Raw genomic sequence first — 110,358 nt, forward strand, 5'->3', positions numbered from 1 at the left:
GCGGTCGGCCGGATCGTGGATGTCGAAGGCACCTGGGACGGCAGCGTGCTGACGGCCGATGAAGTCGAGTTCGAGGTGGAGGACTGATGCGATGACGACGAAAAGAACTGCGGATCTCCGGGTCGGCCCGGCTCCCTCGGCTCTGCCCGCCGGCTCGGTGCGTCCGCTGGAAGCCGGCCGCCTGCGGGCGGCACGCTCGGCGTTCGTGACCCGGCGGGTGCCGCTGGAAGACGCGAAGACGCTGGTCACGGACGCCTGCCCCACTGCCGGCGACCTGGTGCTGGCCCGGGTCAAGCGCATCCGCCACCACGGCAAGCTGCAGTGCGCGCGCGGGCGGCGCGTGCAGCTGTTCCACGGCGACGAGATCGTGGTCTGCTACGGCGATCGCTATGCGCCCCAGCAGTTCGAGGCCTACGTGCCGCGAACCATCGGCCATTGCCACCTGGTGGCCTCCGGCGGCGTCGCTGCCCAGGCCGTCAACTGGCATCAGCGCATCCACCGCGGACCCACCGAGATCGAGGCACTGGGCATCCTGGCCGACGAGCACGGTAATACGCTCAACCTGCGCCGCTACACGCTGCCGGCGGGCTCCGGCGGCGAGGCGCCGCCGCGCGTGATCGTCGTGGCCGGTACCTCCATGGATTCCGGCAAGACCACGGCCGGCGCCCACCTGGTGCGCGGGCTGACCCGGGCAGGCCTGCGCGTGGGTGCCGCGAAGATCACCGGTACCGGCGCCTGCAACGACTACTTCCTGATGAAGGATGCCGGTGCGGAGCCGGTGCTCGATTTCACCGACGCCGGCTACGTCTCCACCTACCGCGTTGGCGAGGCCGCAATCCGGCGCATCTCGGAGACCCTGATCGCCGAACTCGGCCGCAGCGGTGTCGACGTAGCGGTGGTCGAGGTGGCCGACGGCCTGGTCCAGTCCGAGACCGCGGCGCTGCTCGGCGCTGACTGGCTGCGACGGGCGATCGACGGCGTCGTCTTCTGTGCGCAGGACGCGATGGGCGCGAGGGCGGGTGTGGACTGGTTGCGTGAGCGCGGCCACGGCGTTATTGCCGTCTCCGGTCTGCTGACGGCCGCACCGCTGGCCATGCGCGAGACCGCCGACCTGGTGGAACCGCCGGTGGTTGGCCTGGACGGCCTGTCCGACCGCTATGTCTCCCGCTCGCTGCTCGCCTGTGAGCACGGCGGCACGGAACTGCGCGATGCCGTCGCAGGCTGAAAGCCTCGCCCTGGACGTCCGCGCCGCGGCCCGGGCGGCGCCTGCCCGCTTCGCCGCGCTGCTGGCGAATGCGCTGGGGCAGGCGGCCTGCACGGTCGCCCTGGCACTGGGCGCGAAGGCGGTCGTTGGCGGTGGCGCCGGTGGCGTCATGCTGGCGGTGCTGGTGGCGGCCGCGCTGGCCGGCGCGTGGCTGCGCGGACGAGAGCGTGTGGACGCGGAGGAGCTGGGTCAGGTCTTCGTGCACGGGCTGCGCCTGCGGCTGTTCGAGCATCTCCTCGGCGTGCCGTCGCGCACGCTGGCGGGCAAGCCGAAAGGTGGTGCCCTGGTGCGCTTCGTCGGTGACCTGCAGGCGATCAAGACCTGGGTGAGCCGGGGGCTCGCCCAGTTACTGGTGGCGCTGCCGCTGCTCGTAGCGGCGGTCGCCGTCCTCGCATGGATGGACGCGTTGCTCGGCGCGATGGCCGCGGGCCTCGTCGTCGTCGGAGGCTTCGGCGCCGCACTTCTCGCCGGTCCGCTCGCGGATGCCAATCGGCGTCTGCGTAACCGCCGTGGTCAGCTGGCCCGCTTCGTCACCGAGATGATGCAGGCGGTGCCCTCGGTCCAGGCCCACGGCAAGGAGTCCCGGGAGCGGCGCAGGCTCGACAGCCGCGGTGAAAAGCTGATCCACGCCGCCGGCGATCGCGCGCGCCTGGTGGGCCGGGTCCGCAGCCTGGTGCAGCTGCTGGGCTCGGGTGCCCTGCTCGCCGTACTGGTCGGCGGAGCCGGCCGGCTCGACGCCGCGGAAATGGTGGCTGCCCTGACCGTGGTCGCCTGGCTCACCACGCCGATCCGTGATCTCGGCCGGGTGTTCGAGTACTGGCAGGCAGCCGACGTGGCGCGCGAGCGCATTCGCGCCTTCCTGCGCTGGCCGCGGCTGCCCCGCAACCGCAGCGGCCGCCGTCTGCGCCGGGCCGCCGGCGAGCTGCGCTACGAGGCGGTGGTTGCCTGCCCGGGTGCCGCTCCGCTGGATCTCGCGATCGAGGCCGGCAGCGTCATCGCGATCACCGGTCCGAACGGCTGTGGCAAGAGTTCGGTGCTCGCCGCCACCGCCCGGCTGCAGGCTCCGGTCGCCGGCAGAGTGTTCCTCGACGGTCAGGATCTGGCCCGGGTACGCAACCGGGACATACGCCGCCACGTCGCCATCGTCGGGCCGGATCTGCCGCTCATCCGCGGGTCCGTGCGCCGCAACGCCAGCTACCGCAGCCGCGGCATGACGCCACAGGCGTTCCGCAGCCTGATGCGCCGCTGCCGCCTGGAACACCTCCTGGAGGAGGGCGGCGACTCCCCGGACCGCATCGCCGAGGCCGGACTGAATCTCTCCAGCGGCGAGCGCCAGCGACTCGCTCTGGCGCGCGCGCTGTGGCCCGAGCCCAGCGTCCTGCTGCTGGACGAGATCGATGCCCACCTGGATGCCGAGACGCTCCGGGTGGTGAAGAACATCATCGCGGGTTTCCCCGGCACCGTCGTCGTCGTCACGCACGATCCGCGGCTGCTGGAGGCGGCGGGCCGGGTCATCGAACTGGCCGCAGACGGCTCGGTGGGTTCCGACCGGGCGCACGCCGCCGCAGACGTCGCCTGAGCGCCGGCCATGACGCGTCATACCGCCGGCGGCGGCCTCATCGTGAAACGGAAGCTGGTGTGCGAGCCCCGCACCCGCTATCTGCGCTTCCTGCCGCGTGATCCGGATCCGGCGCGGCTGCCCATGATCTGCGTCCATGGCATCAGCCGTCATGCGCGGGGTCATCTGGAGGCCTTCGTGCCCTGGGCCGAGAGCACCGGCACGGAGCTGATCGCGCCGCTGTACGACCGCCGGCGCTATCGCGGCTACCAGCGCCTGCGGTCGTCCAACCGGCGCCTGCATGCCGCCGCGGCGCTGGACGCGATCCTCAACGAAACCGTCATGGACCGTCCGTGCCTGCTGTTCGGCTTCTCCGGCGGGGCGCAATTCGCGCACCGTTACGCGCTGGTGCGGCCCGGCAGGGTGGCCGCCCTGGCGATGGCCGCTGCCGGTTGGTATACCTTCCCGAGCCGCGCCGCGAGCTTCCCTTACGGTCTCGCGTCCGGCCGCCTGCCGGGATCGCTCGCCATCGACTACCCGGGCTTCCTCGGCCTGCCGAAATGCGTGCTGGTGGGCGACCGCGACGTGGAGCGGGACGACTCCCTGCGCTCGAACCGCCGCCTGGACAGCGAGCAGGGCGACAACCGGCTCACGCGCGCCACGGCCTGGGTGGAGGCCGTGAACCGGCAGGCTCGCAGGACGCCGGGAGCCCCCGCCTGCGAACTCGTGATCATGCCCGACGCGGGCCACGACTGGAACGAGTGCTATGCCAGCGGCGGACTCGCCCGCCGCGTCACCGACTTCTTCGACGGGCTGCAGCCGCAGGCCTCGGCAACCCCCGACTCGCCTTGCCCCCGCGTTGCTGCGGCGGGCGCTTATACGCCTTTCGATTGACCATGGAGAGAATCATGCACACGTTACCGTGCCGCTTGCTGTTGTTCGGAATCCTGGCCGGGGCGGCGCCGATATTTACCGCCGCGGCCGCGGAGACGTCGTTCAGCCTGGACGACGGCGCCGAGATCGAGTGGGACGACGACCGTTATCTCCGCGTGGGCGGGCGCATACACTACGATGTCGCCCGCTACGACGACGACGTGACGGTGCTCGAGGACGAGCAGGACTTCCGCCGCGCCCGCGCCATCCTGCGGGCCCGCTATGACGACTGGCAGTTCCGGGCGGATTACGACGTCGGCATCGTCGAGGGCTGGCGCAATCTGTATGTGCGCTACCGGGGCTGGAGCCGCAAGCGGCTCACCATCGGCAATCAGGTGGCGCCGTTCTCCCTGGACGATCTGGCCAGCAGCAACGATCTCACTTTCATGGAGCGCTCGCTGGCCTCGGCTCTCAGCCCCGGCATGCTCACCGGTGTCTCGCTGCGGGCCTGGGGCGACGACTGGAGCGCCACTGCCGGCGTGTTCGGCGACGAGCTCAGCGATCTCGACCGGCGCACCGTCGACGGCACCTCGGTGATCGGGCGAGTGACCTGGGCGCCCATCCGCAAGAAGCGCCGGGTGCTGCACCTCGGACTGGCCCAGGAGTACCGCTCCGTGGATTCCAACGAGGACGTGCGCATCCGCGCGCGCCCCGAGTCCCGCCTGACTGACGAGCGCCTGGTCAACACCGACCGTCTCGCGGGCGTGGATACCCTCTGGACGACGGGGCTCGAGTTCATGGGCATCCTCGACAACGTCCGCCTGCAGTCGGAGTTCATGCGCATGGGGCTCAGCGGCGGCCCCAGCGAGGCCGACTTCACCGGCGGCTACGTGCAGGCCGGCTGGATCGTCACCGGCGAGCGTTACCGCTACAGTCGTTCCCGGGGTGTGCCCACGTCCGTGCGGCCGAGAGGGGACTGGGGTGCGCTGGAACTCTCGGCCCGCTACAGCACGCTGAATCTCGAGGATGGCCCGGTGACCGGCGGCGAGCAGTCCCAGATCACCGCGGCTGTCTCGCTCTATCTCAACGAGCAGCTGCGGGTCTCCGTCAACTACAGCCGCTACGATGCCGCGCCGAACACCGACGGCATCGACGAGGACGGCTCCATTCTGATGTTCCGCTTCCAGGCGGCGTTGTAGGAGTCGCGCCATGCAGCACTTTCGCCGCGTCAGGGATCACGTCGACCTCGCGCCACTGCTGGCGGAGCTGGCGGAGCACGATGCGCTCTGGGCCGCGCAGCCTGGCCGCCAGCTCACCGCGCCCGCGCAGCGCCATACCAACGCCATCCCGATCCGCGGCCTGCGCCGCTCGCGTATCCGCGGCCGCCGGCGCCGGGACGTGCACGAGAGCCGCTACACGTCGCTGTCCGCCAGCTTCCCCGCCACCGTGGCGTTCATCGAGGCCTTCGCCGCCGAGCGCAACGGCAGCCTGGGCCGTGCCCGCTATGCCCGGCTGCCGCCCGGCAAGACGGTGCTGCCGCACACGGACCGTGGAGAGTACTACCGCTACCGTGACCGCTATCACCTCGTGATCCGCAGCGAGAAAGGCAGCCTGCTCCGCGCCGGCGGAGAGAGCGTGCGCATGCGTGAGGGCGAACTCTGGTGGTTCGACAACAAGGCCGTGCACGACGCCTGCAACGACTCCGCATCGGACCGCATCCATCTCATCTTCGATCTTATCCCGGCGGATCGGCGGATCCCCGGCGGTGCGCAGGATCCGCGCCGGATTGTTGCCGGTGAACGCGCCGCCCGTGAGAGCAGGGCCGTGCAGGACGTGGCGCGCGCGGTGGCGCTCTACGTCAGCGCCCGCGAGCAGCCGGCGGAGTGGGCCGCGCTGCTGGACGAGGCGGGGCTGCTGGGCAGCGCCGAGAGCAAACCCATCGCGGCGCTCGCGCGGCTGCTGTGGCCCGACCTGCGGTCGTCACGCCGCGCGTGCTACGAGTCGGCGATCGGCTGGTCGCTCGGCCTCATGGACATCGGCGCGATCGGGCCCGGCGACGTACCGGAGGCGGTCCGGGCTGCCGGCGGCCTCGAGGCGGTGCACGAACGCTGGCGGGCGGACCGGGATGCGGCGCTCTACGACTTCCGCGCGGCCGGTGCCGACGGGTATCCGGACGAGAGGTCGACTGGCGAATCCGCCGCCGGGTAGTAGAATCCGGCGGAGTAGCGGAGGAGCCGACATGAGCGACGACAGGACGGACCCCCGGGCGCAGCGCCCCCTCGAAGAGAACGTGAAGTCGCGGTCCACCTGGCTGCGGCTGTTCTTCATGCTGGTGATCGCCTTCCTCTACGGCGTCTCGCGCTTCGTGCTCGGCGCCGTCGTGGTCGTCCAGTTCTTCTGGGTGCTGTTCACCGCCGAGACCAACGGCAACCTGAAGCGCTTCGGTCAGCAACTCGCCACCTATACCTACCAGATCGTGCGCTATCTCACCTTCAACACCGAGGAACGCCCGTTCCCCTTCGATCTCGACTGGCCGCAGGAGTAGGACGGGCGTGAGCCTCGGAGTCTTCTCCCTCGCCGGAAAGATCGTGCTGGTGACCGGGGGCGCCGGCGGCATCGGCGCCGCGACCGCACTGCGCCTGGCCGAAGCCGGGGCGGACGTCATCGTGCATTACCACACGGCAGGCGAGCGCGCCGATGCCCTGGCCCGGCGTATCGGCGACCAGGGCGGCCGTGCCTCTACCGTCGGCGCCGACCTGTCGCGGGAGGAAGGTATCCGCGCGCTGCTCGGCGAACTCGAGCGGCGGGACGGCCTGCCGGACGGCGTGGTCAACATGGCGGCACGCCAGGACGTCACGGCATTCGCGGAGATCGGCGCGGACGAATGGCGCGGGCTCATGGCCACCAACCTGGACGGCGTTTTCCTGATCACCCGCGAGATGGCCGCCGGGTGGCAGGCGGCCGGGCGCGACGGCGCCGTCGTCAACGTGGCCTCCATCGAGGGCCTGGACCCGGCACCGAATCACGCCCATTACGCGGCGAGCAAGGCGGGTCTGCTCATGCTGACCCGGGCGAGCGCCATGGAGCTGGGCCCGGCGGGCATCCGGGTCAACGCGGTCTCGCCGGGGCTGATCGACCGGGAGGGCCTGGCGGAGGCCTGGCCGGAAGGCGTCGCCCGATGGCGGGAGAAGGTGCCGCTGGGTACGCTCGGCACGGGCACGGACGTGGCCGATGCCATCGTCTATCTGTTGAGCCCGGCGGCCCGCTGGGTCAGCGGTGCGAACCTGGTCGTGGACGGGGGGATGAGCGCGGCGGCGCGCTGGTGACGCCGCCGCGCCGCATGACAGACTAATTCGTCGGGGTCTTGTTCAGTCTTCCTCGCCGTCGCCGATCCAGGGTGCGACCTGCTCGGCGATCTGGCTGCGGTCGCCGACCACGACCACCGTCATGTCCTCCTCGCGGAGGTAGAGCTCGGCCGTCTCCGACACCTCCTCCGGCGTCACGGCGAAGACGTTGCTCACGTAGTCGGTCAGGTAGGAGTCCGGCAGCTCGTGCAGTTGCTGGAACGCGAGCAGGTTGATGATGCCGCCGCGGGTGGAGTTCTGCAGGACGAAGGTGCCGGCCGTGTAGTTCTTCACGCCGTCCAGCTCGTCCCCCGGCGGTGCCGTCGACTGCAGGCGCTCGACCTCGCCCATGATCTCCTCGATGGCGGGGCCGGTAACCTCCGTGGTCACGGCGGCCACTTCGGCCCAGTAGGCGTCCCGGTAGCGGCTGGACAGCGTGCTGAAGGGCGAATAGGAGTAACCCTTGTCTTCGCGGATGTTGCGGATGATGCGCGAGGAAAAGAACCCGCCCAGCAGCGTGTTGGTCACCTGCAGCGGGATCCAGTCCGCACTGGACGGGTCCGGCACCGCCAGCCCCAGATACAGGTTCGACTGGGAGGCGCCGGGCCGGTCGATGACGTCCACCGCCACCTTGCCCTCGGCGGGCTCGGGCACGTCGATCAGGATATCCGGGCCCCCCGCCCAGTCGCCGAAGGACTCGCGGATGGCGGCGCTCACCGCCTGCCGGTCGAACTGCCCGGCCACGTAGACGTGGGTGCGCCGAGCGCCGTAGTTGTCCTCGTAGAAACCGCGGGCGTGCTCCAGCGTGTAGGCGGCGAGCTGGTCTGCGTCCGGCAGCACGTTGCCGTAGGGGTGGTCGCCGTACAGTGCGTTACGGAACGCGGCCAGAGCCATCTGCTGGGGCTGGGTACCGGCGATGCTCAGCCGGCGCTGGCGGTCGCGCTTCAGCCGTTCCAGCTCGGAGGCCGGGAAGGCCGCGTTACGGACGATGTCCGCGAGCAGCCGCGTCATCTGCGGCGCGTATTCCGCCAGCACATCGCTCGCGACGATGGTGCGGTCGGCGCCGACCTCGACGCTCACCTGGCCCCCCATGGCGGCGGCCTGGCGCGCGATCGCGGCGGCGCTGCGGCTGGGCGTGCCCTCCAGCAGGAAGTCGCCGGCCAGGTCGGCGAGCCAGGTCTGCCCGCCCTCGTTGAGGTTGCCGGCCCGCACGACCACGCTGACAGTGGCCTTCGGCAGCGTGCCGAAGCCGACCAGCGTGGCCTCGAGCCCGTTCTCCAGGCCGAAGCTCTCCTTCTGCGGCAGCGAGAAGTCTCTGGGTTCGCCGCCCGGCGGCGGCGTCTCTTTCGCAGGCTCTGCCTCCTGCGCGCCGGCCGCCGCAGCCAGCAGGAGGACGGTCAATGCCCCTGCGGCGGTCAGCCTTGCTGTCTTACTGCTCATCGCTTGCCTCCTCCTGTTCGCCTGCCGCCGCGCCGGCTTCCAGCACGAATACCGTGCGGTTCGTCGGCCTGAGGTATTCCTTCGCCGTCCGCAGTACCAGATCCGGCGTGACTGCCAGGATGCGCTGTTCGAATTCGTTGATGAGTGAGGGATCGTCGTCGAACAGCGAGAGCGATGCCAGGACGTCGGCACGGCCGAAGCCGTACATGCTGCCCAGGTAGTCGTAGAACGAGGAGCGCCACTTCACCGTCGCGCGCTCCAGCGTGTCTGCGTCCACCGGTTCCGTGCGCAGCCGCCCGATCACCTCGTCGACGATGCCGGTGATGCGCTCGGCGGCGACGTCGTTGTCGTGGATGAGGTAGGCCTGCCAGAGCATCGGGCCGTTGTAGTTCAGCATGTTGCCCAGGAAGGCGTTGATGCCGCCGGACACCGACGAGGTGATGCCGGCATCCTTCACCAGCGCCTGGTGCAGGAGGCTGTCCTCGCCCTGTACCAGGATCTGGTCGATGAGCCCCATGGCGTACCACTCGGGGGTGAGGCGCGGCGGCACGTGGTAGGCGAAGGCGTAGCCCGGCCGCGTGGCGAGCGGATCGACCCGGCTCTCGCGCTTCTCGCTTTCCTGGCGCGGCTCGCTGATATCCGGCAGCACGATCTCTTCCTCCGTGCGCGGGATATCGCCGAAGTGCTTCTCGACGAGGGCCATGGCCTCGTCATAGTCGATGTCGCCCACGATGGCCACGGCCGCGTTATTCGGCGCGTAGTACTTTTCGAAGAAGTCGGCCACGTCGTCGAGGGTGGCGGCGTCAAGGTCCTCCAGGTCGCCGTAGAAATTATGGGCGTTGTACCAGTTCTCGTTGGCCGCCTGGGGCATGTCCAGCCAGGGGAAGCCGCCGTAGGGCGTGTTGAGGACATTCACCTTGACCTCGTTCTTCACCACCGCCTGCTGGTTGGTCAGGTTCTCCTGGGTGATCTTCAGGCTCGCCATGCGATCGGCCTCGGCCCAGAGCACGGTCTCGAGCTTGTGGGCCGGCACGATCTCGAAGTAGTTGGTGTAGTCGAATCGGGTCGAGCCGTTCAGCACGCCGCCGTTGCGCTGCACGAGCTGCACGAACTCCATCTTGCCGAGGTTCGCCGAGCCCTGGAACATCATGTGTTCGAACAGGTGGGCGAAGCCGGTGCGGTCCCGGGGCTCGATGCGGAAGCCGATGTTGTAGTAGACGGCCACCGTGACGATGGGGGCGGTGGTGTCCCGGGACATCGCCACCTTCAGGCCGTTGTCCAGCGTGTGGTAACGCACCGGTACCTGGTAGCCGGAGCCGGCATCGGCCGCATCGGTGTCCCGGGTCTCGGCGGATTCCTCGGGCGCATCGGCGCCCGCGGCGGGGGTCTGCGGCGCGCCGCCCGGTTGGCAGGCCGCCAGCAGCAGGGCCATGACCGCAACCGTCGGGCCGCGTCTGGCTGCGCGATAGTCTGATTTCATGAGGGTTTCCAGTCTTTCGGTGGAAAGGACAGCAGACTACCAGAGGCCCGCGGGGTTCCCAACGCCGCCGCTCAGAGCGGCCAGACCCACAGCAGCATCGGCGTGCCGACCAGCACGATCAGTACTTCCAGCGGCAAGCCCATGCGCCAGTAATCGCCGAAGCGGTAGCCGCCGGGCCCGAGGATCAGGGTGTTGTTCTTGTGGCCGATGGGCGTCAGGAACGCACAGGAGGCGCCGACGGCCACGGCCATGAGATAGGTATCCGGGTTCACCCCCAGCCGGTGGGCGATCTCCACCGCCACCGGCGCGGCGATGACCGCGGTGGCGACGTTGTTCAGCACGTCGGAGAGAGTCATGGTGACCACCATCAGCAGCACCAGGATCACCACGGGTGACAGCGCCTCGGAATGCTGCACCACCGTGTCTGCGATGAGCCCGGTGCCGCCGGTGGTCTCCAGCGCCTCGCCGAGGGGGATCAGCGAGCCCAGCAGCACGATGACCGGCCATTCGATGGAGTCGTAGAGCTGGCGCAGCGGCATGACGCCGGCCGCCACCATGCCCACCACCGCCGCGGCCAGCGCCACGGTGAGGTCCAGCACGCCGGTGCTGGCCAGGACGATCGCCGCAGCGAAGATGGCTACCGCAATGCCCGACTTCCGTCGCTGCAGCGACGGCAGGTCCTTCTCGGCCAGCGGCAGGCAGCCCATCCACTGGGCGACGGTGGGAAGCTGCTCGGCCGGACCCATCAGCAGCAGCACATCGCCGGGCTCGATGTCCACCTTGCGCACCCGGTCGCGGAAGCGCCGGCCCTGGCGGGCGACGCCCATGAGTGCGACGCCGTGGCGATACAGGAGCCGCAGGGAATTGGCCGAGCGCCCGGCGATGCGGGCGCCGACGGGTACCGCCACTTCCATGAGGGCGAGGTCCTCCGGCTTCTCGGCATCCTCGGTCTTCGGCTTGCCGCTGAGTTCCAGTTCCAGCTTGTCGGCGAGTTTGTCGATGCCCTCGGGGTTCGCCTCCACCACCAGCACGTCGCCCTTGCGTATCTCGACGATGCGGGCGAAGCCCGGCATGCGCTTGCCCTGCCGTACCAGGCCGATGACGGCGGCGTCGTTCTCCTCGGCCAGCTCGTCCAGCTCGCGCACGCGCTTGCCGATCACCTCAGAATCCTCGGGCACCTCGAGTTCGGCGATGTAGCCGGTGAGCACGTCGTCCTCGGACTGCGGCTGCATCTCACCCTCGGGCAGCAGCCGCCAGCCTGCGAGCACCACGAAGGCGACGCCGACGACGGCGCAGGCGAGACCCACCGGCGTGAAGTCGAACATCTGGTAGGGCTCGCCGAGCGCAGCCGCACGATACTCGGCGATGACGATGTTGGGGGGCGTGCCGATCAGCGTCACCATGCCACCCAGGATGCTGGCGAAGGACATCGGCATCAGCGTGCGGGCGGCGGTGCGTTTCGCCTTCCTCGCAGCCTCCATGTCCACGGGCATCAGGAGCGCCAGCGCCGCCACGTTGTTCATCAGCGTGGAGAGGGTGGCCGACAGGGAGGCCATCACCGCGATGTGGCCGCCGAGGCGGCGGGACTTGTCTACCAGGTAGTACACCACGAGGTCGACGACGCCGGCGTTCGACAGGGCGCGGCTCAGCACCAGCACCAGGGCGATGACGATGGTCGCTGGATGTCCGAAGCCGGAGAACGCTTCGTCGCTCGGCACCAGTCCGGCGATGACCCCGATCACCAGGGCGGCGAAGGCGACGATGTCGTAGCGCCAGCGTCCCCAGATCAGCATCACGAGGACGCCGGCCATCAGCGCGAACAGCAGTGCGATTTCCAGGTTCACGGCCGGGTCATTCCGCTGTCTGCCATCCAGCCTGTAATCGCATCCACGACGGGACCGGGCCGCTTCACCCAGCCGAAGTGGGCATTACTCGACTCACGAAAGAGCGCGTCGTCCAGGTGCAGCCGGGTTGTCTGCTCCGGCGGCAGTTTGGAGGCGAGGTGATCGGCGGCCGAAGCCGGCGCGAAGTCGTCGCCGGCGACGGAGATCAGGAGCGCCGGCTCCCGCATCCGGTCCAGCGCCGCCTCGTAGTCCGTGTCCGAGCCCCTGGCCCTATAGCGGCCGGTGCGGGCCTGATGGGCCCAGTCGGCCACCAGGCTGCGGGCTTCCCGGCCGCCGAAACCCAGCCGATGCCCCGGGTAACTGCCCAGCACCTTGCCCGCTGCCGCGATGAACTGGGTGGCCAGCAGGAAAACGTAGCGCCGCGGCGCCGGGAACGCTCGCCACCAGATGGAGCCGGTAGCCACCGTGACCACGGCGGTCACGCTGCCCGGATTGGCGCCGGCGTAGAGCAGGCTCACCTGCCCGCCCAGGCTATGGCCCAGCAGAACGAGCGGCGCTGCCGGATAGCGCTCGCGCACCGTGGTGATGGCGGCGGGCCAGTCCAGTTCCAGCAATTCCCGGTAGCCGAAGTCGGTGCGGCGGTCCGGACGGACGCTGCTGGTGCCGTGCCCGCGCAGATCCATGGTGACCAGGCGCAGCCCGGCGGCGGCCATGGGCGTGGCGAGCGGCTGGTAGAACCTGCCGGGCAGGGCCATCGCCGGCGTGACCAGGAAGACCGGCGCCTCGGCCGCGAGGACGCCGGGCTCATGAGCGACGAGCATGGACGTGGCCCCGTCCGCGGCGCGGCAGGGCAGTTCTGTGAACGCGGCCATGGGGCGAGAATAGCAGAAGGCCCGACCCGGAAAGGGCAGGATGGCGCCCCGCCGCACGCTGTATTTTTACGGTCCGGCTCCCTACACTGGACGCCGGCCGTCGGCCGGGCTTCCGCCGGTCGAGGCCCCCGGGGACACGCATCCATGCTCAGACGGAATCTTTTCCTCACTTTGCTCGCCGCGCTCGCCGTGTTCGCCGCCCTCAGCGGGACGCTGGACGAGGTGGGCAACGAGCAGGCACAGGCCGCTTTCAAACGGGCGCTGGTCACCTTCGCCGTGGCCAGGACGCTGAACGGGGTCATCTCCGTGGCTCAGGGCACGGAGGTGGCGGTGGAGCCCGCCGGCGTCGGCGTGACATTCGGCGTCGGGCAGATCCTGGATCCGATCAACGACCTCGTGGAACAGTTCGCCGGTGTGATGCTGGTGGCCTCCTCGTCCCTCGGCATACAGAACGTGCTGCTCGGCATGACCGGCTGGTGGGGGACCACGGCGGCGCTGGTGGCCGCCGTCGCCCTGGCGCTGGCGGTGATCTGGTGGCCGTCCGAGCGGGCGCGGCGCTGGGACGGTCCGGCGGTCCGCCTGCTGCTGATCCTGCTGTTCCTGCGCTTCGCCGTGCCGCTGCTCGTACTCGGCACAAACGCGGTGTTCGACACCTTCCTCGCGGCGGAGCAGGAGGCGGCGACCCTGGCGCTGGAAACCACCCGGGAGGAGATCGAGGAGCTGAACGAGCAGGCCGCGCCGCCCGCGCCGGAGAGCGAGACCATGATGGGTCGGCTGGGTGCCATGCTGGACGAATCGCTGGAGTCGATGAACGTGAAGCAGCGGCTGGACGACCTGCGGCTGCGCGTCTCGAACGCCAGCGAGCACATCGTCAACCTCATCGTGATCTTCGTGCTGCAGACCATCCTCCTGCCGCTGGCCTTCCTGTGGATTATCGTCCAGGCACTGAAGGCGCTGGGCAGCCGGATGACCGGTGCCGGCCGAGCAGACGCGATATGATTTCCCGGCAGGCGCCGCCGAGCAGCCTGCCAAGGAGAACCGTCCCATGAATCAGACCACCATCTCGCCGCCGCCGCCCCTGCTGAGCCTGCTCGAGGCCCGCGCGCCGCTGGAGGGGCTCGGCCTCGCGGCCTTCTGGCCCTGGATCACGTTCGTGCCCCGCGGCGACGGCCGGCCGGTGGTGCTCGCGCCGGGTTATGGCGCCAGCGACGTCTCGATGTACCCGCTGTACCGCTACCTGAAGTGTCTCGGCTACGACGTGCACCACTGGGGGCTCGGCCGCAACCGCGGCAAGGTTTCGAAGTATGTCGCCACGCTGAAGGAGCATGTGCGGGAACTGCACGAGTCCACCGGCGAGACCGTGACGCTGATCGGCTGGAGCCTCGGCGGCGTGGTGATGCGCGAGATCGCCCGCGAGGCCCCCGAACTCGTGCGCGAGGTCATCACCATGGGTACGCCGATCGTGGGCGGGCCGAAGTACACCCGGGTCGGCGAAGAGTTCGCGAAGCGGGAAAACCTGGACCTGGACCGGTTCGAGATCGCCGTGCACGAACGCAACATGGAAGGCATCCAGTGCCCGGTCACCTCGATCTACAGCAAGACCGACGGCGTCGTCTCCTGGCGCGCCTCCATCGACCGCTACAACCCCCAGGCCCGCAATGTCCGCGTACCGGGCTCTCACCTCGGCCTCGGCTTCAACCCGGCGGTCTGGCGCGTCATCGCCACCACCCTCGGCACAAAGCCCGGTCGGGCCTGAAGGCCCTCCTACGTGGGGGTCAGGGCCAGCAGGCAGTCGGCGGCTTCCTCGATGGTGGCGCCGACGGCGACCAGGCCTTCCTCATGGCCGGCCATTACCGCCACGCCCGAGCGGGCGAAGTCGGTCTCCTCGTACAGGCGGCGGAACTCCCTGGCCATCTCCGGTGTGCCGTAGGGCACGTCCGGCGCGGTGGTCGGGATGCGGTCCCTCAACCGCCGCCACAGTTCGCCGCTGTGCACGTGGGCGATGGCGCGGATGGCCGGGTCCAGTTCGTAGATGGCAGCGTGGGTGAGGGCTTCGGAGGAGGCCTGGATCGGACCCTCGCAGGCGACCCGGTTGGCGTCGATGTCGTAGCCGGTCACCAGGGCGTAGTGGCTCGCTTCGGTGCGCGGGATGTGGCCGGTCTGGGTGCCACTGACGATGAACGTGCCGGGTTCCCGGCCGCGGATGCTCAGGTTGCCATAGCCGACGCCGTGCTCGGCGTAGTAGCCCACGAGGCCCGCGTCGTGGAGGCGGTTGCGGCAGTCGTTCAGCGCCTGGACGGCGTCGGCGCGCAGTGCGGGCGCCGGGCGCCAGTAGACCTCGTATTTGGTATAGCCCTCGTCGATGGGGCCGGGCGCCGTCATCGTGCCGGACCTCAGGCGGCCGCGCCGGCCCGATCCGGGAACAGCGCCGCCAGGCCTTCCTCGCTGGCGTCGCAGATACCGCGTTCGGTGATGAGGCCCGTCACCAGGCGTGCGGGCGTCACGTCGAAGGCGTAGTTGGCGGCCGGTGAATCTTCCGCAACCGTCTGCACCGCGCGTATCTCGCCGCCGAGCAGCCCGGCGATATGGGTGACTTCCTCCGGGCTGCGTTCCTCGATGGGGATGTTCGCGAGTCCGTCGGCGATGTCCCAGTCGATGGTGGTGGAGGGCAGTGCGACGTAGAACGGGATGCCGTTGTCCCGGGCGGCGAGCGCTTTCAGGTAGGTGCCGATCTTGTTGGCGACGTCGCCGGCGCGGGTGGTGCGGTCGGTGCCCGTGATGCAGATGTCCACCCTGCCGTGCTGCATGAGGTGGCCGCCGGCATTGTCCACGATCACGGTGTGCTCAATGCCGCTCGCCGCCAGTTCCCAGGCCGTGAGCTGGGAGCCCTGGTTGCGGGGCCGGGTCTCGTCCACCCAGACGTGGATGGGGATGCCACGCTCCTTTGCGAGATACATCGGTGCGGTGGCGGTACCCCAGTTGATGGTGGCCAGCGAGCCGGCATTGCAGTGGGTGAGTATGTTCACCGGCGCACCGCCTTTCCGCTCGGCTATCGCCGCCAGCAGTTCCACGCCCTGCTCGCCGATGCGCCGCGAGATTTCCACGTCCTCCTCGCAGATGGCCTCGGCCTCGGCGCGCAGCCGGTGCGCGAGCTCGTCGTCGCCGGCGTTGCGCAGGGTCGCCAGCATACGCTCGATGCCCCAGCGCAGATTCACCGCCGTCGGCCGGGTGGCGGCCAACGTCTCCGCCGCCTCGCGGAGGAACGACCGTGCGGCGTCGCCTTCGAGGCCCGCCCGGTCTGCTTCCAGCGCGGCCAGATACAGGCTCCAGGCCGCGGTGGCACCGATCAGCGGCGCGCCGCGCACCAGCATCTCGCGGATGGCGAAGGCGCCGTCGGCATGGGTGCGCAGGTCGAAGACCTCGTAGCGGTGAGGCAGGCGGCGCTGGTCGATGATCTGCACGACGGCGGGGTCGTCCGGGTGCAGCCAGATGGTTCTGAAGTTCTCGCCGGGAGTGTTACCAGAAAATTTCATAACGGTCCGTGCGGATGCGTGCGGGCGCCGGCCGGATGGCCGCGGGCGTTAACGGGCGTCAAACAGGATCGCTACGATAACGTCGGCGACGAGACGGCACAAATCCGCGCGGCGCTCCGCGCGAGTGGCCGGGGGCGGGTCTATCGGTCGGCCGCAGAGTCCCGCGACCACCGTATCCGGCGGTCTCTCTCCCCCTCGTCGTCGCCGCTCAGCGGCCGCCCGGCATCTCCGCGCAGCCGCAGCCGCGCGGTCCGGAGCCCGGCTTGTCGAACAGGCTCTCGCAGTACTTCACGGTGCCGCCGGGACAGGCGGCGGCCGTCCTCGCCGTGGTGGAATGCGTCCAGGCGTTCCCGCCCGCACAGCCCGCCAGGGCGAGGCAGCATACGACGGTCATGGCTTTGCCGACAGTCATTACGTCAACCTACGCCGGGTACAGGCCGCAGCCTGTGAACTGCGTCCCGGTTCGGTTGTTTCCCCTCCTGCCGCCGGCGCTTACTCCCCCCGAGCAGAGACGCCGGCGTGTTCTGCGTACCCTACGCCACTGACCCGGGTGCCGTCACGTTCGCCGTCGACGGTGATGGCGCCCTCCCAGTAGCGGACGGACAGATCCAGCTCCTGCCCGGGCATGCGCGGGGTCACGGCCAGATCGATGCCGAGGTGCGGCACCTGCAGGCGCCAGGCGACGGTGTAGCGGATGCCGGTCTCCGGGCTCGTCCAGTATCCGGTCGCCTCGAGCCGGGCCTGCGCGGCGCCGTAGCGAGCGGCCACCCCGCCGTCCGGATCCACCAGGATGCCGCCGGAGTAGGGCGCGGTGCCGCCGTCGGTCTGGCGCAGCCGGTAGTACATGAGGTCGTAGCCGTCGTCGAGCTGGATCGCGAACCAGTTCCAGCCCTCCACGCCGGGGCCGAGCACGCTGGTGCTCCATTCCCGATCGAACCACACGAGACCGCTGACGGCGTGTTCGGTGTCGCCGACGCGCACCCGGCCTTCGGCGGGCAGCCGGGTGAAGGAGTAGTAGTAAGACGCATTGCCCGCTTCGGGGCCCTTCGGGTCCAGCCCGTCCTCGCCCTGCAGGACCAGCGGCTTGCCGTCGTCGATGGCCAGGTCGAGCGCGAAGCCGTCGCCGTCCGCCACGAGCCGCAGCGGGAACCAGCCCGTATCATCGGCGCTGGCCAGCTCCCAGTCGTCGAGCCAGACGCGGAACGGCATCCTCTGCGCGCCCGCCAGTCCGAGCGCCTGGCGCTCGAATTTCTCGTCCGCATGGAATTCGCCGGCGTCGGTGTCGGTCACCGCGAAATGCGCCATCCAGAGCTGGTCGGTGGCCCACGCCGACGGCCGGTCGGGCGGCGCCGCGTCGATGCCGAAACGGAAGAAGGTCATCTGGAAGCCGAAATGCCGGCCCGGCGTGGTCTCCAGGTTGCCGGTGAGGTACCACCACTCGGTGCGGTAATCGGGATGAGCGCCGTGATCTTCCGGGAAGCGGAACTCCCGGGGCGCATCCGCGCGGGCAAAGCGGGCGTCGTCTTCCGCGCTGCCGAGGAAGGTGGTGACGTTCGAGCTGTCGTCGGCCGCAGTTTCGGTGGGCGAGGAGTCGCAGCCGCCTGCCAGCAGCGCGCCGGCGAGGACGATGGAGAGGGCGAGGTGACGCGCTGCCGCCATGCTCATTCCCCCCGCAGATTGGCCGCGATGGGCTGGCCGGCCAGGCGTCGGGCCGGATAGAGTCCGGCGAGGAAGGCGGCGGCCACCGCGAGCACGATACCGGTAACGAGCTGTCCCGGCGCCACCACGAAGCCCATGGTCCAGCCGAAGGAGCGCTGGTTGATGACGTAGATCAGCAGCGCGGCCAGCACCACGCCGAGGGGCAGCGCGAGCAGTCCCGAGACCAGGCCCAGCAGCGTCGTCTGGGCCAGGGAATTGGCCCCGGTCTGCCGGCGCGTATAGCCGATGGCGCGCAGCGTCGCCACTTCCCGGCTGCGCTCCAGCTGCAGGGCCAGCAGGGCGCTGAGGATGCCGAAGAAGGCGATGATGCCGGCCAGCAGACGCAGCACGCCGGTGATCTCGAAGGTGCGGTCGAACACATTCAGGGTGATCTTGCGGATTTCTTCGTTGGCCGCGAGGCTCACGTCGCCGCGCTCGACCGCGAAGGCGCCCAGCGCCTGTTCGATGGTGTGACGGTCCGCGTCGGGCTTGCGGTAGATGCCGACACCGTAGGGTTTCTTGTAGCCCCACAGGTCGGCCGCCACGTCGTAGGACAGCATGGCCGAGCTGCCGGCGGTGCGATAGTCCCGGAAGATGCCGAGCACGGCGAATTCGCGTTGTCCCCGCCCCGTCGGCAGCGTCAGGATGTCGCCCACCTCCAGCCCGCGCAGGCCGGCGAAGGCCTCGGCCAGCAGGATGCCTTCGCCCGCCTCCATCGCCGGGAAGGCAGTCTCCGGATCGCCGGCGACCAGCGTCTCCCCATAGCCTCGCGGGCCCGCCTTCGCGGCGCGCACTGCGACCTCGCCCTCCGCGGTCGGCAGGGTGATGGTGCGCGACAGGCTGGTGCCGGCTACACCGTCGATGCCGGCCAGCCGCCCGATCTCCGCCCTGCTGAATCCCTGCTCGCCGGCGCCCTCGGTGATCAGGTAGTAATCGGCGATGAGCGACTCGTCCAGCCAGCGCGTGACGCTGCCCCGGAAGCTGTCGATCATGACGCCGATGCCCACCACCGTGGCCACGGCCACCGCGAGTGCCGTCACTGCGATGCCGGTCCGTGACAGCGAGGCGGCCGCGCCCCGTATCGCCATCCGCACCGGCAGGCCGAGGCGCCGGCCTCCGGCCGCCTGTGCGCCGGCCAGCAGTCGGCCGGTGGCCGGCGGTACCAGCAGGGCATAGCCCGCCAGTACCAGGAACAGACCCGCGAAGGCCGGCACCAGTCCGGCGCCGGGCCAGGCGATCAGCGCCGCTGCCCCCAGGAAAGCGACGACCGCCACGGCGGGACCGGCCCTGAAGCGCTGCTGCATGCTGCGCTCCCGGGCGATCTCGGTCATGGCGGTGCGCGGCGGCTCGCCCGCCGCCTCCATCGCCGGGCGCAGGGCGGCGATCACCGTGGCCCCGACCCCAAGCACGCCCGCCTTCACGAAGGGGAACCAGGCGATGCCGTCGGGGCTTACCCGGGCGGTGAAGTACAGGTCGTTGATGGTGGCCAGTACCAGGTCGGTGAGAGAGCGGGACAGTGCCCAGCCGAGAGCGAGGCCTGCGGCTGTGGCGACCAGGCCGAGCACGAGGCTTTCCGCCAGCACGTCCCCTGCCACGTCGGCCCGTGTTGCGCCGATGGCGCGCAGCGTGCCGAGGCTGCGCCGGCGGCGCACCACCGCGAAGGACATCGTGGCGTAGATCAGCAACATGCCGACCACCAGCGCCAGCAGGCTGAGCGCGGTCAGATTGATGCGGAAGGCGCGCAGCATCTCGCCGGTCACGTCGTCGCTCGAGCCGGCCGGCACCAGCGCCGCCCCCGGCGGCAGGGCGGCGGCCACCCGTCCCGCGATGTCGTCGGCCGCCTCGCCCGGCAGGGCCAGCTCGACGCGGCTCAGTTCGCCCATCCGGCCCAGCACCTCCTGGGCGGTGCTGATGTCGGCGATGACCGGTCCCGATGCCCCGGAGCCGCGTCCGGCCTCCAGCACGACGACGCCGCGCACGTGCAGCGTATGGACTGCCTCCCTGGCCGTGACGGTGAACTCGTCTCCGGCGGCGAGCCCGAGGGACGCGGCGAACGCCTCCGGGAGCAGGACCGCGCCCGGCTCGGCGATCAGCGGCCGGACGTCCAGCCCGCCGCCATCGGCCTGGCGCTGTACCAACCGGAGCGCGTCGTCGAACGCGAGCTCCGCGACCGGATCGACGCCCAGCAGGCGCACCGAGCGGTCGTCGTGGCCGGGCAGGAGTACCCGGCCTTCCACCACCGGCGCGGCGAGGTCGAGCCCGAGCCCGGTCTTGATCCGCGTGTAGACGGACTCGTCCAGCGCGCCGCCCGCTGCCTCCACGTAATGGCTGGCCCGGTTCGAGGTGAGCTCCCGCGAGAGCTCGAACGCCCGCAGCGAGGCAGCATTGGCGAGGTCGATGGCCACCACCACCGCGACGCCCAGCGCGATGCCCGCGACGGCGAGCGCCAGCTGGCCGGGGTGGCGCAGGTAGAAGCGGATGGCGGACTGGCGCCGGAGGCTGGTCACTGGCGCTCCAGGCCGCCCTCGCGCACCTCGCAGACCTCGTCGGCGTAGCCGATGACCTCGGTGCTGTGAGTGGCCATGATCAGCGTGGTGCCCTGGCGCCGGCAGGCATCGTCCAGCAGTTCGACCACCTGCTGCGCCGTGGACAGATCCAGATTGCCGGTGGGCTCGTCCGCCAGGACGATCGCGGGTTCGTGGATCAGCGCCCGGGCGATCGCCACCCGCTGCTGCTCGCCGCCGGACAGCTCCTCCGGGAAGCGGTCGCGGAAGCCGGCCATGCCCACACCGGCCAGCGCGGCTTCCGCCCGCTCGCGGCCCTCGGCGGCGGGCACGTCGAGCAGCTCCAGCGGCAGACGGACGTTCTCGCCCGCTGTCAGCGTCGGCAGCAGGTTGAAGAACTGGAACACGAAGCCGAGGTGGCGGCGGCGGAACAGGGTGCGCTCCCGGTCCGTTACGCTGCTCACCGGTTGATCGCCGATACGGATGAGACCGGCGCTGGGCTCGTCGAAACCGGCGATCAGATTCAGCAGCGTGGACTTGCCCGAGCCGCTGCGTCCCAGCAGCGCGACGAAGCGGCCGCTCGTGAACTCGGCGCTGACACCCTCGAGCACGGTCTGGCGGTGCTCGCCGGCCCGGTAGTGTTTGCTGACCTGTTCGAGGGTGATGCGCATGGCGCGCATTGTTCCACAGCTCGCGTCCGCTGTGGCACCGGTCTGCCGGCTGTTCAGCCGCTGAACAGAAAACCGGCGGGAAAACCCGGTCAGGACACCCGGTGGAAAAAAAGCCCGGGCACCGCGGTGCCGAAGTGCCCGGGCAAAGACCCCTAGGCGGGGCGGGGTGGATTCACGCGGCCTCCTGCAGCGGACGGGATTCCGGTTCATCGGCATCCGACTTCGTCGCCATCGCTGCCGGCGCCTTGGAGACGTCGCGGAAACGCAGCAGGTCCACGATGCGCGTCGATGCGCCGTTCCAGAAGCCGGCCTCCATACCCTCCACGCTGCGGGGGTTCGCGAAGGTGCCGAACACCATGTCCCAGAGCGGCAGGTTCGCGTAATTGAACTCGTGCCGGCCGCGGGCGTGGTGCACCAGGTGGCTCTCCGGCCGCTGGATCAGGTAACCGAGCCAGTGCGGCGTGCGGATGTTGGCGTGCTGGAACATCGCGTTGAACGCGAGCCAGGTTGCGCAGACGGCACCTGCCTCCGGCGTGAGCCCCAGCAGGGGGAAGAACACCAGCGAGCTCCACGAGGTGAAGAAGAACAGGTCGATCGGGTGCAGGTAGTTCGCCCCGAAAGCGTCCAGCTTCTCCGCGCTGTGGTGCACCTGGTGTCCGGCCAGCCACAGCCAGTCGAAGCGGTGTGCCGAGCGGTGATACGCGTAATGGATCAGCTCGTAGACGAGGATCCCCGCCGCCACGCCGCCCCAGGTGCCGAGGACCGATCCGTCCAGCAGGCTCGCGCCCTCGAACACGGTGCCCCAGAAGGTGGTGATGGCGATGGAGCCTCCCAACACGGCGATGGTGGCGGCGAGCATGCGCAGCCGGTACCAGCGCGGTGCCTCGAACTCTCTCGCCTCGTAGACCAGGTCCAGCGCCATGAAGGCGGGGATGAAGGCGAGGCCGATAACGCCCAGTATTTCGATCATCTCTTTTTCCTCTCTCAGAAGCCGGCCACCAGCGCGACGTTTGCGCACAGGATGGCCAGGCCGTAGAACACCAGCAGTGCGATCACCGCCGGCTCCAGCTCCTCGCCCCGGCTGCGTGCGGTGCGCTCGCGGCCGGGGCGGGAATGTTGCGGGTGGCGGGTCGTGTCCACGGATGGCACCGTGTCAGCCCGCCACGCCGGCGAATTGCGCGACGCTGTAGCCGTAGCCGGTGACCAGTGCGGCAAGCACGAGCCAGCCGATGGCCTGCGAGATCGCGCGTTCCTGCCATTGCTTGCGTGTCTTCATGACGATTCCTCCTCGTTGCTCGTCGGCGGCAAACGCGCTGCCGACGAAGCGAATGATGAGCAGGTCGCGCGCTAACTAACTGAAATAGAAACGCTTTAATTCCGAAGAAAAACCGAAATTTGTCCGCAGGCGGCTGCGGGACCGCGCCGGGACGTGTCTCGGGCCCGCTGCCGCGGTCTAGAATTGGCGAGAACCAGGGAGAGACGCAGCGTGATGCGCAGGCAGCCGTTCATCGTCGGCGACTGGGAGGTGTTCCCTCTCGAAGGCCGCATCGTCCGTGACGGAAGATTCGAACGCCTTCGGCCGAAGGCCATGGACGTGCTGTGCCTGCTGGCCGCGAGTCCCGGCGAGGCGGTGGAGCGCGATACCATCCTGGGCGAGGTCTGGGGCCGCACGGCGGTGACCGACGAGCCGCTCACGGCCACCATCGGCGAGCTGCGGCGCGTGCTCGGCGACCGCAGAGGCGACTACCGGTACGTGGAGACCATCCCGAAGCGGGGTTACCGGCTGGTGGCGGAAGTCTCGGAATCGGCTGCGCAGCCGCTGACGGAGGACACTGTCGCATCCCCCGGACCGGTAACGGTCGCTGATGGCACGGGCCGGCGGACGTGGATAATTGCGGCGGGTGTCCTGTTGGTTCTGGGGGCGGCGGCGCTCACACTGTTGCGCTACGGCGGCGATGAGGTCTCCGCGGCACCCGGCTCCATCGCCGTGCTGCCATTCGCGGTGCAGGGCGGCGCGGAGGCGGACATGTACTTCGGCGACGGTCTCGCCCAGGAGATTCTGACCACGCTGTCCACCATCGGCGAGCTCCGGGTCGTCGCCCGCCATTCGGCGTTCGAATTCCGGGATCGCGCCGACGACCTCATGGCCATCAGGGACAGTCTGCAGGTGGACGCTGTGCTCGACGGTACCATCCGCCGGGACCGTGACCGCATCCGCGTGAACGTGCAGCTGGTGGACGTGGCCAGCGGCTATAACCTGTGGGCGCAGACCTACGACCGTCGTATCGGCGACACCTTTCTGCTGCAGACGGAGATTGCCCGCGCCATTGCGAGTCAGCTCAGCGTCAAGCTGGCGGCCGGCACCGCGGTGCCGGCCGCCGAGGTGCCGGACGGGGATGCCTATATCGCGTACCTGCACGGGCGCTACCTGTTCGAGACCGCGCGGGACGAGGCGGGTTTGCGCGAAGCCATCCGTTACCTCGGGGAGGCGCTGGAGGCCGACCGTGAATTCGCGCCGGTCTACTCGGCGCTTGCCGGTGCATGGATGCGGCTCGCCGATATCGGCGCCATCCCGGCAGACGAGGGCTACGGGCGCGGCGGCACTCACGCGCGGCGGGCTCTCGAACTCGCGCCCGACCTGGCGGAAGCGCACCTGCTGCTGGGCTGGATGCACCTCTATCACGACTGGGACTGGGAGGCGGCCGGACGCTCGCTGGAGCGGGCCCTGCAACTGGCCCCCGGCGACGGCTTCGTGCTGATGGCCAACGCCGCGCTGAACTTCCACCTCGGGGAGTTCGATCGGGCGGTGCGGCTCGCCGCCATGGCAGCCGAGCGCGACCCGTTGCGGGCCAGTCCCTATTACAACCTCGCGTACTTCCGTTATACCGCCGGCGATCTCGAAGGTGCCGAGCGCGCCCTCGACCGCGCCGAGGAACTGGTGCCGGGCTACCCCCGCGCCGGCCTGTTACGGGTCCAGATCGACCTCGAGCGCGGCAACGTCGCGCTGGCGGGGAGCCGGGTGGAGCCGAACCCCATACTCGGGGCGGTGGCCGATGCACTGATCGCGGAGGCCCGCGGCGACAGAGAGCGGGCGCTGGGGGCCGTGTCGATCCTGGAGCGGGACCATGCGGATACCGCGCCGTACCAGATCGCGGAAGTCTACGCCTGGCTGGGCGAGACCGACCTCGCCTTCCGCTGGCTCGAGCGGGCGTGGGAGGCGCGCGACCCGGGCATGACGGATCTCAAGGTCGACCCGCTCCTCGAGCCGCTGCAGGGCGATCCCCGCTACCGGGAGCTGCTGTCGCGCTTGGGCTTCGAATCGTCCCGTGTGAGCCCGTAGGGCGCGACCAGTTTCCACACGTGCGCCGGCACCATGTGGCGCATGCGCTGCGGTGCCTGCCGGGCCAGGTGCAGCACCGTCTCCACCGCCTTCATCTCCACCCGGGCGCGGGCGAACTCCAGACCCCGTGGGCCGATGCGCGGCATGAGCCACCCGACCAGGGGCCGGAGCCAGTCCGGCATGCCCCGCACCGGCAGCCCGCCGGCGGCGCGTTCCGTGTTCTTCAGGAAGCCGGCCACGTGGCTCTTGCGCTTGCCGGCGCTGCCGGGTTCGCTCGTGACCACCTCGGCGCCCAGCAGTCCCAGGAGTTCCTCGCCACGGTGGTTGCGAACCAGCAGCCACTGCTCGCCTTCGCCTCCCATGTAGCCGACGGTGATGTCGGCCAGCACGTTGGTGTAGTCGACGCAGGTGCGGCAGGTCAGCGGGAAGAAGTCCGACGGCAGCTGCGATATGGGCAGCTTCAGGAACGGGATCTCGCGGCGTCGGCCGTCGGTGTAGCGCAGCTCCACCCGGTAGTCGGCGCGGAACTCCAGGTACTCGATGGTCTCCGGTTCGTCGGAGAGCAGGGCGAGGAACTGGTGGAAGCGCTCGGTGGTGGTGTTGTCGGAGCAGGGCGTGCCGATGACGTACAGGCGCTCCAGCCCGAGTTCCCGCTCCAGTGCCCGCAGGGCGTAGACCTGGCAGGGGATGCCGATTACCGCGATACGCCGATGCCCGGCCTCGACGGCCGGTTCGAGCAGGGCCAGCAGCGGCGCGTAGCCCATGCGCATGCCGCGGCAGGCGGCCATCTGCCGCGAGTCGGTGACCAGCACGGGCACGGGCTTCCAGCGGTCCTCCGGGTCCGGCGCCATCGTGAGCACGGCATCGACCAGCCCGTCCTCGAGCAGTCGCTCGCCGATGCGCGTTGTGATGCCCGTCCACTGGGCGCCTGCCCGCGGCTCGGCGAGCCGGGCGCGCAGCATGCGCCGGAACGGGCCGAAGTGCAGCTCGTCGGGCCGCGCCGGATCGCGGGCCCGGCCATGCACCTGCCGCTCGAGGCCGGGGTAGTCCGGCTTTATGAACTGGCAGGCGCGGCCGCATCGCTTCGGCTCCGCCGTCCGCGAGATGCCGCAGTCGGTGCACAGGTCCCGCGGCGCCGCCTCGCCGAGCGGCGGCGCCGTGATGCCGGTGTCAGCCGGGGAGCTGATAGCCCACCGAGGCCCCGGGACCCAGCGGCAGACCCAGTCCCACCCAGATCATGGTTATCACCAGACCCGAGACCATCAGCCAGATCGAGTACGGGATCATGGCTGCCATCAGGCTGCCGAGGCCGAAGTCCGGCGTCCAGCGCTGGCAGAAGGTGAGGATCAGGGGGAAGTAGACCATCAACGGTGTGATGATGTTGGTCGCGCTGTCGCCCACCCGGTAGGCGGCGGTGGTCATCTCGGCGCTGACGCCGAGCAGCATCATCATCGGGATCAAGACCGGCGCGAGCAGGGCCCACTTCGCGCTGGCGGAGCCCACCAGCAGGTTGATGGCGCCGGTGAAAAGCACGAGCAGACCAAGCAGCACCGGCATCGGCAGGTTCGACGACTTGATGACGTCCGCTCCCTGCACGGCGAAGATGAGGCCAAGGTTGGACCAGGTGAACATGGCCACGAAGTGGGCCGCGACGAAGGCGAGCACGAGGTAGTAGGCCAGGTCCGCCATGGACTCCGACATCATGGTGACGATGTCCCGGTGGTCTTTTACGGTGCCTGCGGCGGCGCCGTATGCCCAGCCCGCGGCCAGGAACAAAACAAAGAAGCCGGCCACGAGAGACTTGTAGAATGGATCCAGGCGGAATTTCGGCTGCGCCGTCTCGTCATAGAGCGGCGTGCCGGGCCCTATGGTGAAGAATATCCACAGTCCCACAACGCCGAGCACCGCCAGTCCGGCCCATTTCAGGCCGCGGCGCTCTTCGGGAGTCAGGGGCTTGTCCTCGTGGATGGATTTGGCCGCCTCGCCCTCGGCCTTGTAGGTGCCGAGACGCGGCTCGATGATGCGGTCCGTGACGTACCAGATGACCGGCAGGAACAGAAACGTCATGACGGCGATGAAATACCAGTTGCCGGCGATGTTCGCGTCCCACGTGGGCACGATGCTCTCGGCCGCGGCCTCGGTGATGCCGAACAGCAGCGCGTCGAGCTGCCCGGGGAAGAGATTCGCCGAGAAGCCGCCCGAGACGCCGGCGAACGATGCGGTGATGCCGGCAACGGGATGCCGGCCGGCCGCGGCATAGAGCACGCCGGCCAGCGGGATCAGCACGACATAGGCGGCGTCGGCCGCCAGGTTGCCCAGCATCGCCACCAGCGCGACCGCCGGCGTGAGCAGGAAACGGGGCGCGTTCCTGACGCCGGCGTGCATGGCGGAGGCGAACAGGCCTGAGCGTTCGGCGACACCGGCGCCCAGCATCACCACCAGCACGTAGCCCAGCGGATGAAAGTGGGTGAACGTGGTGGGCATCTCGACCCACAGCCGCCGGATGTTGTCGGCCGAGAGCAGGCTCTCCGCGGTGAGCACCAGCGGCATGCCGTCTTCGCCCTTCGCGGTGGGATGCAGCGCCGACATGTCCACCCAGGCCGCGAAGATGCTGAACGCGATCAGGGCGGCGATCAGGTACAGGAAAATGAATACCGGATCGGGCAGCCGGTTGCCGGTGCGCTCGATCCAGCCGAGTATGCCCGTATTGGTGGCGGGCGTGCCGTCCGACGGTGCCATGCTCGCTCCCTCATCTATGAAAAATTCCCGGCAGCATAGGCCAAGGGCCGGACGAGGGCAAAAGCACGACGGCTTGCCGCGGCGCACCCGCGCAGGGGACTGTGGTAGTTTCTGAGCTGTCAACGACAGCGGGAGGGAGGCATCCATGGCACAGGTCAGCGATATCCTGAAGTCGAAGGGCGGCGAGCTGTGGTCGGTATCGCCGAGCGCGACCGTGCTGGAGAGCCTCGAGATGATGGCCGCGAAGGGCGTCGGTGCCGTCGTGGTGCTGGACGACGGCCGCCTCGCCGGCATCTTCACCGAGCGCGACTACGCCAGGAAGGTGGTGCTGGCCGGCCGCGCTTCGCGGGAGTTGCCGGTGAGCGAGATCATGACCACCGAGGTGGTCTGCGTGGCGCCGGAGCGCTCCGTGGACGAGTGCCTGGCACTGATGACCGACAAGCGTATCCGCCACCTGCCGGTGCGCGATGCCAGCGGTGTCGTGGGCCTGGTCTCGATCGGCGACCTGGTGAAGACGAAGATCGCCGACCAGGAGCACACCATCGAGCAGCTGCAGAGCTATATCGCCGGGCAGTTCTGAGCAGGCCGTGGACGAGGCGCGCATAGCCTGGATGAGCGCGCGGGCGGCGGCGGCGGCCATCCGTGCCGGCGAACTCACCAGCCGCGAGTACCTGGAGGCGATGCTGGCCCGCATCGATCGCCTGGACGGGCCTCTTAACCTGGTGGTCACCCGGGACGACGAGCGCACGCGCCGCGCCGCCGACGAGGCCGACCGGGAGGCCGCGCGCGGCCGCTGGCGCGGGCCACTGCACGGCGTCGCCATGACCATCAAGGACTCCTTCCAGACCGCCGGGCTGCGCACCACCTCGGGTGCACCGGAGCTGGCGGAGTTCGTGCCGGGAGAAGACGCGGCGGCCGTGGCGCGCCTGCGCGGCGCGGGTGCGGTGATTGCCGGCAAGACCAACCTGCCGCTCTACGCCGCGGACCTGCAGAGCTACAACGCGCTCTTCGGGCAGAGCAGCAACCCCTGGGATACGAGCCGCACCGTGGGTGGTTCCTCGGGCGGCGCGGCCGGGGCGCTGGCCGCGGGTTTCACGCCGCTGGAGCTGGGCAGCGATATCGGCGGCTCCATCCGCGGGCCCGCATCCTGCTGCGGCGTCACCGGCCACAAGCCGAGCTTCGGCATCGTGCCGGGGCGGGGCCAGATCCCCGGTCCTCCGGGCACGCTGACCGAGGCGGACATCGCCGTGGCGGGGCCGCTGGCCCGGGACGTGGCCGACCTGGAACTCGCACTCGAAGTCCTCGCAGGTCCGAACGAGTGGTACGCGAAGGCCTGGTCGCTCGATCTGCCGCCGCCGCGCCACCGGGAACTCGCCGACTACCGGGTGGCGGTCTGGTTCGACGAGCCGTCGGCGCCGGTGGATGCATCGGTGCGCGGTCTGCTCGGTGCGGCGGCCGACGCACTGGCGGACGCCGGCGCCCGGGTGGACTACGAGGCACGGCCGGCGTTCACTTTCGACAAGGCGCTCATGGTATTCAACCAGCTGTTGAATGCGGCCCTCTCCGGCGGCTTCAGCCGGGACGAGGTGGAGGCGATGGCGGTGAGGGCAGCCGAGGCCGGGGAGGGCCATGCGCTGGCGGCGCGCTACACCTCCCAGCGGCACCGGGAGTGGCTGTCGGCGAACGAGCGGCGGCTGCAGCTCAGGGCACGCTGGCACGAGTTCTTCGGCCACTGGGACGCCGTGCTGGCGCCGGTGTTGCCCACGACCGCCATCGCCCACGATCATTCCGAACCGATGAGCCGGCGCAGCATCACGGTGAACGGCGAGCGGCGGCACTATCAGGAGCAGTTCAGCTGGATGGGCCTGGCCGGCGCCTCGTTCCTGCCGGCGACGGTTATCCCGGTGGGGGTCGCGGACGACGGCCTGCCGGTGGGACTGCAGATCATCGGGCCCTTCCTCGAGGACCGCACCTGCCTGCGTCTGGCCGACCATCTGTACCGGCGGCTCGGCGGGTTCACGCCGCCGCCGGGTTTCGGCCCGGCCTGAGCGAGCGGCCGCCGCCGGCCCGCGGCCGACTTTTTCGTCACGGCGGGTAAACCTCGCCGGCCCCGGCTGCACTAACCGGTCGAAGAGGGATTGCATGTTTTGACCGAGCCGTCCGATGTCGAGTTGGTGCAGCGTTTCCGCTCCGGGGATCCGGAGGCCTTCGATGCCATCGTGCGGCGCTATCAGGATCCGCTCTACCGGCTCGCGAGCGTCTGGCTGCACGACCCGCAGCATGCGGAGGACGCAGTGCAGGAGGTGTTCCTGCGGGCCTGGCGCGGGCTGCGGCGCTTCCGTTTCCGCGCGGCGCCGTTTACCTGGCTGTACCGCACGGCGCGGCATGTGTGCAACGAATACAACCGCCGGCGCACGGGCGAGGCTCTGGACGGCGAGCCCGCCGACCCGGCCGTCGGCCCGGAGCGGCGCGCGGGCGAGCTGGAGGCGGCGCGGCGCGTGCGCCAGCTCGTGGCCGCGCTGCCCGGCCGGCAGCGGGAGGTGGTGATGCTGAGGATATTCGAGGAGCTGTCGGTGGCCGATACGGCAAAGGCGATGGGGTGCCGGCAGGGCACCGTGAAGGCCCTGCTGCACAAGGCCGTCCGGCGATTGCGGCAAAACGGCATGGAGGGACCCGGCGGATGAGCCGGCGCGTGAACGGCGAAGGAATGGACATCGAGACGGACATCGAGGCCATCAGGCAAGAGTACCGGCGCCTGAAGGCGCCGGAGCACACGCTGCGCCGGGTGCACGCGCGGCTCCCCGAGGCACGGCCGCGGCATCTCACCCTGCCTGCCGCCGGGGCGGCGCTGGCCGCCACGCTGGCTGTGGCCGCGTTGCTGCTGGCGCTGCCCCGGATCGAGCGCGGCGAGGCGGAGGTACGGCCGACCTCCCTGACAGTGCTCTCGCTGGCGGCGGGCAGCAAGCCGGCCGGCGCCGTGCCGGGCCTGTCCTCCGTCCGCGGCATGAGCCTGCCGGCGCCGCCGGGCCCGGCCACCGGCGCGGGCGCCGTCGCGCCGTCGCCGACCGACACGGAACTGGAAGACCTGCGGAATCACTCGCGGGACGAAGAGGAGAAGGACCATGCGAACAGCTAGACGGGGATCAACGGCACGGGTATGCGCGCTCATCGCGGCGGCGGGTCTGATCGCGGCGGCGCCGTCGGTGCCGGCGCAATCGATGGACGAGCTCGCGAGGATGCAGACCTTCCTCGGCATCATGACGGACTACATGGCCATCATCGAGACCACCCACGAGATCAGCGCCGAGCCCGAGAAGGCCGCCATCCTGCAGATGCAGAAGATGAAGGAGATCTACGAGGAGCGGGGCGAGAAGGCGCGGGTGGTGGAGGAGCTGAGCCGGGTGCTCGAGAACAGCAGCAACCAGGCCATTCGTAACGCGGCTTACGTGCTGATGAGCGACACCCTGAAGGAGACCGGACGCTCCGCCGAGGCCATCGAGCTGCTGCGCAAGGGGCTGGCCGAGAACCTGAAGGCGGCCGAGTAGCGGCGCGGGATGTGGCCTGGGTCACGGCTTTTGCGTCCGGCGGCGGGCAAGGTGCTTGTCAACCCGGCCGGCGCGAAAACGTTGTTGTTGTTCGTGCCGATCAGACGGAACGCGGGGTAGCAGGATGACGGGACAGTTGAGGGTATACGCATCGGGGTCGAGGGCCGCGCTCCTCCTGGCGGCCTCGCTGGCACTCACGGCCTGCGGTGGCGGCGGCTCCTCCGGGGGCGGCTCCGAACCGCCCCCGCCTCCGCCGCCCCCGCCGCCGACGCTCAGCAAGACCGAGGCGTTCCGCTTCCTGAACCAGGCGACCTTCGGCGCCACCGAGGCCGGGGCCGACGCGGTGGTCGACAGTGGCATCGAGGCCTGGATCGACACCCAGATGAATACGCCGGCCTCGCTGCAGCTGCCCTATCTGCGCTCGCTGCCGCGGCCGGATTTCCCGGGCCAGCTGCAGCCCGACCGGGTGGACGTGTGGTTCCGCAACGCGGTGGACGGCGAGGATCAGCTCCGCCAGCGAGTGGCCTTTGCGCTGTCCCAGATCATGGTCGTCTCCCAGCTCGGCGCTCTCGAGGGCGCCCCCTGGGCGCTGGCGGACTATTACGACACCCTGGCCGAACACGCCTTCGGCAATTTCCGCGACCTGATGGAAGCGGTCACGCTGCATCCGGCCATGGGTATCTATCTCAGCATGCTCGGCAACGAGAAGCCGAACCCGGCGCTGAACATCCGTCCGGACGAGAACTATGCCCGCGAGCTCATGCAGCTGTTCACCATCGGTCTCGTGGAGCTGAACGTGGACGGCACGGTGAAGACCGACGGCGCCGGCCAGCCGATCCCCACCTACGACCAGTCCGTCATCGAGGGTTTCGCCCACGTCTACACGGGCTGGCACTTCGCCGGCGCGCCGAGCTTCGAGCAGGCGCGCATCACGCCCTTCAACCAGACGCAGCCGATGGCGCTGTACGAGGCGTTCCACGACACCGGGGCGAAGCAGTTGCTCGGCGGCGTCGAGCTGCCGGCCGGCCAGTCCGGCGGGGACGATCTGCGTGCGGCGCTGGACAACGTCTTCGAGCACCCGAACGTGGGGCCGTTCATCGCGACGCGGCTGATCGAGCGCCTGACCACCAGCAATCCGTCGCCGGCCTACGTGCGCCGGGTGGCCGAGACCTTCAACGACAACGGCGCCGGGGTGCGCGGCGACCTCGCGGCGGTGGTGCGGGCGATCCTGCTCGACCCCGAGGCGCGGCCGGACGACGCGCTGGACACCGACGGCAAGCTGAAGGAACCGCTGCTCCGCCTGACCCAGCTCTGGCGCGCGTACGACGCTCGCAGCGAGGCCGGGGCCTTCCCGTTCGGTTTCGCCTACATCCTGCTGGGCCAGGGGCCGCTGCAGTCACCGTCCGTGTTCAACTTCTACAGCCCGTTCTATGCGCCGCCCGGCGAGATCCGCGACCGCGGACTGGTGGCACCCGAGCTGCAGATCGCCACGGAGTACCAGAACACGTTGATCACGAACCTGATGCTGGCGCAGGCATTCGTGAATCATTCAGAGAACCCTGACCTGGGTCCGGACGATGTATTCATCGACATCGGCGAGGAGGTGGCGCTGGCCGGCGATGCGGAGGCGCTCGTGGCCCGGGTGGCGGACAAGCTGCTGGCGGGCGAAATCTCTCCGCTGCTCGCGGACGAGGCGGTCGGGATGGTGGAACGCATCCCGGCCGCCGACCCGATAGCCCGGGCGGCCGAGGCGATCTACCTGGTCGCCTCGTCGCCGGAATACGCGTACCAGCGCTGAGGGGGAGGACATTATGGCAGCCATCAATCGACGCGATTTCCTGAAGCTGAGCGGCGCCGGCGCCGCGCTGGCCGCCTGCCCCGGCCTGCACGTGGCCGCCGCGCCCGGTCCGTTCGACGACTACCGGGCGCTGGTCTGCGTGTTCCTGTTCGGCGGCAACGACTCGTTCAACATGCTGGTGCCGGTGAGCGACGCCGAGTACGGCGTGTATGCGGCCTCGCGCCAGAATCTGGCCATCCCGCAGGACGATCTGCTGCCGATACAGCCACTGGCCTCCGACGGCACGGACTACGGCCTGCATCCGTCCATGCCCGAGGTGCAGAGCCTGTTCGAGAGCGGGCGGGCTGCGTTCGTGACCAACGTGGGACCGCTGATCCGGCCGGTGACGAAGGCCGGATTCCAGGCCGGCTCGGCAGAGCTGCCGCCCCAGCTGTTCTCCCACAACGACCAGCAGGACCAGTGGCACTCGCTGAAGGGCACGAACCAGACCGCGACAGGCTGGGCCGGGCGCATCGCCGATCTGATTCGCCTGCAGGTCTCCGGCCAGCAGCTCGCCACCAACGCTTCGCTCTTCGGTAACACCCTGTTCCAGTCGGCCAGCGAGACCGTGGCCTACGTAATGGGGCCCCAGGGCCCCGTGCCCTTCGAGGGTTTCGGCGACAGCGGCATCTTCCTGGAGCAGCGCCGGGCGTTCGAGCGCATCATCGGCGGCGACTACGGCTCCATCTACGAGCGCGGGTTCGCCGAGGTGCAGCGGCGCGCGGTCGATGCCGCGGACCGGGTCAGCGGCGCCATAGCGTCCGCGCCGGAGCTCGCAACGGCGTTTCCGGCCTCCCAGCTGGGCGAGCAGCTGCGCACCGTCGCGCGGCTGATCGCCGTCCGCGACGAACTGGCCATGGAACGCCAGATCTTCTTCGTGGCAGCCGGGGGCTTCGATACCCACGACGATCAGGCGGAGCTGCAGCCGGGCCTGCTGGCCGGTGTCAGTCAGGCGATCTCCGCCTTCCACGCGGCCACGGTGGAGCTCGGCGTCGGCAACAGCGTCACCACGTTCACCCAATCGGACTTCGGCCGCACGCTGACCTCCAACGGTGACGGCACGGATCACGGCTGGGGCGGCATCCAGCTGGTGGTCGGCGATGCCGTGAGGGGTCGGGAGCTGTACGGAACGTATCCGCTGCTGGCGATCGACGGGCCCGAGGACGTCGGTGGCGGGCGCATGATCCCGTCGGTCTCGGCGGATCAGTATGCCGCGACGCTCGCCCGCTGGTTCGGCATACCGGAGGCCGATCTCGCGCAGGTGGCGCCCCACATCGACAATTTCGTCCAGCGCGACCTCGGCTTCCTGCTCTGAGGTGTCGTAGGCCGCGTCGAGGTTCTGTCTACCCTGCCGCTCATCTGTTATTCACGGGGTCGCGAACACAGTCGCGAGTCTTTCGACAACCCCAGAGGAGAGAGCGACATGACAAGGACGACCCTGACAAGGACGACGAGCCCTTCCAACATCCGCACGGTGCTGGCGATGGGACTGCTGCTGCTGGCGGCGACCACCACCGCGGTCGCGGGCCATCACAAGAACATGGAGAAGAAGGCCGATAAGGATATCGTGGACACCGCAGTGGCCGCGGGCGATTTCACCACACTGGCGGCCGCACTGGACGCGGCAGGCCTGGTGGGCACGCTGAAAGGCGACGGTCCCTTCACGGTCTTCGCGCCGACGGATGCCGCGTTCGCCGCGCTGCCGGAGGGCACGGTGGAGAGCCTTTTGAAGCCCGAGAACAAGGAGCAGCTGGTCTCCATCCTCACCTACCACGTGGTGCCCGGCAAGGTGACCTCCGTCGACGTCGTCAAGCTGGACAGCGCCACCACCGTGAACGGCCAGTCGGTCGCGATCGAGGCGAGCGGCGGCAAGGTGACGGTTGACGGTGCCACGATTACTGCCGTGGATATCGCGGCCAGTAATGGTGTGATCCACGTGATCGATCAGGTCATCCTGCCCGAGTGAGACGGATGAGCTGAACCGGATCGGTGCCATGGACGGCGCCGGTCTGTAACCGGCTCGAGGGCCGGCACGGCCCCGACGCGCCGTGCCGGCTTTTTTTGCGGTGACTTTTGCCTGGCCATGGCCGCCGCAGATGCTGCGGCGACGCAAACTTGTTAGCCTTCCGTTCCGTATCCACAGCCAGAAAGGATGAGCGACATGGCCGAGGGCCCCGACGAGAAAGAGATGGAGATGTCCGTCGACGACCTGTATCGGGAGGATGTCTTCACCGATCAGCGGGTGGGGACGATCCGGCGGATGACCCCGGTCACCGCGGAGGGCGCGGAGGACGGCTCCCGGGCCGTGCAGTACGTGGGGCAGACCCAGCTGCTGACGCCGGCGGGCGCGCTGCCCCTCTCGTTCGAGATCGAGGCGAGCTCCCTGGGGGAGGCCGCGCGGAAGTTCGGCGCCGGCGCCGCGGAGGCGGCCGAGGATACGATCAAGCGGCTGGAGGAGATGCGCCGGGATGCGGCCTCTTCCATCGTGGTGCCGGGTTCGGAAGGCGCCGGCGGTATGCCGGATCCCCGTCTGCAGGGCGGCGGCGGAAAGTTCAAACTGTAAGGAAAAAGGTGTCCGGCACCCGATTCTTGCGTTTCTGAACTTGTTGCCGGGTCAGGCTTCCTGGCTTGCCTTGGCGTCCGCCGTATCGCCGGTAGGGGAGAGCATCGGCCGCGTGGCGTGGTAGGTGAGCCAGCCGGCGAGCATGCCGGGCATGCCCTCGTAGACGTCGTTGTGCCAGCCGAGCCAGCGCCAGCCGATGGCCACCGCGACTCCCACTCCGATCATCAGTAACGCCTGGCTCTCGGCCACCCGCAGGCCGCGGGAGTAGACGTAGAGCAGCGGCCCGAAGGCACTGGCTAGCGCCGACCAGGAGAAGATCACCAGCGCGAACACACTCTGGGTCCCGTTCAGGGCGATGACGAGGGCCAGCACCACGATCAACAGCGTGCCGGCCTTCAGCTCCAGCGGTTTCTCGATCTTCTGCGGCAGCAGATCGTGGGTGAGGGCCGAGGAGCAGCTGAGCACCAGCGAGTCGGCGGTGGAGATGGTGGCCGCGAACAGACCGGCGATCACGACGCCGGCGAAGATACCCGGCAGCAGTTCCATCGCCATGGTGGGCAGCGCGAGCTCGGGGTCCATGCTGCCGAGGTCGGGCAGCAGCAGGCGGGAGAGCAGGCCGACGCCGGCGGCGAAGGTGTAGAACACGGTGAAGAAGCCGTAGTAATACATGCGCGTGCGGCGCAGCTTGCCGGCGTTCTCCAGTGCCATGAACCGGACCATGATGTGGGGCTGGCCGATGACGCTCATGCCCGCGAACATCCAGCCGATGACGAACAGCGCCGGTCCGCTCGGTGCCGGCAGCTTCAGTTCGTCGGGGAAGGGTGCGAGGAAACCGGGGACGGTGGAGAGTTCCTCCACGGCGGCGCCCACGCCGCCGACACTCACCAGTGCCACCACGAGCATGATGGCCATGGCGAACAGCATGACCACGGACTGGGCCACGTCGGTCCAGATCGAAGCCCGGATACCGCCGGCCAGGCAGTACAGGGCCACCATGGTCGCCACCAGGATGGCGCCGCTGCTCGGCGTCCAGCCGAACATCGCCTGCAGCGCCTTGCCGCCGGCCGTGAGCTGGGCGGCCGCGTAGGCACCGAGGAAGGCAAGGGTCAGCAGCGCCACCACGATGCGCAGGATGCGGAAGTCCGTGTCGTGCCAGCGGGCCAGCACGCCGGCGAAGGTCACCTCGTTGTGCTTCTCGGTGGATTCCCGCAGACGGCGATGGATGACCAGCGACATCAGGAAGTCGCCGACGATCCAGCCGACCATTACCCACAGCGACGCGACGCCGGCCGCATAGGTGTAGCCCATGAGGCCGATGAACATGAAGCCCGAGTTGTTGGTGGCGATCGCGGACAGGCCCGCGAAGGCTGGCGAGACGTCACGGCTGGCCAGGTAGTAGTCGTCCTTGGTGCCGCGGCTGCGCATCACCGAGGCGAGCCCGATGAGCACGAAGATCGCCATGGCTGCGATGAAGCTGGTCAGCATCTGCTGTTGCTGCGATCGGGCTCGTTACCGTCCGGAGGCGGACCGCGGCTCAGGCCGCGTTACGGTCGCCCACGGTGTCCCGATTCTCGACCAGCCGCTCGTGCAGCACCCTGATGGCCGCGTCGTAGTCGCCCTCGTCCACGATGATCTGGATGTCCACCTGGCGCATGCCCTGGTGCAGCGCGATCACGTCGACGCCGCCCTCGTGCAGGCAGCCGACCGTGTCCGCAAGCAGGCCGGGCCGGTTCAGATCACTGCCGATCACGGAGACGAGGCCCACGCGGCGCAGATCGATATCGGCATGCGGAAACAGCCGCTCCAGCTCCGCGATGGCGTGCTTGGCACGGCTCAGCGTCCCGGTGACGAAGTGGGTCACGGTGTTCGCGTTCATGTCCTTCGTCACGATGCGCAGCCGGGTGTCCTCCAGAGCCTGGATGATGCGGCGGTCCGTGCCCTTTAGTCCGACGATGTCCTGGTCGAACAGCTTGATCGCCAGCACGGCACGGCAGCCGGTTACGATCTCGACGCAGGGCTCGTCGCTAACGTAGTCCTGCCGGATCACCGTACCCGGGTCTTCAGGGTCGAAAGTATTGCGGATGCGCAGCGGGATCTCGGCCTGGCGCAGCACTTTCGCCGCCCGGGGATGGACGGCCTCCATACCCATGTTTGAGAGCTGGTCGGCGACGTCGTAATTGGTGTTGCCGATCTTCTCTACCTTGTCCTCGCCCACGATCAGGGGGTCGGCGCTGCTGAGGTGATACTCCTTGTGGATGATCGCCTCGCTGGCGCCGGTGCGGGCGGCGACGTGGCTGAAGGTCACCTCCGTGTAGCCCCGGCCGTACTCGCGGAACAGGCCGCTGTGGCACTGGGTGTAGCCTGTGACGATCGGCAGCTCGGCTTCGAAGTCGATGCCTTTCAGGCCGATGTCGATGCGCTCCTCGAGCGTGCGCGGCTTGTCGTCGCGCCAGCCGGTGAGGTCGACGAAGCGGGCCTCCACGCCGTGCATGCGCAGCAGGAGGGTCGTGTTGAAGGCGCTATGGGCCTCGCCCAGGGCCGAGAGCATCTCGCGCACGGTCATCATGTGCTCGCCGAGATGGAAGTGGCCGTAGGAGCAAAGCCGCTGCAGGTCGATGAGACAGCTGCGCACGCCCTCGATGCGCTCGAGCACGAACTGGTTGGCCGGCTCGCGCACGCCCGGATCGGTGAAGATCTCCTCGTTCTTCTCGATCATCTTCCGGCAGACCTTCGTCAGGGCATCGCCCCAGGCCCAGTCGGACTCGCTGTGGCTGTACAGCGTGTAGACCCCGGGATCCTTGGTCTTCTTATCCTCCAGCAACTCGTTGGTCATGCCCGCGTAGGCGGAGACCACGAAGATGCGGTTGTAGGGGTCGCCCTTCCCGCTCCTCGGCAGGAATACGTTGTTCAGCGCCGCTTCGCTGTCGGCGATCGAGGTGCCGCCTATCTTTTCTACGGTGTGACTCATCCTCGCTGTGCTCCTGGCGCCGTTCAGGCGCTGTCGCTGGCGGCGACGGCGAAGCTCTCCGCGAGCGCCGTCAGCCCCCGCTCGAGTTCGTCGTCGCTGATCGTGAGCGGCGGCAGGCACTTGACCACCTCGTCGAAGGAGCCGCTCGTCTCGATCACGAGACCGCGCTCCAGCGCGGCGCGGCATACCCTGCCGGCCGTCTCGCCGTCCGGGCATGCGATGCCGCTCATGAGACCGCGGCCCTTGACGGTGAGTCCGAGGGGCGACGCGGCGGCGATCTCCTCCAGCCGTGAGCGGAGGATGCCGGCCTTGCGCCTGACGTCCTGTTCGAAGCGCGGCGTCGACCAGAAGTGTTCCAGTGCGGCGGCCGCGGTCACGAACGCGTGGTTGTTACCGCGGAACGTGCCGATATGCTCGCCGGGCTCCCACTCGTCCAGGTCCGACTCGATGAGCAGAACCGCGAACGGCAGGCCCATCGCGCTCAGTGACTTCGACAGCGTCACCATGTGCGGCCGGATGCCGGACGGCTCGAAGCTGAAGAAGTTGCCGGTGCGGCCGCAGCCGGCCTGGATATCGTCCAGCACGAGCAGGATGTCGCGGGCGCGGCAGATCGCCTCGAGGCGCTTCAGCCAGGCCTCGCTGGCGACGTTCAGGCCGCCTTCGCCCTGCACCGCTTCCACGATGACGGCGGCAGGATGACCCACGCCGCTGCTCGGGTCGTCCAGCGTCTTCTCGAAGTAGTCGAGCGTGTCCACGCCCTCGCCCAGGTAACCGTCGAAGGGCATGCGCACGACGCCGCTCATCGACACGCCCGCGGCGTCCCGGTGATGGCGATTGCCGGTGAGAGACAGCGCGCCGAGCGTGACGCCGTGGAAGCCGTTCGTGAAGGCGACGATGGTCTCGCGGCCGGTAACCTTGCGTGCCAGCTTCATGGCGGCCTCGACGGCGTTTGCGCCGGTCGGGCCGGTGAACTGGGCCACGTAGTCCAGGTGGCGCGGCTTCAGGATGCGCTCGTGGAAGGTCTCCAGGAAGCGCTTCTTCGCCGCCGTGTGCATGTCCAGGCTGTGGGCGATGCCGTCGCCGCCGATGTACTCCATCAGCGCCTCTTTCAGCACCGGGTTGTTATGGCCGTAGTTCAGGCTGCCGGCGCCGGCCAGGAAGTCCAGGTATACGTTGCCGTCGGCATCGACGAGTTCGGTGCCGATGGCCTTTTCGAACAGGACCGGGATCGAGCGGCAGTAGGAGCGCACGTCCGACTCGAGGCGCGCGAATACGCCGCCCGTGTGTGCGTTACTGGAAAGGTCGATCTTCTCAACGGTGGTTTTCATGACGTTTCTCGATTGCTCTCAGTTTCTCTCAATTTCAAAAGGGCCGATGATCAGTTCGTGCTCGCTCTTGTGCTCGCCGCCGAAGTGCTCGTCCTGATCGAACAGCACCTGCTCTTCGGTGGGTGCGCCGAGCTTGCGGGCGAGGCCGTGGAACATGGCCCAGGAGGCTTCGTTCCGGGCCGTGATGGTCGTGCGGATGTAGTGCAGGTGCTCGTTGCCCGGCCGCTGCAGGATGTCCAGTATCAGCCGCTTGGCCAGGCCGTGGCCGCGGGCCCGCTCGTCGACGGCCACCTGCCAGACGAACAGCGCGTCCGGGTGCGGCGGCGGGCTGTAGCCGGAGACGAAGCCCACGGCATCGCCTTCCGCCTCGGCCAGCGCGCTGGTCGCGCCGAAGTGGGTGCACTGCAGCAGGTTGCAGTACATGGAGTTGGTGTCCAGCGGCGGGCAGCGCCCGATGAGGGCGTGGACGGCGGCGCCGTCGGTCGATACCGGCGCACGTATGGAGATAGCAGAATCTTTCTGGATTCTCTTAGCTTGCATGTTTTGCCTGGTCGGGGGATCTGTCGCGTGGGGCGTATGTCCGATGAGGCGGGAGCAGACCCGATAGGCCGATATTAATCCTATCGCAGGTCTACTGGGTGCCCGGCGTGTTTCGGTTGACAGATATTTCGATATTCAATTAAAAAAGCTGATCGAATAGCGCTACAATTTTAGAAAATAGCGATTAGCGGCGCAACTTTGATTTGAGGCTCAAAGTACTCCTTTCAAGTGAATGGATGCCCGACGGGCACAAACATCACTGGGATCAGGGACCTGCAGACCCTGCGGCCGATGCCGGCGGATGAGGACGAGAGTGACAGGGCGATGAGTGAAAAGGACGAGATGCTGGAGAAAGAGGTGCTGACCGCGCTGCGCCGGGTGCTGCGGGCGACGGACCTGGACGCCAAGTCTCTCGCGCGGCAGACCGGCCTCACGACCTCCCAGTTGCTCGTGCTGGAATTGCTGTCGATGGCGGGCGAGCTCACGGTGGGCGGGATTGCCTACAAGGTCGGTCTCACCCAGGGCACGGTGACTTCGATGATCGACAAGCTCCAGCAGGGCGGCCTCGTCGCGCGCCGGCGCGGCAGCGCGGATCGGCGACAGGTCAAGGTCAGCCTGACGCCGGAGGGCCGGGAGCTCGTGGCCAGGGCGCCGACGGCGCTGCAGACCCGCTTCCTGGAAGAGTACTCCGCACTGCCGGACTGGCAGCGCCACTCCATCGTCGCGGCCCTGCAGCGGGTGGCGGATCTGATGGGTGCCGAGAAGCTGGACGCCTCCCCGGTGCTGGACGTGGGTCAGATCGGCGAGACGCCTCCCACGCTCTAGGGTTTCGCCCTGGGCCTCAGGCCGACATCACGCCGCACAGCGGCGGCTGCCACGTCAGCCGGCGGTGCTCGGCCACCAGCCGGTCCAGTTGCGCGGCGATGTCCGCCGGGAACGGCGCCGTGCGCCGGTGCGCCAGGTCGGCGCCGCTGGTGATGTACTCGAGGGTGGCCGCCAGGTTGTCGCGGCTGTCGTTGACAATGAACATCACGCCGTGGAAGCGTTTCTCGCTGCGGTCCACCATGCGGGCATGGATGCTGACGGATTCACCGACGTGAATCTCGTTCAGGTAATAGAGGTGGTGCTCCAGGTCGAACAGGCCCTGCCGGCGGTCGCTGAAGTAGGAGTCCTCCATGCCCATCTCCTGCACCATGGGCCAGCCGCCGCGCTCGAACAGGATCATATAGAACCGGATGTTCACGTGGCCGTTCTGATCCTCCCAGTCTGGCGGGATGACGTGAGTCATGAGTGCGGGGAGCTGCCTGACTTCGGCCGCCGAAGGTTGTCGTGGCCTCATCTTGTCTGCCGTGGTGACCGGAACCGGCGCATAAGCTACCCGCCGGGACGGAGGTTCGCCAGCCCGTCGGGCGCTCAGCCGGCTCCGGCGCGGGCGGTGACCCGGCGGGTGCTGCCTGCCGCCGTGGCGATGAGGCGCTCCAGATCGCGCGCCAGCAGCAGCTCGGGGTCATGGGGGTGGATGGCGAGCCGCAGCGGTCTCCCCGCTGCTGCCAGCGCCACGGCCGTCCGGTTGAGCGCGCGCAGCACCAGTGCCCGGAAGCGTGTGTCCGCCTCGAAGCCGGCGAGTGGCAGGGGGCGGAAGCGTCCGGTCCCTGCGTCGTAGGACCCGGTAAGGGTCTCGAAGTAGCGGAAACCGAGGCCGTGCAGGCGCCACCGCTCGATGCGGCCCATCGCCCAGGCCGGTGGCACGTAGGTGTCGGGCTGCGGCAGCCCGTGGCGCGGGAACCACTCGCCGCAGCGGCGGATCAGCGCCTCGATGTCGGCCGCGTCCAGGCACAGATGTTCTGCCACGTCGCGGGAGATGAGCGCGCTGTGCAGGCGATGCCGTAGCCCACGGATGCGGAGGCAGCGATGCAGCCACCCGTGTCCCGCCAGGGTATGGCCCCGGGCCAGCAGGCCGTGCAGCCGGTCCAGCGTCTCGCCTGTCCAGCCGACACCGGGGACGACGAGCAGGCTGGCGCTACCGGCGCCGGCGGCCTCGAGTGCGGCGAGGATGCCGGCCACCCGGTCGAGGGTATCCGGCATCACGTCGTGCACCGAGACCAGGACTTCGGGCGCGGCCTCAGCCACCGTCGCTGTCTCCCTGCAGCCAGCCGATCCAGGTGCGCAGATTCCAGTCGTTCAGCCGGCGCGCAGCCAGATGGGCGCGACGGCCCATTTCGGCGCGCACGCCCGGTGCGACTGTGCAGGCGCGCGTGACGGCCTGCACGACACTCTCGTCTGCGCCGATGCGGAACAGCCCGGCGTCGAGTTCGGGCCACTCGGCGATGCCGCAGTCGCCGGAGACGATGACCGGCCGGCCGCGGGCCATGCCTTCGAGCGCCACGGTGCCGAACGACTCGACCCGGGACGGCAGCAGCAGCATGTCGTGGGCGTCCAGCGTGTCGACCAGCCGCTTCCGGGGCACCCAGCCCAGGTAGTCCAGGTTGGGCAGCCGCGCGGCCGCGGCCGCGACGGCGGGGCGCATGGGCCCGTCGCCCGCGATGCTGACCCGCAGGCCCGGCAGTCGTTCGGCCACGTCCAGGACCGCGGGCAGGTTTTTCTCCTCGGCCAGCCGGCCGGCGAACAGCAGGCGGCGGATTTCGGGGGCGGGCGCGGTGAGCGGACGGTCCAGGAACTCCCGCGGCACCGAGGTGCCCATAAGCCGCGTGCCGCGGGCACCGAGACGATTGGCCAGGCGGGCCATCTCGGGGGAGTTGGCCAGCACCAGTGCGCTGTGGCGGAACAGCAGCGCGTGACAACGCTCCAGGTAGCCGCGGCTCAGCCGGCCGAAAGTGTCTCTCCAGTAGATGTCCGCCAGCTGCTCGAAGTGGGTGTGGAAGCCGGTGATCAGGGGGATGCCGAGACGCCGCGCCGCCAGCAGACCCATGAGGCCGAACGGGCCCGGGGTGGGCACCACGATCGCATGGGGTGCCATGGCGGTCAACTGGCGCCAGAGCCGGAACGGGCGCGGAAACCACAGGCGCTGGGTGCGGTCCCCGGGCAGCGGCGGCACCAGCCGGCGCCGCCACCCCTGCAGGCTGTCCTGCGGGCAGAACAGCTCCGCGCGTCCGACGCGGGAGCCGAGCTGGCCGACCAGGTCGCTGTAATAGGAGCCCACGCCGTTGCGTTCGGCCACCGCGTCGGAGACGACGGCGACGCGCAGGCGCTCGCAACGGGATCGGGCCCGCGCGTCTTCGCGCAGTCGGGTCTGCAGCGCTTGTGTGGCCATCATGTCTGCGGCTCCTCCTTGCGTGTCCAGGCGGCGAAGCGCCGGAGCACCTCTGCCATGTCGATGCCCCAGGACGACAGCGGCGGCGCCTGGGCCGGTACATGGGGTCGGTGCTGTTCGAGCTGCCCGAGACGTGCCTCCAGCGTGCCGGTCACCGGGAGTCCCAGGCGGTCGTAGAGGCGGCGTACGAGCCCGGCAGGGTCGGCGGCGAGTTCCTCCATCGGGGCGGCCGCGATGCGCTCCGGCGGCAGTTCCGCGCGCAGGTCCTCCAGGTTCCGGTAGTAGTAATCCAGGCAGTCGAGCAGCCGCCGGCGGAACAGCGGGTCATCGGTCGGTACGCCGAACAGACGCAGGCCGTCCGTGACCGAATTGAACTGCGAGGCGATCACCTCGACGGCGTCCCGCTCGCAGATCACGATGCGGGCATCCGGGAATTCGCGCGCCAGGCTCCGTGCCATGCCCGCGAAAGCGGCATTCTTCGACAGCAGTGTCCGGTCCGGGCCGTGGGCGTAGAGGTGGCGCTGCAGGCAGCGCCGGTACCAGGTCAGCAGCCGCCGACGCTGCGCTGCCGGCATATCCCGATCGAATGTGCCCATGCGCCATACCCAGCGTGCCTCGGGGAAGGGCACGACGAGGATGAAGCAGCACAGCAGCGGCAGGAAGCAGAAATAGTCCTCCTCGGGCTCGGCGAGTCCGAGCGGGTGCTTGTCGTCGATCCAGCGCAAGGCGGTGCGGCCCGCGGCCGTGAGCGAGCGGGCCACCGGAGATCCGACCAGCCGGTCGGCCGCGGCGAGGCCGGACCAGAACTTGCGCTCCGTGATGCTCGGGGCGAACAGGCACTCCCACGTGGCGAAGGTCGTGTAACGTTCATCGGCCGCCAGCAGGCGGTGCAGGCAGGTCGTGCCGCTGCGCGGTGCGCCGAGCACGAATACGGGCTCACGGATCGCGACTCGCCGATAACCGCGGAAAAACACCTCGTCCAGCAGGAATCCGATCCAGTGCACGGCCTGCAGGAGCAGGAGCCCCGGCAGGAACACGGCACCTGCCGCGAGGCGGCGGACATAGCGGAGCGGCCCCGGGAAGCGGGAGGGGGCGAGGATCTGGCGGCAGAGTCCGGCGATCCTCGCTGCGATGCTGAACGGCGTCGCTGTCATGTCGGGGCAGGCGCGACCTGATGGCTGATCTGTTTCGTAACGGCATCGTGACAGCAATGTGTGGCAGAAATGTTGCAGCCGGCCGCCGGCCCCGCGCGTTTCATTTGCATTGGCCCGGGTCGTTGCCGAGAATGTGCGCGCGCGGATCCAGACCCATTCTTGAACCCGTCGGCATGAGCCGACGCTAGCGGAGAGTTGTTATGAGCGAATATTCCGATCCGGCAGGACGCCGGAAATTCCTGAAGCTGGTGGGCGGCACGGTCGTGCTGGTGCCCCTCGCAGGGCTGGCGGCATGCTCGGGCGGCGGCGACTCCGCTCCTGCGAGCACGGGTGGCGCGGAGCCTTCTGCCGACGAAGGTTCCGGCGGCGGGGCCGACATGGCCAAAGAAACGGGCATGAGCCAGGAGTCCGCTCAGGAGTCCGTCCAGGCTGCGGCAGACACCGCCCAGAGCCAGGCCGGCGAGGCGGCGGCAGGCGCAGACGGCCGGCCGAAGCTGTCGGAGGACGACCCGCAGGCGAAGGCACTCGGCTACGTGCACGACGCCACCGACGTCGACCAGAGCAAGTACGCCCGCTATCAGCCGGGCCAGGCCTGCAGCAACTGTCAGCTGTTCCAGGCCAAGGGCGACGAGGAGTGGGCCGGCTGCTCCATCTTCCCGGGCAAGCTGGTGAACACCGCGGGCTGGTGCAGCGCCTACGCGCCGAAGGCCTGAGGCCCGCTGTTCGTCAGTGGTGAACGACGGCCGCCTTCGGGCGGCCGTTTTTCGTTACGCCGACGATCCGGTTCCGATTCAGTCGAGCGGGATCGCCGTCGTGAACTTGAACTCCTCCATCGAGAAGCTGGAGCTGACGTCGGAGAAGTCCACCATCTCGATCATCTGCTTGTAGACGGCGTCGAAGTCGTTGATGTCGCGCACGAGTACCCGCAGCAGATAGTCGATATCGCCGCTCAGCCGGTGCACCTCCACGATCTGCGGGATGCTCTGGACCATCTCCCGGAAGCGCTCGGTCCAGGCGGCGTTATGCTGGTTGGTGCGCACGGCGACGAATACGGTGATGGGAACGTGGAGCTTGTGCCGGTCGAGCAGGGCGACCCGCTTGCGGATAATCCCTTTCTCTTCCAGCTGCTGGATACGCCGCCAGCAGGGGGTGCGCGAGAGCCCCACCTGCTCCGCGATCTCGGCCACCGGCAGTGAAGCGTCCTCCTGCAGCAGCGCGAGGATCTGCTTGTCTTTCTTGTCCACGGAACCTCATCCCCCGAATCGGACCATCGTTAGGCAAATAACCTAACACGTTTCACATTTACGGCAAATTTTGCACCCGAAGGCTCCCATCGTGCTGCTACCTTTCCGTACACGTGAACGCGGGGAGCAGGGAGAGAGTCCATGGCGGTTTCAGCAGACAGGATGCATGAGGGGCGCCGCGGCGCCGGACGCTCGGCCTGCACGGCCTCGGAGGCCATCGATTTCGACGAGTACGTCCGCCGCGTGGGCGCGCTGTGCGAGGCCTGCGGCGACGACCGGCTGGCGAGCCGGGTCGGCCGCGAGATGCGGCGCCTGATGGCTGCGGCCGAATGGCTGCCGGCCGAATGCCGGCAAACGGGTGCCGAGACTTATCGCCGTCACGTGCTCTACGCCGATCCGCTGGGACGCTTCACCGTGCTGTCCGTCGTGTGGCGGCCGGGCCAGGGCACCCCGGTGCATGGTCACACGGCATGGGGAGCCGTAGGCGTCTACAGCGGCAGGCCGAGCGTCGCCAACTATCGCCTCGTGCGCGACGGCGCCGTCGAACTCGCCTGCGAGGCGGTCTGCGCGCCGGGCGACGTGACCTGCGTACAGCGGGGCATCGATTATCCGCACCGGGTCCACAACGCGAGCGACGACGTCGCGATCACCGTCCACACCTACGGCCGCGATCTGATCGCAGACCCGGCGAGCATCAACATCGAATTGTAGGAGGGCCTTCAGGCCCGATCTGAGTTAAGGCCCGATTTGCCTTCAGGCCCGACCCCCGCTCATTCCTCCTCGTCGGGATCCGGTAACCGCTCGAAGGTACGGAAGTAGCAGCGTTCGTTCCGGGTGAGAATCGAGCTGAATTTATCCAGATCGCCGGTGGTGTCGGTCGCGAAGGCGATGGTGCTGGCGAACGGCAGGCTGGTGCACGGACTGAAGAATGTCGCCCGGTACCACTGGCCGCGGCGTCCCTCGATCAGTATGGCCCTGCCATTCTCGACGGAGCGCCAGTTACGGAGACCGCCCAGATCGGCGAAGTGCAGTACCGCGCTCGGGCCGGCCGGCGGCTCGTTCGGCGAGGTCTGTGTGGCGCAGCCGGCCAGCAGGGCGACGGCTGCCACCGGCAAGATCATCCTGACTGTCCTGTTCATCGATCCTCCTTGCCGCGGCGAACGGGTGCCGCGTCTTTGCGGTAGACATGCGTGTGGCCGCAGGCCGATTCAAGGGAAGGCCTTTGCACGACCGGTCGAATCTGACACAGTTCGGCCGGCTATCGACCGGACCATTGCGGGGACCATTGCCTGCACGGCCGCAGGGCCGATGGCAGCCGGGTCAGCATCCAGGGGAAGCAGCAACTGATGGCGCGTATGGAATCGATCTGCGTATTCGCGGGATCCAGCAGCGGTACCCGCCCGGCCTACGCGGCCGCTGCCGAAGCACTCGGGCGCGTCATCGCCGAGCGGGGTTGGCGGGTGGTGTACGGTGGCGGCCGCGTCGGGCTGATGGGCGTGCTCGCCGATGCGGCGCTGGCGGCCGGCGGCGAGGTCATCGGCGTGATCCCGGAGGCGCTGCTGCGCAAGGAGGTGGGCCACCAGGGACTCACCGACCTGCGCGTCGTGCAGACCATGCATCAGCGCAAGGCACTGATGTCGGAGCTCTCGGACGGCGTGGTGGCGCTGCCCGGCGGTCTCGGCACCCTGGAGGAGCTGTTCGAGATTCTCACCTGGGCGCAGCTCGGCATCCACGCCAGGCCCTGCGGTGTGCTGAACGCCGGCGGCTACTATGACGACATGCTCCGGTTCCTGGATCAGACCGTCAGCGAAGGTTTCGTGCGCGGGGAGCATCGGGACATGATTCTCGCGGCCGGCGAGGCGGCGGCGCTGCTGGATCTCATGGCCGGCTACACGCCGCACTACACGGCCAAGTGGATGGACCGGGACGAGACCTGAGGCCCGCGAAGACACCTGAGCGGCGTCGAACATTCCGCGCCGCGGCTGTAGCATTGGCGCTCCGGGAGCGCCGGCTGCGCTCCCATCGGTCGGAACGAAGGAGCAGAGCAGGCCATGCCGGGCAATTTCCGCAGCGACAACGAGTATCCCGTGGCACCGGAGATCATGGCGGCCCTGGCCGAAGTGAACGACGGCCCCGCCCACGCCTACGGCGCGGACGCCGCCACCGGCCGTTTGCGGCAGCGCTTCCGCGAGCTGTTCGAGCGGGAGGTCGAGATCTATCCGCTGGCCTCCGGCACGGCAGCCAACTCGCTCGCGGTCGCCCAGACCTGCGGTTCCGTCGGCGCGGTGGTCTGTCACCGGGACGCGCACCTCAATACGGATGAGTGCGGCGCTCCCGAGTTCTTCAGCGGCGGGGCCAAGCTGCTGGCGCTGGACGGTGCGGACGGCAAGCTGGTACCGGCGGCCGTGGAGGAGACCGTCGCCGCGTCTCTCGCGATGGGCGAACATGCGAGCCGCCCCCGGTTGCTGAGCCTGACCCAGGCGACGGAACTGGGCACCGTCTACACGCCGGACGAGGTGTCCACACTCGCCGCCGCCGCGCATCGGGAGGGGTTGCGTGTGCACATGGACGGCGCGCGGCTCGCGAACGCGCTGGTCACGCTCGATTGTTCGCCCGCGGACATCACCTGGCGCGCCGGCGTCGACCTGGTCTCGTTCGGCGCGACCAAGAACGGTGCGATGCTGGCCGAGGCGCTGGTGGTGTTCGATCCGGCGGACACGGTGGAGCTGCCGCGACGGCGCAAGCAGGCCGGTCACCTGCTGAGCAAGATGCGCTATGTCTCGGCGCAGCTCGAGGCCTATCTCGCTGACGAACTCTGGCTGCGCCTGGCCGCCGCCGCCAACCGCCGTGCCCGGACACTGGCCGACGGGCTCGCCGCCTGTCCGGGCACCGAGCTGCTGCACCCGGTGCAGTCCAACGAGATCTTCATGCGCCTGCCGGATGCGCTCGCGGAGGGTCTGCACGCCCGCGACTTCGAGTTTCATCCGTGGCCCCACAGCGGTGCCGGCGTCTACCGGCTGGTCACCTCGTTCGCGATGCCGGACGAGGCCGTGCAGGGCTGCATCGCCGCGGCCCGTGAACTCACCGGCGCGGGCGCCGCCGCCGTGGAGGCATGATCCCGCTCTGGCTGAAGATCGCCTACACGGCCGTCGTCGCAATCATCCTGCCGATCTACTGCTACCGCCACGGCCCGAAGAATTTCCTCTGGTTCTCGGACATCGCGCTGATCCTGCTGGTGCCGGCGCTGTGGCTCGAGAGTGCGCTGCTGTTCAGCATGATGGCGGTCGGGGTGCTGTTGCCCGAGGCCGTATGGACGATCAGCTATGTCGGCGGACTGGTCTTCCGGCGGCCGGTCACGGGCCTCGCCGGTTACATGTTCGACCCGGCCCTGCCCCGCTGGCTGCGCGGGTTGTCCTTATTCCACCTGATCCTGCCGCCACTGCTGATCTGGGGCGTCTGGCGGTTCGGTTACGACAGCCGCGCCCTGCTGCTGCAGACGCTGCTGGCCTGGGCGGTGTTGCCGGTCACCTGGCTGGTTACGGATCGTGACAAGAACATCAACTGGGTGTTCGGACCGGGCGAGCGTCCCCAGCGGCGGATCGACGGCCGGCTGTATCTCGGGTTCGTAATGCTGTTCTTCCCGCTCTGCGTCTATCTGCCGACCCACTGGTTGCTGACCTGGCTGTTCACGGCGAAGGATGGTGGCGGGAATCTGGCGCTGTTTTAGCAACCTGTGCGAAACACCTGGTGGTGCGATCGACTTTTACTCACAAAACACTGAGAAATATAGGCTTTCCAATTTCCACCGCTTATCCACAGAATAAACACACGAGAGGCACAGGATATTCTGCTGACAGGGCGAATCGGCAGGCGTAACCTGACTTCCACGGTAAAGGAGCGCGATCCTGAAACCGGGCCCCGATTGGCAGGGGCAGGGCCACTCGCCAAAGTGGTCAAGGGCAGCGGAAGCTGACCAAGTCGCAACGCCGAGAGGCCGCGCGTTGAGGAAGCCGGAGCGAGAGCATCTGGCGACCATTGGAGGGCGGAAACTGTCTGTACTCGTGACTCGCATGACCGGCATGGAGTTCGCGGGGGACGTAGCCAGGCGTCTTTAAACAAACATCGGGGACGAGAAAGTCCTCGTGAGGAGCCTGAGACGAGGTTCCGCAAGGCGCAAGCCGAGCGGACGAGCCACAGGCCGGAGTCAGGCAGGTCCGAGGGGGTGGCGCAAGCTGCCGGATCGATCGAATCGGACGCCGCGCTGGCTTAAAAACCGAGGGGATGACGCGACGGCGTCGTCCCCTCACTTTTTTGCGGCGAGCGTTATCGCGCCCCTTTCCCCGGCAGACACGCCCTCAGAAGGCCCGCCGCAGCTCCTCCTCTATCCGGCGCAGATCGGCCTCGAGGCGCTCCTGTTCCTCCGTCAGCGGTTGCGTGGCCCGCTGCTCCAGCTCCAGCAGGACGAATTCCGCCTGCAGTGCGACCGGTAGTGACGCGGGTGGGGCGGTCTGCGTCTGTGCCGTCGGCGTTGCAGGCCAGGACTCCGGCTCGGGTGCCTCGGGGCGCAGGGCCAGCACTCCCGCCACCGCAACGGCGGCCGCCAGCGCGGCGCCGCCGAGCAACTGCGGCGAGGGCATCAGGCGCGGCCACCGCCGGCGCCGTGCCGCGGATGCCGCCGGGTCCGCAGCCTGCAGCGATGCCTGCAGGCGGGCCCTCAGCTCCGGCGTGGTCTCCGCGCGGATCCTCGCCGCATCGCGACGCAGACGCTCTTCCAGTTCCGTCATTCCCCGTCCTCCGTCTCGAGTTCCCGGGCCAGCCGCCGACGGGCCCGGAAGAGGTTCACCTTGACCCACGATACGCTCCGTCCCATGGCGTGTGCCACGTCGCGCACCGCCATGTCCTCGCCGTAACGGAGCCACAGCGCGGTGTAGCCGTCCGGCGTGAGCCGCTGCCGGGCGGTCAGCCAGATGTTGCGCCGCCCGTCGTCCGCGATGCAGTCGGCCAGCGGATCGGCGGCCGGATCGACCGGCTCCGCGGCCAGCGATTCCCAGGCTGCCGGCCGGCCCGCTGCCTGCCGCAGTGCGATGCGGTACAGCCAGGTGCTGAAGCGCCAGCGCGGATCGTAGCTCGCGAGGTAGCGCCAGGCGCCGACGAACGTGTCCTGCAACGCATCTTCCGCGTCGCAGACCCGGGCGCAGCGCACGCACAGGAAGCGATACAGGCCATCCCGGTAGCGCTCGACGAGCGCGGCGAAGGCGGTGTGGGAGCCTGCCTTCGCCGCCGCGATGAGTTCGTCCTCGCTGGTCATTGGTGGTCCGGCGCGTCGGTGGCCGGAGCCCGTCTCAACGGGCGAGCAGTCTCGTCATCAGCTCCGGCCCCACCAGGGCGGAGATGCCGACCGTACCTTCGTTCACCGTCACCTTCGTCTTGCTCAGCAGCTCGGCCAGCGCGGGCTCTTCCTCCGCGGCCACGGCCTGCAATCCGATCAGGCCGCCGACAATGCCGCCGACGGCCAGCGCCATGCCCGGATCGCTGGCCACGATCTTCGCCTCGATGGACGCAAGCCCGTCACGGTCGGCGACGAAGAACGTCGCCTCCCGGGTGTGTTCGAGGATGCGGGACTCCCAGGAGCCACCGGTGCCCGCCTGGGGGCGGATCCCGCCCTGCATCAGGTTCCGGTCCGCGGTGAGCAGGAACAGCGTGCCGTCCTCTGCCTCGCGCTCCTGCATGCGACCGCCGTCGGCCAGCAGCTTCTCCATGGTCGCGGCCTCGGACGTGAACAGCAGCATTCCGTCGACGGCGAACGTGAAGTAGCCGTCGAATTCCGCGTCATCCATCTGGCCCAGCTGGTAGTAGCGGTTGCCATCGGTCTCGTGTGCGTCCACCTGTGCCTTGCGCTTCGCCAGTGCCAGCACCTTCTCCCGGGTCTGGTCCGAGAAACGGCCGCGGATGGCGAGCACGGCGTCGTCGTCGCCCTGACTGAACACCGTGACCCGGTCGGTCTCGGCGCCCAGGTCGACGCCGAGGTCGTTGCGAAGGTCGGCGAACAGCTCCTTGTCCAGCCAGCCGTAGAGCTGGCGCCCGACTTCCGAGCCGCGCATCTCGACGAGGTCGGCATGCAGGTACCAGCGGGCGTTGCCGGGCAGTTCGCCGGGCGTGACCGCGGCAACGGCGAGCCCGGGTACGGCGAGGATGGCGACGATAAGGATGGCGTGCAGTCTCGGAAAGCGCATGGCGGGCTCCGTTTTTGATGTTCCCTGCCCTGTTATAGGGCCGTACTGCGCGATGGGTTACAGGCCGGCGCCGGTCGGGTCGTCTTTCATGCCGAACAGCCAGCGGATACCGCGGCGGAAGGCGACAGGCGCCGCGGAGAAATGACTCTCGCCGGGCAGGATCTCGGCCTCGAGATCCCAGGGTGTCGCGTCCTGCGCCGTCCAGTGACCGATCCAGGACAGCGCGGCACCGCGGAAGTGCGGCAGGTCGTCGGCGCCGGAGGCCACGTACAGGCGCCGCCGCGGGCCGGCCGGGGTTTCCCCGGGCGCCGCGAGGAACAGCGGCAGGTTACGGTGCAGCGCCGGGTTGATGGCGATATGCCCCCAGAACGGGCCGTCGGGCTGCAGCGCGCTGTAGAGGACGAACTGTCCGCCGAGCGACTGTCCCAGTATCACCCGACGTTCGGGGTCGGCGGGATAGCGGGACTCGACCATCGGGATCAGCACATCGCGGAGAAAGCGCAGGAAGGCGCCGGCACCGCCCCAGAACTCCGGCTCCGGCGCCTCTGCGGTGTAGTCCCGGCTGCGCTGGTTGCCTTCCCGGAAGTAGTCGGTGCCGTAGGAGATGCCCACCAGTATCAGTTCGGGGACTTCCTCGCCCAGTTCCAGGTAGCGGTAGTAGCCGGCCAGGAGGGGAAACATGTTGCCGCCGTCCAGCAGATAGACCACGGGATAACGCCGCTCCGCTCCCGTCTCGTGGCTCTCGGGCAGGCGCACATGGACGTGGTAGACGCCCTCGGGCTCGTCCGGTGCGAGGCGGTGGTAGTGGGCGCGGTCGACAGCCTGCAGGCGGGTGTCCCGTTCCCCGGCGCCTGCCGGCGGGGCGGCCAGGGCTGCGAGGGCGGCCAGGAAAACGAGGGCGGTCAGTCTTGTCCTCATCGATCGGTCTCCGCGACGGCGGTATGCCGACAGTATTGCGCAATCGGAAATCCTAGGCACATGTCACTACTGGCCGGGTCTGGCCGGATCGCCTAGAGTGAACCTGTACAACTGTGGCCGCGTCGCTCGATTAACCGCGGCCTTTCGTTGCGGGGATGAAGCCCCGGATGAGGAAGACGGCATGAGGAAAACCAGGCTTCGGCCCGGCGTTATCAGGATGACCAGGCTGGTGACGGTAATGGTCGCGACGATGAGCGTCGCACTACTGGCCGGCTGCGAGGCCGGCCCGAAGTCCGCCGCGGGATTCCGCCTGCCTGACGGTGATCCTGAGGCCGGCCAGGCAGCGTTTCTGGCGCTGCAGTGCAATTCCTGCCACGTGATCAGCAATTACGAGCTGCCGCCGCCGGCGGAAAAGGGCCCGGTGCAGGTCACGCTCGGCGGCGAGGTGACCCGGGTGAAGACCTACGGGGAGCTGGTGACCTCCATCATCAACCCCTCGCACAAACTGGTCCGCTGGTATCCGGAGGAAGAGGTCTCCGACGATGGCAAGTCGCTGATGCCCGCCTTCAACGACCGCATGACCGTGCGCCAGCTCATCAACCTGGTGGCGTTCCTGCAGCCCCATTATGACGTCGTCGTGCCGCGCTATGAGTACCCCGAGTACCAGTACGCGCCCATCTACTGAGCCTGAAGGAGGAGAGCCATGCCCGGACTCGTCGTCCGACTGCTGATCAATATGCTCGGTCTGTGGGTGGCCGCCGCGATCGTCCCGGGCGTGCACATCAGCGGCGTGGGGACGTTCATCCTCGCCGCCATCCTGCTGGGAGTGGTGAACGCGCTGGTGCGGCCCATCGCCATCGTCGCGACCCTGCCGCTCACGCTTGTCACGCTGGGACTGTTCCTGTTCGTCGTGAACGCGATGATGTTCGGGCTGGTCGCGTGGCTGCTGGCGGACTTCGCGGTATCGGGTTTCTGGGCCGCCCTGTTCGGCTCGCTCGTGGTCAGCCTCACGAGCACGCTGACCTCCTGGTATATCGGCCCGAGCGGACGCTACGAGGTGATGGTCATTCGTCGGCGCTAGCCGCGTACCCGCCTAGATGATCTTGGAGTAGCGCTGCGGCTCGGCCTGCGCCCGCAGGTAGCCGTCGAACACCATCGCGATGGCCCGCAGCAGCAGCCGGCCCGTTGGCGTAACGCGGATGGACGCATCGTCCACTTCTACCAGGCCGTCCTCCTGCAGCGGCGCCAGGTCCGCCAGCTCGTCGGCGAAGCGGCTCCGGAAGTCGATGTCGAAGCGCTCCTCGATCTCGCTGAAGATCAGCCGGTCCCGGCACATGAGGGACTGGATCACCTTGCCGCGGAGCTTGTCCTCCTCGCTCATGATGAGTCCGCGCTCGACAGGCAGGTGGCCTTCCTCGATACGCCGGCCGTAGTCGTGGTCGTGCCGGGTGTGCTGGCTGTAGCAGTCGGCGATACGGCCGATGGAGCTCGCGCCGAGGGCGATCAGCTCGGTGTCCGCGTGGGTGGAATAGCCCTGGAAGTTGCGCTGCATGGTGCCGTTCTCGCGCGCAATGGCGAGTTCGTCGTCCTTGCGGGCGAAGTGATCCATGCCGATGTACTCGTAGCCCTCCGCGCAGAGCCGCTGGATGGTGTGGCCGAGCAGGGCGAGCTTGACGTCGTCGCTGGGCAGGTCCTCCTGGCGGATCAGACGCTGTGCGCGGAACATCTGCGGCAGGTGGGCGTAGCTGTAGACCGAGATGCGGTCCGGCCGGGCCTCCAGAACGGTGTCCAGCGTGCGGTCGAAGCGCTCCGGGGTCTGCATGGGCAGGCCGTAGATCAGGTCGATGGAGACGGAGCGGAAGCCGGCGTCCCGCGCCTGCTGGATGAGGGGCAGGGTCTCCTCCGGCGGCTGGATGCGGTTGACCGCCTTCTGCACCTCCGGGTCGAAGTCCTGCACGCCCATGCTGAGGCGGTTGAAGCCCATTCCGGCCAGCGCGGAGACCATGCCGGGGCGGATGCTGCGCGGATCGATCTCGATGGAGAACTCCTGCCGGCCGTCGCCGCGCAGCCGGAAGTGCTCGCCCAGCTTGGCCATGACCGAGGAGAGCTGTTCCTCGCTGAGATAGGTCGGCGTACCGCCGCCGAGATGCAGTTGCTCCACCACCCGGTCGTCGTCGAACAGGGCGGACTGGAGTTCCACCTCGCGGAAGAGGTGGCCTAGGTACTCGCCGGCACGGTCCCGGTTGCGGGTCACCACCTTGTTGCAGCCGCAGTAGTAGCAGAGCGTGTGGCAGTAGGGGATGTGCAGGTACAGCGACAGGGGTCCGTCGTTGCGCTCGTTGCTGAGGACGCACTGGCGCTTGTACTGCGCTTCGTCGAACTCGTGGAACTGCACCGCCGTGGGGTAGGAGGTGTAGCGGGGCCCGCGGCCTCCGTAGCGCCTGATCAGCGCCTCGTCGAAATTGATTGGCTGCATGCCGATATTCCTGAATCCCTGAATCTGAATCCCGATACCGCCGCGCGGCGGCCACATGTCATTGAACCATAAAGATTATGGTAAGAGGTTCGCTCCCCGGCCCGAGGCTAACCGTACCCGAACGCCGCGACCGCCTGCATAGGCATTAGCCGAAGGCGGCGGCTTGCCGCGACGGACCCTGCCCTTCATCATGCGCCCCTCGTGACCCCGGGAGGCCCCATGGCCGTACAGGACTACCCCCTCGAGAAAATCCGCGAGCGCTTCCCCGCCCTGGCCCTGGACGGGGACATCGGCGGGCGCATTTATCTGGACAATCCGGCGGGAACGCAGGTTCCCGCGACCGTCGTCGACAGGATGAGCCGTTGCCTGCTGGAGGCCAACGCGAACCTGGGCGGGCCCTTCGAGAGTTCCCGGCTGGCCGACGAGATCGTCGCCGACGCCCACCAGGCCATGGCGGACTTCCTGAACGCGCCTTCGGCCGACGAGATCGTGTTCGGGCAGAACATGACGAGCCTCACCTTCCATCTCTCCCGCTCCATCGGCGCGGCACTATCGCCGGGTGACGAGGTGATCGTCACGCAGATGGACCACGACGCCAACATCTGGCCCTGGGTGCTGATGGCGCGGGACCACGGTCTGGAGGTGAAGTGGCTGCCGTTCGATACGGAGACCTTCGAGTTCGATCCGGCCGAACTGGATCGCCTGCTGGGCGATCGCACCCGCCTGGTCTGCGTCGCAGGTGCCAGCAACCTGCTGGGCACGGTGAACGACGTCGCCGCCATCGCGGCGAAGGCGCGCGAGGCCGGTGCCTGGACATTCGTGGATGCGGTGCAGTCCGTGCCGCACGTGCCCACCGACGTGCAGGCGCTCGGCTGCGATTTCCTGGCCTGCTCAGCCTACAAGTTCTTCGGTCCCCATCAGGGCATCCTGTGGGGCCGGGGTGAGTTGCTGGAGTCACTGGAGGCGTACAAGGTGCGGCCCGCTCCGGATACCCTCCCGGGGCGCTTCGAGACGGGCACCCAGAGCCACGAGGGCATGGCCGGGACGGCCGCCGCGGTGGATTACTTCGCATCCCTGGGCGAGGCCTGGGCCGCGGACTATGCCGGGCGCTTCCCCGGCATGAGCGGCCGCGCCCTGCACGTCCACACCGCGCTCGCCTGGCTGTTCGACTACGAGGAGACACTCTCGCGTCACCTGATCGACGGGTTGCAGGCGCTGCCCGGCGTCAGGGTGCACGGTATTACGGATCCGGGCGCCTCCTCGCGGCGTCTGCCGACGCTGGCCTTCACCGTCGAGGGCGTCGCGCCGGCGATGATCGCCCGCGAGCTCGGACAGCGGCGCATCTTCGTCTGGAACGGTCACAATTACGCGCTGGAGGTGGTGCGGGCGCTGGGCCTGATGGAGGCGGGCGGCGTCATCCGGGTGGGCCCGGTGCACTACAACAGCATCAAGGAACTCGACGTGCTGCTGAACACGCTGGAGAGCATCCTGCCGCGGATCGCGCCCGGCGGCTGACGCGCCCGCCCGCTTATCCGGCCGAGCGGCTGCGGATCAGTTGTTCTTCGCGCCCTGGTCGATCCAGTCTTTGATCAGCTGCACCTCGTCTTTGTCCAGCGGGGCGCCGCGCCCTTCCGCGAGCGATTCCTCGTGGTGCGGCGGCATCTGTATCTGCGGGGCGCTCTCGCCGGAGACCACGAGGTACAGCGTGCTGGAGGCGGCGCTGCCGGGCACCACCACCTCGCCGAGGCGTGTGCCGTGCATGAGGCTCGCGTAATCGGTCACGTTCAGACCGGTGCTGGTCTCGCCTTCCGCGTAGCCGCTGTGGCAGCCGGCGCAGTTGGCTGCCAGGAGCGGCTGGACGTCCTCCGCGAAGCTGACCTGCTGCTCGCAGCCCGACAGGAGGGTCATGCCCGGAGTGACGAGGGCGGCGATGGCGAGCGGCCTGATCCTGAGTCCCCGAACCGTGTCCACGAATCTGCCCATGGTTGCCCCCTTGTGCGTTGCCGCCGGATGGGCGGCTTGCTCGGTCACCGTTTCATCGTAGACCCGAGGGTATCCCTGTCAATTTCGCGCAATACCTACTGTCTACCCCGCCGCTTTGCGAAGGTCCGCGACCAGGCGGCGCAGTTCGCGCTCTCGGGTCCGGTCGTCCCGCTGGCGCAGAACATACGACGGGTGGACGGTGATCCACACGGGCGTGCCGTCCTCCAGCGAGAGAGCGCTGCCCCGGTACTCGCCGACGGCCACGGGACGGCCGAGCAGGCTGCGCGCCGCCGTGGCCCCCAGCGCGACGACGGCCCGAGGTGCCACCATCGCGAGCTCCAGCCCGAGCCACCTGCGGCAATGATCGATCTCGCCTGCATCCGGTTTCTGGTGCAGCCGGCGCTTGCCCTGCAGCCGGAACTTGAAGTGTTTCACGGCGTTGGTCAGGAAGATGCGCTCGCGCTCGATGCCGGCTGCCGCCAGTGCCTCGTCCAGCAGCCGTCCCGCCGGGCCGACGAACGGGCGGCCGTTGAGGTCCTCCCGGTCGCCGGGCTGCTCGCCGACCAGCATCAGCCCGGCGTCCGCAGGGCCTTCGCCGGCCACCGCCCGGGTGGCCTGCTCGCCGATGGGGCAGCGCCGGCACGCCTGCAGGCACGCCGCGAGTTCATCCAGCGTCCGCGGTGTCTTCTCTTCCGCCATGTCCATCCTGATCCATTGCCGTGCCCGGCCGGCTGCCGGCCGCCGCCCCGGCGGCGGCGAGCGCTGCGCCTTCTCGCCGTCCCTGATCAGCCCCGGGATCAGCCGGGCCTCGGGCAGATTACGCCAGTACTTGCGCGGCATCTCCGCCCGCATGGCATCCACTTTCAGCCGCGCCGGGTTGAAGATGCTGGCGTAATAGGTGGACCAGTATGCCTCCAGTGCGTCGCCGTCGGGGCAGTCGGCGCGGTTCGCGCCCGGACCGTAGGTGAGCGCGTCGCCGTCCCAGTGCGCGCTCGCCTCCGGCGTGAGGATGGACCAGCGCATGCCCGTGTAGCGGCGCATGAAGAACGGCGCCACGGCCTTGAGGATGTGATGTTCCGGCTCGAACCAGGCCACATAAGCCTCGACCGTGGTGTGACGCACGCGGCGGAAGCGCACGAAGGCCTTCAACTTGTGCATGTCGCGGCGTACCGCGCGAGCCATGTCGCCGGCCAGCGCCACGTCGGCGTCGGAGCTCACCTCCAGCAACGAGCGTTCCGCCTGCAGCCGCCAGAGCAGACGATAGAGCAGTTCGAAGCGCCGCGGGTCGCGGTGGCAGGCGACCCGTTCGGCCAGAGCGGGGAAGTCCTTCGGCACCAGAATGGCCCGCCGGGTGCGGGGCAGCGCGGCCGGCTCGCCGGCGAACAGGTCCGGGGTCGCGTGCCGCTCGCGCCAGGCGGTGGTCTCCGGCGGCACGGCGGCCGCGATCAGCCGGCGTGCCTGGTCGCGCCAGGCCTCGTAGCCGTCCGTCGCATCGAGAACGATCTCGATGCTGCCGCGGCCCCCGGCACGACTCACAGCGGCAGGCTCTGCTGGCGGGGCGGGGGTGCGAGCAGGCCGGCGAGGGCGGGACTGTCCAGCAGCGGGCCGGGCTGCCATCCCCGGGCGACGACGAACGGGCGTACCTTCTGCAGCGACACGGTCATACGCTGCAGGTCCTCGAGGCTGAGCCTGCGGTGGCGCCGTGCCTTCAGTATGCGGGCGACCGCCCGGGTGCCGAGGCCGGGTACCCGCAGCAGGGTCTCCCGGTCCGCGCGATTCACGTCCGCCGGGAAGCGCTCCCGGTGGTGCACCGCCCAGGCGAGCTTCGGGTCCACGGCGGGGTCCAGCATGCTGCCGTCGCCGCCGGCGAGAATCTCCTCCACGCCGAAGCCGTAGAACCGGTACAGCCAGTCCGCCTGGTAGAGGCGGTGTTCGCGCAGCAGCGGTGCCGGCGCCGCCGGCAGGGAAGCGCTGGGGTAGGGGATGGGGCTGAAGGCCGAGTAGTACACGCGCTTCAGGCGGTAGCCCGCGTAGAGCGAGGCGCTGGTCGTCAGTATCGCCCGGTCGTCCGCGTCGTCGGCGCCGACGATCATCTGCGTGCTCTGGCCCGTGGCGGTGAGTCCCTTCGGGTCCCGCCGGCCGCGGCAGTCCGGCTGGCTCTCCTCCAGCCGCAGCCGCACCCGGCCCATGGCGGTGCGGATGCGGCCGGCGTCTTTCTCCGGCGCCAGCCTCGCGAGCCCGCGGCTCGTGGGCAGTTGGATGTTGATGGAGAGGCGGTCGGCGTAGCGGCCGGCCGCCTCGATCAGCGCGGCGTCGGCGTCCGGGATGGTCTTCAGGTGGATGTAGCCGCGGAACCGATGCTCCACGCGCAGCCGGCGGGCCACCTCGATCAGGCGCTCCATCGTGTAGTCCGGACTCACCATGATGCCGGAGGACAGGAACAGCCCCTCGATGTAGTTGCGCTTGTAGAATTCGAGGGTCAGCTGCACGAGCTCCTGCACGCCGAAGCGCGCCCGCTGCACGTCGCTGGAGATGCGGTTCACGCAGTACTGGCAGTCGTACTGGCAGTAGTTGGTCAGCAGCACCTTCAGCAGCGAGATGCAGCGTCCGTCCGGAGCGTAGGAGTGACAGATGCCGGCGCCGCCGGTGGAGCCGATGCCGCCGGTGGCGCGCGAGTCCTTGCGCCGGGCCGAACTGGAGGCGCAGGATGCGTCGTACTTGGCGGCGTCGGCCAGGATCGCGAGCTTGTCGATGGTCGTCAGGCGGGGCATGGCGGACTACTGTTGTTATGCCCACTAAGACTGTATGGATATCCAGCTGCCGTCAATCCCTGCAGAGACATTGTCGAGGAACGCGGCGGCGGCACGACAGGACGAGGTAGCCCGATGAAGGACCTGCTGGAGGACGCGAGCGCGCGGGCGCTGCGCTATCTGGAAGGGCTGGACGAGCGGTCGGTGGCGCCGTCGGCGCAAGCCGTCGCGGCTCTGGAACGGCTCGAGGAGCCGCTGCCGGAGAACGGCAGCGATCCGCGCGAGGTGCTCGCGCTGCTCGACGAGCTCGGCTCCCCCGCCACCACGGCGATGGCCGGGCCGCGCTTCTTCGGCTTCGTGATCGGCGGCTCGCTGCCCGCCTCACTGGCCGCCAGCTGGCTGAACACCGCCTGGGATCAGAACAGCGCCATGTACGAGCCGACCCCCGGCACCGCCACCCTGGAGGCGGTGGCGCTGCGCTGGCTGCTGGACGTCCTCGGCCTGCCCGAGGGCTGCGTCGGCTCCTTCGTGACCGGTGCCACCGTGGCCAACCTCGTGGCCCTGGCGGCGGCCCGCAACGCGGTGCTGCGCGACGCCGGCTGGAACGTCGAGGCCGACGGCCTGATCGGCGCGCCGCCGGTCACCGTCGTGGTCGGCGAGGAGGTGCACCCCTCCGTGAGCAAATCCCTCGGCGTCCTCGGTCTGGGCCGTAACCGGGTGGTGGCCGTCCCCGTGAACGATCAGGGGAGTCTGCTGCCGGAGAGACTCCCTGAACCGGACGGGCCCACCATCGTCTGCACCCAGCTGGGCAACGTGAATACCGGCGCCTGCGATCCCGTGGCCCGCGTGTGCGAACGGATGCAGCCGGCCGGTGCCTGGGTGCACGTGGACGGGGCCTTCGGTCTGTGGGCGGCGGCCTCGCCGGCGCACCGCCATCTGGTCGAGGGTATGGCGGCCGCCGATTCCTGGGCGACGGACGCGCACAAGTGGCTGAACGTGCCCTACGACAGCGGCGTCGCCTTCGTGCGGGACGGCGAGGCGCTGCGTGCGGCGATGGCGATCACGGCCGAGTACCTGCCGCCTCCCGGCGCCCATCGCAGCCCGGCCGACTACACCCCGGAGCTCTCCCGCCGCGGCCGCGGCGTCGAGGTGTGGGCGGCGCTGCGGCAGCTGGGCAGGGCAGGGGTCGCGGAACTGGTGCAGCGCTGCTGCGGGCATGCGCGGCGCTTCGCCGAGGGACTCGCCGCGGCCGGCTACGAGATACTGAACGACGTCGTGCTGAACCAGGTACTGGTGAGTTTCGGCGATGCGGCGACGACGCTTGCGGTGATCGAGGGCATCCAGGCCGACGGCACCTGCTGGTGCGGCAGGACGGTGTGGCAGGGCCGCACGGCCATGCGCATCAGCGTGAGCGGCTGGTCGACCGGCGAGGCGGACGTGGAGCGCAGCCTGGCGGCCATGCTGCGGGTCGCGGAGCGGGTGCGCACCGGCTGACGGAGCCGGGGCCCGGCGCTCGCTGGCAGGACACTAGTCGGCGGGCGGCCAGGCACTCGCGTCGATGGTCTCCCGGTAGGCGTGGAAGGTGGCGTGGCCGAGCAGCGGCATCACCACCGCCAGGCCGAGGAAAGCGGTGGCGAAACCGAGCAGGATGCAGCTCACCACGAGGGCCGCCCACACGACCATCGCCGCCTTGTTCCGCAGCACGGCGTTCACACTGGTGACGACCGCCGTGACGGTGTCCGTCCGGCGGTCCGCGATCATCGGCAGCGAGAAGGCGCTGGCGGCAAAGACAATACTCGCGAAGATGGCGCCCACCGCGCTGCCGATGCCGAGGAAGGGGACGAGGTCGCGCCAGGAGTGGTTCGTCTCCACCGGGAAGAATATGTGCACCATCGAGGCGGCCCGGGCCCAGACGAGGAAGACCACCAGCACGACGATGGCGTAGACCAGGGCGTTGCCGACGTGCTGGGAGGTCTCCCGGATGCCCTCGGCGAGCGTCGGCCGTGTGCCCCGTTCCAGCTGGCGGGAGATCTCGTACACGCCGATGGCCATGAGCGGGCCGACGAACAGAAAGCCCGAGGCCATCGCCAGCAGCAGCCAGACGCCGCCGAGCTTCCAGGCGACGAGGCCGGCCGCGTAACTCGCGAACATGACGACGACCCCGTAGCACAGGCTCTGCCGCGGCGCGGCGCGGAGATCGTGCCAGCCCCGTCGCAGCCAGCCGAACGCCGCCAGCGGAGGCAGGTCCCGGCACGGCGCCACGAACGGCAGTTCTTCCGGCTTCCCCCCGGCGGGTTGCCGCGTCTCGTTCTCGCTGGTCATCATGCGTCCCCCCCGGGTCCGAATTTAAACCGAATGCCCTGCTCATTGCATCCATGGGTGATGCAGCATGATCATTCGCGACAAAGGAGACGACCATGCGGACAGTGAGGACAGTGACGACCGCGGCAGCCGTCGCACTGCTGGCTGCGCTGCCGGCTGCGGCGGAACATACGGAAGTCATCGAGCTCGAGCTGGAGGCCGAGGGCCTCGACCGGCTGGAGATCGAGACCGGCGCGGGGCCGATGGAGATCACCGGCGTGCCGGGCGCGGACCGCATACGGGTGCGGGCGGAGATCCACTTCCCGGATGCCGATGCCGAAGAGGCCGCGGAGATCCTCGCCGAGCAGGTCCGCCTCACCCTGGAGCGGGGTGTCGCGGCGGCTGAGCTCGTCGCCGAACTGCGGCAGACCGGCTGGAGCTCGTTCTGGGGCGAGCATCCCACCATGAGCGTGGACGTGCGCGTGCCCGAGCGCTTCGCGCTGGAGGTGGAGGACGGCAGCGGCTCGCTCGCCATCAGCGACGTCCGCGGCGACATCGACGTGGAGGACGGCTCGGGCTCGCTGGTGCTCACCCGGGTGGGCGGCACCGTGGAGATCGACGACGGTTCCGGTTCCCTGGCCGTCCAGGACGCCGGCGGCGACGTCGTGATCGACGACGGCTCGGGCAGCCTGTCCGTGCGCGACGTGGCGGGCAGCGTCACCGTGGACGACGGTTCCGGGGGCATCACCGTCACCGGTGTGGCGGGCGATCTCACGGTGATGGATGCCGGCAGCGGCAGCCTGCGTTTCGACGATATCGGCGGCGAGGTGGACGTGCGCGACTAGCGCGACCAGTGCGACTAGCGTGACTCGGGGCCGGCCGCCGGGGTCGCCGACGGCGGGTCCTGGCGCACCCGCACCAGCACCAGATCGAGCAGCTGTCGGATGACCTCCGGGCGGTCCGGCTCGATGTGCAGCCCGTCGGTCCAGAGCAGGTCGACGGCGGGCTCCCGCGCGGCGATGGCGGGCAGCGGCGCGAGGGCTTCCGGCGGCAGGCGCTCGTCTTCCCGCGCCGCGATAATGACCGCCGGGCGCGGCGGTATGGCCTCCACCCAGCGCGCCGTGCGGAAGCTCTCGGCGTAGATCAGCGTGTAGAAGAGCTCGGTCATCACCGCCCGCCGCCAGTCGGCGGGGAAGTCCTCGCGCAGGTTGTGGGCCAGCCAGGCGTGGTTGTCGCCGGCGCCGTGGATCAGCCAGACCCGCCGGAAGCGCTCGTCCAGCGCGCCGGCGGCCGCGGCGAAGGGGACGCCCAGGCTGACGCCCACGAGCTCCGTGCGGGCCGGATCCGCCCAGGGCTGTGCGAGCAGCCAGTCGAGCGCGAGCGACAGGGCCGGCGGCGTGTCCAGGAAGGCCTGCTGGATAGACGGGATGGCACTCAGGATCTGCCCCAGGCCGCGGAGGCGATGACTGCCCTCGTAGGGATAGTCGATGGCCGCGTAGGCGACCCCGTCCGGCACGCCGGCCAGCTCCACCGCGTCCTTGCCCGTGCGGTGGCCGCCCAGCAGCAGCAGCACGGGCACGCGCTCTCCCGGCGCGACATCCGGCCACCGTACGCGCAGGTCGACGCGGAGCCCGGTGTCGGCGGCGAGGGACAGGATCTCGTCCAGGTAGCCGCCCGGCGCCGCAGCGGCGGGGTCGGCGGTGTCCACGGTGGTCGCTACCAGTGTGCCGTGCCGGGCGATCAATCGGTCCCGCTGCTCGCTGCGCATGTCGGCGACCCAGAACGCGAGCGCGGCCAGGGCGGCCACGCCAATGGCGATGGCAATCGTGATGGCGATAGAGATGGCGCGCCGCTGCCTCACGGCCGCCCCCGGTGTTTCCCGCGCGTGTTCATGGGCCGGATTCTAGGGCACGGCGCACGCGCATAAAAAAACCGGGCCGCTCGGGCCCGGTTTCCGGTCGCCGGACTGCCCCGTAGTCAGCGGAAGTTGCGGCGGTAGGTCACGCCGAAGGTGAGCGGCTGATTCACCGTGACCCGACGCTTCGCGTAGCGGTTGTTGATGAATTGATCGCCCTGCTCGTCGAACACGTTCGCGATGTAGGCACCGACGCTCCACTTGTCGGCATCGATACCGGCACGCAGGTCCAGCACGCTGTAGGAATCCTGGATGGTCGGCGGCGGCGATACTACCGTGGCCTCTAGCCCGGCCAGCGCATTGATGGACTCGCCCGTGTAGGTGTAATCCGCGCGAAGGAACGGCGTACCGCCGAACAGCGTCGTGTCCTGGAAGGTTCGTTCGATGGAGAGCGAACCTTTCCAGTCCGGCGTGATGGGCAGGCGGGTGCCGTCCACGGCCTCCACGGCCGCACCCGTGCCCGGGAACAGCGTCGCACTCTCCGAGATCTCCGCCTCGTTCCAGGCGAGCGTTGCATCCAGCGACCAGCCCGGGGCCGGCACAAAGGAGGTCTGCACCTCCACGCCGTCGATCGTCGCCTCCGGGAAGTTGACCACGCCGAGCTGGAAGACGCCCTGCTGCGGATCGTTCACCTGGAGCTGGATGTCGTCCCAGATCATGTGATAGCCGACGACGCTCAGGAACAGCCGGCCGCCGGCCGTCGTCGTCTTGTAGCCCACCTCGTAGTTCTGGACCATGTCGGAGTCGTACTTCCGCGGCAAGACCGAGTTCGGGCGCAGCGCGTTGGCGCCGCCGCTGCGGAAGCCCTCGGAGTAGGTGAGATACGCCAGGCTCCGATCGCTGAAGTTGTATGTCACATTGACCTTAGGCACGAAACCGTCGTCGCTCTCGTCACCGCTGCCATCGGTAAACACGAAATCGGTCTCCGGGTTCGGCACGGGACCCTGCTGCAGTGCGCCGAGCACCTGCCTCTCCTTGCGGTCCACCTGATACCAGCGGCCGCCGGCCGTAACGGTCAGGCTGTCCGTGAGGTAGAACGTGGCCTCGCCGAACAGCGCGAACTGGTCGATCTCCGAGTCGTAGATGCCGAAGAACCAGTCGCCGGGTCGCACCGAGGGATCGGAGAAGTCCCAGCTACCCGGTGGCAGGCCGTTCAGCGACGGGTTGTAAGCGTTATACGCGAGGTAATAGAAGGCCGGTGAACCTGCGAAGTTCTCCGCGCCCGCCTTGTAGATATCGGTATCCTCGAAGCTCTGGTAGAAGAGCCCCACGATGCCGCGCCAGCGGCTGTCATCGACTTCGGGCGTGGACCAGCGTGCCTCGATGCTGAAGCGCTCGGACTGAAGGTTATCCAGGTTGTACCCGCGGACCACTTCGCCGCCGAAGTCGTAGAAATAGAAGTCGTAGTCCGTGCCATAGACATCGTTGAAATAGGCTTCGTCCGCGTCGCTCAGTTCCTGAAATGCGAACATGTACTCGGTGCCATCCGCTTCGTAGTCCACCTCGCGGTCGAAGTAGGACACGCTGAACATGAAGTCGCCGATGCCGGTGGATCCTTCCAGGGTCAGCGCCAACTGGTACCAGTCCTCCTCGAATCGTTCGTCGAAGAAGCGCACCTGTTCGAGATCGGATTGGTCGAAGTCCTTGTCGCCGAAACCGTCCGCCTCGGTCGACTGGAAGATGGCAGTGGTATCGACGGTCCAGCGGTCGTTCGGGAACCAGCGCAGTGCGGCGCGGCCGCCCGAAATGGTCGTGGTATTGATGTCGTCTTCCACGAACTCCTCGTTCGTGTACGTGCCGCCGGGGCTGGTGCCGAGTACGTTGTCGATGAAGCCCGCTTCCTCCGCGGTGAAGCCGACGAGCCGCAGTGCGAGCTTGTTATCCGCCAGCGGGATGTTGAGCATGCCGCTGACGTCGTAACCGGTGTCGCCGTCGGCGACCTGATTCGCCTCGAGCTCCACCCAGGCATCGAAGGCGGTCGGGTCCGGCTTGTTGGTGATAATGCGCAGCGTGCCGGACTGGGATGCGTCGCCGAACAGCGTGCCCTGGGGGCCGCTCAGCGCTTCCAGGCGGGCAATGTCGACGAGGCGCGGGTCCGGGTTCAGGCCGGAGGCCGTGATCGGCTGTTCGTCGAGATACACGCTACTGGATGGGCCGGTGCCGAAATCGATGCCCGATGCTGCAACGCCGCGGAAGACCACGTTGTTGCCCGCCGGCTCCCTGCGCGCCAGCGCGAGACTCGGGATCTTGCCGACGTAATCGTCGAGGCTCTGGAGACCCTGGCGGACGATGTCATCCGTGGTGAAGGCCCGGATCGACATCGGGATGTCGGCGAGACTCTCCTCGCGTTTCGTCGCGGTGACGACGATTTCCTCGATGGCGTCGCCCTGGGTCTGCGCGTAGGCGCTGGGTCCAGCGAGTGCCGCAGATACTGCGGCGGCGATGGCACTTCCGCTGTACGCGGCAGCACCGAAGTGTTGATTATCGGCCATTGCTGTCTCTCCCAGTTTTGCTTAATACTACTCAAGCGTGGCGAAAGAGCAAATGATGTTTACAGCTGTATCTGTCGTGACAGCTTGATTGCTATACCGAAAAGCGTCATATGTTGGCTGTTCGCCACAAGACGAATCGCAACAGGCGGTAGCCATGAAAATCGATCAGCCCCTGAAAGAACTCGGTGACATCGACGTCGAACCGCTGCGTGCCGCGATCCTCGGCCAGGACGATTCGGCGTGGAACGAGCAGGAATACCGCCAGCAGGAGTACGAGGTCCACAAGCGCACCACTTCGATCGTGATGATATTCACGGACGGCAAGAACTGGCCGGAGATCGCGGTGCGCAAGGAGCCCGGCTGGGACCGTCTGGCCGACGCCGCGCTGCCACTGATGCAGGACATCATCGCCCGCTATTACCCGCCCGGCGGTACCATCATCCGCGCCATGGCGGCGCGGCTGGCTGCCGGAGCGCGTATCGATCCGCACAGGGACTCCCACCCGTCGTTCCATGCCAGCCACCGGATCCATATTCCGATTACCACCAACACGCGGGTGCGTTTCATGATCGACGGTCGCCCGCACCGGCTCGAGGTGGGCAAGGTCTACGAGCTCAACAACCAGTTGTTGCACAGCGTCATGAACAAGGGCGCCGAGGACCGCATCACGTTCATCTTCGATTACCTGCCGCCCGGCGCCGTGCGCGCGGCGTGACTATTCTCGTTGCCACCTCCGTGGTGCGCGGCAGCCACCAGGGCGAGAGTCACGGTGGCATCTACCTGATAGACCTCGAGCGCGAGCGTGTGGTGCAGACCGTCGACTGGAACACGGCTGACATCGACTGGCAGGGGCGCGGCTGGGACCGCGGGCTCAGGGGCATCGCCTTCGACGGCGAGCGTGTCTACGTTGCGGCGAGCGATGAGCTGTTCGCCTATACGCCCGACTTCCGGCTCATCGACTCCTGGCGCAACCCGTATCTCAGGCACTGCCACGAGATCGCGGTGTACGAGCGTCGGCTCTATCTCACCTCCACCGGCTACGACGTGCTGCTCGGGTTCGATCTGGACGCCGAGCGTTTCTGCTGGGGTCTGCACGTCGTGCGCGGTCACGGCGATTTCCGCGGCACCCCTTTCGATCCCGTCGAGGGTCCTGGTCCCGAGCCCGGCAATCGCCTGCACCTGAATATGATCCACTGTGACGACCGCGGCATGCATTTCAGCGGATTGCGGACCGGGGCGCTGCTCACCTACGACGGTCGGCGCATCGCCGCGCGGGTCGGCCTGCCCCGGGGCGTGCACAATGCGAGGCCTTTCCTGGACGGTGTGCTGTTCAACGATACTCAGGCCGATGTCGTTCGCCACGCCACCCCGGAGCGCGAGCAGGCGTTCCGCGTGCCGGTGTACGACCCGGCGGAGCTCACCCACACCGATCTCGACGATTCGCGCATCGCGCGTCAGGCCTTCGGTCGGGGGCTGGCCGTCATCGACGACCATCGCATCGCGGCCGGGTCCTCGCCGTCGACCGTCGCGATACACGATCTGGCTGCCGGCCGCACGCGTACGGTGGTGACGCTCACGAAGGACATCCGCAACGCGGTCCATGGTCTGGAGGTCTGGCCGTACTGAGGCGCCGGCGGGTGGGGCCGGCCGGCCATCTCAGCCGGCGTAATCCTCGTAGCGTCCGAGGACCGGCTCCAGTACCTCGGCCAGCTCGTCGAGGTGCTGCTCGTAGCGGCGCCAGAAACCGACGGCGCCCCGATAGATTGGCTGACGGACCTGTTCGGAGCTCGCGGTACGGACCGGGCGGTCCGTCTCGTGGAAGTTCAGGCAGGCGTCTTCCCACGGCAGCTCGCAAAAGTCGAGCAGGCGGCGCACCTGGTTGTCGAAGTCGCTCACCAGCTCCTCGTACTGGACCGTGAGCACGCGCCCGGGCAGGACGGCGTGCCAGTGGTCCATCATGCGCTGATACTGCAGGAAATATTCGCCGATCTCGGTGAGATCGTAGGTGAAAGTCTGACCGCGGGCGAACAGCTGGCGATAGCAGCTCAGACAGGAGTCCATGGGGTGGCGCCGGGCATCGATGATCTTCGCCCGCGGCAGGATCAGCTGCGCGAAGCCGACGTTCGGGAAGTTGTTCGGCATTTTGTCGATGAAGCGGGGCAGGCCCTCCACCCGATGCAGCGAGGCATGCGCCAGATAACGGCGGCCCAGGGCCTCGAAGTTCGGACCCTTCAGTTCGCGCACGGCCTGGGGGTAATTCACGCCGTCGGCGCGGTTGCGATTCAGGCTCGTGGCGACGCGGCCGAGATAGGGCAGCTCCGCCGTGCCTTCCACCTGACTGTGGCTCGCCAGTATCTGCTCGATCAACGTGGAGCCGGAGCGCGGCAGGCCGACGATGAAGATTGGCGCCGGGTCCTCGCAGCCGATGCCCTCGTTGACGGCCAGGAACTCCTCCGAGAAGACCTCGGCGATCGCGTCGTTGTTCACCTCGGTCTGCACGGGGTCGTAGTTCTCCCGCATGCGCTGGCGGCGGTTGCCCTTGTCGTAGTAATGCCAGGCACGGTCGTAGTCTTCGCGGTCCTCCCAGGCCTTGGCCAGGGCGAAGAGGAAGTTGACCTCGGATTGCTCGTTCAGCTCCGGCGTCTCCAGCGCCGCTTCCATCGCCTGTATGTCCTCGTCTCCCAGCGGATAGGTCTTCAGGTTGGCCAGGCTCCACCAGGACTCGCCGTTGGCGGGCTTCAGACGGATGCACTCCCGATAAGCCTCGATCGCTTCGGGCTGGCGGCCCAGGGTCTTCAGCGTGTGGCCGAGGCCGAGCCACGCGCCCGCATGTTCGGGCTTCAGCTCGATCGCGCGCCGGTAGGCCGCAGCGGCCGCGGCAGTGCGGGCCGCGGGCGCCAGCGCGGCCGCCAGCAGGAAGTGGGCGTGGGAGCTGCGCGGATCCGTCTCGACGGCCTTCTCGAAGCACTCGATGGCCTCGGCGAGGCGGTGCTGGTCCTGGTGCAGGCGCCCCAGGTCGATGATCGCGCCAGTGAAGTCCGGCGCCAGCCGTACCGCCTTCGACAGCAGTTCTTCGGCATTCTCCGGGTGACCGGATTGCATCGCTATCACGCCCAGCAGCCGCAGCGCCGTGACGCTCTCCGGGTTGTCCTTCAGCACGCGGCGATACAGCCGTTCGGCTTCCTCCACCTTGCCCGAGCGGTGCAGACGGGCAGCCTCCGCGAGGCGCCGCTTCTCCGGGTTCAGCGCGAAACAGCGCTCGAACGCCTCGTCGGCCTCGCCACTCTTGCCATTCGCGAGCAGCGCACGGCCGAGATGGAAATGCGCCTGCTCCAGGTCGGGGTCGAGAGTGACGGCACGGCGCAACATCTCCTCGGCCTCCTCATTGCGCCGCTGCTGGAGCAGCAACAGGCCGAGATCCTCGTGGGGCTTGGCGAACGACGGCGCGAGAGCGATGGCGCGGCGCAGCTGCTCCTCGGCCTCGTCGACACGACGTGCCTTCAGCAGGATCGCGCCCATGAGGGCGGTGAAGTTGATGTTGTCCGGGTCCTCCGCCAGCGCTTCCCGGCAGACCGCAATCGCGCCTTCGGCGTCGCCGCCGTTCAGCAACCGGATGGCCTGGTGAAACGTGGCCCGCGGCGCGGCGATGCCGGAGCGGCTGCTCTCAGCCATGGTTGCGGACCCTCGTGCTCAGTTGCCGTTCTCCGCCAGCGCGCCTGCGACCGGCGCTTCCTCGCGCTCGTAGACGATCCTGCCGTCGAGCAGCGTCATGTCCACCCGGACCTCGCTCAGCTCCTCCGCCGGGATCGCGAAGATATCCCGGTCGAGTACCACGATGTCCGCCCGCTTGCCGGTTTCGATGGAGCCGGTGATGTCGTCGTGGCCCAGCAACCGCGCGGCGTTGCGGGTGTACGCGTCGAGCATTGTGGCGAGATCCACGGCTTCGTCCGCGTTCAGCGTGCCTTCGACCTGGCCGGAGGCATCCTGCCGGGTGATCGCGGTCTCGATGGCCTCCAGCGGGTTCATCGAGGACACGGCCCAGTCGCTCGAGCCGACGATCGTGCCACCGGCGCGGTGGATGCTGCCGATGGGATACATGCGCTGCACGCGTTGCGGGCCAACGACCGGCAGGTTGATCTCCATGATCCACGCGTCCGGATACGCCCACAGCGCCTGGAAACTGGCGGCGACGCCGAGTTCTGCGAAGCGGGGTATATCGTCGGGGTGGACCAGCTGCAGGTGTGTGATGTGATGGCGGTTGCCGGTGTCGCCGTTGGTCTTGCGCGCGGCCTCGATGGCGTCCAGCCCCTCGCGCACGGCCAGGTCGCCGATGGCGTGCATGTGGATCTGCAGACCCATGGCATCGAAGCGCGTGACCGCCTCCTTGAGTTCGTCGCTCTCGAAATTGAGGACGCCGCGATGGTCCATCCCCGTGTAGGGCTCGACCAGGGCGGCGGTCTCGCCCTCCAGCACGCCGTCGACGAAGAATTTCACCGAACTCACCGAGAAGCGCTCGCCGGTGAACTCGTCCCGTCTGGCGAGAGCGGACTCCCATTCCTCGCCCTGGTGTTTGGCGTTGACGCCGTAGGTGAGCGAGGCCTTCACCCGGGCATCGAGCCCGCCTGCCTCGGCGACCGCCCGATACACCTCCCAGTCGGGCACGCCCGTCCAGGCGTCGACGAGGGAGGTGATGCCGTAGCGGGTCGTCTCCGCGAGCGTCGCCTCGAGTGCCGCTACGCGGTCCTCGAACGTGGTCTCCGGCAACAGCGCCTCCACCGGTGCCCGTGCCGTCTCGCGCAGCATGCCGGTCGGCGCGCCGGTCTCGGGGTCGCGTTCGATGACGCCTTTGGGCGGATCCGGCGTCTCCGCCGTGATGCCGGCCAGTTCGAGGACCTTCGAATTGGCGAGGTCGTTGTGGCCGTCGGTGCCGCGCAGGTAGACGTAGCGATCGGGGGCGATCTCGTCCAGCAGCGACTTGTGGGGGTTACCGCCGGGGAAGGCGGCCAGGTCGAAGTTCTCGCCGATCACCCACTCCTCGTCGCTCTCCGCCACGCACTCGGCGACCTTCGCGAGGATGGCATCCCGGGTCGTGAGCCCGAACAGGGAGCAGCCGAGCAGCATCTCGCCACCGGTGATCGGGTGCATGTGGGCATCGTGAAAACCGGGCAGGACGGTGCGGCCATCCAGGTCCACCACGCGGGTGGCGTTACCGATCCAGGCGCTTACCTCCCCGACGCCGCCCACCGCGACGATGGTGTCGCCGCGGACGGCCACCGCCTCGGCACGGCTGCGATTTTCGTCCGCAATATGAATGGCGCCGCCCGTGAAGACGATGTCCGCGGGCTCCACGCCGGGGGCCTCCCCTGCGGCCTCACCAGCCGGGCGCTCCGCGCAGCCAACCTGGAGGAGCAGGAGCGCCGCCGCCAGAAGCGTCGCGCGCATCGGCCTACCAGCTCCGTACGCGGCCGGTATCCATATGCAGGAAGTCCGAACGGGCGTAGTAGCCAACGCCGCCCCGGCGCAGGCTCATCGCGGCCTTGCGTAGCTTCGCTGTGTCGTAGCCGGAGAGCCGGACGTCGATGGCGCGGCCCTGCATGTGCAGGCTGCGCTTCGCCACGCCCGAGCTCGCGCTGCGCAGCATGGCGTTGGTCTTCGGCGAACGGTAGCCGGAGATGATCTGGAACTCGGCCGTGCTGCCCGTCAGGGACCGCAGGTCGGCCAGGGTGTCCAGTAGCCCGACGTCCATCTCCCATACTTCGCCGGTGCGGAAATCGCGCAGCAGATGGTTGATCTCTTCCAGGGCGTCGGGGAGGTATTCGCCGCCCTCGTAATAGACGGCCTTCAGCCTCTCGCCGGTATGATTGTGCGAGAAGGCGAGGCTGCGGGTCTCCAGCGCTGCCGCTGCGCGGCTCCAGGGCCCCAGCATCGCGGCCCCTGCTACGGCGCCTGCCAGAAACCGGCGCCGCGAGGCGCAATGATCATCGTCTCGGCTGTCTCCTGCCATGTTCTCTCCCGGGCTCTCTCCCATTGTGTTGCCGATACTGGCTGCAAACTCCGTTCGCACAAGATCGGCCTTGACGGGCGATTATGGACGACGCGGGCGCAGACTGAAAAGAATATCGACAGGTTGAGGCCGCGGGCGGTTCCCGTTCCGTGTCGCCGGTCCCGGTTTAGAATAGTGGGGTGTCCTGCCGCGACGTCCCGATCAGCTTCCCCGTTACGCCAGCGCTGCTGCTGGCTCTGCTGCTGATCGGTGCGGCTCCGGGGACCGGAGCCTCGCCATGGGATCAGGAGCTGCACGGCTCCGCGGAGCAGGCCGTCCGCGAGCGGCTGCGCCAGCGGCTGGAGCAGATCGAGGCGGAGACGCTGTATGTGATCGAGGGGGAGCCGCTGGCGGCCCGCGCGCTGCTCCCCGATCTTTACGCCGCCCGGCGCTTCCGGCCGTTGTGGTTCGAGGCGGAGCGCCGCCGCGAGCTGCTGGCGCTGGTGCGTGCCAGCGCGGACGAGGGGCTGAACCCCGCCGATTATCATCTCGCCGTACTGGAGCGCCATGCCGCCGAAATCGGTGCCGAGGCGGACCCCTACGGCAGGGCGGACCGGGATCTGCTCATGACCGATGCTCTGGCGCGGCTCGCCCATCACCTCGTCTACGGCAAGGTGGAGCCCTCGCGCCTCGATCCTCACTGGAATTTTCACCCGGACACCGAGGAGGGCGACCCGGTGGCCACGCTGCAGGCGGCGCTGGCGGCCGAGTCCCTGGACGGGTTCTTCAATCTCGAGCGGGGAGCGCCATACCGGCAACTGGTCGCGGCCCTGGCCCGCTACCGGGGCATCGCGGACTCGGGCGGCTGGCAGGCGATCCCGGCGGGGCAGACGCTGAAGCCCGGTATGCGGCATCCGCGGGTGGCCGCAGTCCGCTCGCGGCTGGCCGCGGAGTTCCCGCTGCCGGCCGCGCCGGATCCCTGGCAATACGACGACTCGGTCGAAACCACCGTCGCGGCGTTCCAGCGTCGCTACGGGCTGGAGCCGGACGGGATGGTCGGCGCCCTGACCCTGGCGGCGATGAATGTGCCGGTGGCCGCCCGCATCGATCAGCTCCGGGTGAACCTGGACCGGGCCCGCTGGGTGCTGGAGCGCCCGGAGCATGACTACCTGCTGGTGAATATCGCCGGTTTCCGCGCCTTCCTGATGCGCGGCGATGACATTCGCTGGGAGACGCCGGTGGTGGTCGGGCAACCCTATCGGCGCACCCCGGTATTCGGCTCGCAGATCGTCTATCTCGTCTTCAATCCCACCTGGACGGTGCCTCCGGTGGTACTGAAGAACGACGTTATCCCGGAGGCCATCGCGGACCCGGCCGCCGTGACCCGGCGGGGCCTGCAGGTGGTGGCGGCGGACGGCAGTGTGATACCGCCGGAGGCGGTCGACTGGGCCCGGTACCGGAGCGGCGCTCTGCCCTATCAGCTGGTCCAGCCGCCAGGCCCCGACAACGCCCTCGGGCGGGTAAAGTTCATCCTGCCCAACCCGTACAACGTCTATCTGCACGACACGCCGGGCAGGGAGCTGTTCCGGAGCGCCGATCGCAGCTTCAGCTCCGGCTGTATCCGGGTGGAGCGGCCGCTGGAACTGGCGGCGCTGCTGCTGGACGGAGATCCGGACTGGGGGGGGCGGGAGATCGAGGCCGCGGTGGCGACAGGGCTCACGCGCACCGTCTTCCTGCCGCGCCCGGCTCCCGTCATGATCCTGTACTGGACGGCCGGCATGGGCCCCGGCGGCGAGTTCGGTTTCTACCCCGACGTCTACGAGCGGGACGCGGCCGTGCTGCGAGCGCTGGACAGCGACTTCGACGCCCCCGGCGGGCTCGATCCCGGCGCTTCGGGGAGTCTGTTGCCGTAGGGTCCGCGGCGAGCCGGCTCAGGCCTCCAGCGCCTCGCGGACGTGGCGCAACACCTCCGTTGCGCCGCGGAGCTGGTCGTCGGACACGCCGATGCCCGCCTGGTCGAGGTGATGGGCCTCGTGGCGGCGGATGTCCTCGATCACCTTCTGTCCTGCCGCCGTCAGCCGTACCAGCTTGGAGCGCCGGTGGGCCGGATTCTCCACCCGCTCGACCAGGCCCTCGTGCAGCAGCGGATTGACGAGCGCCTGGATGTGCTGGCGCGATACCCGCCGCGCCCGGGCGATGGCCGGCACCGTGGACGGGCCCTCGCGCAGCAGGTGTTCGAGCACCGCCCGGCGGGGCTGGGTCATCTCGGAGTCTTCGTGCAGTTGCTCTCCGGTGTGGATCAGGGTGGTGAAGAGCAGCCGGACCTCGTGGAACAGGTCGTCGAAGTGTTTCTGCATGTCAGGCCTCCTGACAAAGTATTTGTCGTCAAGACAATCTGCATGTCAATAGTATCACGGCTTGCTGCGCCTGTAACCGGGTCTTCCAGTGCGCGACGAAAGCCGGCGAACCGTGCTGCTTTGCAGCGGGCGCGAGGGCACCGCCGCTGCTAGTATCGACCCACAGGCAAACACGGGCGGGATACTCGGGAGAGGGGTGCCGACCGGACGAGGCACTCCAGCCAATATCCTCCGTCGTCGGCAGCGGGAACGATCGTGGATTCCACTGATGGCTGCTCCGGGGGAGCCCGCCGCATAGTCGAGACAGGCACCCGGAGAGGAGTCGCTTAATGCAGATACCCGTCGAAATCCGCTTCAAGGACATCCCGCGCTCCCCGGCACTGGAGACTGTCATCCGTGAACAGGCAGAGAAGCTCGAGCAGGTATGCTCGGACATCATCTCGTGCCGGGTGACCGTGGAGGCGCCGCACCGGCACCAGAACAAGGGGCGGATCTATCACGTCGTCGTGGACATCAACGTGCCGGGGCGCGAGATCGTCGTGAGCCATGCCCAGGAAGACAACCACGCCCACGAGGACCCGTACGTGGCGGTGAACGACTCGTTCCGAGCGGCGACGCGCCGGCTGAAGGGCTACAACCGCCAGCGGACCGGCAAGGCCCGCGCCGCGCAGGAGGCGGGCTGAGGGTTCAGGCGGCCCGGGAAGCGCGCTCGCTGCCGCCGAGCAACTCGCCCACCAGGCTGACCCAGTAGGCGACGCCGATGGGCAGGGCCTCGTCGTTGAAGTCGTAGCGGGCGTTGTGCAGCATGCAGCCGCCCTCGCCGGGGCCGTTGCCGATCCACAGATAGCAGCCGGGTTTCTCCTCCAGCATGAACGCGAAGTCCTCGCCGCCCATGGTGGGCGGCAGGTCCCGGTGTACGTTGCCGACGCCCGCCACGGCCGCCGCTGCCCGCGCGGCGAACTCGGCCTCGTCCGGCGTGTTCACCGTGGGCGGGTAGGTGCGGTGGTAGGTCGTCTCGGCCGAGGCGCTGAAGCCTTCCGCCACGCCGGCGGCCACGCGCGCGATGTCCCGTTCGATCCGGTCGCGGGAATCGGGCGTGAGCGTGCGGGCCGTGCCCTTCAGCACCACCTCGTCCGGGATGACGTTGAAGGTCTCGCCGCCCCGCAGCACGGTGACGGAGACCACTACCGAGTCGGTCGGCTCCGTGTTGCGGCTGGCCAGCGACTGCAGCGCGGTGATGATGTGGGCGGCGGTCACCACCGGATCGATGGTCTGGTGGGGCATGGCGGCATGGCCGCCACGGCCCCGCACCGTGATCTCGAACTTGTCCGAGGCGGCCATCTGGGGGCCGACGCGCACCGCGAACTCTCCGACGGGCAGCCCGGGCCAGTTGTGCATGCCGTAGACCGATTCCACCGGGAACAGCTCGAACAGTCCGTCTTCGATCATCGCCTTTGCGCCGGCCCGGCCTTCCTCGGCGGGCTGGAAGATGAAATGCACCACCCCGTCGAAGTCGGGGTTGGCAGCGAGGTGCTCCGCCGCGCCCAGCAGCATGGTGGTGTGGCCGTCGTGGCCGCAGGCGTGCATCAGGCCCTGGTGGCGGGAGCGGTGCTCGAACTCGTTCAGCTCCTGGATGGGCAGCGCATCCATGTCGGCCCTGAGGCCGATGGCGCGGTCCGAGTTGCCGGCACGGAGTGTGCCCACCACGCCGGTCACCCCGAGGCCGCGGTGCACCTCCAGGCCGAAACCCGCCAGTTTCTCCGCCACGAAGTCACTGGTGGCCTTCTCCTCGTAGGCGAGTTCCGGGTGTGCGTGAATGTGATGGCGCCAGGCGGTCAGCGCCTGCTGGCGTTCGCGTATCCGGTCCAGGAGTTCCATGCCGTATTCCGTCTCCGTCAGATCATTGGGCCGGCGGGGGCGGCTGCCTCCTGTCCGGTTTGTACCGCCCAGAGGCTGGCATAGATGCCGCCCCGGGCCAACAGGGACGCGTGATCGCCGGTTTCGGCGATGCGGCCCCGCTCGAGCACGATGATACGGTCCGCGTGCACGATGGTGGAAAGCCGATGGGCGATGACAACGGTCGTGCGCGAGTGCGAGATGGTCGCCAGCGAACGCTGGATGGCCGCCTCGGTCTCGTTGTCCACGGCAGAGGTGGCTTCGTCCAGGATGAGCACCGGCGGGTCCTTTACCAAGGCCCTGGCCAGCGACAGGCGCTGGCGCTGGCCGCCGGAGAGTTTCTGCCCGCGCTCGCCCACGATGGTGTCCAGACCCCGTGGCAGGCGCTCGATGAATTCCATGGCTTCGGCCGCCCGGGCCGCCTCGACGATCGCCGCCTCCCTCGCCTCCGGCGCGCCGTAGGCGATGTTCTCCCGCACCGTGCCCTGGAACAGGAATACGTCCTGGCTCACCAGCCCGATGCGCCGGCGCAGGCTCTCCAGCGTGAAATCGTGGATCGGCCGTCCATCCAGCAGGATCTCGCCCTGCCGCGGCTCGTAGAAGCGCAGCATAAGCTTGATCAGCGAGCTCTTGCCGGCGCCGGTCTGGCCCACGAAGGCGACGGTTTCGGTCGGCGCAATGTCGAAGTCGATGTCCCTGAGCACCGGTTCGCCGTCGGCGTAGGCGAACCACACGTGCTCGAACGTGATGCGGCCTTCCACCTCCCCGAGGGCCTCGGCTCCCGGGGCATCGCGGATGCCGACGGGCGCCTCGATCAGATCGAGGATGCGCCGGGAGGAGGCCATGGCCCGCTCGTACAGGTCCACGGTCTCCGCCAGGCTGGTCAGGGGCCACAGCAGCCGCTGGGTCAGGAACACGAGCACACCGTAGGCGCCGACGGCCAGGGCGCCGGACAGGGTCATCCAGCCGCCGATCAGGAAGGTGGCGAGGAAGCCGGCGAGGATCGCCATGCGGATCACGGGGATGAACGCCGAGCTGACGGCGATGGCGCGGCGGTTGGCCGACACGTAGGCGTTGCTGTCCGCCCGCACCCGGTCGGCCTCGAGCCGCTCCGTGGCGAAGCTCTTGATGGTGGCGATGCCCGAGATGTTGGCCGCAAGGCGCGAGCCCAGCCCGCCGACCCGCTCGCGGACCTCCGCGTAGAGGGGCTGCGCGCGGCGCTGGAAGTAGAAGGCGCCGACGACGATGACCGGGATGGGCGTGAACGCCACCACCGCGATGAGCGGCGAGACCACGAAGAACACCGTGCCCACCGCCACCAGCGTGGTCGCCACCTGAATAAGATTGTTGGCGCCGCCGTTCAGGAAGCGCTCGAGCTGGTTCACATCGTCGTTCAGGATAGCCACCAGGTTGCCCGTGCTCTGGTCCTCGAAATAGGCCAGGTCCAGGTCCTGGACGTTCCGGTAGGCGTCGATGCGCATGGCGTGCTGGAGATCCTGGGCCAGATTCCGCCACAGAATCAGATACAGGTACTCGAACAGCGACTCGCTCAACCAGATGACGAGCGTCAGCCCGCCGAGCAGCAGCATCTGGGAGCGGGGCTCGGTGATGCCGAGCGCGGCCACGAAGGAGTCCTCCTGGCGCACCACCACGTCGATGGCGATGCCGATCAGGATTTCCGGCATCACGTCGAACAGCTTGTTCAGCACGGAGCAGGCGCTGGCCAGCCAGATGCGCCGGCGGTAGCCCCGCGCGTAATGAAGCAGGCGCTTCAGTGCCTGGAAGGAGCTCTTGGCCTCGCCACTCATCGGGCGAGCTTATCAGGGCCTTAGGAGCGGAGCACTGTCAGACCCGCAGCCCCCGCCCGGACGAACTTTCAGCGGATGCTGCAGCGCAATAAGTAATTTTCGAGGGTCCTATCAGGACAATCCGTATACCCCCATTGCAGCGGCCGGCGGACAATAGTGTCGGTCGCGTGAACATTCATTGGCGGTCTGGTTGCTTGCGACCGCTGCATCAGGCCAAGGAGACTCGTGATGAAGGCATCTTCATTAAGAATTCTGGCTGTCTGCTTCGGTACGTCTCTGCTCATCGCAGGGCCGGCACAAGCCTATGAGGCAGGCGATTGGCTGTTCCGTGTGGGTGTGACCTCAGTCGACCCGAAGTCGGACAACCTGGACACCGCCGTGCCGGCAGGTGATGGCACGACGCCGGTGACGATCGAGGTCGACAGCGGTACGACGCTGACCTTCAACGGCACCTATTTCTTCTCGCCGAACTGGGGGCTGGAAGTCCTCGCCGCGGCACCGTTCAACCATGACATCGAGATCAAGGGCATCGGCAAGATCGCCGAAACGGATCACCTGCCGCCGACCTTCTCGCTGCAGTATCACTTCCTGCCGGACGGCGCATTCCAGCCTTACGTCGGGCTCGGCCTGAACATGACGATCTTCTTCAGCGAAGACGTCGATCAGGCCCTGATCGATACCGTCGAAGCCCTCAACCCGGGTCTCGACGTGACGGGCGCGGATCTCGATCTCGACACGTCGTTCGGTCTCGCCGCTCAGGTGGGTGCCGACTTCATCCTGAACGAGAACTGGACGATCAACTTCGACGTGCGCTGGATCAACATCGAGACGGATGCCGAGCTGACGGTCGACCCCGTCGGCACTCTGGATCTGGGCACGGTCGAGATCGACCCCTGGGTGTACGGTATCAACGTGGGCTACAAGTTCTGATACCACAACGTATCGGACGGGAAGAGGCCGGGCTGTCACGCCCGGCCTTTTTCGTTTCAGCCTTCCTGCTTCAGGAATTCCTCTTCCTTCGGCACTCTCTTGTGCAGGGCCACCGGCCGGCGGCTCTTCCTGACCTTCAGGTTCAGCATCTCGACGCCCACCGAGAAGGCCATGGCGAAGTAGATGTAGCCCTTCGGGATGTGCAGGTCGATGCCTTCGGCGATCAGCGCCGTGCCGATCAGCACCAGGAAAGATAGCGCCAGCATCTTGACCGTGGGATGCTCGTCCACGAAGCGGCCGATGGCGCCGGCCGCGAACATCATCACGCCCACCGCAATGACAACGGCGATGACCATCACCGCCAGGTGGTCGGCCATGCCGACGGCGGTGATCACCGAGTCGAGGGAGAACACCATGTCGACGATCGCGATCTGCGCAAGGACTCCGCCGAAGGTCGCCGCCTTTACCTGCTTCTCGTCGGCGTCCACGCCCTCCACCGAGTGGTGAATCTCCAGCGTTGATTTTGCGAGCAGGAACAGCCCGCCGCCGATCAGGATCAGGTCGCGGCCGGAGATGCCGGTACCCAGCACCTCGAACAGGTCTGTCGACAGCCGCATGATCCAGGTGATCAGCAGCAGGAGCACGATGCGCATGCCCATGGCCAGCCCCAGGCCCAGGATGCGGGCGCGCTGACGCTGCTCTACGGGCAGCCGGCCCACCAGCACCGAGATGAAGATGATGTTGTCGATGCCGAGCACGATCTCGAGCACCGTCAGCGAGGCCAGTGCGATCCAGGCCTCCGGCATGGTGATCCATTCCACAGCTAGTCTCCGCGGCGTTGTCCCCGTCGGCGCCAGACGTTATCACAAGCCGACGGTTGCGCCGGCAGGGCGGTAGTGGTATTCCCGAATAGGCTGTGCCTGCCGCCCTCCGCAGGATGGGTTTTCGGGCGGGAAGGGCTCCGCCGGCCCGGTTGCGCACGCATCTCCGGGAAGTCGCGTCAGGAACGAACTATGCCGACACCAGTTTCCACGGTCCTCGCCCAGCTGCGGGACGACCATCGCAATATCGCCGTCCTGCTGCAGCTGCTGGAGAAGGAGACGCGGCGGATCGCCGACGGGCTCGAGCCCGACTACGAGCTGGCGCATGACATCATGCGCTACATGACGTCGTATCCCGATTCCGTGCACCATCCGCGGGAGGACCGCATCTATCATCGGCTGAAGGTCGTGGCGCCGGACATGCTGAGCGGCATCGACGGCATCCTCGCGGAGCACGACGAGCTGGGACGCATCGGCATCGAGCTGCGCGAGGCGCTGGACGCCGTGGAGGCCGGCTCCGTGGTGCGGCGGGACGAGCTCGCGGCGGCCGCCGCGGACTACGTGCGCAAGCTGAGAGACCATATGCGCTGGGAAGAGGCGGCGCTCTTCACGCTGGCCGACGAGCTGCTCGCGGACGAGGACTGGGATGCGCTGCCCGGCCAGACGGACCAGTCCCACGACCCGATCTTCGGTCCCTCGGTGCAGTCCTCCTACGAGAGCCTGTACAAGTTCATCCGCAACGAGGCGGACTCGCTGGATCACTGAGGCGGCCGCCCCGCCGGAGGACCAGGACGAAAAGGACAACCAGGACGGCCGGCGATACGGCCGAAAGAAGGGCAGACAACAGGGGAGAGAACGCACAGCGCCATGTTTGATGTCCTGCGCGCGCTCGGGCGCGATCTCCGCGACAGTCTGCGCGACCTGACTCCCATCGTCGTGGTCATCGCGGTGTTCGAGCTGCTGGTGCTGCGTCAGCCGGCGGCGACGCTCGCGCCGCTCGCCGGCGGCGTCCTCCTGGTGGTCATCGGTCTCACCCTGTTCATCTACGGGCTCAAGCTGGCGCTCTTCCCCGTGGGCGAGAATCTGGCCCACGCGCTGGCCCGCAAGGGCAGCGTCTTCTGGCTGATCGCGTTCGCTTTCGCGCTCGGCTTCGGCACGACCGTCGCCGAGCCGGCACTGATCGCCGTGGCGGCCGAGGCCGGTGAGGTGGCCGCGATGGCGGGCGCCATCGAGGCGACACCGGAGTCGGAGACGCGCTACGCCACCGGGCTCAGGATGACCGTCGCGCTGGCGGTCGGCGTCGCGCTGGTCCTCGGGGTCATGCGCATCATCACCGGCTGGCCGCTGCCCGCCATGATCATCGGCGGCTACGTCATCGTGGTGATCGCCACGATCTTCGCACCCGCGGAGATCGTCGGCATCGCCTACGATTCCGGTGCGGTCACCACTTCCACCGTCACGGTGCCCCTGGTGGCGGCGCTGGGCGTCGGTCTGGCCTCGTCGCTGGAGGGGCGTAACCCCATGCTGGATGGCTTCGGGCTCATCGCGTTCGCATCGCTGACGCCCATCATCTTCGTCATGGGCTACGGGATCATGCTGCAGTGGATCTGATCGCGGGCAGCCTGGCGATCCTCGGCGGCACGGCGCTCGACGTGGCGCCCATCGCACTGTTCCTGTTTCTGTTCCAGTGGTTCGTCATCGGCGGCCGGATGCCGGACCGCAACCGCATCGTGGTCGGATTCGTACTCGTGGTCATCGGTCTCGGCTGCTTTCTCATCGGGCTGGAGCAGGCCCTGTTCCCGCTCGGCCGGCTCATGGCGCAGCAGCTGACCTCCCCGGAATTCATCGGCACGGCCGGGAACCTGCTCTCCGGCGTGCAGTGGGCCGACTATCTGTGGGTCTACGCCTTCGCCTTCTGCCTCGGCTTCAGCACCACGCTGGCCGAGCCGGCGCTGCTGGTGGTCGCTCTGAAGGCGAGGGACGTCTCGGGCGGAGCCATTCATCCATGGGGTCTCAGGGTGGCTGTGGCCCTCGGTGTCGCGATCGGTGTGTCGCTCGGCTGTCTGCGCATCGTGACCGGCACGCCGCTGCATTACTACATCATCGCCTGCTACGTCATACTGATGGTGCAGACGTATTTCTCGCCGCGCACGATCGTGCCGCTCGCCTACGACTCCGGCGGCGTCACGACCTCCACGGTAACGGTTCCGCTGATAACGGCGCTGGGCCTCGGCCTTGCCGAATCCGTGCCGGGCCGCAGCCCCCTTCTGGACGGGTTCGGTCTGGTGGCTTTCGCCTGCATGTTCCCGATCATCTGTGTCCTGGCGTATGCCCAGCTGTCGGAGCTGTGGGGCCGCAGTCAGTCCAGCCACGAACAAGAGTCGCGCGACGGCGGGACCGTCGCGAAACGGGATAAGGAGAACGGCAATGCACTTTAAACTGATCATCGCCTTCGTCGAGGACGACAAGACCGACGCCATCATGGAAGCGGCCAGAGAGGCCGGGGCGACCGGCTGCACCGTCGTCAACAACGCGAGGGGCGAGGGTTCCAAGGAGAAGAAGACCTTCCTGGGCCTCACGCTCTCCACCCAGCGGGACGTGGTCATGATGCTGGTGGAGCAGCATCTCAGCCGCCACATTCTGGAGCACATCGGCGAGGTGGGGGAGTTCGACGAGAAACCCGGCACGGGTATCGCGATCCAGATCGATGTCGAGGACGCCGTGGGCGTCACGAGTCAGGCACAGAAGCTGACCGAGGTAGTGGAGGAGCAGTTGTGAGGGGAAGGAATCCGTGCTGCTGCCGACGAACAGAGAGGAGTGATCATGGCTGAACGAAAATGGGTGCCTGTCAGCGAGGTGATGCATCGCGAAGTCACGGAGATCGACGGCAGCATGACCGTGCTGGACGCGCTCAAGACGATGAAGCAGGTGCAGGCCACCTGCCTGATCGTCAAGCGGCGTCACGAGCGCGACGAGTACGGCATGCTGCTCTTCTCGGACATTGCCAAGCACGTCATCGGTCAGGACCGGGCGCCGGAACGCGTCAACGTCTACGAGATCATGGCGAAACCGGTCATCTCGGTGCGGCCGGAGATGGACATCCGCTATTGCGCACGCCTGTTCGAGAGTGTGGGCATCGGCCACGCGCCGGTGATCGACGAGACGCATACGGTGGTGGGCATCGTCAGCTACTACGTGCTGGCGCTGGAGGCGCTGCCGACGCTGGAGTGAGACCGGTCGCATGACACCGACCCGTCGATCTCCCGTACGCCCGCAGGACGCGGCGAGCCTGCTGATCTACCGTCGGCGCGGCCGCGGCGTGGAAGTGCTCATGGGCCGGCGCCGCCGCGAGGCACGGTTCACGCCGGGCGTCTACGTCTTCCCCGGCGGCCGGCTCGAGCCGGACGACCGGCGTGCGCTGCCGGCGACCGAGCTCCCGGCCGACCAACGGGGGGCGTTCCGCTCGCACGCGCACGCCCGGGCGCTCGCCATGGCGGCGGTGCGCGAGACCGCGGAGGAGACCGGCCTGGTGCTGGGTGTGCCGGGGCACGTGGGCCCGGGTGCCGGCGGCTGGGACATCTTCCGGGCGCTGGGTGTCGCACCGCCGCTGCATCGCCTGCGCTATGTCGGCCGTGCCATCACGCCCGCCGGTAGTCCCTGGCGATACCATGCCCGCTTCTTCATGGTCGACGCCCGGCATCTGCACGGCGCGCTCGGCGGCGACGGCGAATTGCTGGACCTGCGCTGGGTGGATCCGGAGGGGAGCCTCGCTGCCGGGCTCATCGACGTGACCGAGGCCATGCTCGCCGAGGTCCGTCCGTGCCTCGCGGATCCCGGGCGGTCTCCCCTGTTCCTGTGCTACCGGGGCGAGCGCTGCTATCTCCGCCGTGAGCGGCCGGGGAGCTGACGGCCGGCGGTGCTATCCTTCGCGCATGTTCACCTACATCGATCCCACGATCCGCGGCCGGCTGATCGAGCAGGGCCGTCTGATCCGCATCGACCGCTACGGACGGGTCATCGACGCGGCCAATCCGCCGCCGCCGGGCGAGCCGGCGATCAACGTGCTCGGTCCCATACCGCTGCCGCTGGACGTCGCCGGCCTGCGCATGGAGGTCCGCTGGTACGCGGCGGTGCGGCATACCGAGTTGTCCAAGGTGGAGGACCTCGCCCGGGAGCTCCGGGAGCAGGGCGGCCAGCGGCTGTTCGCCACGCTCGCCTCTTCCATGGCGGTCAACAGCGTGCTCCTGATCGGCGAACCGGAGACGGCCGACCGGCCGCTCGTCCGCGTACACTCGAGCTGCCTCACGGGTGACGTCTTCGGCTCCCAGCGCTGCGAATGCGGACCCCAGTTCGTCGCAGCCATGCACCGCATCCATGCCGACCCCGCGGGTGGCGTTCTCATCTACATGGCCGGCCACGAAGGCCGCGGCATCGGGCTCTGGGCGAAGGCGGTCACCTACATCCTGCAGGACGCCGGCGAGGACACCTACCAGGCCAACCGGTCTCTCGGCCTGCCGGACGACTCCAGAGACTTCGGCGACGCTGCCGCCCTGCTGCATCATTTCCTCGGTACGCGGCCGTTCCGTCTGCTGACCAACAACCCGAAGAAGGTCGCCGACCTGGCGGAGCACGGGCTGACGGACATCGTCGCGGTCAAGCACGTAACCGGCGTGGGCGACTGGAACCGTCGCTACCTGGCGGCAAAGCGGGACTGGGGCCACCGGCTCAGCGACGAGGACCTCACGGACTGAAAGTGCCGGTGAGACCGGCGACCATTGCGGCCGCCGGCACACCGGTCTGGGGGGCGTCGTCCGGCCGGTTACCTCCGTGGTATCCGCTGCGGCATCCTGTCGCTTGCCGGACGGTCGGCTGCGGGCGTCGGGTGGGGGGGTCCGCAGCCTGGAACGGGTCTGGGTGATTTCCCGAACCGGGATTGATACTAGCGGGCCCGCATTACAGGCCGATGAAATCAGTCCATGTAACGGACCGATCTATTTCTTTTTCGGCGTGCTGTCGTAGGGGTTGCAGAAGGCCGCCTCCGGGGCGTCCTTATCGTCGTCGCCCGCCTCGGTCACGTCCTTGCCGAGGATCTGGCGCAGCATCTGGGTGCTGACCAGCTGCAACTCATCGGCCTCGTCCGGATCCGGCTCGAGCTCGTCGATATTGCGGCCGCCGACTGCCACCGATTCGCGTCCCGCGACGGGGCGGTTCATCATCGCGTCGAGGCTCTCGGTCTCCAGGATGCGGAAGTGGCCCGTGTCTTTCTCCCTGGCCACCACGCCCTCCGCGCCGTCGCCCGCGAGACGGTCCATCTCCTCGCGCAGGTCCGGGTCGCCCTGGTGGATCAGCGCTTCCACGGTCTGCGTGCTCATCAGCTCGAAGCGGCCCGTTTTCACGTCGCCCACCCAGACCGAGTGGCCGCGCTCGTCGAGCCCGACCTTGCCGCCGGGCCGTGCGAGCCTCACGGTGTCGCCTTTGCCGGGCTTGTCCGATCCCTCTGCCATGCCGTACTCCGCGCGGTTCCCGCGCATATTGTCTGCATTATGCCCGCTCGGGCGCCGGGATTTCTGAGAATCGCTTCACAGCCCGGTATGCTGCCGCCGACAGCCGTTCAGCCTCGATTCACCGGTTACTGCTAGAATTCCGGCGCTTTCCTCCCGAGGAGTTCTGTGCCATGAGAATCCCGCAATTATTCCCTGTCATGCTGCTTGCGGCCTGCTGGTTCGCGCAGCCCGCGCTGGCCGACAGTGGTGCCGAGATCGATGCCGACGTAAACGAGGCGCTCGCCACCTTCAAGTCCGAGGTGAACGGCGCGGAGGTGTTTCTGAACGGCGCCGCCGGAGTGTTGGTATTCCCCCGGGTCATCAAGGCCGGCATCGGCATCGGCGGCGAGTATGGCAAGGGTGCGCTCAGGGTCGGCGGCCAGACGGTCGACTACTATTCCACGGCGGCCGGTTCCATCGGCTTCCAACTCGGCGCCCAGGCCAAGAGCATCGTGATCGCCTTCATGACGCAGGAGGCGCTGAAGAAGTTCCGCAGCAGCGCCGGCTTCAAGGTGGGCGTGGACGGCTCCGTCGCGCTGATCGACCTGGGTGCCGGCAAGACCATCGATACGGCAAACATCACCGACCCGGTGGTCGGCTTCGTCTTCGGCAGCAAGGGCCTCATGTACAACCTCACGCTCGAGGGCACCAAGTTCACGAAGCTGGACATGGGCGAGGACTAGGTTCTGTCCAATCAGCGTTCGTGACCGTGTCCGCGTTTTTCGCCGCAGCGCTTGGAATTCGCCGGCATTTATTGGATGCTGTCGGCTCGGCCCATAACTGAAAGGAGGTGATCCAATGTCTAGTGAGAAATTGGGAGTGTCGATCCAGCCCCGGGTTTTCGCGGTGACAGTGGAGCAGCCTTCGCTGTCGCAGTGAGGCCCAGGGTACGGAAGATACCCGGGGGTTGACGACACCCCACTCACGGAGGGCCGCAGCGATGCGGCCCTTTTTCATTGCCCGGTGTCGCGACGTCCGCCCTTCCTCTGGCGCGAACGTTGGGATAGATTCCGGGGGACGGTCGAGGAGGATGGCTGCGATGAGTGCAAGCCTCAGGGAACAGGTGGAAGCGTTACTGCCCAAGTGGGAGCGGTGGTATCCGAGCCTGTTCGACGCAGCCGCGGACCTCGGCCTGATCAAGGCGCGGGTGTGCTCGCCCGACTCCCTGCTGCTGTCCAACCGGCACGCCTCGGTGCAGTCACAGGCGGCGGCTGCGCATCGCGAGAAGTGGGGCGGCACGGACGAGCCGGGCCGCAACGCGCCCGGCAAAGGCAAGAGGAAGCGGCGCAAGCGCCGCTGAGGCTGGCGACGGGCCTCCGTCACCAGCACCGCTTTCACCCCGTATTACTTCTTGCGGAACAGCGCCTCGGCGTCGGCCAGGGGTTCGTCGCCGCCGTCTTCGCCGGGGTCCGGCTCCGGCGCGCCGCCGAAAAGGCTGTCGAGTTCCCGCTGCGCCCGCCGCTCGGCGTCGATGGCGCCGGATTCGAAAGCCGTGGCCGAGGGACGGAAGTAGTCGCAGAAATTCGGCCGCTCCTTCTCCTTCACCTCCTCGGCGTCGTCCTCCCGGCACTGGCGGGTAACCGAGGGGTCGAAATAGACGCACATGCGGCACACGTGCAGCGGGATGCTGCACTCAGGGCACTCATCCAGCCGGGACAGGGGCAGGGTGAGCTTCGCGAGCGGGGCGCCGCAGCGCCAGCAGCGCAAGTCGTTGGTCTCCATGGCTCCGACTGTCGCGCTTCGCGGGGAGCGTGTCCAGCGGCCCGCCGGCCGACGAGAGCGCTTCTGTGATCGGGCTCACGGCGCTAAGCAGCTGCCTGCGCTAGCATTTCTGCATGGCTGAGAGGGTCGCATCGCCTTCCGTCGAGGAAGAGGAATTCAGCGGTGACGGGCTCGTGCTCCTGCCGGAGGGCTATCTGGATTCCTCCGATGCGGCGTACGAGCTGCACCGTGAGCAGATCGACACCCGGGTACACGACCTCGCTATCGGGGGACTCACGCGCCGGCTCGGCGACACCCTGCTCGCGATCGTGCGGCGGGCCGCGGTGCTCTGGCTCGCTCTCGGCTTCGTGACGGTCTGTGTCTGAGGCCTCAGGCGGTCTCGCAGACGAAAGCCCCGACCGTGCGCTCGAGATCGAGCGTGAGGAACTCGGCGCGCACCAGCCACTGCCTGTCACCCGACTCCACCGACGGCTGCGCGGCCACCACGCGGGCCACGGCCCGGCAGATGTCGCTGTCGAGGCGGATGATCTGGCCGGGGGACAGCGCCTGCCGGGTGACGAATTTCAACCCGTGCAGGGAGACGTCCTGCATGCGACCCGTCATTGGGAAGTGCTGCGGCCAGGTGGCGAGGAAGGTGATCGGCCGGCTCCGGCGGATGCGGGTGATGGCCCGCTGACCCCGGGTCTCCAGGCGACTGCGGTCGGCCGGCGCGAGCGGGCTCGCGCATTCGCCGCAGCGCTCGCCGGCCTCCGGCGCGCCGGTATGGCCGCGTTCGGTGCCGCAGAACAGGCATGCTTCCGCCGGCCGCGGCTCGTGCCGGGGATGCCGCCGGGACGCGTTGGCGGCACTGGTGGCGCTGCGGGCGGCATCATACGACGCCCTCTTCTCCGGGTGCCGCAGTACCGACCAGGCCTCGTTCAGCGCCGCGGCCCGGCGGTTGTCACCGCCCAGATCGGGGTGCGCGCGCATCCGCTGCATCAGGGTGCGGTAGCTGGAGCGGATCACCTCCAGCGGTGCGTCGGGCTGGACGTGGAGTATGCGGTAATAGTCACGTTGCCCGACAGGGCCGTTCCTGGACTTCATGCCTGCGCCTCGTTGTTCTTGTTATGCCTCCGGATTCTAGTGACCCACGCAGCCCCGTGAGGCCCGACTCGACATAAGGGCAGGCATTGTCCTGGCGCGAGTGACGGCCGTCAGGGCTGCCGATTGTCGGTGATGAAGGCGCCCAGCTCCCGGAATTCGTCGGCACGCGCGCTGCCGCGGCGCCAGCCGAGCGCGATCTCTCTGTAGGAGCGTTCGCCCATGGGCCAGAGTCCGACGTCTGTCGCGCTCAACAGCGCCGAGTCCCTGGCCATCTCCGGCAGGAAGGTGATGCCGAGGTCGGCGTCCACCATCTCTATCAGGGTCAGCAGGCTGGTGGCGGCGAAGCGACTCACCTTCTCGGAGCTGCGGATGCGGCACGCGTCTATGGCGTGCTCCCGCAGGCAATGGCCTTCCTCGAGCAGCAGCACGCTGTCGGCATGCAGGCGGTTGTAGCGGTAGTTCTCCGGATCCACCAGACGCGTCTCGCGGTGCGCCGCGAGCAGGAAGCGATCCCGGTACAGTGGCTCGGTCTCCACGTTGCGCAGCTCGTAGGGGACGGCGAACAGCATCAGGTCGATGTCCCCGGCCAGGAGTTTGTGGTGCAGCTTGTCGGTGAGGTCCTCCACCAGGAACAGCTTCAGCTCCGGAAAGCTCCTCCGCACCAGGGGCAGCACCCTGGGCAGCAGGAACGGCGAGATGGTGGGGATGACACCCAGGCGCAGGGGGCCGGACAGGGGCTTCTGGCCTACCCTTGCCATTTGCACGAGCGACTCCAGATCTCTCAGGCACAACCGGGCCTGTTCAGCCACCTCCCGGCCGATGGCGGTGATGGTGACCTGCCGGTTGGTGCGGTCGACCAGCTGCACGTCCAGCGCTGCCTCCAGTTCCTGGATGCCGACACTGAACGCGGACTGGGAGACGTGGCAGGCGTCGGCGGCACGGCCGAAGTGGCCGTGCTCGGCGAGTGCCACAAAGTAACGTAACTGCTTGACGCTGGGAAGATTAATGGCCATCGAGCGGGAATCCGGCTGTTGTATTCAATAAATCGATCACTATTATAAAAATATTCCATTTTCATTATCAATGGCGATCCTTATGATAGGGAACATCGAAGGAGGATCAATCATGACCATAAACATCGGAATCGAAGAAAAAGACCGCAGGGAGATAGCAGACGGGCTGTCGCGACTGCTCGCCGACAGCTATACGCTGTATCTCAAGACGCACAACTATCACTGGAACGTGACGGGGCCGATGTTCGCCACGCTCCACACGCTTTTCGAGGAGCATTACACCGAGCTCGCTCAGGCCGTCGACGAAATCGCCGAGCGCATCCGCGCCCTGGGCGTCAAGGCCCCCGGTTCCTACAGCGAGTTCGCGAAGCTCACGGACATCGAAGAGGAGACGGGCAGCCCGGATGCCGAGGAAATGATCCGGCAACTGGTGCTGGGGCAGGAGACCGTCGTGCGCACGGCGCGGCAGGTGTTCCCGGTCGTGGACAAGGCGAACGACGAGCCCACGGCAGACCTGCTGACCCAGCGTATGCAGATTCACGAGAAGAACGCGTGGATGCTTCGCAGCCTGCTGAAGGATGAGGCGGCCTGAAGCACACGCGACGAACCGATTCGAAACACGGGACATGACCCGAATGGAAACCAGGAGGAAATCAATGGATACATCGATGGAAGGCAAAAGAGTACCCGACGCGACGTTCCGCACGCGCGAGGGGCACGAGTGGGTCAACAGGACCTCGAGTGAACTGTTCGACGGCAAGACCGTGGTGGTCTTCTCGCTGCCGGGCGCGTTCACGCCGACCTGTTCTTCGTCGCACGTACCGCGCTACAACCAGCTGGCCGAGACGTTCAACAAACATGGCGTCGACGAGATCATCTGCGTCTCCGTCAACGACGCGTTCGTGATGAACGAGTGGCAGGAGGCCCAGAAGGCCTACAACATCCGGTTTCTGCCGGACGGCAACGGCGAGTTCACCTCGAAGATGGGCCTGCTGGTCGACAAGGACGACCTCGGCTTCGGCAAGCGCTCCTGGCGTTATTCCATGCTGGTGCGCGACGGCAAGATCGAGAAGCTGTTCGTCGAGCCGGAGAAGCCCGGCGACCCCTACGAGGTCTCCGACGCCGACACCATGCTGGAGTACATCGCGCCGAGCGCGGAGAAGCCCCACGACGTGACCATCCTGTCGCGCAAGGGCTGCCCGTTCTGTGCCGAGGCAAAGGCACGGCTGCGCGACGCCGGCATCGACTACGAGGAGCTGGTGCTGAACCGCGACTACACGGACCGCACGCTGCGCGCTGTCGCCAAGGCGACCACCTTCCCGCAGGTGTTCGTCGACGGCGAGCTGATCGGCGGTGCCGACGACCTCGAGCAGTGGCTGAGCGGTCGCAAGGCGGCCTGAACGGCCGGACGCCCGAGTCGATCCCCAGCCGTCTCAACGACGGCGATGCGAAGGCCGGGTCCCGCGAGGGGCCCGGCTTTTTTTGTCTGCGACGGGGTCAGGACGCCAGCCGGGTCTCCGCCGCGCCCGCCTGCAGCGGCGCCGGGAGCTCGTGACGCCGGCCGAGCTTCGCGATGCGAAAACCGTGGCTCTCCAGCCGGCGGCCGTTCTCCACCGAGCCGTAGTGATAGACGACGATGCGGTCGAGCGTCTCTCCGGGATACTCGTTCAACAGGTCGACGAAGCCGCTGTGTGCGGGATTCGCCCGGACCGCGCAGTCGTGGAAGATGGTCTCGCCCTCGGTGGCGTACTCGCGCAGCACCTCGGGTATGGGCCGGGTATCCCCTGTGAACAGGAAGCTCCCGGGCAGCGCGACGCCGTAGCAGAACCGCGGCTGCATGTGCCGCACCTCGAAGACACGGAACCACAGCGAATCCAGCCAGAACCCGCCGGTGACCGGGACGAGCTGGAATGCGTCCCAGAAATTCGTCCCGCCCTCGGCCCGGACGAAGGCGTTGCCCACCACCCGTTCCTGCAGCCTGGCCACGATCGAGGCGGGCGCGAACAACCTTATTGGCGCTTGCTTGCCGCCGATGACCAAGGGCGCCGCCGCATGGAACAGCTCCTCCAGGCCGCCCACGTGATCCATGTGGGTGTGCGTGAGATAGACGCTGTGCGGAAGCGCGTCGTACTGCGCGCGATAGCCGTCCACGGCGCCGGGGCCGCAGTCGAGCATCAGGAGCGGCTCCGCTCCCCGTTCGACCACTGCGATGGGGCTGCCCTGGCTGGTACCGCCGCCGATGCCGAGGAAGCGCAGCGCGTAGCCTTCGCTGCTCTCCGATCGCCGGTCGAGCGGCATGTCGGTCACGGCCGGGCCGTGCCGGTCTCGAGCAAGACTCTCCGTCATCGTTCCCTCTCCCTGCTGACTGCCTTCATGGCGGTCCATGCTAGAGAGCATCGATGACGTTCTGATGAAGCCGTCGCGGCGTGTCGATCAGAAGTTCCAGTGGAAGCCGAGCATGGCTACCGGATACATGTCGTAGTCCTCGAGTTCGGCCTCCAGCTCCTGCCGCTCGGCTTCCAGGTCAGCCTGGAACTGGGGCACGTCGGCGATCGGCCCGCTGGCGTTGAAACCCACCTGGGGTTCGCCCTGGAACAGCACGCCGAGATCCAGGCTCAGACCGACGGTGTCGAAGATGCGGAAATCCATGCCCACGCCGGCATAGGGCGCGCCGCTATCGAAAGTCACGGCGGCGTTGAGTGTGCCCACCTGGTCGACGGGATAGACGGTGCCGCCGATCTCGATCGTGCTGCCTTCCTGGCTGGTCAGGTTCACCTCGTTGCTGTTCGAGAAGTAGCCGGCCGTCAGACGGAACGGCGTCATCGGTGCCCGCAGGTTCACCGTGGCGTACCACGTGTCCAGATCGAACTCGCCGTCGTAGTTGACGCCGGCCTCGGAGCCGTCGTCGTCGAAGCTGAACCGGTTAAGGCCGCCACGCAGGTCGAGATACGGGACCGGGCGCCAGGTGGCCTCGAGGCCGAGGCCGAGCGTGCCGGCCCGGACGCCGAACCAGAGGTCATCGTCGGCCTGGGCGGGCATTGCCGCGGCGAGGCCGAGCAGTGCGAGGAGAGCGGAAATTTTCAGGGTCTTCATGGTCACTCCGTGCCCGCGTCCGGGCGGGCAATTGAACAGAATAAGCGGAAGGCTATACCGGCTTCCCGATCGCGGGTGTGAGCGGGATCACATCCACGGATGCCCGGGACGGGCCCGGGCAGTAGAATGCGAGCCAGTCCGGGCGGTCCGGCACGGCAGGGAGACAATGATGAGCGAGACGTGGGTACCCCGGAGCGGGGCGATGGACGACCCGGCCAGGCTGCCCGCAGCGGGGCCGGTCACCGCCGCCGAGCGCATCACGGCCATCGACACCCTGCGCGGCGTGGCCGTCCTCGGCATCCTGGTCATGAACGTCTATGCCTTCGCGATGCCATTCGCCGCCTACACGAACCCCCTGATCATGGGCGGCGAGGAGTGGTACAACCTCGGTACCTGGTTCTTCACCCATCTGCTGTTCGATCAGAAGTTCATGACGATCTTCTCGATGCTGTTCGGCGCGGGTGTCGTGCTCATGGCCGGCCGGGCGGAGGAACGCGGGGCCGGCTTCGCCGGTATCTTCTACCGGCGCCAGCTGTGGCTGCTCCTGATCGGCGTGGCCCATGGCTATCTGCTCTGGTTCGGCGATATTCTTTTCCACTACGCACTGGTGGGCATGCTGCTGTATCCGCTGCGTCGCCGGGCGCCGCGCACGCTGATCGTCGTCGCCTGTCTGCTGTTGCCGGTCGCGTTGCTCATGAACTATGCCGGCGCGGAGTATATGGAGCAGGAGCAGGCCGCCACACAGCCCCTGCAGGAGCAACGCGACGCCGGCGAGGCGCTCAGCGCTGAGGATGCGGCGCGGCTGGACGCGGCGGAGGCCATGCGCTCGTTCGTGGCGCCCACGGCCGAGGACGTGCAGGCGGATCTGGAGGCCTACCGTGGCAGCTACGGCGAGATCGTCGAGCATCGCGCACCGATGGTCGCCAGCATGCAGTTCCAGGGCGCGATCGCTTTCGCCCTCTGGCGCGTGGGCGGGCTCATGCTGATCGGCATGGCGCTCATGAAACTCGGGGTGTTCTCGGCCCGGCGCAGCCCGGCTTTCTACCGGCGCATGATGATCGTCGGCTACGGTCTCGGTCTGCCGCTCGCCGCTTTCAGCGGCTGGAATCTCTGGCAACACGAATTCGACGGCCTGTACGCCTTCCGCGTCGGCATGATTCCGAACTATTTCGCCAGCATCCTCGTGGCGTTCGGCCATATCGGACTGGTGATGCGCATGGCGCAGTCCGGCGCCCTTGCCGCGCTCATGCGCCGCTTCGCAGCCGTGGGCCGGATGGCGCTCACCAACTACCTGATGCATTCCCTGATACTCACCACCGTTTTCTACGGTTATGGTCTCGGCCTCTACGGGACCGTCCCGCGGTTTTGGCAGATGGCCTTCGTGGCCGCCGTGATCGGCCTGCAGCTCTGGCTGAGCCCGATCTGGCTGCGCAACTTCCGCTTCGGGCCCGTGGAATGGCTTTGGCGATCACTGACATACTGGCGACGGCAGCCGCTCAAGACCTGACGAGCACACCAACGCGAGGCACGTATGGAGAACAAGTCGCACCTCCGGGGCATCGACGTCCTGCGGGATCCGGATATCAACAAGTCCACCGCGTTTACCGCGGAGGAGCGCGAGCAGCTGGGGCTGCGCGGGCTGCTGCCGCCAGCCATCTCCACCCAGCAGATGCAGATCACGCGGGTGCTGGAGAACCTCCGGCGCCAGTCCAGCGACATCGACCGCTACATCTTCCTGCGCGCACTGCAGGGTCGGAACCGTCGGTTGTTCTACCGCACGGTCATCGACCACATCGAGGAGATCATGCCCATCATCTACACGCCGACCGTGGGTGAGGCCTGTCTCGAGTTCGCACATATCTATCGTCATACCCGTGCGCTGTTCATCACCCCGGAGGGCAAGGGACAGATAGCGAAGCTGCTGGACAACTGGGAGAAGAAAGACATTCGGGTGATCGTGGTGACCGACGGCGAGCGGGTGCTCGGCCTGGGGGATCTCGGCGGCAACGGCGCCGGCATCCCCATCGGCAAACTCTCGCTCTACGTCGCCTGCGCCGGCATCCGCCCCGAGCAGTGCCTGCCGGTGATGCTGGACGTGGGTACCGAGAACGAGACGCTGCTGGACGACCCGCTGTACCTCGGCCTGCGGCGCCGCCGGCTGCGCGGGCCGGAGTACATGGAATTGCTGGAGGAATTCGTCCGCGCCGTGCAGAAGGCGTATCCGGACGCGCTGATCCAGTTCGAGGACTTCGCCACCGAGAATGCGCGCTCGCTGCTGGCACGCTACCGGGACGACGTACTCTGCTTCAACGACGACATTCAGGGGACGGCCGCCGTGGCGCTGGCCGGCGTCATCGCCTCCACCCGGATTACGGACGTCCCGTTCCGGGACCTGAGGGTCATGTTCCTGGGCAAAGGCAGCGCTGCCGCCGGTATCGCTGACCTCATGGTGTCCTCACTGGTGGAGGAGGGTGTGTCCGCGGCGGACGCGCGCAGCCGGATCCGGTTCGTCGACCGCAAGGGCCTCATCACCCGCGAGCGCACCGATATACCGGAAACGCTCGTGGACTACGCTGCCGACAGCGCGCCTGCCGACTTCTTCGGCGCCGTGGAGGAGCACCGCCCCCACGTTCTGATCGGAGCCACCGGAGCGCCGCGGACGTTCACCCGCGAGATCGTCGAGCTGATGACCCGGATCAACCCGCGGCCGGTGATTTTCGCCCTCTCCAATCCCACCTCGCGGGCCGAGTGCACCGCCGAAGAGGCCTATGCATGGAGCAACGGCCGGGCGATCTTCGCCAGTGGCAGCCCCTTCCAGCCGGTGACCTGGGGCGGGCGCTTCTACCGGCCGGGCCAGGGCAACAACGCCTACATATTCCCCGGCATCGGTCTCGGCGCGGTCTTCGCCGGTGCCACGCGCATACCGGATACGATGTTCCTGACCGCCGCCAGAACCCTGGCCGACCTCATCAGCGAGAAAGACCTGGAGGCCGGCACGCTGTATCCGCCGCTCACCCGCATCCGCCAGATATCGGCTGCCATCGCCACCACCGTCGTGGAACGGGCGCTGGAGGACGGCATCGCCCGCCTCGATCCCGTCCCGGAGGATCTCCGCTCGGCGATCGAGGCGACGATGTACGATCCGACTTACTGAAAGGTTTGCGGTACGTTGTCACTCCGGCTTGCGGAGCATGCTACGACCTTCGACGATGACCGCGTAGGCGCCCATTGCATTGAGTGCGTCCTCGGAGATGTCGTTCCGGCGCACGTACTCGCGCAGCTTGCCGTAGGCTCGCGGATCGCCGAGATGGCTGGCGTGGAGCAACCCGGCCATATAGCCGTACGGATTGCCGAACGCCGCTCGTGAGAATTCCGCCATGAGGTAGCCGGCGAACGGCGAATCGCTCTCCGTCAGGAAACTCTTTGCATAGGCCGCCCGGATCAGGGCGTCCCCGTATTCCGGAATGTCCTTCAACCCATCCGGCGATATGCCGGAGCGGAGGTAGCTCTGCCTGAGTTCGCGCACCGCCTGCAGCGTGCGGTCGAGGTAGAGGAACTGCGCCTTCGGGTCGCCGCTGTCGGCGAGCGTGCGCAGGTCCGCCAGTGGCATGTCTGCAGCGGCGAGTATTTCCTCCGGCAGCGGAAACCCTTGCTCCTCCATCCACCCGAATTCTGCCTCGTCGCGGAAGGCGATGGCACCGGTATAGCGGGCATTGAACTCCTCGAGCATTGCCGCCGAGACGGAATCGTATGCGGTCAGCAATTCTTCGAAGTCCGGCGCCCGGGCTGCATGACCTCGCCCGGCCAGCGTGCCGGGCGCCCTTGCGGTTCGGCCCGGGGCCTCTCCGGCAGCAGTCGTGTTGCGCGCCATCGCGGGTTGTGGCTCTTCGCGCCCGTCCATGGGCAATGAAGTCTCGCGCCCGCGTTCGATCGCCGGCGTCTCCGTCACACCGCAGGGAGGTGTCGCCGGATGTTCGTCCGACAAGTGGATTCCTCCGATCACCAACCAGGCGGCGCCCCCCGCGATCGCCAGCCCAAGCAGCACGAAGATATATCGGGACATGATCCATTCTCGCTGATCGTTTTCAGGATTCCTTGCAGTCGTTCGCTTCCATCTCGCGGTGCCATCTCGCGCAGGCACGTTCCTCGCCGGCGGACTCGTAGGCACTCCCGCCCCGCTGGGCAACCGTTCCAAAGTAGATGGCAGCAGTGCTCATGCAAAGGGTGCGGGTTGCGTTTGCCGTATTGCTCTCGCATGCCCTCTGCATGCCGACGTGGAACAGATCGTCGCACTCATACTGGGGCAGCTGTACGCCGTAACATCGGTCATGGGCATCACAGGCCGACTCGAAACTGACCCCCGGAAACGGCTCATCGAGGTCGCCGGTGAACGTGGGCATGCTGACTCCTGCCAGCCGTGCGAGAAGGAAGTCCCGCCAGCCGCCCACGCCGCAGCCGTTCGGTTGCCAGTATCGGTCGAAGCCCGGCACCGACGGCGCACTGGACGCAGAACACCCTTCCGGCCTCGACTCCTCCAATCTGTCACAGAGCTGCTCCGTCGAGACCGCCAGCGTATAGGCCGACGTTTCGTCGAGACCCGAGGGCTGATTCAGCACCAGGTAGATATCCATCTGGTAATCCTCCCTGAGAGAATCCAGCAGCGGACCGCAGCCTTTCCCGGTGCACAGTATGCTGTCGTCCAGGATTCTCTCGCCGTACAGTTCCATCGGATCTCCTTCATACGGCGGCAGGATGGGATCCGCAACCCCGCCGCGGCTACCCACGCACAGCGCGATGAACGCGCAGAACATTATCAGTCTCTTCATGGCCTCACCTCCCTGTGAAGCAATGGTTGAACCACGGGACAGCAGTCTGCGCGCGACAGGCGCGGCGAGCCTGCGGCATTTCACGGCGATCCCGCGAGTTTCCGGCTGGTGAGGGCGCAGGCATACTCGCTGCATGGGCGAGCAGGCCACTGCAGGGGAGGGCGGCGTCTGGCAGGTCTACCTGCTGCGCTGCGCCGACGGGACGCTGTACACGGGGATCACCACGGATCTCGCGCGCCGCGTCGCCGAGCACAACGCGGGCCGGGGCGCGCGCTATACCCGCAGCCGACTGCCCGCCGAGCTGGTCTATGCGGAGTGTGCCGCCGACCGTTCCGCGGCCCAGCGACGCGAGTACGCCATCCGCCGGCTGCCTGCGGCCGCGAAGCGTCGGCTCCTGGGCGGAGACAGTGATGGCTGAGCCGGTTGCGCCCCGACGGCTTCTCCTATAAGTTCAACGCTCGTTGAAATCCGCAACCGGGGGAGCGGGCCGTGTTTGCATGGCTGTTATTCATCGCCTACCTGCTGGCCACGGCGTGGCTCGGCTGGCGGGGTTACAAGCGCACGACGGATTTCGGCGCGTTTGCCATCGGCAGGGGCGACCTCAGCCCGGTGGTGGTCGGCGTCACGCTGGCGGCCAGCACCGCCTCGGCGGCGACGTTCATCATCAACCCGGGCTTCATCTACGTGGACGGCCTGTCGGCGTTCATCCACATGGTCCCCGGCACCGGGCTCGGCATCCTCACGATGCTGTATCTGCTGTCATTCAAGTTCCGGCGCTTCGGCGCCGAGGCGAAGGCGCTCACCATCCCCGACTGGGTGGGCAAGCGTTACAAGGCACCCGGTTTCGCGCTGTACTTCTCTTTCCTGAACCTGCTGTCGTTCGCCTTCGTGGTCCTGCTGGTCGGCGGCATCTCCATCGTCATGCAGCGCCTGCTCGGCGTCTCGAACGTCAGCGCCCTGGTGATCACGCTGTCTTTCGTCACCGGCTACGTGTTTATCGGCGGCGCTTACGCCCACGTGCTCACCAACATGCTGCAGGGATCACTGATGATCCTCGTGACGCTGGTGGTGATCGGCTCGGGTATCGCGATCATCCTGGCGGAGCCCGGCTCGGTGGCGGAGCGTCTCGCCGCTGCGGATCCGGACCTGCTCGTGCCGGTGAATACCGGCGGGCAGCTGTTCAACGATACCTTCTCGGTCTACATCGCCGGCTTCGTGATAGGTGCGGTGCTCGCCTGCCAGCCCCACATACTCACCAAGGCGCTGTACGTGAAGACCGACGAGGCCGTGCACCGTTATCTGCTGGTGTTCGCGGCGGTGTTCTTCCTGTTCCTGCTGCTCGCGAGCGTCGGATTCCTGGCCCATCTGGTGGTACCGGAGGGTGCGCTCATCGACGAGACCACCGGCGCGTTCCGTCAGGACCTGGTGATGACCGTGTATCTGCAGACGGTGTTCCCCGACTGGGTGTTCACCATCATCAGCGTGGTGCTGCTGGCCGCGGCCATGTCCACGCTGGACGGACTGCTGGTGTCACTGTCGACGATCACGGCGAACGACCTGGTCCTGAACCTGGTGGACCGTTACTCGCCCCGGGAGCGCACGCCGGAGGAGCGCATGCGTCTCGGCATGCGGGCCAGTCACGTGGTGCTGGTCGCGATCGCCGTGGCGGCCTTCATCGTCAACCTGGATCCGCCGCGGCTGCTGGGCATATTCGGCCAGGTGGGCGTCTACGGTCTGGCCGTGGCGGCCGCTCCACCGCTGCTGGCGGGCGTGCTGTTCCGCGACATGCCGTTGAGCCTGCTGTGGCTGGCCTCGGCCGGCGCGCTGGTGGTGCACATCGGGCTGTATCTCTACGGCAGCGTGCTGCTGCCCTGGGTGGATCTCACCTTCGCCAATCCCGGCGTCACCGGCACCCTGGGCGGGATCGTCGGCATCGCGCCGGTGTTGGTGATTGGCTGGTGGCTGAACCGAAAGACCCTGTAGGAGGGCCTTCAGGCCCGATCACCAATGGGCATGTAGGAGGGGCTTTAGCCCCGATTCATTAATTGAAATCGGGCCTGAAGGCCCTCCTACATCGTGGCGAACATGCGCTGTACGTACCAGCGGTCGAAGGCGTGCACGCCGCTCTCGCTGGGGTGGTACGGGCCGGGTACGTGGGCGCTGGAGGCCAGACCCCGGTGGGCGTTCTCGCAGAGCGCCCAGTCCTGGCGATTGGTCATGTCCCAGAAGTCGATCGCATCGGTGGCGTCGAAGTCGGGGTGTTCCATCTGCGCGGGTGAGCAGAACCACTCGGTCTCTATGTAGACCGAGTCCGGTCCCCGCGGCCACAGGTAGTGGGCCATGACGTAGTCGGGCGCCAGGCTGAACAGGAAGTTCGGGTACAGATTCAGGTACTGCACCATGCGCTTCTCCTGCTCGGAGATGCCCGGCAACGGCGGGTTCGCGGTGACGCCGGAGACGGTCAGTGTATTGCAGCCGTCCTTGATTCCCATGGGACCGCCATTGAAGTTGCGGCCGACGAAGTCGTAGTCGGGCAGTTCGCCGTAGGTGCTCACGCGATGCAGGGCGGGGTGCGCCAGCGAGCAGTGGTAGCACTCGTTGTAGTTTTCGCAGATCAGCTTCCAGTTCGCGGCGACCTCGTAGTCGTGGCGTCCCACCCGCACGAGCCCGGCCGTATCGTAGCCGGACAGGTCGGGGAATTCGGCGTAGGCGTCGGCCAGCGGTTCGGCGTCGGGGTCCAGGTTGATGAACAGGAATCCGTCAAGGATCTCCAGGCGCACCTCGCGCAGCGGGAACCGGGCGCGATCGAAGTCCGCCGCCTCGTCCATGCCGGGGGCGGCGACCAGCGAACCGTCCAGGCCATAGGCCCAGTTGTGGTACGGGCAGCGGAACATCCGGCAGTTGCCGCCGCCGGAGGTGAGCCGGGTACCACGGTGACGGCAGAAGTTGTGCCAGGCGCGTGGTCGCCCGTCGCCGTCGGCGGCGACGATCACGGACTCCGGCCCGACGTCGACCACGAAGAAGTCACCGGGCGAGGATAGCCGTGTGTGATGGCCCGCCACCAGCCACATGCGGCGGAAGATCTCCTCGAGTTCGCGTTCGTACAGCGAACGGTCGTGAAATATCCAGCCTGGCGGCGTCAGCGCCTTGCCGAACTCGCGGTCCGTCGCGCCTATGTCCTGTTCCCGGGAGACAGTCGCCATGATCAGCCCCGCAATCGGTCTGCAAGTCGCGCCATTATCGCGGAGGCGTGACACCGGCGCCACCGGCGGCGGCTTTCCCGCGCGTGCTAACATCGCCGCGATGTCGTTGTGGTGGGGGAGAAGAAGAATCAGAAAACCGCTCGCGCTACTGACGTTTTTCGCGCTGTCTTCTTCGACGCTGCCTTCCTGCGCGATGGCCGAGGCCAGACTGGAGCCGCCCCGCGTGGCGCTCGCCGGCATCGCTTTCGACGTGACCGTGGAGGGGGCGCCCGCCGGTGCCCGCCTGGAGCTGGACGCAGGCCCGCTGCGCTTCGAGTCCGTCGCGGACCCCGAGGGCGGTGCGGTCTTCAGCGACGTGCTGGTGGACGATCCTCAGGCACTGGATCTGGCCGTGTACGAGCTGTCCGTGGTGCCGCCACGGCCGCTGGCCGAAGCGGCGCTGCGGGTGATCCCGGGCTGGCTGTCCATCCTGCCGCCGCTGCTCGCCATCTTCCTCGCGCTGGCCCTGCGCAGCGTCATCCCGTCGCTGATGCTGGGCATCTGGTTCGGCGCTACCACGCTCATCTCGCTGAGCCCGACCGGCGCTTTTCGCGGCCTGCTCGAGGCCTTCCAGGTGCACGTGGCCGGGGCGCTGGCCAACAGCGATCACGCGATGATCATCCTGTTCAGCCTGATGATCGGCGGCATGGTCGGGATCGTCACCCGTAACGGCGGCATGCACGGCGTGGTGCGGCTGATCATGCGCAAGGCCACGGACCGGATCAGCGGTCAGGTCTCCGTCTGGCTTATGGGTATCGCCATCTTCTTCGACGACTACGGCAACTCGCTGGTGGTCGGCAACACCGCCCGCTCCGTGACCGACCGCCTGCGTATCTCCCGCGAGAAGCTCGCCTACATCGTGGATTCCACGGCGGCCCCCATTACCTGTGTGGCGCTCGCCACCACCTGGATCGGCTACGAGGTGGGGCTGATCGGCGATGCGCTGAAGAGCATTCCCGAGTTCACGCAGAATCCCTATTCGGTCTTCCTGAGCACTATCCCCTATAACTTCTATCCGCTGTTCGCGCTGTTCTTCGTCTTCCTCGTGGCCATCACGGGGCGGGACTTCGGCGCCATGCATGCCGCGGAGGTGCGCGCCCGCGGCGGTCGGGTGCGCTCCGAGGCCTCGGAGGCATCCAGCAGCGAGGGCCTGGAGGAGCTGGAGCCGAAGGAGGATGCGCCGGTCCGCGCCGTCAACGCGGTATTGCCCATCCTGGTGCTCATCGGCACGTTGCTGGCCGCTCTGCTGATCACCGGCGAGGGCGAGACGCTGCCCCAGATCATCGGCAGCGCGGATCCCTACAAGTCACTGATGTGGGCGTCTCTGCTGGGCGTGGTGGTGGCGGCCGTCCTGTCGCTCGGGCAGCGCATACTGGATCTGGAGGAAGTCATCGACGCCTGGTATACGGGCGTGCGTTCCATGCTGTTTGCCATGATCATCCTGGTGCTGGCCTGGGCGCTGGCCGGCATCGCCGGCGAACTGCACACCGCGGATTACCTGGTCAGCCTGCTCGGCGACTCCCTGCCGCCGGCGGTGCTGCCGGCGCTCATATTCGTGCTCTCGGCGCTGACCGCCTTCAGCACGGGCACGAGCTGGGGGACCATGGGCATCCTCATGCCGCTGATCATCCCGCTGACCTGGGCGGTGATGTCCGCGGCGGGCATGACCGGGCCCGAATACCACGGCATCCTGTATTCGGCCATCGCCTGCAATCTGGCAGGCGCGGTCTGGGGCGATCACTGCTCGCCGATCTCCGATACCACCATCCTCTCGTCCATGGCGAGCGGCTGTGACCACATCGAGCACGTGCGCACCCAGCTTCCCTATGCCATGGCCGTCGGCCTCGTCGCGCTGCTGGTCGGGACGTTACCGACCGGTTACGGGCTGCCCTGGTGGGTGGCGCTCCCGGCGGGTGCGTTCGTGCTTTATCTCGTCATCCGCTTCCTGGGTCGGCGGCCGGAAGACGCCGAGCCGTCCTCGCCGGGGTCGCCCGGGTCGGGCTGAGTCCTGTCCCCCTGCGGCGCATGGATGGCGTTCCGCGGCAGGATGGATAAACTAGGGCGGTGCCCCGGCGGCGTCCGGGGCGGATGGCGGGGGAACAGCCATGGCCACGATTCCACGCGATACCCTGCGGCTGAAGTCCGGCGAAGCCGTCGATGCCCAGGGCATCATGACCGATCGGGACTTCCAGTTCCTGATCGCCTCGCTGCTCGTGCGCATCGCGAAGACCGACGGCACGATCTCGACTGCCGAGACCTCGCAGATGCTCGCCATCACCGAGAGCCACTTCCGCCTGAGCAGTGCCGAGGCGCTGGAGTTGCTGACGAACGCATTGACCGAGGCGCCGGAACCCGAGGAACTCGAAGCCCAGCTGCGGGCGCTCCGGAACCTGCTGGATCCATCGGAGAAGGAAGAGGTGGCCATGCTGATGCTGGAGCTGATCGCAGCGGACGGCCGCCGCGAATCGGCGGAACTCGATGTCCTGCACTATGCCGCGGAAGTGCTCGAGATCCCGCCGGAGGTCATGCACTCGGCGTACGAGCGGTTCTTCGAAAAATAGCTGTAGGAGGGCCTTCAGGCCCGACCGCGCTCTGCCAGCCTCGACTCCGCGTTCTATCAACATTGGCCCACCCGCTGACGGGCCCGTAGCCGAGAGGAATGGCACGAGTCAGCAGGCGCCGCTGACCGGCAGCGCCTCCACGCCACCGCGAGCACGGCCGTCATGCGGGGGTATCCATCGCCGCGACCTTTTGTCGGGAGCAAGATGGATACCCCCGCATGACGGCCACAATAGAAGGGGACCGCGCAGGAAGGATCGGGCCTGAAGGCCCTCCTACGTGTTATTCGGCGGGAGAGAGCTTCAGGAGCTTGCCGTTGCGCTCGTCGGTGAGGAGCCGGAGCAGGCCGTCGGGGCCCTCGGCCACCGCGCGGATGCGGCCGTAGGCATCGTCGAGCATGCGTTCCTCTGCCACCACCTCGTCGCCGTTCAGGGTCAGGCGCACGAGCAGGCCGAATTTCAGCGAGCCCACGAACAGGTCGCCTTTCCATGCCGGGAAGGCGTCGCCGTCGTAGAAGGCCATGCCCGAGGGGGCGATGGAGGGCACCCAGGTGTGGACGGGCTGGGCCATGCCGGCTTTCTCCTCGCCCTCGCCGATCTTCGTGCCGATGCCGTAGTTGCGCCCGTAGGTGATGACGGGCCAGCCGTAGTTCACGCCGGCGCGCATCAGGTTCACTTCGTCGCCGCCCTGGGGGCCGTGCTCGTGGGTCCAGATCTGCCCGTTGGCGCGGAGGGCCATGCCCTGCATGTTGCGGTTGCCGTAGGTCCAGATTTCCGGCTGCGCGCCGTCGCGGCCGACGAACGGGTTGTCTGCGGGCACACTGCCGTCCGGGTTCAGCCGCAGCAGGGAGCCGTTATGGGAAGCGAGGTCCTGGGCGGAGGGGCGGTCGCCACGGTCGCCGAGCGCCACGTAGAGCTTGCCGTCCGGCCCGAACAGCAGCCGGGAGCCGAAATGCCGCTTGCCGTCCGCCTTCGGCACGCCGCGGAAGATCACTTCAACGTCGGTGAGGGCGTCGCCCTCCAGCCGGCCTCGCAGCACCTCCGTGCTGTAGCCGTCGTCGCCTCGTCCCGCGTAGGAGAGATAAACGGTCCGGTTGGCCGGGAAGTCCGGATGCAGGGCCACGTCCAGCAGGCCGCCCTGACCGTGCTGGTCGATGGGCGGCAGACCCGCGACGGGCTCGGGCAACAGCGTACCGTCGCGCACCACGCGCAGGTTGCCGCGGCGCTCGGTGACCAGGATATCTCCGCCCGGAACAAACGCGAGCCCCCAGGGATGGCTCAGGCCGTCGGTGACGACAGAGACCTCGACGTCGTGTTGCTCCGTCCCGAATCGCTCCGCTCTTCCCTCGGCAGCCACAACGACCAACAGAACGGCCGCAAAAATCGACCATACGGACACCCGCAGCATGGAATCTCTCCCTCTCCTTGTTCGTCTTCTAGTCGACCTTGCTCACGGCGATGCGTTCCGCGCGCCGCCGTCCCGCTGCGAGGACGCGCAGTCGGTAGCCGCGCCATTCTACCTCGTCGCCCACCTCCGGCAGACGGCCGAGCAGCGTGCTGACCAGTCCGCCGGCGGTCACGACGTCCGCCTCCGGTTCCCAGCGCAGGCCGAGCTGACTGCAGAGTTTGCGCAGATCCACGGTACCGAGCGCCTGGAGCGTGCCGTCGGGCTGGCGCCAGATCTCCTCCGTCGGCCGGTCCGTCTCGTCGTAGATCTCGCCGACGATCTCCTCCAGCAGGTCCTCGTTGGTGACGATGCCGAGGAAGGTGCCGTATTCGTCCACCACCAGCGCCATGTGGGTGCGGGTCTCCTGGAAGGCCAGCAGCAGCGAGTTCACGGGCTTGGTCTCCGGCACGATCAGCGGCTCGCGCACCAGCGATTCCCAGTCCACGTCCTCGTGCTCGTGTTCCTGCAGATGGATCAGCAGTTCCTTGGCCAGCACGATGCCGGCGGCCTGGTCGAGGTCCTCGGTGGGCGACCAGGGGAAACGGCTGAAGCGCTCCTCTTTCAGCGTCTGCAGGAGTTCCTGCCGGCTCATGGTGCCGGACAGGAAACGCACGGAGGCGCGCGGCACCATGACGTCCACGGCGCGGAGCTGGCGCAGATGCGTGGCGCCTACGATCATCGACGCCGTGCGCAGGCCCACACTGCCCTCCCGGCGCCCGAGCGAGGCGAGCAGGCGTATCTCCTCCACCGATGTGATGGGCATCTCCTCGCCGCCGCCGCGCAGGGCCCGGGACAGCATGCCGCTTACCGCCACCAGCGGCTTCAGCGCCACGGTGAAAGCCTGTATGCCGAAGGCGACCGGCGTCGCGAGCAGATCGGAATACGTGACACCCACCGTTTTCGGGATGATCTCCGTGAACAGCAGCACGGCGATGGTGAAGACGATGGTGAAGATCCACAGCGTCTGCGGGTCGAACACGTTGGAGTAGCTCGCGCCGGCCACTGACGCGCCCACCGTGTGCGCGACGGTATTGACGATCAGGATGGCCGCGATCGGCGTGTCGATGTCCCGCTTGAAACGCCGCAGCAGCCGGCCCGAGCGCTTGCCGCTCTGGGCCAGCTCCTCGACCCGCGAGTAGCGCACCGAGAGCAGCACCGACTCGAAGATGGAGCAAAGGAAGGAGAAGACGAGAGCCACCGAGACGGCGACGACAAAGACGAGCATGGAAATCCCTCGAAGGTTAAATCCCTATGCAGGAGGGGCTTTAGCCCCGATTCATCGAAATATCGGGCCTGAAGGCCCTCCTACAGTTGTCCGACGAATCATACACACAAAAAAAAGCCCGGCCGAAGCCGGGCTTTGAATTGCCGATCCGGAAAGCGGATCAGTAGTCGAAGTTGTAATTCGCCTGCAGGAAGTACTCACGACCATAGGCGAGGCCGGTGTAGTTGAACCAGAAGTACGGATAAGTATCGAACGTACCGTCACGGGGCGGGTTCTCATCCATAAGGTTCTGCACGACCAGGTCGATATCGAAATTGTTGTTGACCCGGTAGTTCGCCGTCAGGTTGTAGACCATCTGCGGTCCGATGCGTCCGGTCTCTCCCCAGTTCGGAACCGATCCGAGTCTTATCCCGAAGAGCGTCGTCGTGAGGTCCTTGTAACCCCAGGTCAGCGAGCCGCGGATGCGGCTGCGTTGCTGGAAGTTCTGCAGATCGTCGCGGATGTTCTCGACGGGGTCGCCAGCGAACTCCTGTACATCGTAGTCCAGGACGTGCGACCACTGGGTCTCGAACGCGAACGAGCCGAAACGATCGGTATCCCACGAGTAGCGCAGAGACGCATCGATGCCCGACGTGCCGAGGAAGGTCCGGTTGATCGGGCCGGTCTCGATGCTGATGATCCGCTCGCTGAACTCGCTGTCGCTGACAGGCGCCCGCTCGATCCGAGCGGAGACTTCCTGACACTCTGATGAGTTCGGATCGACCGACTCACCGCCGAGAGTCTCGCCGAGGCGGCAGTCCGCCTCGGTCTCGATGAGGTAACCGAGGCTGATATCGTTGACCACACCCTGCAGTTCGATCTTGTAGAAGTCGGCGGTCAGCGTCAGGTTGTCGATGGGCTCGACGACGAAACCAAAGCCCCAGGAATCCCCCTCTTCTTCCTCGAGACGGGGGTTGCCTTCACGAGCGCCCTGGATGCCGTAACCGCTCTGCGTACATTGCGAGAAAGGCGTATCGGGCTCGTCACGGCGACAGAGGAATTCATCGGTGATCGTCGTGAAGAAGCCACTGGGGTCCGCGAACACGTAATGCATGTCCGGCGCACGGAACGAGGTGGCCCGGCTCGCCCGAAGGAGGATGCGATCCGTCGGCCGGTACTCGACGCCGAGATTGTACGTCAACGCCCCGTCCACATTGGTGATGTCATCGTAATTGTCGTAGCGAGCGGCCGCGGATACCAGGAGGGTGGAGGCAACCGGGAGCCGCAGCTCGAGGCCCGCCGCGTAGCGGTCCCGCTCGCCGCCGCCACCGGAGCCCGTGAAGCCCCACCAGCCGTTGCCCGGCTCGTCCGGGTCGGCCAGCGTTCCGTCCTTCAGACGGTCGTCCAGCTGGATATCGTAGTCCTGGCTGCCCCACTCGGCGACGGCCGCGTACTGCACGGGACCGCCGGGGAGCTGCAGGCTGAACAGATCACCGGTCAGTACGGCCGTGAAGATGTCGTTCGAGGAGTCCGCCGTCGTCGTGTTGATTCCGCTCAGTTCGTTGTATTGCTCCGGCGTGATCGGCGAGAAGAAATTCACGAGATCCATATCGTGTACGGGGAATCCGGACACGACTCCCAGAGGCTGGCCGTAGAAAAAGTCGTCGACGAGCTCCTCCTTGAACAACCGGCGATCACGTTCCACATCGTATTCCGCATGGCTGTAGGTCAACTCGTACTCGACCAGGTCGCTGAAAATCGTGCCGCGTATGCCGAATGCGACATCAACCGCTTCTTCTTCGAAGCTGTTGACGATGCCCGGCGAGCCGATCTCCGACGGTTGGAAGAAACGCTGGCCGAGAACGAGGCCTCCGGTCTGCGTATTGAGGATGAGACCGCTCCCCTCGCCGTTGGTTACCCAGAGGGGGAGACCGACGTTGAATTCGGCGTCGGAGTTCCAGTAGTTGAGCGAGGCGAACAGCTCCGCCCGCGTGCTGAACTCGTAGGTGCCGTAGGTGTACGCCGAGTAGTTGTCGTCGCTGTTGCGGATCGACTGGAAGGCCTGAAGGTCCGGCTGGCCGCAGAAGAAACCACGCGAATCGCTGGTGTAGGTCAGCTCCGGAATCCCGCCGCAGTCGCCACGGCCGAGGACAGCGGGGTCGAGGAACTGCAGGCCGTCGCCGTCGATGTCAGCGGTATCCAGCGCTACGAGCGAAGGGAAGAGATTCGGCTCCTCGCCCGGCTCGAGCGTGGGGTTATCCGCCGTCGAATCCATGAAGTCGCGCTGCTTGGCGTTGATCGGGTGGCGATTGAAGGCCTCCAGAGCGTAGGAGATCGACAGCTTGTCGCGGAGGAAGCCGCCCACGATCTGCACACGTCGGGAGCTGCCTCCGCCGTCCGAGGTGCCGCCGACCCGCGCGGAGATCTCCACGTTGCTGCCGACATCCTTGCGCAGCACGATATTGATTACGCCGGCAACGGCGTCGGAGCCATAGATCGCCGATGCGCCGCCCGAAAGCAGCTCGATACGCTCGACGATGGCCGTAGGCAGTGAGCCGAGGTTCACGATATTGCTCTGGCCGTTGAACGGCAGCGGATAGTCGGTCGCGCGGCGGCCGTTCAGCAGCACGAGCAAGCGGCCAGGGCCGAGTCCGCGGAGGTCGATGGCGTTCGCATTCTGCGTGAAGCCACCCGCAAAGCTCTCGTCCTGGATGTCGCCCGAAATCTGTGTGAGCGAGGTCAGCGCCTCGTAGACAGTGGTGAAGCCTTCGCGCTGGATGTCCTCCGCCGTGATGACTGTAACTGGCGACGGTCCCTCGATTGCCGTCCGCCGGATGCGGGACCCGGTGATGACGACGCGGTCCAGTTCGGCCGCTTCTTCACCCGTGTCCTCGGAGACGAGTTCGTCCTCGCCACTCTGCGCCCATGCCGGTGTCGTTGCGATTCCACAGATGGCAAGGCAAGCAGCCAGCAATTTGCTGATGCGTCGAGCATCATCGATCATCTTCATTTTTGTTCCGCCTCCAGGAGATTACTGAAGGATGCCGCAGGGCGGCCTCCCTTTCGGATCGGATCACTCATCGCGTGATCTCTGTTGTCTTCACGAGTGTGGTACCAAGCCCACAGTACCGAAGACACTAGCAGAACTAACTAGATGGCGTCTATAAGTAAGTTTCGGCGGTTGTTGCATGTTAGCAACAACCGCCGAAACGCCGTGTAGNTCCGCCTCCAGGAGATTACTGAAGGATGCCGCAGGGCGGCCTCCCTTTCGGATCGGATCACTCATCGCGTGATCTCTGTTGTCTTCACGAGTGTGGTACCAAGCCCACAGTACCGAAGACACTAGCAGAACTAACTAGATGGCGTCTATAAGTAAGTTTCGGCGGTTGTTGCATGTTAGCAACAACCGCCGAAACGCCGTGTAGGGCAGAGAAAAGGGGGCGGCTGCGCGGGAGACAGCCGCCGCACGGGGATGGTGGAGCCTAGTCTGCGGCTGCCGTCGAACTCAACGTCGCGTTCTCCTCGGCGGCCTTCAGGTTCTCGTCCAGGAATTCGATGACACGGGAATACCAGTCGACCTGATTCTCGAACTTGCGGAAGCCGTGCCCTTCATCGTCTTTGATGATGAGTTCGTGTTCCACCTCGTGCAGCTTCAGCTGCTCCTCCATGCGCAGGGCGTGCTCGATGGTTACACGCACGTCCTGTTTGCCGTAACCCATGAGGATGGGCACACGAATCTTGTCGGCGTGGTTCACCGGTGATCTGTCGTCGAGCAATTCGCGATCCGCTTCCGGGTCGCCTACATCCCGGACCAGTTCGGGGCGCAGCAGGCGCCAGGCGGCATTGGAGTCGAACAGAAGCGGGATGTCGGTCACGCCCACGTAGTTGATCGCGCACTGATAGAGCTCGGGCGTGAACGTGGCGCCCGCCATCGCCGCATAGCCCCCATAGCTGGCCCCGTAGATGCAGATACGGTCCGGGTCCGCGATCCCCTGCTCTATGGCCCAATAGACCGCGTCGGTGAGGTCGTCCTGCATCTTCAGGCCCCACTGCTTCCGGCCGGCATTGCGGAACTCGAGGCCGTAACCTTCCGAGGAGCGGAAGTTGACCTGCAGTACCGCGTACCCTCGATTGGCCATCAGCTGGACCTCCTG

The 110,358-nt window shown here is 67.8% G+C and carries 110 protein-coding genes (2 of these 110 running past the window's edge); 54 read left to right on the forward strand and 56 right to left on the reverse strand.

Going from position 1 to position 110,358, the window contains the following annotated elements; genetic code table 11:
* The 8 genes in view from ACJMKX_RS17265 to ACJMKX_RS17300 are tightly spaced (at most 31 nt apart) and all read left to right on the forward strand, a layout consistent with a single transcriptional unit that may run on beyond the window.
* Positions 1–87: the end of a DUF5666 domain-containing protein gene (locus ACJMKX_RS17265; RefSeq protein WP_405228158.1), read on the forward strand. The gene continues 1,380 nt to the left of window position 1, outside the view; the window shows 87 of its 1,467 coding nt (coding positions 1,381–1,467); the start codon falls outside the window, past its left edge; it ends in the stop codon at positions 85–87.
* A gap of 4 nt (positions 88–91) precedes the next feature.
* Positions 92–1,225: a hypothetical protein gene (locus tag ACJMKX_RS17270; RefSeq protein ID WP_405228160.1), complete on the forward strand. Its 1,134-nt coding sequence runs from the start codon at positions 92–94 to the stop codon at positions 1,223–1,225.
* Positions 1,209–2,843, forward strand: coding sequence for an ATP-binding cassette domain-containing protein (locus ACJMKX_RS17275; protein WP_405228162.1), 1,635 nt, complete (start codon positions 1,209–1,211; stop codon positions 2,841–2,843). The genes ACJMKX_RS17270 and ACJMKX_RS17275 overlap by 17 nt, the downstream gene beginning before the upstream one ends.
* 9 nt (positions 2,844–2,852) lie before the next feature.
* On the forward strand, positions 2,853–3,716 hold the full coding sequence (locus ACJMKX_RS17280; RefSeq protein WP_405228164.1) for an alpha/beta fold hydrolase: 864 nt from the start codon (positions 2,853–2,855) through the stop codon (positions 3,714–3,716).
* A gap of 14 nt (positions 3,717–3,730) precedes the next feature.
* Entirely contained in the window at positions 3,731–4,894 is a 1,164-nt protein-coding gene (locus tag ACJMKX_RS17285; protein WP_405228166.1) for an OprO/OprP family phosphate-selective porin, read from the forward strand.
* Between the two features lie 10 nt (positions 4,895–4,904).
* Positions 4,905–5,903 (forward strand): aspartyl/asparaginyl beta-hydroxylase domain-containing protein, encoded by a 999-nt coding sequence (locus ACJMKX_RS17290; protein ID WP_405228167.1) that lies wholly within the window; start codon positions 4,905–4,907, stop codon positions 5,901–5,903.
* A gap of 31 nt (positions 5,904–5,934) precedes the next feature.
* A complete protein-coding gene (locus tag ACJMKX_RS17295) occupies positions 5,935–6,240 on the forward strand; it encodes a DUF4389 domain-containing protein (protein WP_405228169.1) in 306 nt (101 codons plus the stop codon).
* A gap of 7 nt (positions 6,241–6,247) precedes the next feature.
* Positions 6,248–7,021: an SDR family NAD(P)-dependent oxidoreductase gene (locus tag ACJMKX_RS17300; RefSeq protein ID WP_405228171.1), complete on the forward strand. Its 774-nt coding sequence runs from the start codon at positions 6,248–6,250 to the stop codon at positions 7,019–7,021.
* A gap of 42 nt (positions 7,022–7,063) precedes the next feature.
* Here ACJMKX_RS17300 and ACJMKX_RS17305 read toward each other — a convergent pair whose 3' ends face one another.
* The 4 genes from ACJMKX_RS17305 to ACJMKX_RS17320 all read right to left on the reverse strand — a co-directional run bounded on the left by ACJMKX_RS17305 (position 7,064) and on the right by ACJMKX_RS17320 (position 12,675).
* Positions 7,064–8,479, reverse strand: coding sequence for a M16 family metallopeptidase (locus ACJMKX_RS17305; RefSeq protein ID WP_405228173.1), 1,416 nt, complete (start codon positions 8,477–8,479; stop codon positions 7,064–7,066).
* On the reverse strand, positions 8,469–9,959 hold the full coding sequence (locus tag ACJMKX_RS17310) for a M16 family metallopeptidase (RefSeq protein WP_405228175.1): 1,491 nt from the start codon (positions 9,957–9,959) through the stop codon (positions 8,469–8,471). Before ACJMKX_RS17310 ends, ACJMKX_RS17305 begins: the two co-directional genes overlap by 11 nt.
* 71 nt (positions 9,960–10,030) lie before the next feature.
* A complete protein-coding gene (locus ACJMKX_RS17315) occupies positions 10,031–11,803 on the reverse strand; it encodes an SLC13 family permease (RefSeq protein WP_405228177.1) in 1,773 nt (590 codons plus the stop codon).
* Positions 11,800–12,675 carry an alpha/beta hydrolase family protein gene (locus tag ACJMKX_RS17320; protein WP_405228179.1) on the reverse strand — a complete coding sequence of 292 codons (876 nt, stop codon included), beginning with the start codon at positions 12,673–12,675 and terminating at the stop codon, positions 11,800–11,802. Before ACJMKX_RS17320 ends, ACJMKX_RS17315 begins: the two co-directional genes overlap by 4 nt.
* A 144-nt stretch (positions 12,676–12,819) precedes the next feature.
* On the opposite strand from ACJMKX_RS17320, the gene ACJMKX_RS17325 reads away from it, so the two are divergent.
* Positions 12,820–13,674 carry a hypothetical protein gene (locus ACJMKX_RS17325; RefSeq protein ID WP_405228181.1) on the forward strand — a complete coding sequence of 285 codons (855 nt, stop codon included), beginning with the start codon at positions 12,820–12,822 and terminating at the stop codon, positions 13,672–13,674.
* A gap of 46 nt (positions 13,675–13,720) precedes the next feature.
* On the forward strand, positions 13,721–14,431 hold the full coding sequence (locus ACJMKX_RS17330) for an esterase/lipase family protein (protein ID WP_405228183.1): 711 nt from the start codon (positions 13,721–13,723) through the stop codon (positions 14,429–14,431).
* 8 nt (positions 14,432–14,439) lie between these two features.
* Here ACJMKX_RS17330 and ACJMKX_RS17335 read toward each other — a convergent pair whose 3' ends face one another.
* The 9 genes from ACJMKX_RS17335 to ACJMKX_RS17375 all read right to left on the reverse strand — a co-directional run bounded on the left by ACJMKX_RS17335 (position 14,440) and on the right by ACJMKX_RS17375 (position 22,357).
* Positions 14,440–15,057: a class II aldolase/adducin family protein gene (locus ACJMKX_RS17335; protein WP_405228185.1), complete on the reverse strand. Its 618-nt coding sequence runs from the start codon at positions 15,055–15,057 to the stop codon at positions 14,440–14,442.
* Positions 15,058–15,068: 11 nt separating this feature from the next.
* Positions 15,069–16,208 (reverse strand): S-methyl-5-thioribose-1-phosphate isomerase, encoded by a 1,140-nt coding sequence (gene mtnA, locus ACJMKX_RS17340; RefSeq protein ID WP_405228187.1) that lies wholly within the window; start codon positions 16,206–16,208, stop codon positions 15,069–15,071.
* 208 nt (positions 16,209–16,416) lie between these two features.
* Positions 16,417–16,620, reverse strand: coding sequence for a hypothetical protein (locus ACJMKX_RS17345; RefSeq protein WP_405228189.1), 204 nt, complete (start codon positions 16,618–16,620; stop codon positions 16,417–16,419).
* Between the two features lie 80 nt (positions 16,621–16,700).
* On the reverse strand, positions 16,701–17,867 hold the full coding sequence (locus ACJMKX_RS17350; RefSeq protein ID WP_405228191.1) for a lipocalin-like domain-containing protein: 1,167 nt from the start codon (positions 17,865–17,867) through the stop codon (positions 16,701–16,703).
* 2 nt (positions 17,868–17,869) lie between these two features.
* On the reverse strand, positions 17,870–20,413 hold the full coding sequence (locus ACJMKX_RS17355; RefSeq protein ID WP_405228193.1) for an FtsX-like permease family protein: 2,544 nt from the start codon (positions 20,411–20,413) through the stop codon (positions 17,870–17,872).
* The gene (locus ACJMKX_RS17360) at positions 20,410–21,090 is read right to left on the reverse strand and encodes an ABC transporter ATP-binding protein (RefSeq protein ID WP_405228195.1); all 681 of its coding nucleotides are present in this window, start codon (positions 21,088–21,090) and stop codon (positions 20,410–20,412) included. The genes ACJMKX_RS17355 and ACJMKX_RS17360 overlap by 4 nt, the downstream gene beginning before the upstream one ends.
* Positions 21,091–21,253: 163 nt before the next feature.
* Entirely contained in the window at positions 21,254–22,051 is a 798-nt protein-coding gene (locus tag ACJMKX_RS17365; protein ID WP_405228197.1) for a sterol desaturase family protein, read from the reverse strand.
* Between the two features lie 14 nt (positions 22,052–22,065).
* The gene (locus ACJMKX_RS17370; RefSeq protein WP_405228199.1) at positions 22,066–22,221 is read right to left on the reverse strand and encodes a hypothetical protein; all 156 of its coding nucleotides are present in this window, start codon (positions 22,219–22,221) and stop codon (positions 22,066–22,068) included.
* Positions 22,222–22,234: 13 nt separating this feature from the next.
* Entirely contained in the window at positions 22,235–22,357 is a 123-nt protein-coding gene (locus ACJMKX_RS17375; protein WP_405228201.1) for a hypothetical protein, read from the reverse strand.
* Between the two features lie 213 nt (positions 22,358–22,570).
* On the opposite strand from ACJMKX_RS17375, the gene ACJMKX_RS17380 reads away from it, so the two are divergent.
* A complete protein-coding gene (locus ACJMKX_RS17380) occupies positions 22,571–24,421 on the forward strand; it encodes a winged helix-turn-helix domain-containing protein (RefSeq protein ID WP_405228394.1) in 1,851 nt (616 codons plus the stop codon).
* Here ACJMKX_RS17380 and ACJMKX_RS17385 read toward each other — a convergent pair.
* A complete protein-coding gene (locus ACJMKX_RS17385; RefSeq protein ID WP_405228397.1) occupies positions 24,367–25,608 on the reverse strand; it encodes a Coenzyme F420 hydrogenase/dehydrogenase, beta subunit C-terminal domain in 1,242 nt (413 codons plus the stop codon). The genes ACJMKX_RS17380 and ACJMKX_RS17385 overlap by 55 nt on opposite strands.
* On the reverse strand, positions 25,592–27,160 hold the full coding sequence (locus ACJMKX_RS17390; RefSeq protein WP_405228203.1) for an AbgT family transporter: 1,569 nt from the start codon (positions 27,158–27,160) through the stop codon (positions 25,592–25,594). Before ACJMKX_RS17390 ends, ACJMKX_RS17385 begins: the two co-directional genes overlap by 17 nt.
* Positions 27,161–27,305: 145 nt before the next feature.
* On the opposite strand from ACJMKX_RS17390, the gene ACJMKX_RS17395 reads away from it, so the two are divergent.
* From ACJMKX_RS17395 to ACJMKX_RS17435, 9 genes are all read left to right on the forward strand, one after another.
* Entirely contained in the window at positions 27,306–27,740 is a 435-nt protein-coding gene (locus tag ACJMKX_RS17395; RefSeq protein WP_405228205.1) for a CBS domain-containing protein, read from the forward strand.
* 7 nt (positions 27,741–27,747) lie between these two features.
* The gene (locus ACJMKX_RS17400; protein WP_405228207.1) at positions 27,748–29,208 is read left to right on the forward strand and encodes an amidase; all 1,461 of its coding nucleotides are present in this window, start codon (positions 27,748–27,750) and stop codon (positions 29,206–29,208) included.
* A 99-nt stretch (positions 29,209–29,307) separates the two neighbouring features.
* On the forward strand, positions 29,308–29,844 hold the full coding sequence (locus ACJMKX_RS17405; protein WP_405228209.1) for an RNA polymerase sigma factor: 537 nt from the start codon (positions 29,308–29,310) through the stop codon (positions 29,842–29,844).
* An 8-nt stretch (positions 29,845–29,852) separates the two neighbouring features.
* Positions 29,853–30,296: a hypothetical protein gene (locus ACJMKX_RS17410; protein ID WP_405228211.1), complete on the forward strand. Its 444-nt coding sequence runs from the start codon at positions 29,853–29,855 to the stop codon at positions 30,294–30,296.
* Positions 30,283–30,705 (forward strand): hypothetical protein, encoded by a 423-nt coding sequence (locus ACJMKX_RS17415; protein WP_405228213.1) that lies wholly within the window; start codon positions 30,283–30,285, stop codon positions 30,703–30,705. The genes ACJMKX_RS17410 and ACJMKX_RS17415 overlap by 14 nt, the downstream gene beginning before the upstream one ends.
* 136 nt (positions 30,706–30,841) lie before the next feature.
* Positions 30,842–32,503: a DUF1800 domain-containing protein gene (locus tag ACJMKX_RS17420; RefSeq protein ID WP_405228215.1), complete on the forward strand. Its 1,662-nt coding sequence runs from the start codon at positions 30,842–30,844 to the stop codon at positions 32,501–32,503.
* A 13-nt stretch (positions 32,504–32,516) separates the two neighbouring features.
* A complete protein-coding gene (locus tag ACJMKX_RS17425) occupies positions 32,517–33,857 on the forward strand; it encodes a DUF1501 domain-containing protein (RefSeq protein ID WP_405228217.1) in 1,341 nt (446 codons plus the stop codon).
* Between the two features lie 108 nt (positions 33,858–33,965).
* On the forward strand, positions 33,966–34,508 hold the full coding sequence (locus ACJMKX_RS17430) for a fasciclin domain-containing protein (RefSeq protein ID WP_405228219.1): 543 nt from the start codon (positions 33,966–33,968) through the stop codon (positions 34,506–34,508).
* Between the two features lie 195 nt (positions 34,509–34,703).
* Complete coding sequence (locus tag ACJMKX_RS17435; protein WP_405228220.1) at positions 34,704–35,105, forward strand: hypothetical protein; 402 nt, start codon at positions 34,704–34,706, stop codon at positions 35,103–35,105.
* Between the two features lie 51 nt (positions 35,106–35,156).
* Here the strand turns inward: ACJMKX_RS17435 and ACJMKX_RS17440 are convergent, their stop codons facing one another.
* The 4 genes from ACJMKX_RS17440 to ectA are packed head-to-tail and all read right to left on the reverse strand — an operon-like array spanning position 35,157 to position 39,941.
* A complete protein-coding gene (locus tag ACJMKX_RS17440) occupies positions 35,157–36,590 on the reverse strand; it encodes a sodium/proline symporter (protein WP_405228222.1) in 1,434 nt (477 codons plus the stop codon).
* 49 nt (positions 36,591–36,639) lie between these two features.
* Positions 36,640–38,073 carry an aspartate kinase gene (locus ACJMKX_RS17445; protein WP_405228224.1) on the reverse strand — a complete coding sequence of 478 codons (1,434 nt, stop codon included), beginning with the start codon at positions 38,071–38,073 and terminating at the stop codon, positions 36,640–36,642.
* Positions 38,074–38,096: 23 nt separating this feature from the next.
* Positions 38,097–39,401 (reverse strand): diaminobutyrate--2-oxoglutarate transaminase, encoded by a 1,305-nt coding sequence (gene ectB / locus ACJMKX_RS17450; protein WP_405228226.1) that lies wholly within the window; start codon positions 39,399–39,401, stop codon positions 38,097–38,099.
* Between the two features lie 18 nt (positions 39,402–39,419).
* Positions 39,420–39,941: a diaminobutyrate acetyltransferase gene (gene ectA / locus ACJMKX_RS17455; RefSeq protein ID WP_405228228.1), complete on the reverse strand. Its 522-nt coding sequence runs from the start codon at positions 39,939–39,941 to the stop codon at positions 39,420–39,422.
* Positions 39,942–40,265: 324 nt separating this feature from the next.
* Between ectA and ACJMKX_RS17460 the strand changes: the two genes are divergently transcribed.
* Positions 40,266–40,766 (forward strand): MarR family winged helix-turn-helix transcriptional regulator, encoded by a 501-nt coding sequence (locus tag ACJMKX_RS17460; protein ID WP_405228230.1) that lies wholly within the window; start codon positions 40,266–40,268, stop codon positions 40,764–40,766.
* Between the two features lie 16 nt (positions 40,767–40,782).
* On the opposite strand, the gene ACJMKX_RS17465 is transcribed toward ACJMKX_RS17460, so the two are convergent.
* From ACJMKX_RS17465 to ACJMKX_RS17480, 4 genes are all read right to left on the reverse strand, one after another.
* The gene (locus tag ACJMKX_RS17465; protein WP_405228232.1) at positions 40,783–41,229 is read right to left on the reverse strand and encodes a thioesterase family protein; all 447 of its coding nucleotides are present in this window, start codon (positions 41,227–41,229) and stop codon (positions 40,783–40,785) included.
* A gap of 125 nt (positions 41,230–41,354) precedes the next feature.
* Positions 41,355–42,071, reverse strand: coding sequence for a polysaccharide deacetylase family protein (locus tag ACJMKX_RS17470; RefSeq protein ID WP_405228234.1), 717 nt, complete (start codon positions 42,069–42,071; stop codon positions 41,355–41,357).
* Complete coding sequence (locus ACJMKX_RS17475; protein WP_405228236.1) at positions 42,064–43,215, reverse strand: glycosyltransferase; 1,152 nt, start codon at positions 43,213–43,215, stop codon at positions 42,064–42,066. The genes ACJMKX_RS17470 and ACJMKX_RS17475 overlap by 8 nt, the downstream gene beginning before the upstream one ends.
* The gene (locus ACJMKX_RS17480; protein WP_405228238.1) at positions 43,212–44,366 is read right to left on the reverse strand and encodes a sulfotransferase family protein; all 1,155 of its coding nucleotides are present in this window, start codon (positions 44,364–44,366) and stop codon (positions 43,212–43,214) included. The genes ACJMKX_RS17475 and ACJMKX_RS17480 overlap by 4 nt, the downstream gene beginning before the upstream one ends.
* 200 nt (positions 44,367–44,566) lie before the next feature.
* Between ACJMKX_RS17480 and ACJMKX_RS17485 the strand changes: the two genes are divergently transcribed.
* The gene (locus ACJMKX_RS17485) at positions 44,567–45,079 is read left to right on the forward strand and encodes a high-potential iron-sulfur protein (RefSeq protein WP_405228240.1); all 513 of its coding nucleotides are present in this window, start codon (positions 44,567–44,569) and stop codon (positions 45,077–45,079) included.
* Between the two features lie 78 nt (positions 45,080–45,157).
* Here the strand turns inward: ACJMKX_RS17485 and ACJMKX_RS17490 are convergent, their stop codons facing one another.
* On the reverse strand, positions 45,158–45,610 hold the full coding sequence (locus tag ACJMKX_RS17490; protein WP_405228241.1) for an Lrp/AsnC family transcriptional regulator: 453 nt from the start codon (positions 45,608–45,610) through the stop codon (positions 45,158–45,160).
* A gap of 141 nt (positions 45,611–45,751) precedes the next feature.
* Between ACJMKX_RS17490 and ACJMKX_RS17495 the strand changes: the two genes are divergently transcribed.
* Positions 45,752–46,321 (forward strand): cysteine dioxygenase family protein, encoded by a 570-nt coding sequence (locus tag ACJMKX_RS17495; RefSeq protein WP_405228243.1) that lies wholly within the window; start codon positions 45,752–45,754, stop codon positions 46,319–46,321.
* Between the two features lie 59 nt (positions 46,322–46,380).
* Here the strand turns inward: ACJMKX_RS17495 and ACJMKX_RS17500 are convergent, their stop codons facing one another.
* Positions 46,381–46,749: a DUF6491 family protein gene (locus ACJMKX_RS17500; protein ID WP_405228245.1), complete on the reverse strand. Its 369-nt coding sequence runs from the start codon at positions 46,747–46,749 to the stop codon at positions 46,381–46,383.
* 216 nt (positions 46,750–46,965) lie between these two features.
* Here ACJMKX_RS17500 and ACJMKX_RS17505 point away from each other — a divergent pair, with 216 nt between their 5' ends.
* The 3 genes from ACJMKX_RS17505 to ACJMKX_RS17515 all read left to right on the forward strand — a co-directional run bounded on the left by ACJMKX_RS17505 (position 46,966) and on the right by ACJMKX_RS17515 (position 49,337).
* A complete protein-coding gene (locus ACJMKX_RS17505; protein WP_405228399.1) occupies positions 46,966–47,547 on the forward strand; it encodes an LOG family protein in 582 nt (193 codons plus the stop codon).
* A 114-nt stretch (positions 47,548–47,661) separates the two neighbouring features.
* Positions 47,662–48,726, forward strand: a complete 1,065-nt coding sequence (locus tag ACJMKX_RS17510) for a threonine aldolase family protein (protein WP_405228246.1) — start codon at positions 47,662–47,664, stop codon at positions 48,724–48,726.
* Positions 48,723–49,337 carry a membrane-associated protein gene (locus ACJMKX_RS17515; protein ID WP_405228248.1) on the forward strand — a complete coding sequence of 205 codons (615 nt, stop codon included), beginning with the start codon at positions 48,723–48,725 and terminating at the stop codon, positions 49,335–49,337. Before ACJMKX_RS17510 ends, ACJMKX_RS17515 begins: the two co-directional genes overlap by 4 nt.
* 628 nt (positions 49,338–49,965) lie before the next feature.
* Here ACJMKX_RS17515 and ACJMKX_RS17520 read toward each other — a convergent pair.
* From ACJMKX_RS17520 to ACJMKX_RS17535, 4 genes are read right to left on the reverse strand one after another with little or no spacing between them, the layout of a single operon-like run.
* On the reverse strand, positions 49,966–50,394 hold the full coding sequence (locus ACJMKX_RS17520) for a hypothetical protein (protein WP_405228250.1): 429 nt from the start codon (positions 50,392–50,394) through the stop codon (positions 49,966–49,968).
* Positions 50,391–50,918 (reverse strand): RNA polymerase sigma factor, encoded by a 528-nt coding sequence (locus ACJMKX_RS17525; protein WP_405228252.1) that lies wholly within the window; start codon positions 50,916–50,918, stop codon positions 50,391–50,393. Before ACJMKX_RS17525 ends, ACJMKX_RS17520 begins: the two co-directional genes overlap by 4 nt.
* A 34-nt stretch (positions 50,919–50,952) precedes the next feature.
* Positions 50,953–51,843: a hypothetical protein gene (locus ACJMKX_RS17530; RefSeq protein ID WP_405228254.1), complete on the reverse strand. Its 891-nt coding sequence runs from the start codon at positions 51,841–51,843 to the stop codon at positions 50,953–50,955.
* Between the two features lie 57 nt (positions 51,844–51,900).
* Entirely contained in the window at positions 51,901–52,761 is an 861-nt protein-coding gene (locus ACJMKX_RS17535; protein ID WP_405228257.1) for an alpha/beta hydrolase, read from the reverse strand.
* Between the two features lie 238 nt (positions 52,762–52,999).
* Between ACJMKX_RS17535 and ACJMKX_RS17540 the strand changes: the two genes are divergently transcribed.
* Both ACJMKX_RS17540 and ACJMKX_RS17545 read left to right on the forward strand, forming a co-directional pair.
* Positions 53,000–53,446, forward strand: a complete 447-nt coding sequence (locus ACJMKX_RS17540; protein WP_405228401.1) for a cytochrome C — start codon at positions 53,000–53,002, stop codon at positions 53,444–53,446.
* Between the two features lie 18 nt (positions 53,447–53,464).
* A complete protein-coding gene (locus tag ACJMKX_RS17545; protein ID WP_405228259.1) occupies positions 53,465–53,842 on the forward strand; it encodes a phage holin family protein in 378 nt (125 codons plus the stop codon).
* Positions 53,843–53,854: 12 nt separating this feature from the next.
* Here the strand turns inward: ACJMKX_RS17545 and hemN are convergent, their stop codons facing one another.
* Positions 53,855–55,237 carry an oxygen-independent coproporphyrinogen III oxidase gene (gene hemN / locus ACJMKX_RS17550; RefSeq protein ID WP_405228262.1) on the reverse strand — a complete coding sequence of 461 codons (1,383 nt, stop codon included), beginning with the start codon at positions 55,235–55,237 and terminating at the stop codon, positions 53,855–53,857.
* A gap of 219 nt (positions 55,238–55,456) precedes the next feature.
* Between hemN and ACJMKX_RS17555 the strand changes: the two genes are divergently transcribed.
* A complete protein-coding gene (locus ACJMKX_RS17555) occupies positions 55,457–56,752 on the forward strand; it encodes a cysteine desulfurase-like protein (RefSeq protein ID WP_405228264.1) in 1,296 nt (431 codons plus the stop codon).
* Positions 56,753–56,788: 36 nt separating this feature from the next.
* Here ACJMKX_RS17555 and ACJMKX_RS17560 read toward each other — a convergent pair whose 3' ends face one another.
* From ACJMKX_RS17560 to ACJMKX_RS17570, 3 genes are all read right to left on the reverse strand, one after another.
* On the reverse strand, positions 56,789–57,220 hold the full coding sequence (locus ACJMKX_RS17560; RefSeq protein WP_405228266.1) for a c-type cytochrome domain-containing protein: 432 nt from the start codon (positions 57,218–57,220) through the stop codon (positions 56,789–56,791).
* A 102-nt stretch (positions 57,221–57,322) separates the two neighbouring features.
* Positions 57,323–58,756 carry a UdgX family uracil-DNA binding protein gene (locus tag ACJMKX_RS17565; RefSeq protein ID WP_405228268.1) on the reverse strand — a complete coding sequence of 478 codons (1,434 nt, stop codon included), beginning with the start codon at positions 58,754–58,756 and terminating at the stop codon, positions 57,323–57,325.
* A complete protein-coding gene (locus tag ACJMKX_RS17570) occupies positions 58,753–59,991 on the reverse strand; it encodes a putative DNA modification/repair radical SAM protein (RefSeq protein ID WP_405228271.1) in 1,239 nt (412 codons plus the stop codon). Before ACJMKX_RS17570 ends, ACJMKX_RS17565 begins: the two co-directional genes overlap by 4 nt.
* Before the next feature lie 114 nt (positions 59,992–60,105).
* Between ACJMKX_RS17570 and ACJMKX_RS17575 the strand changes: the two genes are divergently transcribed.
* Positions 60,106–61,464 (forward strand): pyridoxal phosphate-dependent decarboxylase family protein, encoded by a 1,359-nt coding sequence (locus ACJMKX_RS17575; protein ID WP_405228273.1) that lies wholly within the window; start codon positions 60,106–60,108, stop codon positions 61,462–61,464.
* Between the two features lie 33 nt (positions 61,465–61,497).
* Here the strand turns inward: ACJMKX_RS17575 and ACJMKX_RS17580 are convergent, their stop codons facing one another.
* Positions 61,498–62,295 carry a DUF2189 domain-containing protein gene (locus ACJMKX_RS17580; RefSeq protein WP_405228274.1) on the reverse strand — a complete coding sequence of 266 codons (798 nt, stop codon included), beginning with the start codon at positions 62,293–62,295 and terminating at the stop codon, positions 61,498–61,500.
* 92 nt (positions 62,296–62,387) lie between these two features.
* Between ACJMKX_RS17580 and ACJMKX_RS17585 the strand changes: the two genes are divergently transcribed.
* Entirely contained in the window at positions 62,388–63,116 is a 729-nt protein-coding gene (locus ACJMKX_RS17585; protein ID WP_405228276.1) for a DUF4097 family beta strand repeat-containing protein, read from the forward strand.
* Between the two features lie 14 nt (positions 63,117–63,130).
* Here ACJMKX_RS17585 and ACJMKX_RS17590 read toward each other — a convergent pair whose 3' ends face one another.
* Both ACJMKX_RS17590 and ACJMKX_RS17595 read right to left on the reverse strand, forming a co-directional pair.
* Entirely contained in the window at positions 63,131–64,132 is a 1,002-nt protein-coding gene (locus ACJMKX_RS17590) for an alpha/beta hydrolase family protein (RefSeq protein WP_405228279.1), read from the reverse strand.
* A 116-nt stretch (positions 64,133–64,248) separates the two neighbouring features.
* Positions 64,249–66,678 (reverse strand): TonB-dependent receptor, encoded by a 2,430-nt coding sequence (locus ACJMKX_RS17595; RefSeq protein WP_405228281.1) that lies wholly within the window; start codon positions 66,676–66,678, stop codon positions 64,249–64,251.
* 154 nt (positions 66,679–66,832) lie between these two features.
* Between ACJMKX_RS17595 and ACJMKX_RS17600 the strand changes: the two genes are divergently transcribed.
* Positions 66,833–67,393: an aspartyl/asparaginyl beta-hydroxylase domain-containing protein gene (locus ACJMKX_RS17600; protein WP_405228283.1), complete on the forward strand. Its 561-nt coding sequence runs from the start codon at positions 66,833–66,835 to the stop codon at positions 67,391–67,393.
* Positions 67,390–68,304, forward strand: coding sequence for a hypothetical protein (locus ACJMKX_RS17605; protein ID WP_405228284.1), 915 nt, complete (start codon positions 67,390–67,392; stop codon positions 68,302–68,304). The genes ACJMKX_RS17600 and ACJMKX_RS17605 overlap by 4 nt, the downstream gene beginning before the upstream one ends.
* 30 nt (positions 68,305–68,334) lie before the next feature.
* On the opposite strand, the gene ACJMKX_RS17610 is transcribed toward ACJMKX_RS17605, so the two are convergent.
* The 3 genes from ACJMKX_RS17610 to ACJMKX_RS17620 are packed head-to-tail and all read right to left on the reverse strand — an operon-like array spanning position 68,335 to position 72,682.
* The gene (locus ACJMKX_RS17610) at positions 68,335–70,350 is read right to left on the reverse strand and encodes a tetratricopeptide repeat-containing sulfotransferase family protein (RefSeq protein WP_405228286.1); all 2,016 of its coding nucleotides are present in this window, start codon (positions 70,348–70,350) and stop codon (positions 68,335–68,337) included.
* Between the two features lie 18 nt (positions 70,351–70,368).
* A complete protein-coding gene (locus ACJMKX_RS17615; protein ID WP_405228288.1) occupies positions 70,369–72,120 on the reverse strand; it encodes an amidohydrolase in 1,752 nt (583 codons plus the stop codon).
* Between the two features lie 4 nt (positions 72,121–72,124).
* The gene (locus ACJMKX_RS17620; RefSeq protein WP_405228289.1) at positions 72,125–72,682 is read right to left on the reverse strand and encodes a DUF882 domain-containing protein; all 558 of its coding nucleotides are present in this window, start codon (positions 72,680–72,682) and stop codon (positions 72,125–72,127) included.
* Between the two features lie 179 nt (positions 72,683–72,861).
* Between ACJMKX_RS17620 and ACJMKX_RS17625 the strand changes: the two genes are divergently transcribed.
* On the forward strand, positions 72,862–74,574 hold the full coding sequence (locus ACJMKX_RS17625) for a L,D-transpeptidase family protein (RefSeq protein ID WP_405228291.1): 1,713 nt from the start codon (positions 72,862–72,864) through the stop codon (positions 74,572–74,574).
* 18 nt (positions 74,575–74,592) lie between these two features.
* On the opposite strand, the gene ACJMKX_RS17630 is transcribed toward ACJMKX_RS17625, so the two are convergent.
* Positions 74,593–75,018, reverse strand: coding sequence for a MarR family winged helix-turn-helix transcriptional regulator (locus ACJMKX_RS17630; protein ID WP_405228293.1), 426 nt, complete (start codon positions 75,016–75,018; stop codon positions 74,593–74,595).
* A 329-nt stretch (positions 75,019–75,347) separates the two neighbouring features.
* On the opposite strand from ACJMKX_RS17630, the gene ACJMKX_RS17635 reads away from it, so the two are divergent.
* Positions 75,348–75,701 (forward strand): HPF/RaiA family ribosome-associated protein, encoded by a 354-nt coding sequence (locus tag ACJMKX_RS17635; protein ID WP_405228296.1) that lies wholly within the window; start codon positions 75,348–75,350, stop codon positions 75,699–75,701.
* A gap of 4 nt (positions 75,702–75,705) precedes the next feature.
* Here ACJMKX_RS17635 and ACJMKX_RS17640 read toward each other — a convergent pair whose 3' ends face one another.
* Positions 75,706–76,896: a M20 aminoacylase family protein gene (locus tag ACJMKX_RS17640; RefSeq protein ID WP_405228298.1), complete on the reverse strand. Its 1,191-nt coding sequence runs from the start codon at positions 76,894–76,896 to the stop codon at positions 75,706–75,708.
* Between the two features lie 17 nt (positions 76,897–76,913).
* Positions 76,914–78,722, reverse strand: coding sequence for an ABC transporter ATP-binding protein (locus ACJMKX_RS17645; protein ID WP_405228300.1), 1,809 nt, complete (start codon positions 78,720–78,722; stop codon positions 76,914–76,916).
* A 228-nt stretch (positions 78,723–78,950) separates the two neighbouring features.
* Here ACJMKX_RS17645 and ACJMKX_RS17650 point away from each other — a divergent pair, with 228 nt between their 5' ends.
* Positions 78,951–79,652, forward strand: a complete 702-nt coding sequence (locus ACJMKX_RS17650) for an OmpW/AlkL family protein (protein ID WP_405228302.1) — start codon at positions 78,951–78,953, stop codon at positions 79,650–79,652.
* A gap of 56 nt (positions 79,653–79,708) precedes the next feature.
* Here the strand turns inward: ACJMKX_RS17650 and ACJMKX_RS17655 are convergent, their stop codons facing one another.
* Entirely contained in the window at positions 79,709–80,458 is a 750-nt protein-coding gene (locus ACJMKX_RS17655) for a TerC family protein (protein WP_405228402.1), read from the reverse strand.
* 207 nt (positions 80,459–80,665) lie between these two features.
* On the opposite strand from ACJMKX_RS17655, the gene ACJMKX_RS17660 reads away from it, so the two are divergent.
* From ACJMKX_RS17660 to ACJMKX_RS17690, 7 genes are all read left to right on the forward strand, one after another.
* Complete coding sequence (locus tag ACJMKX_RS17660) at positions 80,666–81,238, forward strand: hemerythrin domain-containing protein (protein WP_405228304.1); 573 nt, start codon at positions 80,666–80,668, stop codon at positions 81,236–81,238.
* A gap of 102 nt (positions 81,239–81,340) precedes the next feature.
* Positions 81,341–82,084, forward strand: a complete 744-nt coding sequence (locus tag ACJMKX_RS17665) for a DUF1538 family protein (protein ID WP_405228307.1) — start codon at positions 81,341–81,343, stop codon at positions 82,082–82,084.
* Positions 82,075–82,911, forward strand: a complete 837-nt coding sequence (locus ACJMKX_RS17670) for a DUF1538 domain-containing protein (protein ID WP_405228309.1) — start codon at positions 82,075–82,077, stop codon at positions 82,909–82,911. Before ACJMKX_RS17665 ends, ACJMKX_RS17670 begins: the two co-directional genes overlap by 10 nt.
* Positions 82,901–83,251, forward strand: a complete 351-nt coding sequence (locus tag ACJMKX_RS17675; protein ID WP_405228311.1) for a P-II family nitrogen regulator — start codon at positions 82,901–82,903, stop codon at positions 83,249–83,251. The genes ACJMKX_RS17670 and ACJMKX_RS17675 overlap by 11 nt, the downstream gene beginning before the upstream one ends.
* 45 nt (positions 83,252–83,296) lie before the next feature.
* Positions 83,297–83,704: a CBS domain-containing protein gene (locus ACJMKX_RS17680; protein WP_405228313.1), complete on the forward strand. Its 408-nt coding sequence runs from the start codon at positions 83,297–83,299 to the stop codon at positions 83,702–83,704.
* 10 nt (positions 83,705–83,714) lie between these two features.
* A complete protein-coding gene (locus ACJMKX_RS17685) occupies positions 83,715–84,380 on the forward strand; it encodes an NUDIX hydrolase (protein WP_405228315.1) in 666 nt (221 codons plus the stop codon).
* Positions 84,381–84,405: 25 nt separating this feature from the next.
* Entirely contained in the window at positions 84,406–85,224 is an 819-nt protein-coding gene (locus tag ACJMKX_RS17690; protein ID WP_405228318.1) for a GTP cyclohydrolase II, read from the forward strand.
* 240 nt (positions 85,225–85,464) lie between these two features.
* Here the strand turns inward: ACJMKX_RS17690 and ACJMKX_RS17695 are convergent, their stop codons facing one another.
* Complete coding sequence (locus tag ACJMKX_RS17695) at positions 85,465–85,977, reverse strand: hypothetical protein (protein WP_405228320.1); 513 nt, start codon at positions 85,975–85,977, stop codon at positions 85,465–85,467.
* A gap of 170 nt (positions 85,978–86,147) precedes the next feature.
* Between ACJMKX_RS17695 and ACJMKX_RS17700 the strand changes: the two genes are divergently transcribed.
* Positions 86,148–86,699: a lipid-binding SYLF domain-containing protein gene (locus tag ACJMKX_RS17700; protein ID WP_405228322.1), complete on the forward strand. Its 552-nt coding sequence runs from the start codon at positions 86,148–86,150 to the stop codon at positions 86,697–86,699.
* 356 nt (positions 86,700–87,055) lie between these two features.
* Entirely contained in the window at positions 87,056–87,316 is a 261-nt protein-coding gene (locus ACJMKX_RS17705; protein ID WP_405228324.1) for a hypothetical protein, read from the forward strand.
* A 44-nt stretch (positions 87,317–87,360) separates the two neighbouring features.
* Here ACJMKX_RS17705 and ACJMKX_RS17710 read toward each other — a convergent pair whose 3' ends face one another.
* Positions 87,361–87,738 carry a hypothetical protein gene (locus ACJMKX_RS17710; RefSeq protein WP_405228326.1) on the reverse strand — a complete coding sequence of 126 codons (378 nt, stop codon included), beginning with the start codon at positions 87,736–87,738 and terminating at the stop codon, positions 87,361–87,363.
* 113 nt (positions 87,739–87,851) lie between these two features.
* On the opposite strand from ACJMKX_RS17710, the gene ACJMKX_RS17715 reads away from it, so the two are divergent.
* Entirely contained in the window at positions 87,852–88,103 is a 252-nt protein-coding gene (locus ACJMKX_RS17715; RefSeq protein WP_405228328.1) for a hypothetical protein, read from the forward strand.
* Positions 88,104–88,107: 4 nt separating this feature from the next.
* On the opposite strand, the gene ACJMKX_RS17720 is transcribed toward ACJMKX_RS17715, so the two are convergent.
* Together ACJMKX_RS17720 and ACJMKX_RS17725 are read right to left on the reverse strand one after the other, a co-directional pair.
* A complete protein-coding gene (locus ACJMKX_RS17720; RefSeq protein WP_405228330.1) occupies positions 88,108–88,821 on the reverse strand; it encodes a J domain-containing protein in 714 nt (237 codons plus the stop codon).
* A gap of 110 nt (positions 88,822–88,931) precedes the next feature.
* Positions 88,932–89,834, reverse strand: a complete 903-nt coding sequence (locus ACJMKX_RS17725; RefSeq protein ID WP_405228332.1) for a hydrogen peroxide-inducible genes activator — start codon at positions 89,832–89,834, stop codon at positions 88,932–88,934.
* A 112-nt stretch (positions 89,835–89,946) separates the two neighbouring features.
* Between ACJMKX_RS17725 and ACJMKX_RS17730 the strand changes: the two genes are divergently transcribed.
* Both ACJMKX_RS17730 and ACJMKX_RS17735 read left to right on the forward strand, forming a co-directional pair.
* A complete protein-coding gene (locus ACJMKX_RS17730) occupies positions 89,947–90,426 on the forward strand; it encodes a Dps family protein (RefSeq protein ID WP_405228334.1) in 480 nt (159 codons plus the stop codon).
* A 76-nt stretch (positions 90,427–90,502) separates the two neighbouring features.
* Positions 90,503–91,234 carry a glutathione peroxidase gene (locus ACJMKX_RS17735; RefSeq protein WP_405228337.1) on the forward strand — a complete coding sequence of 244 codons (732 nt, stop codon included), beginning with the start codon at positions 90,503–90,505 and terminating at the stop codon, positions 91,232–91,234.
* Positions 91,235–91,331: 97 nt separating this feature from the next.
* Here the strand turns inward: ACJMKX_RS17735 and ACJMKX_RS17740 are convergent, their stop codons facing one another.
* Positions 91,332–92,180: an MBL fold metallo-hydrolase gene (locus ACJMKX_RS17740; RefSeq protein WP_405228339.1), complete on the reverse strand. Its 849-nt coding sequence runs from the start codon at positions 92,178–92,180 to the stop codon at positions 91,332–91,334.
* An 87-nt stretch (positions 92,181–92,267) separates the two neighbouring features.
* Positions 92,268–92,927, reverse strand: a complete 660-nt coding sequence (locus ACJMKX_RS17745; RefSeq protein ID WP_405228341.1) for a hypothetical protein — start codon at positions 92,925–92,927, stop codon at positions 92,268–92,270.
* A gap of 166 nt (positions 92,928–93,093) precedes the next feature.
* On the opposite strand from ACJMKX_RS17745, the gene ACJMKX_RS17750 reads away from it, so the two are divergent.
* Both ACJMKX_RS17750 and ACJMKX_RS17755 read left to right on the forward strand, forming a co-directional pair.
* A complete protein-coding gene (locus ACJMKX_RS17750; RefSeq protein ID WP_405228343.1) occupies positions 93,094–94,434 on the forward strand; it encodes a DUF418 domain-containing protein in 1,341 nt (446 codons plus the stop codon).
* Between the two features lie 24 nt (positions 94,435–94,458).
* The gene (locus ACJMKX_RS17755) at positions 94,459–96,081 is read left to right on the forward strand and encodes an NAD-dependent malic enzyme (protein WP_405228345.1); all 1,623 of its coding nucleotides are present in this window, start codon (positions 94,459–94,461) and stop codon (positions 96,079–96,081) included.
* Between the two features lie 18 nt (positions 96,082–96,099).
* Here ACJMKX_RS17755 and ACJMKX_RS17760 read toward each other — a convergent pair whose 3' ends face one another.
* A complete protein-coding gene (locus ACJMKX_RS17760) occupies positions 96,100–96,990 on the reverse strand; it encodes a hypothetical protein (RefSeq protein WP_405228347.1) in 891 nt (296 codons plus the stop codon).
* Between the two features lie 22 nt (positions 96,991–97,012).
* Positions 97,013–97,753 (reverse strand): hypothetical protein, encoded by a 741-nt coding sequence (locus tag ACJMKX_RS17765; RefSeq protein ID WP_405228349.1) that lies wholly within the window; start codon positions 97,751–97,753, stop codon positions 97,013–97,015.
* 133 nt (positions 97,754–97,886) lie between these two features.
* Between ACJMKX_RS17765 and ACJMKX_RS17770 the strand changes: the two genes are divergently transcribed.
* Positions 97,887–98,171, forward strand: coding sequence for a GIY-YIG nuclease family protein (locus ACJMKX_RS17770; protein ID WP_405228352.1), 285 nt, complete (start codon positions 97,887–97,889; stop codon positions 98,169–98,171).
* Positions 98,172–98,242: 71 nt separating this feature from the next.
* Complete coding sequence (locus ACJMKX_RS17775; protein WP_405228355.1) at positions 98,243–99,736, forward strand: sodium:solute symporter family transporter; 1,494 nt, start codon at positions 98,243–98,245, stop codon at positions 99,734–99,736.
* A gap of 86 nt (positions 99,737–99,822) precedes the next feature.
* Here ACJMKX_RS17775 and ACJMKX_RS17780 read toward each other — a convergent pair whose 3' ends face one another.
* A complete protein-coding gene (locus tag ACJMKX_RS17780) occupies positions 99,823–100,956 on the reverse strand; it encodes an aromatic ring-hydroxylating oxygenase subunit alpha (protein WP_405228358.1) in 1,134 nt (377 codons plus the stop codon).
* A gap of 193 nt (positions 100,957–101,149) precedes the next feature.
* Here ACJMKX_RS17780 and ACJMKX_RS17785 point away from each other — a divergent pair, with 193 nt between their 5' ends.
* Positions 101,150–103,000 carry a Na+/H+ antiporter NhaC family protein gene (locus tag ACJMKX_RS17785; RefSeq protein WP_405228360.1) on the forward strand — a complete coding sequence of 617 codons (1,851 nt, stop codon included), beginning with the start codon at positions 101,150–101,152 and terminating at the stop codon, positions 102,998–103,000.
* 100 nt (positions 103,001–103,100) lie between these two features.
* Positions 103,101–103,556, forward strand: a complete 456-nt coding sequence (locus ACJMKX_RS17790; RefSeq protein ID WP_405228362.1) for a tellurite resistance TerB family protein — start codon at positions 103,101–103,103, stop codon at positions 103,554–103,556.
* A gap of 280 nt (positions 103,557–103,836) precedes the next feature.
* On the opposite strand, the gene ACJMKX_RS17795 is transcribed toward ACJMKX_RS17790, so the two are convergent.
* From ACJMKX_RS17795 to ACJMKX_RS17810, 4 genes are all read right to left on the reverse strand, one after another.
* A complete protein-coding gene (locus ACJMKX_RS17795) occupies positions 103,837–104,961 on the reverse strand; it encodes a PQQ-dependent sugar dehydrogenase (RefSeq protein WP_405228364.1) in 1,125 nt (374 codons plus the stop codon).
* A 28-nt stretch (positions 104,962–104,989) separates the two neighbouring features.
* Complete coding sequence (locus ACJMKX_RS17800) at positions 104,990–106,225, reverse strand: hemolysin family protein (RefSeq protein WP_405228366.1); 1,236 nt, start codon at positions 106,223–106,225, stop codon at positions 104,990–104,992.
* 160 nt (positions 106,226–106,385) lie between these two features.
* Entirely contained in the window at positions 106,386–109,214 is a 2,829-nt protein-coding gene (locus ACJMKX_RS17805) for a TonB-dependent receptor domain-containing protein (RefSeq protein WP_405228368.1), read from the reverse strand.
* Between the two features lie 472 nt (positions 109,215–109,686).
* A protein-coding gene (locus ACJMKX_RS17810) for a S9 family peptidase (RefSeq protein ID WP_405228370.1) crosses the window boundary here: on the reverse strand, positions 109,687–110,358 show its end. The gene runs 1,308 nt beyond the window's last position; 672 of the gene's 1,980 nt are visible here — the last part of the coding sequence; the start codon falls outside the window, past its right edge; it ends in the stop codon at positions 109,687–109,689.

The organism is Lentisalinibacter sediminis (genome assembly GCF_040706615.1).
GTDB lineage: Bacteria > Pseudomonadota > Gammaproteobacteria > Steroidobacterales > Woeseiaceae > Lentisalinibacter > Lentisalinibacter sediminis.

What these genes read in the sequence shown, in the direction of transcription:
- ACJMKX_RS17660 (WP_405228304.1), top strand. Translation starts at nt 80,666, where the DNA reads ATGCCGACACCAGTTTCCACGGTCCTCGCCCAGCTGCGGGACGACCAT.
- ACJMKX_RS17335 (WP_405228185.1), bottom strand. Translation starts at nt 15,057, where the DNA reads ATGACGGCGCCCGGCCCCATCGACGAGGGCTATACCAAATACGAGGTC.
- ACJMKX_RS17290 (WP_405228167.1), top strand. Translation starts at nt 4,905, where the DNA reads ATGCAGCACTTTCGCCGCGTCAGGGATCACGTCGACCTCGCGCCACTG.
- ACJMKX_RS17295 (WP_405228169.1), top strand. Translation starts at nt 5,935, where the DNA reads ATGAGCGACGACAGGACGGACCCCCGGGCGCAGCGCCCCCTCGAAGAG.
- ACJMKX_RS17750 (WP_405228343.1), top strand. Translation starts at nt 93,094, where the DNA reads ATGATGAGCGAGACGTGGGTACCCCGGAGCGGGGCGATGGACGACCCG.
- ACJMKX_RS17485 (WP_405228240.1), top strand. Translation starts at nt 44,567, where the DNA reads ATGAGCGAATATTCCGATCCGGCAGGACGCCGGAAATTCCTGAAGCTG.
- ACJMKX_RS17665 (WP_405228307.1), top strand. Translation starts at nt 81,341, where the DNA reads ATGTTTGATGTCCTGCGCGCGCTCGGGCGCGATCTCCGCGACAGTCTG.
- ACJMKX_RS17465 (WP_405228232.1), bottom strand. Translation starts at nt 41,229, where the DNA reads ATGACTCACGTCATCCCGCCAGACTGGGAGGATCAGAACGGCCACGTG.
- ACJMKX_RS17680 (WP_405228313.1), top strand. Translation starts at nt 83,297, where the DNA reads ATGGCTGAACGAAAATGGGTGCCTGTCAGCGAGGTGATGCATCGCGAA.
- ACJMKX_RS17630 (WP_405228293.1), bottom strand. Translation starts at nt 75,018, where the DNA reads ATGCAGAAACACTTCGACGACCTGTTCCACGAGGTCCGGCTGCTCTTC.
- ACJMKX_RS17645 (WP_405228300.1), bottom strand. Translation starts at nt 78,722, where the DNA reads ATGAGTGGCGAGGCCAAGAGCTCCTTCCAGGCACTGAAGCGCCTGCTT.
- ACJMKX_RS17795 (WP_405228364.1), bottom strand. Translation starts at nt 104,961, where the DNA reads ATGCTGCGGGTGTCCGTATGGTCGATTTTTGCGGCCGTTCTGTTGGTC.
- ACJMKX_RS17310 (WP_405228175.1), bottom strand. Translation starts at nt 9,959, where the DNA reads ATGAAATCAGACTATCGCGCAGCCAGACGCGGCCCGACGGTTGCGGTC.
- ACJMKX_RS17500 (WP_405228245.1), bottom strand. Translation starts at nt 46,749, where the DNA reads ATGAACAGGACAGTCAGGATGATCTTGCCGGTGGCAGCCGTCGCCCTG.
- ACJMKX_RS17475 (WP_405228236.1), bottom strand. Translation starts at nt 43,215, where the DNA reads ATGATGGCCACACAAGCGCTGCAGACCCGACTGCGCGAAGACGCGCGG.
- ACJMKX_RS17430 (WP_405228219.1), top strand. Translation starts at nt 33,966, where the DNA reads ATGACAAGGACGACCCTGACAAGGACGACGAGCCCTTCCAACATCCGC.
- ACJMKX_RS17285 (WP_405228166.1), top strand. Translation starts at nt 3,731, where the DNA reads ATGCACACGTTACCGTGCCGCTTGCTGTTGTTCGGAATCCTGGCCGGG.
- ACJMKX_RS17280 (WP_405228164.1), top strand. Translation starts at nt 2,853, where the DNA reads ATGACGCGTCATACCGCCGGCGGCGGCCTCATCGTGAAACGGAAGCTG.
- ACJMKX_RS17440 (WP_405228222.1), bottom strand. Translation starts at nt 36,590, where the DNA reads ATGCTGACCAGCTTCATCGCAGCCATGGCGATCTTCGTGCTCATCGGG.
- ACJMKX_RS17275 (WP_405228162.1), top strand. Translation starts at nt 1,209, where the DNA reads ATGCCGTCGCAGGCTGAAAGCCTCGCCCTGGACGTCCGCGCCGCGGCC.
- ACJMKX_RS17700 (WP_405228322.1), top strand. Translation starts at nt 86,148, where the DNA reads ATGAGAATCCCGCAATTATTCCCTGTCATGCTGCTTGCGGCCTGCTGG.
- ACJMKX_RS17800 (WP_405228366.1), bottom strand. Translation starts at nt 106,225, where the DNA reads ATGCTCGTCTTTGTCGTCGCCGTCTCGGTGGCTCTCGTCTTCTCCTTC.
- ACJMKX_RS17545 (WP_405228259.1), top strand. Translation starts at nt 53,465, where the DNA reads ATGCCCGGACTCGTCGTCCGACTGCTGATCAATATGCTCGGTCTGTGG.
- ACJMKX_RS17305 (WP_405228173.1), bottom strand. Translation starts at nt 8,479, where the DNA reads ATGAGCAGTAAGACAGCAAGGCTGACCGCCGCAGGGGCATTGACCGTC.
- ACJMKX_RS17375 (WP_405228201.1), bottom strand. Translation starts at nt 22,357, where the DNA reads ATGAAGACACGCAAGCAATGGCAGGAACGCGCGATCTCGCAGGCCATC.
- ACJMKX_RS17640 (WP_405228298.1), bottom strand. Translation starts at nt 76,896, where the DNA reads ATGGAACTCCTGGACCGGATACGCGAACGCCAGCAGGCGCTGACCGCC.
- ACJMKX_RS17330 (WP_405228183.1), top strand. Translation starts at nt 13,721, where the DNA reads ATGAATCAGACCACCATCTCGCCGCCGCCGCCCCTGCTGAGCCTGCTC.
- ACJMKX_RS17270 (WP_405228160.1), top strand. Translation starts at nt 92, where the DNA reads ATGACGACGAAAAGAACTGCGGATCTCCGGGTCGGCCCGGCTCCCTCG.
- ACJMKX_RS17725 (WP_405228332.1), bottom strand. Translation starts at nt 89,834, where the DNA reads ATGGCCATTAATCTTCCCAGCGTCAAGCAGTTACGTTACTTTGTGGCA.
- ACJMKX_RS17510 (WP_405228246.1), top strand. Translation starts at nt 47,662, where the DNA reads ATGCCGGGCAATTTCCGCAGCGACAACGAGTATCCCGTGGCACCGGAG.
- ACJMKX_RS17345 (WP_405228189.1), bottom strand. Translation starts at nt 16,620, where the DNA reads ATGACTGTCGGCAAAGCCATGACCGTCGTATGCTGCCTCGCCCTGGCG.
- mtnA (WP_405228187.1), bottom strand. Translation starts at nt 16,208, where the DNA reads ATGAAATTTTCTGGTAACACTCCCGGCGAGAACTTCAGAACCATCTGG.
- ACJMKX_RS17530 (WP_405228254.1), bottom strand. Translation starts at nt 51,843, where the DNA reads ATGCGCTTTCCGAGACTGCACGCCATCCTTATCGTCGCCATCCTCGCC.
- ACJMKX_RS17785 (WP_405228360.1), top strand. Translation starts at nt 101,150, where the DNA reads ATGGCCGAGGCCAGACTGGAGCCGCCCCGCGTGGCGCTCGCCGGCATC.
- ACJMKX_RS17535 (WP_405228257.1), bottom strand. Translation starts at nt 52,761, where the DNA reads ATGAGGACAAGACTGACCGCCCTCGTTTTCCTGGCCGCCCTCGCAGCC.
- ACJMKX_RS17710 (WP_405228326.1), bottom strand. Translation starts at nt 87,738, where the DNA reads ATGGAGACCAACGACTTGCGCTGCTGGCGCTGCGGCGCCCCGCTCGCG.
- ACJMKX_RS17360 (WP_405228195.1), bottom strand. Translation starts at nt 21,090, where the DNA reads ATGCGCGCCATGCGCATCACCCTCGAACAGGTCAGCAAACACTACCGG.
- hemN (WP_405228262.1), bottom strand. Translation starts at nt 55,237, where the DNA reads ATGCAGCCAATCAATTTCGACGAGGCGCTGATCAGGCGCTACGGAGGC.
- ACJMKX_RS17520 (WP_405228250.1), bottom strand. Translation starts at nt 50,394, where the DNA reads ATGACGGAACTGGAAGAGCGTCTGCGTCGCGATGCGGCGAGGATCCGC.
- ACJMKX_RS17610 (WP_405228286.1), bottom strand. Translation starts at nt 70,350, where the DNA reads ATGGCTGAGAGCAGCCGCTCCGGCATCGCCGCGCCGCGGGCCACGTTT.
- ectA (WP_405228228.1), bottom strand. Translation starts at nt 39,941, where the DNA reads ATGCAAGCTAAGAGAATCCAGAAAGATTCTGCTATCTCCATACGTGCG.
- ACJMKX_RS17395 (WP_405228205.1), top strand. Translation starts at nt 27,306, where the DNA reads ATGGCACAGGTCAGCGATATCCTGAAGTCGAAGGGCGGCGAGCTGTGG.
- ACJMKX_RS17745 (WP_405228341.1), bottom strand. Translation starts at nt 92,927, where the DNA reads ATGAAGACCCTGAAAATTTCCGCTCTCCTCGCACTGCTCGGCCTCGCC.
- ACJMKX_RS17505 (WP_405228399.1), top strand. Translation starts at nt 46,966, where the DNA reads ATGGAATCGATCTGCGTATTCGCGGGATCCAGCAGCGGTACCCGCCCG.
- ACJMKX_RS17480 (WP_405228238.1), bottom strand. Translation starts at nt 44,366, where the DNA reads ATGACAGCGACGCCGTTCAGCATCGCAGCGAGGATCGCCGGACTCTGC.
- ACJMKX_RS17765 (WP_405228349.1), bottom strand. Translation starts at nt 97,753, where the DNA reads ATGAAGAGACTGATAATGTTCTGCGCGTTCATCGCGCTGTGCGTGGGT.
- ACJMKX_RS17790 (WP_405228362.1), top strand. Translation starts at nt 103,101, where the DNA reads ATGGCCACGATTCCACGCGATACCCTGCGGCTGAAGTCCGGCGAAGCC.
- ACJMKX_RS17730 (WP_405228334.1), top strand. Translation starts at nt 89,947, where the DNA reads ATGACCATAAACATCGGAATCGAAGAAAAAGACCGCAGGGAGATAGCA.
- ACJMKX_RS17620 (WP_405228289.1), bottom strand. Translation starts at nt 72,682, where the DNA reads ATGGCAGGAGACAGCCGAGACGATGATCATTGCGCCTCGCGGCGCCGG.
- ACJMKX_RS17675 (WP_405228311.1), top strand. Translation starts at nt 82,901, where the DNA reads ATGCACTTTAAACTGATCATCGCCTTCGTCGAGGACGACAAGACCGAC.
- ACJMKX_RS17575 (WP_405228273.1), top strand. Translation starts at nt 60,106, where the DNA reads ATGAAGGACCTGCTGGAGGACGCGAGCGCGCGGGCGCTGCGCTATCTG.
- ACJMKX_RS17380 (WP_405228394.1), top strand. Translation starts at nt 22,571, where the DNA reads ATGCGCAGGCAGCCGTTCATCGTCGGCGACTGGGAGGTGTTCCCTCTC.
- ACJMKX_RS17685 (WP_405228315.1), top strand. Translation starts at nt 83,715, where the DNA reads ATGACACCGACCCGTCGATCTCCCGTACGCCCGCAGGACGCGGCGAGC.
- ACJMKX_RS17805 (WP_405228368.1), bottom strand. Translation starts at nt 109,214, where the DNA reads ATGAAGATGATCGATGATGCTCGACGCATCAGCAAATTGCTGGCTGCT.
- ACJMKX_RS17320 (WP_405228179.1), bottom strand. Translation starts at nt 12,675, where the DNA reads ATGGCCGCGTTCACAGAACTGCCCTGCCGCGCCGCGGACGGGGCCACG.
- ACJMKX_RS17350 (WP_405228191.1), bottom strand. Translation starts at nt 17,867, where the DNA reads ATGGCGGCAGCGCGTCACCTCGCCCTCTCCATCGTCCTCGCCGGCGCG.
- ACJMKX_RS17390 (WP_405228203.1), bottom strand. Translation starts at nt 27,160, where the DNA reads ATGGCACCGTCGGACGGCACGCCCGCCACCAATACGGGCATACTCGGC.
- ACJMKX_RS17715 (WP_405228328.1), top strand. Translation starts at nt 87,852, where the DNA reads ATGGCTGAGAGGGTCGCATCGCCTTCCGTCGAGGAAGAGGAATTCAGC.
- ACJMKX_RS17635 (WP_405228296.1), top strand. Translation starts at nt 75,348, where the DNA reads ATGCAGATACCCGTCGAAATCCGCTTCAAGGACATCCCGCGCTCCCCG.
- ACJMKX_RS17560 (WP_405228266.1), bottom strand. Translation starts at nt 57,220, where the DNA reads ATGGGCAGATTCGTGGACACGGTTCGGGGACTCAGGATCAGGCCGCTC.
- ectB (WP_405228226.1), bottom strand. Translation starts at nt 39,401, where the DNA reads ATGAAAACCACCGTTGAGAAGATCGACCTTTCCAGTAACGCACACACG.
- ACJMKX_RS17555 (WP_405228264.1), top strand. Translation starts at nt 55,457, where the DNA reads ATGGCCGTACAGGACTACCCCCTCGAGAAAATCCGCGAGCGCTTCCCC.
- ACJMKX_RS17655 (WP_405228402.1), bottom strand. Translation starts at nt 80,458, where the DNA reads ATGCCGGAGGCCTGGATCGCACTGGCCTCGCTGACGGTGCTCGAGATC.
- ACJMKX_RS17760 (WP_405228347.1), bottom strand. Translation starts at nt 96,990, where the DNA reads ATGTCCCGATATATCTTCGTGCTGCTTGGGCTGGCGATCGCGGGGGGC.
- ACJMKX_RS17460 (WP_405228230.1), top strand. Translation starts at nt 40,266, where the DNA reads ATGAGTGAAAAGGACGAGATGCTGGAGAAAGAGGTGCTGACCGCGCTG.
- ACJMKX_RS17580 (WP_405228274.1), bottom strand. Translation starts at nt 62,295, where the DNA reads ATGATGACCAGCGAGAACGAGACGCGGCAACCCGCCGGGGGGAAGCCG.
- ACJMKX_RS17415 (WP_405228213.1), top strand. Translation starts at nt 30,283, where the DNA reads ATGCGAACAGCTAGACGGGGATCAACGGCACGGGTATGCGCGCTCATC.
- ACJMKX_RS17435 (WP_405228220.1), top strand. Translation starts at nt 34,704, where the DNA reads ATGGCCGAGGGCCCCGACGAGAAAGAGATGGAGATGTCCGTCGACGAC.
- ACJMKX_RS17600 (WP_405228283.1), top strand. Translation starts at nt 66,833, where the DNA reads ATGAAAATCGATCAGCCCCTGAAAGAACTCGGTGACATCGACGTCGAA.
- ACJMKX_RS17780 (WP_405228358.1), bottom strand. Translation starts at nt 100,956, where the DNA reads ATGGCGACTGTCTCCCGGGAACAGGACATAGGCGCGACGGACCGCGAG.
- ACJMKX_RS17770 (WP_405228352.1), top strand. Translation starts at nt 97,887, where the DNA reads ATGGGCGAGCAGGCCACTGCAGGGGAGGGCGGCGTCTGGCAGGTCTAC.
- ACJMKX_RS17705 (WP_405228324.1), top strand. Translation starts at nt 87,056, where the DNA reads ATGAGTGCAAGCCTCAGGGAACAGGTGGAAGCGTTACTGCCCAAGTGG.
- ACJMKX_RS17495 (WP_405228243.1), top strand. Translation starts at nt 45,752, where the DNA reads ATGGCGGTTTCAGCAGACAGGATGCATGAGGGGCGCCGCGGCGCCGGA.
- ACJMKX_RS17570 (WP_405228271.1), bottom strand. Translation starts at nt 59,991, where the DNA reads ATGCCCCGCCTGACGACCATCGACAAGCTCGCGATCCTGGCCGACGCC.
- ACJMKX_RS17595 (WP_405228281.1), bottom strand. Translation starts at nt 66,678, where the DNA reads ATGGCCGATAATCAACACTTCGGTGCTGCCGCGTACAGCGGAAGTGCC.
- ACJMKX_RS17735 (WP_405228337.1), top strand. Translation starts at nt 90,503, where the DNA reads ATGGAAGGCAAAAGAGTACCCGACGCGACGTTCCGCACGCGCGAGGGG.
- ACJMKX_RS17365 (WP_405228197.1), bottom strand. Translation starts at nt 22,051, where the DNA reads ATGATCGAAATACTGGGCGTTATCGGCCTCGCCTTCATCCCCGCCTTC.
- ACJMKX_RS17540 (WP_405228401.1), top strand. Translation starts at nt 53,000, where the DNA reads ATGGTCGCGACGATGAGCGTCGCACTACTGGCCGGCTGCGAGGCCGGC.
- ACJMKX_RS17650 (WP_405228302.1), top strand. Translation starts at nt 78,951, where the DNA reads ATGAAGGCATCTTCATTAAGAATTCTGGCTGTCTGCTTCGGTACGTCT.
- ACJMKX_RS17445 (WP_405228224.1), bottom strand. Translation starts at nt 38,073, where the DNA reads ATGAGTCACACCGTAGAAAAGATAGGCGGCACCTCGATCGCCGACAGC.
- ACJMKX_RS17585 (WP_405228276.1), top strand. Translation starts at nt 62,388, where the DNA reads ATGCGGACAGTGAGGACAGTGACGACCGCGGCAGCCGTCGCACTGCTG.
- ACJMKX_RS17615 (WP_405228288.1), bottom strand. Translation starts at nt 72,120, where the DNA reads ATGCGCGCGACGCTTCTGGCGGCGGCGCTCCTGCTCCTCCAGGTTGGC.
- ACJMKX_RS17740 (WP_405228339.1), bottom strand. Translation starts at nt 92,180, where the DNA reads ATGACGGAGAGTCTTGCTCGAGACCGGCACGGCCCGGCCGTGACCGAC.
- ACJMKX_RS17525 (WP_405228252.1), bottom strand. Translation starts at nt 50,918, where the DNA reads ATGACCAGCGAGGACGAACTCATCGCGGCGGCGAAGGCAGGCTCCCAC.
- ACJMKX_RS17690 (WP_405228318.1), top strand. Translation starts at nt 84,406, where the DNA reads ATGTTCACCTACATCGATCCCACGATCCGCGGCCGGCTGATCGAGCAG.
- ACJMKX_RS17515 (WP_405228248.1), top strand. Translation starts at nt 48,723, where the DNA reads ATGATCCCGCTCTGGCTGAAGATCGCCTACACGGCCGTCGTCGCAATC.
- ACJMKX_RS17755 (WP_405228345.1), top strand. Translation starts at nt 94,459, where the DNA reads ATGGAGAACAAGTCGCACCTCCGGGGCATCGACGTCCTGCGGGATCCG.
- ACJMKX_RS17720 (WP_405228330.1), bottom strand. Translation starts at nt 88,821, where the DNA reads ATGAAGTCCAGGAACGGCCCTGTCGGGCAACGTGACTATTACCGCATA.
- ACJMKX_RS17695 (WP_405228320.1), bottom strand. Translation starts at nt 85,977, where the DNA reads ATGGCAGAGGGATCGGACAAGCCCGGCAAAGGCGACACCGTGAGGCTC.
- ACJMKX_RS17425 (WP_405228217.1), top strand. Translation starts at nt 32,517, where the DNA reads ATGGCAGCCATCAATCGACGCGATTTCCTGAAGCTGAGCGGCGCCGGC.
- ACJMKX_RS17325 (WP_405228181.1), top strand. Translation starts at nt 12,820, where the DNA reads ATGCTCAGACGGAATCTTTTCCTCACTTTGCTCGCCGCGCTCGCCGTG.